At 60.2% G+C, this 113,637-nt stretch carries 108 protein-coding genes and 15 pseudogenes (2 of these 123 running past the window's edge); 74 read left to right on the top strand and 49 right to left on the bottom strand.

Annotated elements, in window-relative coordinates:
* The 4 genes in view from E4Q08_RS02995 to rfbF are tightly spaced (each overlapping or abutting the next) and all read right to left on the bottom strand, a layout consistent with a single transcriptional unit that may run on beyond the window.
* Positions 1-903, bottom strand: partial view of an NAD-dependent epimerase/dehydratase family protein gene (locus E4Q08_RS02995; RefSeq protein WP_308240042.1) — the 5' portion only. Its footprint begins 174 nt before the window's first position; only the first 903 of its 1,077 coding nucleotides appear in the window; the start codon lies at positions 901-903; its stop codon lies off the left edge, out of view.
* Positions 900-2,213 (bottom strand): lipopolysaccharide biosynthesis protein RfbH, encoded by a 1,314-nt coding sequence (gene rfbH, locus E4Q08_RS02990; RefSeq protein WP_034908743.1) that lies wholly within the window; start codon positions 2,211-2,213, stop codon positions 900-902. The genes E4Q08_RS02995 and rfbH overlap by 4 nt, the downstream gene beginning before the upstream one ends.
* Positions 2,210-3,328, bottom strand: a complete 1,119-nt coding sequence (gene rfbG / locus E4Q08_RS02985) for a CDP-glucose 4,6-dehydratase (protein WP_211203283.1) — start codon at positions 3,326-3,328, stop codon at positions 2,210-2,212. The genes rfbH and rfbG overlap by 4 nt, the downstream gene beginning before the upstream one ends.
* The gene (rfbF, locus tag E4Q08_RS02980; RefSeq protein ID WP_169069281.1) at positions 3,313-4,083 is read right to left on the bottom strand and encodes a glucose-1-phosphate cytidylyltransferase; all 771 of its coding nucleotides are present in this window, start codon (positions 4,081-4,083) and stop codon (positions 3,313-3,315) included. Before rfbF ends, rfbG begins: the two co-directional genes overlap by 16 nt.
* 212 nt (positions 4,084-4,295) lie before the next feature.
* On the opposite strand from rfbF, the gene E4Q08_RS02975 reads away from it, so the two are divergent.
* From E4Q08_RS02975 to mobA, 5 genes are read left to right on the top strand one after another with little or no spacing between them, the layout of a single operon-like run.
* Positions 4,296-5,156 (top strand): transporter substrate-binding domain-containing protein, encoded by an 861-nt coding sequence (locus E4Q08_RS02975; RefSeq protein ID WP_169069280.1) that lies wholly within the window; start codon positions 4,296-4,298, stop codon positions 5,154-5,156.
* Complete coding sequence (locus E4Q08_RS02970) at positions 5,153-6,922, top strand: sensor histidine kinase (RefSeq protein ID WP_211203282.1); 1,770 nt, start codon at positions 5,153-5,155, stop codon at positions 6,920-6,922. Before E4Q08_RS02975 ends, E4Q08_RS02970 begins: the two co-directional genes overlap by 4 nt.
* A gap of 55 nt (positions 6,923-6,977) precedes the next feature.
* Positions 6,978-7,409: a response regulator gene (locus tag E4Q08_RS02965; protein ID WP_169069326.1), complete on the top strand. Its 432-nt coding sequence runs from the start codon at positions 6,978-6,980 to the stop codon at positions 7,407-7,409.
* Between the two features lie 5 nt (positions 7,410-7,414).
* The gene (locus tag E4Q08_RS02960; protein ID WP_169069325.1) at positions 7,415-10,807 is read left to right on the top strand and encodes an EAL domain-containing protein; all 3,393 of its coding nucleotides are present in this window, start codon (positions 7,415-7,417) and stop codon (positions 10,805-10,807) included.
* Entirely contained in the window at positions 10,804-11,415 is a 612-nt protein-coding gene (gene mobA, locus E4Q08_RS02955) for a molybdenum cofactor guanylyltransferase MobA (RefSeq protein WP_169069278.1), read from the top strand. Before E4Q08_RS02960 ends, mobA begins: the two co-directional genes overlap by 4 nt.
* Before the next feature lie 142 nt (positions 11,416-11,557).
* Here the strand turns inward: mobA and E4Q08_RS02950 are convergent, their stop codons facing one another.
* The gene (locus tag E4Q08_RS02950) at positions 11,558-12,154 is read right to left on the bottom strand and encodes a hypothetical protein (protein WP_169069277.1); all 597 of its coding nucleotides are present in this window, start codon (positions 12,152-12,154) and stop codon (positions 11,558-11,560) included.
* An 847-nt stretch (positions 12,155-13,001) separates the two neighbouring features.
* Between E4Q08_RS02950 and E4Q08_RS02945 the strand changes: the two genes are divergently transcribed.
* The gene (locus tag E4Q08_RS02945) at positions 13,002-14,201 is read left to right on the top strand and encodes an eCIS core domain-containing M35 family metalloendopeptidase (RefSeq protein WP_169069276.1); all 1,200 of its coding nucleotides are present in this window, start codon (positions 13,002-13,004) and stop codon (positions 14,199-14,201) included.
* 63 nt (positions 14,202-14,264) lie between these two features.
* On the opposite strand, the gene E4Q08_RS02940 is transcribed toward E4Q08_RS02945, so the two are convergent.
* From E4Q08_RS02940 to E4Q08_RS02900, 10 genes and pseudogenes are all read right to left on the bottom strand, one after another.
* Positions 14,265-15,428, bottom strand: a complete 1,164-nt coding sequence (locus E4Q08_RS02940) for a CaiB/BaiF CoA transferase family protein (RefSeq protein WP_169069275.1) — start codon at positions 15,426-15,428, stop codon at positions 14,265-14,267.
* Between the two features lie 616 nt (positions 15,429-16,044).
* Positions 16,045-16,851, bottom strand: coding sequence for an HAF repeat-containing PEP-CTERM protein (locus tag E4Q08_RS02935; protein ID WP_169069274.1), 807 nt, complete (start codon positions 16,849-16,851; stop codon positions 16,045-16,047).
* Between the two features lie 35 nt (positions 16,852-16,886).
* Positions 16,887-17,165, bottom strand: a pseudogene (locus tag E4Q08_RS02930) (transposase); the annotation flags it as partial.
* A gap of 310 nt (positions 17,166-17,475) precedes the next feature.
* Positions 17,476-18,807 (bottom strand): sigma-54-dependent transcriptional regulator, encoded by a 1,332-nt coding sequence (locus tag E4Q08_RS02925; RefSeq protein ID WP_169069272.1) that lies wholly within the window; start codon positions 18,805-18,807, stop codon positions 17,476-17,478.
* A 26-nt stretch (positions 18,808-18,833) separates the two neighbouring features.
* Entirely contained in the window at positions 18,834-20,717 is a 1,884-nt protein-coding gene (locus E4Q08_RS02920) for a sensor histidine kinase (RefSeq protein WP_169069271.1), read from the bottom strand.
* Between the two features lie 307 nt (positions 20,718-21,024).
* On the bottom strand, positions 21,025-22,419 hold the full coding sequence (locus E4Q08_RS02915) for a TIGR04222 domain-containing membrane protein (RefSeq protein WP_169069270.1): 1,395 nt from the start codon (positions 22,417-22,419) through the stop codon (positions 21,025-21,027).
* 92 nt (positions 22,420-22,511) lie between these two features.
* Positions 22,512-23,450 (bottom strand): TAXI family TRAP transporter solute-binding subunit, encoded by a 939-nt coding sequence (locus tag E4Q08_RS02910; RefSeq protein WP_169069269.1) that lies wholly within the window; start codon positions 23,448-23,450, stop codon positions 22,512-22,514.
* A gap of 12 nt (positions 23,451-23,462) precedes the next feature.
* Complete coding sequence (locus E4Q08_RS25405; RefSeq protein WP_256435942.1) at positions 23,463-23,591, bottom strand: hypothetical protein; 129 nt, start codon at positions 23,589-23,591, stop codon at positions 23,463-23,465.
* Complete coding sequence (locus E4Q08_RS02905; protein ID WP_169069268.1) at positions 23,572-24,339, bottom strand: hypothetical protein; 768 nt, start codon at positions 24,337-24,339, stop codon at positions 23,572-23,574. Before E4Q08_RS02905 ends, E4Q08_RS25405 begins: the two co-directional genes overlap by 20 nt.
* A gap of 402 nt (positions 24,340-24,741) precedes the next feature.
* Positions 24,742-25,011 carry a hypothetical protein gene (locus tag E4Q08_RS02900; protein ID WP_169069267.1) on the bottom strand — a complete coding sequence of 90 codons (270 nt, stop codon included), beginning with the start codon at positions 25,009-25,011 and terminating at the stop codon, positions 24,742-24,744.
* Between the two features lie 876 nt (positions 25,012-25,887).
* On the opposite strand from E4Q08_RS02900, the gene E4Q08_RS02895 reads away from it, so the two are divergent.
* The 14 genes from E4Q08_RS02895 (at position 25,888) to tnpC (ending at position 35,442) form a co-directional block, all read left to right on the top strand.
* Positions 25,888-26,553 (top strand): response regulator, encoded by a 666-nt coding sequence (locus tag E4Q08_RS02895; RefSeq protein ID WP_169069266.1) that lies wholly within the window; start codon positions 25,888-25,890, stop codon positions 26,551-26,553.
* 40 nt (positions 26,554-26,593) lie between these two features.
* Positions 26,594-28,027: a sensor histidine kinase gene (locus tag E4Q08_RS02890; protein WP_169069265.1), complete on the top strand. Its 1,434-nt coding sequence runs from the start codon at positions 26,594-26,596 to the stop codon at positions 28,025-28,027.
* Between the two features lie 384 nt (positions 28,028-28,411).
* Positions 28,412-28,609, top strand: a complete 198-nt coding sequence (locus tag E4Q08_RS02885; protein ID WP_169069264.1) for a hypothetical protein — start codon at positions 28,412-28,414, stop codon at positions 28,607-28,609.
* Between the two features lie 114 nt (positions 28,610-28,723).
* Positions 28,724-28,978: a PspA/IM30 family protein gene (locus tag E4Q08_RS02880; protein ID WP_169069263.1), complete on the top strand. Its 255-nt coding sequence runs from the start codon at positions 28,724-28,726 to the stop codon at positions 28,976-28,978.
* A gap of 39 nt (positions 28,979-29,017) precedes the next feature.
* Positions 29,018-29,176, top strand: a complete 159-nt coding sequence (locus tag E4Q08_RS02875) for a hypothetical protein (protein WP_169069262.1) — start codon at positions 29,018-29,020, stop codon at positions 29,174-29,176.
* A 313-nt stretch (positions 29,177-29,489) separates the two neighbouring features.
* A complete protein-coding gene (locus tag E4Q08_RS02870) occupies positions 29,490-30,086 on the top strand; it encodes a serine/threonine-protein kinase (RefSeq protein WP_169069261.1) in 597 nt (198 codons plus the stop codon).
* Complete coding sequence (locus E4Q08_RS02865; protein ID WP_169069260.1) at positions 30,034-30,366, top strand: hypothetical protein; 333 nt, start codon at positions 30,034-30,036, stop codon at positions 30,364-30,366. The genes E4Q08_RS02870 and E4Q08_RS02865 overlap by 53 nt, the downstream gene beginning before the upstream one ends.
* Positions 30,367-30,397: 31 nt before the next feature.
* Positions 30,398-30,880, top strand: a complete 483-nt coding sequence (locus tag E4Q08_RS02860; protein WP_169069259.1) for a hypothetical protein — start codon at positions 30,398-30,400, stop codon at positions 30,878-30,880.
* A gap of 135 nt (positions 30,881-31,015) precedes the next feature.
* Complete coding sequence (locus E4Q08_RS02855) at positions 31,016-31,309, top strand: hypothetical protein (protein ID WP_169069258.1); 294 nt, start codon at positions 31,016-31,018, stop codon at positions 31,307-31,309.
* A gap of 120 nt (positions 31,310-31,429) precedes the next feature.
* Positions 31,430-32,062 (top strand): serine/threonine protein kinase, encoded by a 633-nt coding sequence (locus E4Q08_RS02850; protein ID WP_169069257.1) that lies wholly within the window; start codon positions 31,430-31,432, stop codon positions 32,060-32,062.
* A 43-nt stretch (positions 32,063-32,105) separates the two neighbouring features.
* On the top strand, positions 32,106-32,846 hold the full coding sequence (locus E4Q08_RS02845; protein ID WP_169069256.1) for a hypothetical protein: 741 nt from the start codon (positions 32,106-32,108) through the stop codon (positions 32,844-32,846).
* A gap of 25 nt (positions 32,847-32,871) precedes the next feature.
* A complete protein-coding gene (locus E4Q08_RS02840) occupies positions 32,872-33,159 on the top strand; it encodes a hypothetical protein (protein ID WP_169069255.1) in 288 nt (95 codons plus the stop codon).
* Positions 33,160-33,601: 442 nt separating this feature from the next.
* Positions 33,602-33,799 carry a hypothetical protein gene (locus E4Q08_RS02835; protein WP_169069254.1) on the top strand — a complete coding sequence of 66 codons (198 nt, stop codon included), beginning with the start codon at positions 33,602-33,604 and terminating at the stop codon, positions 33,797-33,799.
* Positions 33,799-35,442 (top strand): IS66 family transposase, encoded by a 1,644-nt coding sequence (tnpC, locus tag E4Q08_RS02830; protein WP_169069253.1) that lies wholly within the window; start codon positions 33,799-33,801, stop codon positions 35,440-35,442. Before E4Q08_RS02835 ends, tnpC begins: the two co-directional genes overlap by 1 nt.
* Positions 35,443-35,483: 41 nt before the next feature.
* Here tnpC and tnpB read toward each other — a convergent pair whose 3' ends face one another.
* The gene (tnpB, locus tag E4Q08_RS02825; RefSeq protein ID WP_169069252.1) at positions 35,484-35,831 is read right to left on the bottom strand and encodes an IS66 family insertion sequence element accessory protein TnpB; all 348 of its coding nucleotides are present in this window, start codon (positions 35,829-35,831) and stop codon (positions 35,484-35,486) included.
* Positions 35,828-36,253 (bottom strand): hypothetical protein, encoded by a 426-nt coding sequence (locus tag E4Q08_RS02820; RefSeq protein ID WP_169069251.1) that lies wholly within the window; start codon positions 36,251-36,253, stop codon positions 35,828-35,830. The genes tnpB and E4Q08_RS02820 overlap by 4 nt, the downstream gene beginning before the upstream one ends.
* 376 nt (positions 36,254-36,629) lie before the next feature.
* Here E4Q08_RS02820 and E4Q08_RS02815 point away from each other — a divergent pair, with 376 nt between their 5' ends.
* From E4Q08_RS02815 to E4Q08_RS02770, 10 genes are all read left to right on the top strand, one after another.
* Positions 36,630-36,899, top strand: a complete 270-nt coding sequence (locus E4Q08_RS02815; protein WP_169069250.1) for a hypothetical protein — start codon at positions 36,630-36,632, stop codon at positions 36,897-36,899.
* Positions 36,900-36,971: 72 nt separating this feature from the next.
* Positions 36,972-37,970: an ABC transporter substrate-binding protein gene (locus E4Q08_RS02810; protein WP_169069249.1), complete on the top strand. Its 999-nt coding sequence runs from the start codon at positions 36,972-36,974 to the stop codon at positions 37,968-37,970.
* A 14-nt stretch (positions 37,971-37,984) separates the two neighbouring features.
* The gene (locus E4Q08_RS02805; protein ID WP_169069248.1) at positions 37,985-39,082 is read left to right on the top strand and encodes an ABC transporter ATP-binding protein; all 1,098 of its coding nucleotides are present in this window, start codon (positions 37,985-37,987) and stop codon (positions 39,080-39,082) included.
* 142 nt (positions 39,083-39,224) lie between these two features.
* Positions 39,225-40,886 (top strand): ABC transporter permease, encoded by a 1,662-nt coding sequence (locus E4Q08_RS02800; protein WP_169069247.1) that lies wholly within the window; start codon positions 39,225-39,227, stop codon positions 40,884-40,886.
* 8 nt (positions 40,887-40,894) lie between these two features.
* Entirely contained in the window at positions 40,895-41,965 is a 1,071-nt protein-coding gene (locus E4Q08_RS02795; RefSeq protein WP_169069246.1) for an ABC transporter ATP-binding protein, read from the top strand.
* An 80-nt stretch (positions 41,966-42,045) separates the two neighbouring features.
* Complete coding sequence (locus E4Q08_RS02790) at positions 42,046-42,834, top strand: glycine-rich domain-containing protein (RefSeq protein ID WP_169069245.1); 789 nt, start codon at positions 42,046-42,048, stop codon at positions 42,832-42,834.
* A gap of 311 nt (positions 42,835-43,145) precedes the next feature.
* Positions 43,146-44,369 (top strand): polymorphic toxin-type HINT domain-containing protein, encoded by a 1,224-nt coding sequence (locus E4Q08_RS02785; RefSeq protein WP_169069244.1) that lies wholly within the window; start codon positions 43,146-43,148, stop codon positions 44,367-44,369.
* Positions 44,370-44,494: 125 nt separating this feature from the next.
* Entirely contained in the window at positions 44,495-44,950 is a 456-nt protein-coding gene (locus tag E4Q08_RS02780; protein WP_169069324.1) for an RDD family protein, read from the top strand.
* A 799-nt stretch (positions 44,951-45,749) separates the two neighbouring features.
* Positions 45,750-46,412 carry a recombinase family protein gene (locus E4Q08_RS02775; RefSeq protein WP_169069323.1) on the top strand — a complete coding sequence of 221 codons (663 nt, stop codon included), beginning with the start codon at positions 45,750-45,752 and terminating at the stop codon, positions 46,410-46,412.
* The gene (locus E4Q08_RS02770; RefSeq protein WP_169069243.1) at positions 46,412-48,076 is read left to right on the top strand and encodes an IS481 family transposase; all 1,665 of its coding nucleotides are present in this window, start codon (positions 46,412-46,414) and stop codon (positions 48,074-48,076) included. The genes E4Q08_RS02775 and E4Q08_RS02770 overlap by 1 nt, the downstream gene beginning before the upstream one ends.
* Positions 48,077-48,164: 88 nt before the next feature.
* Here E4Q08_RS02770 and E4Q08_RS02765 read toward each other — a convergent pair whose 3' ends face one another.
* From E4Q08_RS02765 to E4Q08_RS26465, 3 genes and pseudogenes are all read right to left on the bottom strand, one after another.
* Positions 48,165-50,375: a recombinase family protein gene (locus tag E4Q08_RS02765; RefSeq protein WP_169069242.1), complete on the bottom strand. Its 2,211-nt coding sequence runs from the start codon at positions 50,373-50,375 to the stop codon at positions 48,165-48,167.
* Positions 50,368-50,520, bottom strand: coding sequence for a hypothetical protein (locus E4Q08_RS24365; protein WP_248594648.1), 153 nt, complete (start codon positions 50,518-50,520; stop codon positions 50,368-50,370). Before E4Q08_RS24365 ends, E4Q08_RS02765 begins: the two co-directional genes overlap by 8 nt.
* Before the next feature lie 46 nt (positions 50,521-50,566).
* A pseudogene (locus E4Q08_RS26465) lies at positions 50,567-50,782 on the bottom strand (DUF5372 family protein); the annotation flags it as partial.
* A gap of 50 nt (positions 50,783-50,832) precedes the next feature.
* Here E4Q08_RS26465 and E4Q08_RS02755 point away from each other — a divergent pair.
* The 6 genes and pseudogenes from E4Q08_RS02755 to E4Q08_RS02730 all read left to right on the top strand — a co-directional run.
* Positions 50,833-51,744: pseudogene (locus tag E4Q08_RS02755) on the top strand (ExeA family protein); the annotation flags it as partial.
* A 156-nt stretch (positions 51,745-51,900) separates the two neighbouring features.
* Positions 51,901-52,641: a glycine-rich domain-containing protein gene (locus E4Q08_RS02750; protein WP_169069239.1), complete on the top strand. Its 741-nt coding sequence runs from the start codon at positions 51,901-51,903 to the stop codon at positions 52,639-52,641.
* A gap of 667 nt (positions 52,642-53,308) precedes the next feature.
* Entirely contained in the window at positions 53,309-53,623 is a 315-nt protein-coding gene (locus E4Q08_RS02745) for a hypothetical protein (protein ID WP_211203295.1), read from the top strand.
* Entirely contained in the window at positions 53,505-53,846 is a 342-nt protein-coding gene (locus E4Q08_RS25985) for a PEP-CTERM sorting domain-containing protein (protein WP_169069238.1), read from the top strand. The genes E4Q08_RS02745 and E4Q08_RS25985 overlap by 119 nt, the downstream gene beginning before the upstream one ends.
* 287 nt (positions 53,847-54,133) lie before the next feature.
* A pseudogene (locus tag E4Q08_RS02735) lies at positions 54,134-54,454 on the top strand (ABC transporter permease subunit); the annotation flags it as partial.
* Between the two features lie 8 nt (positions 54,455-54,462).
* Positions 54,463-54,687, top strand: a complete 225-nt coding sequence (locus E4Q08_RS02730; RefSeq protein WP_169069237.1) for an ATP-binding cassette domain-containing protein — start codon at positions 54,463-54,465, stop codon at positions 54,685-54,687.
* 4 nt (positions 54,688-54,691) lie between these two features.
* On the opposite strand, the gene E4Q08_RS24360 is transcribed toward E4Q08_RS02730, so the two are convergent.
* Positions 54,692-55,246: an IS630 family transposase gene (locus E4Q08_RS24360; RefSeq protein ID WP_248594647.1), complete on the bottom strand. Its 555-nt coding sequence runs from the start codon at positions 55,244-55,246 to the stop codon at positions 54,692-54,694.
* On the bottom strand, positions 55,243-55,695 hold the full coding sequence (locus E4Q08_RS24355; protein ID WP_248594646.1) for a helix-turn-helix domain-containing protein: 453 nt from the start codon (positions 55,693-55,695) through the stop codon (positions 55,243-55,245). Before E4Q08_RS24355 ends, E4Q08_RS24360 begins: the two co-directional genes overlap by 4 nt.
* A 69-nt stretch (positions 55,696-55,764) precedes the next feature.
* Between E4Q08_RS24355 and E4Q08_RS02720 the strand changes: the two are divergent.
* The 6 genes and pseudogenes from E4Q08_RS02720 to E4Q08_RS26330 all read left to right on the top strand — a co-directional run.
* Positions 55,765-56,613 (top strand): annotated as a pseudogene (locus E4Q08_RS02720) (ABC transporter ATP-binding protein); the annotation flags it as partial.
* Between the two features lie 191 nt (positions 56,614-56,804).
* Positions 56,805-57,392, top strand: coding sequence for a glycine-rich domain-containing protein (locus E4Q08_RS02715; protein WP_169069235.1), 588 nt, complete (start codon positions 56,805-56,807; stop codon positions 57,390-57,392).
* A 430-nt stretch (positions 57,393-57,822) separates the two neighbouring features.
* Positions 57,823-58,932: an NF038122 family metalloprotease gene (locus E4Q08_RS02710; protein ID WP_169069234.1), complete on the top strand. Its 1,110-nt coding sequence runs from the start codon at positions 57,823-57,825 to the stop codon at positions 58,930-58,932.
* Positions 58,933-59,397: 465 nt separating this feature from the next.
* The gene (locus tag E4Q08_RS02705; protein WP_169069233.1) at positions 59,398-59,952 is read left to right on the top strand and encodes a hypothetical protein; all 555 of its coding nucleotides are present in this window, start codon (positions 59,398-59,400) and stop codon (positions 59,950-59,952) included.
* Positions 59,918-60,433: pseudogene (locus E4Q08_RS02700) on the top strand (polymorphic toxin-type HINT domain-containing protein); the annotation flags it as partial. The gene E4Q08_RS02705 and the pseudogene E4Q08_RS02700, both read left to right, overlap by 35 nt.
* Positions 60,434-60,484: 51 nt before the next feature.
* Positions 60,485-60,700: pseudogene (locus tag E4Q08_RS26330) on the top strand (IS1634 family transposase); the annotation flags it as partial.
* 65 nt (positions 60,701-60,765) lie between these two features.
* On the opposite strand, the gene E4Q08_RS24350 reads toward E4Q08_RS26330, so the two are convergent.
* Positions 60,766-61,035, bottom strand: a complete 270-nt coding sequence (locus E4Q08_RS24350) for a hypothetical protein (protein ID WP_248594645.1) — start codon at positions 61,033-61,035, stop codon at positions 60,766-60,768.
* Between E4Q08_RS24350 and E4Q08_RS25980 the strand changes: the two are divergent.
* A pseudogene (locus E4Q08_RS25980) lies at positions 60,998-61,144 on the top strand (IS4 family transposase); the annotation flags it as partial. The gene E4Q08_RS24350 and the pseudogene E4Q08_RS25980 sit on opposite strands and share 38 nt — an antisense overlap.
* A gap of 130 nt (positions 61,145-61,274) precedes the next feature.
* Complete coding sequence (locus tag E4Q08_RS02685; protein WP_248594644.1) at positions 61,275-61,685, top strand: hypothetical protein; 411 nt, start codon at positions 61,275-61,277, stop codon at positions 61,683-61,685.
* A 260-nt stretch (positions 61,686-61,945) separates the two neighbouring features.
* Here E4Q08_RS02685 and E4Q08_RS24345 read toward each other — a convergent pair.
* Positions 61,946-62,152, bottom strand: a pseudogene (locus E4Q08_RS24345) (CoA transferase); the annotation flags it as partial.
* A gap of 177 nt (positions 62,153-62,329) precedes the next feature.
* Between E4Q08_RS24345 and E4Q08_RS02675 the strand changes: the two are divergent.
* The 18 genes and pseudogenes from E4Q08_RS02675 (at position 62,330) to E4Q08_RS02590 (ending at position 77,964) form a co-directional block, all read left to right on the top strand.
* Positions 62,330-63,121, top strand: coding sequence for an amino acid ABC transporter substrate-binding protein (locus E4Q08_RS02675; RefSeq protein ID WP_169069229.1), 792 nt, complete (start codon positions 62,330-62,332; stop codon positions 63,119-63,121).
* A gap of 99 nt (positions 63,122-63,220) precedes the next feature.
* On the top strand, positions 63,221-63,874 hold the full coding sequence (locus tag E4Q08_RS02670; protein ID WP_034912963.1) for an amino acid ABC transporter permease: 654 nt from the start codon (positions 63,221-63,223) through the stop codon (positions 63,872-63,874).
* Positions 63,855-64,646, top strand: coding sequence for an amino acid ABC transporter ATP-binding protein (locus tag E4Q08_RS02665; protein ID WP_308240039.1), 792 nt, complete (start codon positions 63,855-63,857; stop codon positions 64,644-64,646). Before E4Q08_RS02670 ends, E4Q08_RS02665 begins: the two co-directional genes overlap by 20 nt.
* Positions 64,647-64,785: 139 nt before the next feature.
* Positions 64,786-65,322: an REP-associated tyrosine transposase gene (locus E4Q08_RS02660; protein WP_169069228.1), complete on the top strand. Its 537-nt coding sequence runs from the start codon at positions 64,786-64,788 to the stop codon at positions 65,320-65,322.
* A gap of 96 nt (positions 65,323-65,418) precedes the next feature.
* A complete protein-coding gene (locus tag E4Q08_RS02655; protein ID WP_169069227.1) occupies positions 65,419-65,559 on the top strand; it encodes a hypothetical protein in 141 nt (46 codons plus the stop codon).
* Between the two features lie 76 nt (positions 65,560-65,635).
* A pseudogene (locus tag E4Q08_RS02650) lies at positions 65,636-66,369 on the top strand (S1 family peptidase).
* A gap of 14 nt (positions 66,370-66,383) precedes the next feature.
* Positions 66,384-67,370, top strand: a complete 987-nt coding sequence (locus E4Q08_RS24340; protein WP_169069226.1) for a stage II sporulation protein M — start codon at positions 66,384-66,386, stop codon at positions 67,368-67,370.
* Entirely contained in the window at positions 67,360-68,835 is a 1,476-nt protein-coding gene (locus E4Q08_RS02640) for a hypothetical protein (protein ID WP_169069225.1), read from the top strand. Before E4Q08_RS24340 ends, E4Q08_RS02640 begins: the two co-directional genes overlap by 11 nt.
* Entirely contained in the window at positions 68,832-69,185 is a 354-nt protein-coding gene (locus E4Q08_RS02635; protein ID WP_169069224.1) for a hypothetical protein, read from the top strand. The genes E4Q08_RS02640 and E4Q08_RS02635 overlap by 4 nt, the downstream gene beginning before the upstream one ends.
* On the top strand, positions 69,067-69,981 hold the full coding sequence (locus E4Q08_RS02630; RefSeq protein WP_169069223.1) for a DUF4350 domain-containing protein: 915 nt from the start codon (positions 69,067-69,069) through the stop codon (positions 69,979-69,981). The genes E4Q08_RS02635 and E4Q08_RS02630 overlap by 119 nt, the downstream gene beginning before the upstream one ends.
* A gap of 10 nt (positions 69,982-69,991) precedes the next feature.
* Positions 69,992-70,981: an AAA family ATPase gene (locus tag E4Q08_RS02625; RefSeq protein ID WP_169069222.1), complete on the top strand. Its 990-nt coding sequence runs from the start codon at positions 69,992-69,994 to the stop codon at positions 70,979-70,981.
* A gap of 7 nt (positions 70,982-70,988) precedes the next feature.
* Positions 70,989-72,302, top strand: coding sequence for a DUF58 domain-containing protein (locus tag E4Q08_RS02620; RefSeq protein WP_169069221.1), 1,314 nt, complete (start codon positions 70,989-70,991; stop codon positions 72,300-72,302).
* Positions 72,303-72,397: 95 nt separating this feature from the next.
* On the top strand, positions 72,398-73,183 hold the full coding sequence (locus tag E4Q08_RS02615; RefSeq protein ID WP_169069220.1) for a BPSS1780 family membrane protein: 786 nt from the start codon (positions 72,398-72,400) through the stop codon (positions 73,181-73,183).
* A complete protein-coding gene (locus E4Q08_RS02610) occupies positions 73,183-73,899 on the top strand; it encodes an RDD family protein (protein ID WP_169069219.1) in 717 nt (238 codons plus the stop codon). The genes E4Q08_RS02615 and E4Q08_RS02610 overlap by 1 nt, the downstream gene beginning before the upstream one ends.
* Positions 73,900-73,954: 55 nt before the next feature.
* Positions 73,955-74,350 carry an MAPEG family protein gene (locus E4Q08_RS02605; RefSeq protein WP_169069218.1) on the top strand — a complete coding sequence of 132 codons (396 nt, stop codon included), beginning with the start codon at positions 73,955-73,957 and terminating at the stop codon, positions 74,348-74,350.
* Between the two features lie 95 nt (positions 74,351-74,445).
* The gene (locus E4Q08_RS02600) at positions 74,446-76,170 is read left to right on the top strand and encodes an ABC transporter transmembrane domain-containing protein (RefSeq protein ID WP_308240038.1); all 1,725 of its coding nucleotides are present in this window, start codon (positions 74,446-74,448) and stop codon (positions 76,168-76,170) included.
* Positions 76,171-76,303: 133 nt separating this feature from the next.
* Positions 76,304-77,215: a YncE family protein gene (locus tag E4Q08_RS02595; RefSeq protein WP_169069217.1), complete on the top strand. Its 912-nt coding sequence runs from the start codon at positions 76,304-76,306 to the stop codon at positions 77,213-77,215.
* A gap of 107 nt (positions 77,216-77,322) precedes the next feature.
* Positions 77,323-77,964: a glutathione S-transferase family protein gene (locus tag E4Q08_RS02590; RefSeq protein WP_169069216.1), complete on the top strand. Its 642-nt coding sequence runs from the start codon at positions 77,323-77,325 to the stop codon at positions 77,962-77,964.
* Positions 77,965-78,419: 455 nt separating this feature from the next.
* Here the strand turns inward: E4Q08_RS02590 and E4Q08_RS02585 are convergent, their stop codons facing one another.
* From E4Q08_RS02585 to E4Q08_RS02535, 12 genes and pseudogenes are all read right to left on the bottom strand, one after another.
* Positions 78,420-78,905, bottom strand: coding sequence for a hypothetical protein (locus E4Q08_RS02585; protein WP_169069215.1), 486 nt, complete (start codon positions 78,903-78,905; stop codon positions 78,420-78,422).
* A gap of 427 nt (positions 78,906-79,332) precedes the next feature.
* Complete coding sequence (locus tag E4Q08_RS02580) at positions 79,333-79,719, bottom strand: hypothetical protein (protein WP_169069214.1); 387 nt, start codon at positions 79,717-79,719, stop codon at positions 79,333-79,335.
* Positions 79,688-80,011: a hypothetical protein gene (locus tag E4Q08_RS02575; protein ID WP_169069213.1), complete on the bottom strand. Its 324-nt coding sequence runs from the start codon at positions 80,009-80,011 to the stop codon at positions 79,688-79,690. Before E4Q08_RS02575 ends, E4Q08_RS02580 begins: the two co-directional genes overlap by 32 nt.
* Positions 80,012-80,031: 20 nt before the next feature.
* The gene (locus E4Q08_RS25580; protein WP_169069212.1) at positions 80,032-80,454 is read right to left on the bottom strand and encodes a DUF262 domain-containing protein; all 423 of its coding nucleotides are present in this window, start codon (positions 80,452-80,454) and stop codon (positions 80,032-80,034) included.
* Between the two features lies 1 nt (position 80,455).
* Positions 80,456-80,932 (bottom strand): DUF7834 domain-containing protein, encoded by a 477-nt coding sequence (locus E4Q08_RS24330; RefSeq protein ID WP_443984443.1) that lies wholly within the window; start codon positions 80,930-80,932, stop codon positions 80,456-80,458.
* Positions 80,907-81,119: pseudogene (locus tag E4Q08_RS26325) on the bottom strand (DUF7834 domain-containing protein); the annotation flags it as partial. The gene E4Q08_RS24330 and the pseudogene E4Q08_RS26325, both read right to left, overlap by 26 nt.
* A gap of 150 nt (positions 81,120-81,269) precedes the next feature.
* Positions 81,270-81,683, bottom strand: a complete 414-nt coding sequence (locus E4Q08_RS24325; RefSeq protein ID WP_248594643.1) for a DUF262 domain-containing protein — start codon at positions 81,681-81,683, stop codon at positions 81,270-81,272.
* 261 nt (positions 81,684-81,944) lie between these two features.
* The gene (locus tag E4Q08_RS02555; protein ID WP_169069210.1) at positions 81,945-82,529 is read right to left on the bottom strand and encodes a CHAT domain-containing protein; all 585 of its coding nucleotides are present in this window, start codon (positions 82,527-82,529) and stop codon (positions 81,945-81,947) included.
* A 41-nt stretch (positions 82,530-82,570) separates the two neighbouring features.
* Positions 82,571-83,128, bottom strand: coding sequence for a tetratricopeptide repeat protein (locus tag E4Q08_RS02550; protein WP_308240037.1), 558 nt, complete (start codon positions 83,126-83,128; stop codon positions 82,571-82,573).
* Positions 83,129-83,160: 32 nt separating this feature from the next.
* Positions 83,161-83,460 (bottom strand): hypothetical protein, encoded by a 300-nt coding sequence (locus tag E4Q08_RS02545; protein WP_169069209.1) that lies wholly within the window; start codon positions 83,458-83,460, stop codon positions 83,161-83,163.
* A gap of 87 nt (positions 83,461-83,547) precedes the next feature.
* Entirely contained in the window at positions 83,548-83,892 is a 345-nt protein-coding gene (locus E4Q08_RS02540; protein WP_169069208.1) for a hypothetical protein, read from the bottom strand.
* Between the two features lie 197 nt (positions 83,893-84,089).
* The gene (locus E4Q08_RS02535) at positions 84,090-85,232 is read right to left on the bottom strand and encodes a Fic family protein (protein ID WP_034908277.1); all 1,143 of its coding nucleotides are present in this window, start codon (positions 85,230-85,232) and stop codon (positions 84,090-84,092) included.
* Between the two features lie 1,172 nt (positions 85,233-86,404).
* Between E4Q08_RS02535 and E4Q08_RS02530 the strand changes: the two genes are divergently transcribed.
* Complete coding sequence (locus tag E4Q08_RS02530; protein WP_372703495.1) at positions 86,405-87,202, top strand: reverse transcriptase domain-containing protein; 798 nt, start codon at positions 86,405-86,407, stop codon at positions 87,200-87,202.
* A 21-nt stretch (positions 87,203-87,223) separates the two neighbouring features.
* Positions 87,224-87,484: pseudogene (locus E4Q08_RS25975) on the top strand (group II intron maturase-specific domain-containing protein); the annotation flags it as partial.
* Positions 87,485-87,655: 171 nt separating this feature from the next.
* On the opposite strand, the gene E4Q08_RS02525 reads toward E4Q08_RS25975, so the two are convergent.
* Complete coding sequence (locus E4Q08_RS02525) at positions 87,656-88,432, bottom strand: Mut7-C RNAse domain-containing protein (RefSeq protein WP_288130643.1); 777 nt, start codon at positions 88,430-88,432, stop codon at positions 87,656-87,658.
* A 547-nt stretch (positions 88,433-88,979) separates the two neighbouring features.
* Between E4Q08_RS02525 and E4Q08_RS02520 the strand changes: the two genes are divergently transcribed.
* Positions 88,980-89,375: a cupin domain-containing protein gene (locus tag E4Q08_RS02520; RefSeq protein ID WP_169069319.1), complete on the top strand. Its 396-nt coding sequence runs from the start codon at positions 88,980-88,982 to the stop codon at positions 89,373-89,375.
* 171 nt (positions 89,376-89,546) lie between these two features.
* Here E4Q08_RS02520 and E4Q08_RS02515 read toward each other — a convergent pair.
* The 3 genes and pseudogenes from E4Q08_RS02515 to E4Q08_RS02505 form a co-directional block, all read right to left on the bottom strand.
* Positions 89,547-90,049: pseudogene (locus tag E4Q08_RS02515) on the bottom strand (IS110 family transposase); the annotation flags it as partial.
* 2,451 nt (positions 90,050-92,500) lie between these two features.
* Positions 92,501-92,767 carry a hypothetical protein gene (locus tag E4Q08_RS02510; protein ID WP_169069206.1) on the bottom strand — a complete coding sequence of 89 codons (267 nt, stop codon included), beginning with the start codon at positions 92,765-92,767 and terminating at the stop codon, positions 92,501-92,503.
* Positions 92,768-93,557: 790 nt separating this feature from the next.
* Positions 93,558-94,430 (bottom strand): peptidase associated/transthyretin-like domain-containing protein, encoded by an 873-nt coding sequence (locus tag E4Q08_RS02505; protein WP_169069205.1) that lies wholly within the window; start codon positions 94,428-94,430, stop codon positions 93,558-93,560.
* Here E4Q08_RS02505 and E4Q08_RS02500 point away from each other — a divergent pair.
* Complete coding sequence (locus E4Q08_RS02500) at positions 94,414-94,725, top strand: hypothetical protein (RefSeq protein WP_169069204.1); 312 nt, start codon at positions 94,414-94,416, stop codon at positions 94,723-94,725. The two genes, E4Q08_RS02505 and E4Q08_RS02500, sit on opposite strands and share 17 nt — an antisense overlap.
* 13 nt (positions 94,726-94,738) lie before the next feature.
* Here E4Q08_RS02500 and E4Q08_RS02495 read toward each other — a convergent pair whose 3' ends face one another.
* The 4 genes from E4Q08_RS02495 to E4Q08_RS02480 form a co-directional block, all read right to left on the bottom strand.
* Positions 94,739-95,845 (bottom strand): vanadium-dependent haloperoxidase, encoded by a 1,107-nt coding sequence (locus E4Q08_RS02495; RefSeq protein WP_169069203.1) that lies wholly within the window; start codon positions 95,843-95,845, stop codon positions 94,739-94,741.
* Entirely contained in the window at positions 95,846-99,715 is a 3,870-nt protein-coding gene (locus E4Q08_RS02490; RefSeq protein WP_169069202.1) for an Ig-like domain-containing protein, read from the bottom strand.
* On the bottom strand, positions 99,712-100,017 hold the full coding sequence (locus E4Q08_RS02485) for an LEPR-XLL domain-containing protein (RefSeq protein ID WP_169069201.1): 306 nt from the start codon (positions 100,015-100,017) through the stop codon (positions 99,712-99,714). Before E4Q08_RS02485 ends, E4Q08_RS02490 begins: the two co-directional genes overlap by 4 nt.
* 124 nt (positions 100,018-100,141) lie before the next feature.
* Positions 100,142-100,705: a hypothetical protein gene (locus E4Q08_RS02480; RefSeq protein ID WP_169069200.1), complete on the bottom strand. Its 564-nt coding sequence runs from the start codon at positions 100,703-100,705 to the stop codon at positions 100,142-100,144.
* A 295-nt stretch (positions 100,706-101,000) separates the two neighbouring features.
* On the opposite strand from E4Q08_RS02480, the gene E4Q08_RS02475 reads away from it, so the two are divergent.
* The 3 genes from E4Q08_RS02475 to E4Q08_RS02465 all read left to right on the top strand — a co-directional run bounded on the left by E4Q08_RS02475 (position 101,001) and on the right by E4Q08_RS02465 (position 102,766).
* The gene (locus E4Q08_RS02475; protein ID WP_248594642.1) at positions 101,001-101,678 is read left to right on the top strand and encodes an Rpn family recombination-promoting nuclease/putative transposase; all 678 of its coding nucleotides are present in this window, start codon (positions 101,001-101,003) and stop codon (positions 101,676-101,678) included.
* A gap of 345 nt (positions 101,679-102,023) precedes the next feature.
* On the top strand, positions 102,024-102,251 hold the full coding sequence (locus tag E4Q08_RS02470) for a hypothetical protein (protein ID WP_169069199.1): 228 nt from the start codon (positions 102,024-102,026) through the stop codon (positions 102,249-102,251).
* Positions 102,251-102,766, top strand: coding sequence for a hypothetical protein (locus tag E4Q08_RS02465; RefSeq protein WP_169069198.1), 516 nt, complete (start codon positions 102,251-102,253; stop codon positions 102,764-102,766). Before E4Q08_RS02470 ends, E4Q08_RS02465 begins: the two co-directional genes overlap by 1 nt.
* Positions 102,767-102,845: 79 nt before the next feature.
* Here the strand turns inward: E4Q08_RS02465 and E4Q08_RS02460 are convergent, their stop codons facing one another.
* The 4 genes from E4Q08_RS02460 to E4Q08_RS02445 all read right to left on the bottom strand — a co-directional run bounded on the left by E4Q08_RS02460 (position 102,846) and on the right by E4Q08_RS02445 (position 107,194).
* Positions 102,846-103,379 carry a hypothetical protein gene (locus E4Q08_RS02460; protein ID WP_169069197.1) on the bottom strand — a complete coding sequence of 178 codons (534 nt, stop codon included), beginning with the start codon at positions 103,377-103,379 and terminating at the stop codon, positions 102,846-102,848.
* 159 nt (positions 103,380-103,538) lie between these two features.
* The gene (locus tag E4Q08_RS02455) at positions 103,539-105,029 is read right to left on the bottom strand and encodes a sensor histidine kinase (protein WP_248594641.1); all 1,491 of its coding nucleotides are present in this window, start codon (positions 105,027-105,029) and stop codon (positions 103,539-103,541) included.
* Positions 104,998-105,678 carry a response regulator transcription factor gene (locus E4Q08_RS02450; RefSeq protein ID WP_169069196.1) on the bottom strand — a complete coding sequence of 227 codons (681 nt, stop codon included), beginning with the start codon at positions 105,676-105,678 and terminating at the stop codon, positions 104,998-105,000. Before E4Q08_RS02450 ends, E4Q08_RS02455 begins: the two co-directional genes overlap by 32 nt.
* A 352-nt stretch (positions 105,679-106,030) precedes the next feature.
* A complete protein-coding gene (locus tag E4Q08_RS02445; RefSeq protein WP_169069195.1) occupies positions 106,031-107,194 on the bottom strand; it encodes a M20 aminoacylase family protein in 1,164 nt (387 codons plus the stop codon).
* Positions 107,195-107,843: 649 nt separating this feature from the next.
* Here E4Q08_RS02445 and rapZ point away from each other — a divergent pair.
* Together rapZ and E4Q08_RS02435 are read left to right on the top strand one after the other, a co-directional pair.
* Positions 107,844-108,722, top strand: coding sequence for an RNase adapter RapZ (rapZ, locus tag E4Q08_RS02440; RefSeq protein WP_034914081.1), 879 nt, complete (start codon positions 107,844-107,846; stop codon positions 108,720-108,722).
* Entirely contained in the window at positions 108,722-109,090 is a 369-nt protein-coding gene (locus E4Q08_RS02435; protein WP_169069194.1) for a NusG domain II-containing protein, read from the top strand. The genes rapZ and E4Q08_RS02435 overlap by 1 nt, the downstream gene beginning before the upstream one ends.
* A 226-nt stretch (positions 109,091-109,316) precedes the next feature.
* Here the strand turns inward: E4Q08_RS02435 and E4Q08_RS02430 are convergent, their stop codons facing one another.
* Entirely contained in the window at positions 109,317-110,228 is a 912-nt protein-coding gene (locus E4Q08_RS02430; protein ID WP_169069193.1) for a LysR family transcriptional regulator, read from the bottom strand.
* A gap of 114 nt (positions 110,229-110,342) precedes the next feature.
* Here E4Q08_RS02430 and E4Q08_RS02425 point away from each other — a divergent pair.
* The 3 genes and pseudogenes from E4Q08_RS02425 to tkt form a co-directional block, all read left to right on the top strand.
* Positions 110,343-111,425: pseudogene (locus tag E4Q08_RS02425) on the top strand (class 1 fructose-bisphosphatase).
* 50 nt (positions 111,426-111,475) lie between these two features.
* Positions 111,476-112,351, top strand: coding sequence for a phosphoribulokinase (locus tag E4Q08_RS02420; protein ID WP_169069192.1), 876 nt, complete (start codon positions 111,476-111,478; stop codon positions 112,349-112,351).
* 174 nt (positions 112,352-112,525) lie between these two features.
* A pseudogene (tkt, locus tag E4Q08_RS02415) lies at positions 112,526-113,637 on the top strand (transketolase) (it continues 923 nt past the right edge of the window).

The following is a 113,637-nucleotide window of genomic DNA, read 5'->3' as shown; positions in this document are numbered from 1 at the left end:
CCGTTTGACAGGGACCCCGCCGGCGATGTCGGCAACCCTGGCGGCAAGGGAGCCGATGCTGATCGCTTGATCGGAGCCAACATTGTATGGCCGCGCTGGAGGGGCATCGAGAAGAATCTTAAGTAGCCAGATCACCAGATCTCCGGCATAAAGATAGCTGCGTAGCGCGGTACCGTCGCCGCGTACTACGATTGGGCCAGCAGAGAGTGCATCACCGATGAAATTACCAGCGGCGAAATGCGCGTCGAGCGGCTGGAATGCTCCGACGAAGGCGAATCCGCGAGCAATCTTCACCGGCAGGCTGGAGGCGGCGGCGAGAAACTCCGCAGCGCGCTTGCCCTCGCCGTAGGCCGAATCAGCGCTGTGTGGACAGGGCGCGCCGCCATAGTCCTCGCTGACATGAGTGAGTTCCGAGGGTTGGCGGCCATAAACGGCGCCTGAACTGGTCAGCAGCATTGCGCACGTTCCTGCCTGGTCGGCGAGTTCGAGCACTCGCCGGGTGCCGGCGACAATGGTATCAAACATTTTCAGCGGGCGTGCGCGGTTGAGTTGTTCGCTGGCCGCAGTAGCGGCGTGGATGATCAGCGGGTAGCCGCCAGGGGGCAGGGCGAAGTCACGTACATCGCCGCGCCACCAGTCGAGAGCCGCGTATTGGGACAGTGCCGGTGCTCGGGCGGCAAAGGCTTCAGGGGAACGACTCAGCACGGTAATGCGCAGCCCTAACCGCAAGCGATCGTCAGCGTGAGTCAGTGCTTCCAGCAACCAGCGGCCGAAAAATCCTGTGCCGCCAGTAACGAACAGCCGTTCGCCAGCCATGCGCCGGAATAGGGACTCACCACGATCGAGGATGGCGTCGAGATCTGCAACGAGCAGATGCCCATTGTAACACCCCGGAGTATTCACAACCCGACCCCCATGAATTCGCCAATCCGTTTGGTGACGAATTCAAGCATTTCTTCCGTCAGCCCCGGCCACAGTCCAATCCAGAAGGTATCGTTCATGACCCTGTCAGTCTCGGTCAAGGTTCCTGCGACGCGGAAGCTGCGTCCGGCCATATACGGCTGCCGGGTCACGTTGCCGGCGAAGAGCAAGCGTGTGCCGATGCGGTATTGATCAAGATAGGCGAGCAGGTCTACCCGCGTGCACCTGGCTTTCGGCTTGAGCGTCAGCGGAAAACCGAACCAGGACGGGTCGCTGTCGGGCGTCGCTTCGGGTAGAACCAAGAACTCGGAGCAATCGCCAAGGCGCTGGATCAGGTACGCATAGTTCCTTTTTCTCGCGGCGATGAAGTGCGATAACTGGTCCATCTGCGCGAGTGCGCATGCGGCTTGCATGTCAGTGATCTTGAGGTTGTAGCCGAGCTGCGAGTAGGTGTACTTGTGGTCATAGCCGAAGGGCAGGTCGCCGTGCTGCTGGGCGAAGCGCTTGCCGCAGGTGTTGTCGCAGCCGGTGGCGCAATAGCAGTCACGTCCCCAGTCGCGCAGCGATTCGAGAATTTTCTTCAGTTGCGGGTTGCGCGTAAAAACTGCGCCGCCCTCGCCCATGGTGATATGGTGCGCGGGGTAGAAGCTCAACGTCCCGATGTCGCCAAAAGTTCCCACCAGGTAGCCATCATGGCTTGATCCAAGCGCATCACAGCAGTCTTCGATCAGCCAGAGCCCATGCTTTTTGGCAATCCGGCAGACCTCGCGCAGGTTGAAGGGGTTGCCCAGCGTGTGAGCGAGCATGATCGCTCTTGTCCGGGTGGAGATGGCGCTTTCGATCTGGCCGACATCAATGTTGTAGGTCGGCAGCGTGACGTCGACAAAGACCGGCACACAGCCATTCTGCAGGATCGGATTGATGGTAGTCGGAAAGCCTGCCGCGACCGTGATGACTTCGTCGCCCGGTTTGATGGCGCGGTCACCCAGGCTCGGCGCGGTGAGCGCACTGAAGGCCAGCAGGTTGGCAGAGGAGCCCGAGTTGGTGGTAAGTACGTGTTCAACGTTCAGGAAACGCCCGAGCCGTTGTTCGAATTCGTCGTTGAAGCGCCCGCTGGTCAGCCAGCCATCCAGTGCAGCATCGACCATGTGGCGGATCTCGCTGCCGCCAATCACCTTGCCAGCGGCCGGGATCGCGCTGATGCCGGGGCGAAAGGCCGGCGCCGACTGCGCCTCACAGGCATGGCGCTCGACGAGTTCGAGGATCTGTCGTCGTAATTCGTCAGTGCTCATGTCACGAACGGGTTTCCTGAGTCATGGGAATATTCCCGGCAACATTCCCGGCAATAGCGGTCGATTTGTCGTCTGGAAATGGTGTCGATATCTGCGCCGCTCAAGTGTGCGCGGTACCAGTCGACGGTCATCCGCAGGGTCGTATCGAGCGACCAGCGCGGCTGCCAGCGCAGCGCCGAGATCGCTTTCGAGGCGTCGAGCCGGAGGCAGTGTGCTTCCTGTGGATGAGAGGCCTGATCGCTGACCCAGGCCGCTTCCTCCCCCCAGAGGCCGGCCAGCTTGTCGATGACCTGTTCGACGCGGTGTTGGTCGGGCGGACCGAAGTTCCAGGCTCCGGCGAAAGCCGTTCCCTTTTTGCATAGTTGCTCGGCCAGCAGCAGATATCCGGCCAGTGGCTCAAGGACATGCTGCCATGGGCGGATCGCCTGGGGATGACGCACTGGTAACGGACGCTGGTCCACAAAGGCGCGGATGGCGTCCGGGATCAATCGGTCCGGCGACCAGTCGCCACCGCCGATGGCATTGCCTGCGCGCGCCGTCGCCACGGCGGCACCGTGTCCGGCAGGGTCGGCCGGCTTGAAAAAGGAAGCGCGATACGCGGCGGTGACGAGTTCGACGCAGCCCTTGCTGCTGCTGTACGGATCGCATCCGCCGAGCGGGTCGCTTTCGCGATGGGCCTCGCCTTCACGGTTTTCGTAACACTTGTCGCTGCTGACGACGACGACCGCCTGTACTCCGGGCGTCTGGCGAACGGCTTCGAGCAGATGGACCGTGCCCATGACATTGCTGGAATAGGTTTCGGCCGGGTCAGCATAGGAGGGGAGGACCCAGGCTTGTGCTGCGAGATGGAAGACGACTTGCGGCGGGTGGTCGGTGAAGGCCCGGCGCAGCCGTTCAGAATCCCGGATGTCGGCGAAAATGGACACCATCTGCCTGGCGAAGCCAGCGATTTCGAACAGGTTGGGTTGCGTACCCGGTGGCAGCGCATAACCGACCACTCTGGCACCCATGGATTGCAGCCACATGGCAAGCCAGCTCCCCTTGAAACCGGTATGGCCGGTAAGCAGGACGCGCCGGTCTTTCCAGAAGGCAGGCTGGATCACCAGTTCTTCCATGGAGCAGTCCCCGAGGCCCAGAGTTCTTCGAGATGATTCCTGTCCCGCAGCGTATCCATTCCCTGCCAGAAGCCATCATGTCGCCACACGGCGAGCTGGCCGGTCTGCGACAGACGTTCGACCGGCCCGGCTTCCCACAGGCACGAATCTCCATCGATCAGTTCGAGAACGCTGGGGTGGAGAACGAAGAATCCGCCGTTGATCTCTCCGCCATCCCCCGCCGGTTTTTCCCGGAAGGCAAGAACGCGATCGCCAGCAATCTCGAGTGCGCCAAAACGACCGGGCGGGGTCACTGCAGTGACGGTCGCGCGGACTCCCTGCCGGCGATGGAAGTCGATCGCTCCGCTGATGTTGATGTTGCCCACGCCATCGCCGTAGGTGAAGCAGAAGAGTTCCTCGTTTTCGACATGCGCGCGCACGCGTCGCAGGCGCCCACCCGTCTGCGTGGCATCGCCGGTGTCGATCAGCGTGACCCGCCAGGGCTCGGCGTGTCGCTGGTGGACTTCCATCCGGTTGGTCGCCATGTCGAAGGTGACATCCGACATGTGCAGAAAGTAATTCGCGAAATACTCCTTGATGACATAGCCGCGGTAGCCCAGGCAGATCACGAAGTCGTTGATCCCGTGACTGGCATAGATTTTCATGATGTGCCAGAGGATGGGCTTGCCGCCGATTTCAACCATCGGTTTTGGCCGGACGATGGTTTCTTCCGCCAGCCGGGTGCCCGCACCGCCAGCAAGAATCACTGCCTTCATCCGCGCCTGGACTGCGTCAGCAGAAACCCCGGACCGGTCAGGCCAGTGCGGACAGGATCGTGCGGGTAGGGTGTGTGTGGCATGCAACGAAGAATAACGCGATCTACCGCAGCGTGCCAGCGGGAACTCAACGGATGCTCCCCGTCACTCTGGCAGTAGCCGCACTACAATGTCGACTTCACCGAGAGCCTTGATAGGGAGGAGGCGCAGGCATGCAGCTGACACGTTCCCGCCTGGCCGGCTTGTTCCTGGCCCTGCTTGCCCTGTTTGCCGGCCTCTGGTGGCTATCCTGGCACGACGATACGCTGGCGCGCGCGCGCACCGACGCTGGCCTGCGCATCGGCTATGCGGTGGAACCACCTTACGCCTTTCTAACGGCCGACGGTGAGGTCACCGGCGAAGCACCGGAAATCGTTCGCCATGTCGCCGCACAACTGGGAATCAAGCACATCGAATGGCGGCAAGTGGAGTTCGGCAAGCTGATCGACGCACTCGAGGCCGGTCAGATCGACGTCATCGCGGCGGGCATGTTCATCACCCCAGAGCGCGAGGAACGGGTGCGCTTCTCGGTACCTACCCTGCAGGTTCATCCCGGTTTGCTGGTGGCCCGCGGCAATCCCAAGCGGATTTCGTCCTACCGCGAGGCGGCCGCACGCGACGACGTCTTCATTGCCGTGCTGGCCGGCGCGGTGGAAGAGCGGATTCTTCGGCAACTGGGAGCACCGGACGAACGCCTGGTGGTGGTTCCGGATGCACCAACCGGCCGCCAGGCGATCGAGACCGGACTGGCCGATGCCTTGCTGCTGTCCGAACCCACCGTGCGCTGGATGGCACACCAGGCGGAGCTGGGACAGACCGAAAGCGTCGAGACCAGTTTCCAGGCCGGTGAAGCCGAAGCCTATGGGCGTCCCGCTTTCGCGTTCCGATCGGATGACCAAGGCCTGTGGGAAGTCTGGAATGTTGCCTTGCAGGCCTATTTGCACAGTCCCGAGCACACCGCCCTGCTGGCCCGTCTGGGCCTGGCTCCGGAGCCGAAGCGCGAGCGGGTGCCGCAGGGAGCGACGCCCAAATGAACGACGCCATGTGCCTGCCCATGCAAGATGGCCCTCGCCGCTCGGGTGGCCGGATCGTCGCCGCCATTCTGCTGGGGCTGTGCATCATCGCCTTGTTGAGCTGGCTGCACTATGAGCAACGCCGGGCCCTGCAGCAGGCGACCCGGCACGTTCAGGAACTCCGGCAAGCCCAGGTCGAGCTGGCGAAAGGTTTCCTGCAGATCAGTCTCGCCGGAACGTCCGGTTCTTCCTTCAGCCAGCACACCGGGCTGGCTTTGTTGCAACAGTCCGTGCTCTCGTTCGAACGATCGCTGGATCAGCTTGGCGTCCTGGATGGCGTCGAAGCCGAGGCCTTCCGGCGTAGCGCCGAGGCCTTTCGTGCCCGCCTGGCGGCCTGGCGGCAGGCCCCTGCGACCGATCAGCGTGGCCTGGTGGCGCTGCGCATCGCCTTTGCCGATCTCGAGCGGCGGACAGATCGGGTCGATCATGCCGCACGGCGCTACATCGAAACCCTGAACGCCCACAACGAACAGACCTATACGTTCAGCCTGCTGGGATCGGTCCTGTCTCTGTGTCTGATCGTCGGGATCATCCTCAAGATCACCGGCGATGAACGCCGCTCTCTGAAAGAACGGCAAAAAGCCCTGGAGTTGCTGGCCGCCATCGCCGAATCCACCGAAGACGCCATCTTCGCCAAGGACAACGAGGGCCGTTATCTGCTGTTCAACCGGGCCGCCAGTCGTTTCGTCGGCAAGTCTGCCGAGACGATGCTGGGTCGCGACGACCGTGATCTATTCCCGGCCGAACAGGCGGAAATGCTCATGCAGGTCGGTCGGCAGGTGATGCGGCAGGAAAGGATTCTGACCCAGGAAGAGGCGCTCGACACCGCGGTTGGCGCCAGGGTTTTCCTCGCAACCAAGGGGCCTCTGCGGGATGGCGAAGGGCGGGTGATCGGCATTTTCGGCATCTCCCGCGACATCACCGAACAGAAGCTCGCGGAGCGGGAGATCGAGCGTCAGGTGCTCCGCCTCAAGGCGGCCGAAGAAGCCTTGCGCGAACTCAACGCGACGCTGGAAATGCGCGTCGCTGAACGTACTGCCGAACTCGCTGCGCTCAACCAGTCGCTGGAGAGTTTTGTCTATTCCACGTCGCACGACCTGAAGGCACCGCTGCGCGGTATCGAGGGTTACAGCCGGCTGCTCGCGGAAGATTACGGCGACCGCCTGAACGACGAGGGGCGCCTGTTCATCGCCAATATCTGCAACGGGATTGCGCGCATGCACGAGCTGATCGACGATCTGCTGACCTACTCGCGCATGGAGCGGTGCAAGCTGGAGAGAACGCACGTGGATCTGCCGAGCCTGGTGGCTGGCGTGCTGGCTGAACGCCGCGAGGAGATCACCGCGCGTGCCGTCGCCGTCGTCCAGGCGGTTCCTCCCCTGGCCGTTTGCGCTGACGTTGAGGGGCTGCAACTGGTGTTGCGCAACCTGATCGAGAATGCACTCAAGTTCAGTCTCGAAGGGTCGGCGCCGCGCATCGAGATCGGCGCGCGCCAGGATGAAAAGACGGTGACGCTGTGGATCAGCGACAGCGGTATCGGCTTCGATATGAAGTACCATGAGCGAATATTCGAGATCTTCCAGCGTCTGCACCGACTGGAAGACTATCCCGGTACGGGCATCGGCCTGGCGCTGGTCAAGAAAGCCATGCAACGCATGGGTGGCCGGGTCTGGGCGGAAAGCGTGCCGGGGCAGGGGGCAAGCTTCTACGTGCAATTGCCCAAGTGAAGGAGAATGACATGATCCTTGAGCGGCCACTGCGCAGCTCTGCGAGGCGCAAATGATGAGCTCCTTCGCATGCCACCCACCGATCCTGCTCGTCGAAGACAGTCCGGTCGATGTAGACCTCAGCATGCGTGCCTTTTCCCGCCGCAAACTCGTCAATCCCGTGCTGGTGGCGCGGGACGGCGAGGAGGCACTGGCCTGGATTCCGCGCTGGGAAGCCGGCGAGTTGAAGCCGGCGGTGATCCTGCTCGACCTCAAGCTGCCGCGTGTCGATGGCCTTACGGTATTGCGCGAGCTGAAAATCCATCCTGGCCTGCAGCGCATCCCGGTGGTCATCCTGACCACTTCGAAAGAAGACCGCGACATCAATGGTGCGTATGACCTTGGTGCCAATTCCTACATCGTCAAACCGGTCGATTTCGAGAAGTTCATGCACGTGGCCCAGCAGATCGAGCTGTACTGGTGCGTGACCAACGAACTGCCGAGGTAAGTGCGATGCGGGTGCTCTACATCGAGGACTGCGCCAGCGACGTCGACCTGGTCCGGCGTGCGCTCGCCAGATCGGCGCCGGAATTCGAGATCGAGGTGGCGCCGACGCTCAGCGAGGGGGTTGCCAGGCTGACCAGTGGCGCGCCGTTCGACCTGCTGCTCGCCGATCTTTCGCTGCCCGATGGCTCTGGCCTGGAGGCGCTGTCCTGGGTTCGCGAACGCGAGCTGCCGCTGGCCGTGGTCATCCTCACCGGCTCGGGCGACCCGCAGGCGGCCGTGCGCGCACTCAAGGCCGGGGCCGACGATTATCTGGTCAAGCGCGACGACTACCGGAAGCGTCTGCCGCGCACCCTGGCGACCGCACTGACCCGCTTCCGCGACGGCGTCAGGCGCCGCAGTCACCGGCTGCGCGTGCTCTACGTCGAACACGCCCGCTTCGACGTGGACCTGCTGCGCCGTCATCTCGTCCAGCACGCACCCCATATCCAGCTGAGCGCGCTGGGCAACGCCGAGGAAGCGCTGTCGCAACTGCCGTGCAGCGCCGCCGAGGCGGCCGAGTGGGACGTGCTGCTGATCGACTACCGCTTGCCCGGCATGGACGGTCTCGAACTGACCAATGTGCTGCGCGCAGAACGCGGCCTGTCCATCCCGATTGTCCTGGTCACCGGCCAGGGCAGCGAGGATGTTGCCGCCAGCGCCCTGCATCTTGGGGCGGACGATTGCCTGGCCAAGCACGCGGGCTATCTGCACGAACTCGTCGCCACCATTGAAAGGGTCGAGCGCCAGGCGGCGCTGGCGCGCGAAAGCGCGCGCCTGCACGACACCAGTCAGCGTCTCTCGCACCTGCTCGAGACCAGCCCGACGATCCTCTACAGTCTGCGGGTCGAGGCCGGGACGCAGCGACTGGTATGGGTCAGCGACAACATCACTCGCCTGTTGGGGTACCCGCCGGCAGAGGCCCTGGCTCCGCAGTGGTGGTACTCCCATCTCTATCCCGATGATCGCCTGGCGGCGCTGGCCGGGCACGCGCTGTTGTCTGCCCGAGACCACCATGTCCATGACTACCGGTTCTTCAACGGCGCCGGCGAGGTGATCTGGCTGCGCGACGAACTACGCCTGCTGCGCGACACCCAGGGCCGCCCGCAGGAAGTCGTCGGCGCCTGGCTCGATGTCAGCGAGCAGAAGCTGGCTGAGGCGGTGCAACTGGCACGCAACGCGGTGCTCGACCAGATCCTGGCCAATCGGCCGTTGCCGGACATCCTGCACGACATTGCTCGCCGCCTGGAAGCGATTGCAGCGGCGATGCGCGTCTCGATCCTGTTGCTCGATGCGCGCGACGGCCGCCTGTACAACGCTGCGGCGCCAAGCCTGCCGGCCTTCTTCAATGCGGCGGTGGACGGACTGGAAGCCGCCGAGGGGAATGGCTCCTGCGGCACGGCGGCCTGCCTGGGCGAGCCAGTGATCGTCGCCGACATCGACCGCCACCCGTATTGGGCGGCATATCTGGAGTTGACCCGGCGTGCCGGCGTGCACGCCTGCTGGTCGCTGCCCTTCAAGGATGAAACCGGACGCGTGCTGGGAACCTTCGGCATCTATTATGCCGCACCGCGCGAACCGTCTTCCGCCGAACTCGGGCTGATCGAGGAGTTCGCCCGCATCACCAGCCTGGCAGTGCAAAAGGTGCGTGCCAGCAATTCCTTGCGGCAATCCGCAGCAGTTTTCGAAAACACCCGTGACGGCGTGTTGATCACCGACCTGACCCCACGCATCGTTGCCGTCAATCGTGCCTTCAGTGAGATCACCGGTTACGCCGAGGCCGAGGTGCTGGACCGCAATCCCTCGCTAATGAAGTCCGGCCACCACGAGCGCGCCTTCTATCAATCGCTGTGGGCGAGTCTGCGCCAGACCGGCCACTGGCAGGGCGAACTCTGGAACCGGCGCAAGAATGGCGAAATCTACCCGCAATGGCTGACCATCAGCAGCGTTCGCGATGCCCAGGGAGAAGCCGCCAACTATGTCGGCGTGTTCACCGACATCAGCCAGATCAAGAAATCGCAGGATCGCCTCGAGCATCTGGCCCATTACGATCCGCTCACTGATCTGCCCAACCGCCTGCTCGCGCAATCGCGCCTGCAGCATGCGATCGAACGCGCCGCGCGGCACGGCTACCGTGTCGCCGCCCTGTATATCGATCTCGACCGCTTCAAGACGGTCAACGACAGTCTGGGTCATCCCGTCGGTGACGAATTGCTTGCCGCCCTGGCGCAACGACTGTGTATGCGCCTGCGCGACGAAGACACGCTGGCGCGTCTGGGTGGCGACGAGTTTCTGCTGGTGCTGGAACAGGTGCTCCTCCCGGAACATGCCGCGGGCGTGGCACAATCGGTGATCGAACTGCTCGCCGAGCCTTTCAAACTGTCCGTGGGCCAGGAGGTGTTCGTCGGATCGAGCATCGGGATCAGCCTGTTCCCGGATGACGCCACCTCGGTGACGGAGCTGATCCAGCACGCCGACACGGCCTTGTATCAGGCCAAGGAATCCGGCCGCAGTGCCTACAGCTTCTACACACCGGCGCTGACCCTGGTGGCCAATCAGCGACTCGCCATGGAGGTCCGCCTGCGCCGGGCGCTGAACCAGGGCCAATTCGAGTTGCATTTCCAGCCCCAGATCGATCTTGCCAGCAGCGCCCTGATCGGCTGCGAAGCGCTGGTACGCTGGCGGGACCCCGAACAGGGCCTGGTTTCACCGGCCAGCTTCATTCCGCTGGCGGAGGAGACCGGCCTCATCGTGCCGCTCGGTGAATGGGTGCTGCGGCAGGCCTGCCGCCAGGCCCGCGCCTGGTGCGACGCCGGCCTGCCCGCGCTGGTGATGGCGGTCAACCTGTCGGTTCGCCAGATGAAGCAGACGGAACTGCCAGCGCGTGTGGCGATGATCCTCCAGGAAAGCGGTTTGCCGGCCGCGCAACTGACGCTGGAGCTGACCGAAAGCATGATCATGGAACAGGGGGAGCAGGCGCTGGCGATGATGCATGCCCTGAAGTCGCTGGGACTGGGCCTGTCGATCGATGATTTCGGTACCGGCTACTCGTCGCTGGCCTACCTGAAACGTTTCCCGATCGACGAACTGAAAATCGACAGGAGCTTCGTCCGCGACATTCCCGACGACCCGGACGACATGCAGATTGCCAGCGCCATCATCGGCATGGCGCGCGGCCTCAACCTCCGGGTTCTCGCCGAAGGCGTGGAAACCGCGGCGCAGCGGGATTTTCTGCTGGCGCAGGGTTGCCACGCCTATCAAGGCTTTCTCTGCAGTCGACCGGTGCCGGCAGCGCAGTTCGCCGAGCTGGCAAGCAGGCAGCAAGCGGCTCATCGACAGGCTTTTTCAGCCGCACACCCGTGAGAGAAGACCTGCCTGATGAAGCCGTGCGCATCACCGGCGTCATTCTCGCGGGCGGGCGCGGTCGCCGCATGGGCGGCGTGGACAAGGGACTGCAGGAACTGCGCGGGCGGCCGCTGCTGGCCTGGGTCATCGAGCGCTTTGGTCCGCAGGTCGACGAACTGCTGATCAACACCAATCAGAACGGCGATCGCTACGCCGTTTTCGGCCACCGCGTCCTTTCCGACCAGATCCCCGGTTTCGCTGGTCCGCTGGCCGGTGTGCACGCCGCGCTGATGGCGGCGACGCACTCGCTGTTGGCCACCGCTCCCTGCGACGCACCGTTCCTGCCGGACGATCTGGTTCTTCGCCTGCTGCAGGCCCTGACCGCGAGCGGCGCCAATCTCGCCGTCGCCCGCACCCTCGACCAGCCGCAACCGGTATTCTGCCTGTGCCGGCGTGATGTCCTGCCGTCGTTGAGCGAATACCTGGAAAGCGGTGGGCGCCGCGTCGATCGCTGGCACGCGAAGCTGCAGGTGGTCGAGGTGGCTTTTGATGACCAGGCCGAGGCTTTCGAGAACATCAACAGCCGCGAGGAACTGGATCGCGTCGAGGGGTCTGGTGCCGGATAGTCCGCGTGTCGGCGTGCCGTGAACATCATTCCAGGCACCTGCGCCTCCGGCAATTTACCTGCGCGATGGGTGCCTGCCCCGGACTGGGTCGGGGCAGGGCTGCGGCGCTAGCGGAGTAGTGACAAAGGGTCTGTCGCCGCTCTTACTGCTGAGGACGCCGCCGGACACAGGCCAGCCCGAGCAGCGACGGCGCCAGTAAGGCCAAGGTTCCGGGCAGCGGGATCACATTTTCGAGTCTGAGGTTGTCGAAAGCCGTACCACCGTTAAAGTCGCGTTGTCCGGTCACCACGATTTCGTCAATAATCACGCCGGCCAGATTGACCGCCGGACTGGTGGTATAGCCGCCGCTGGCGACCAGAATATCCGTGGCCTGGAGGATTCCGCCAAGGTATCCCCTCAGCGTCACGGTGGCGGGCGATGGATATTCCAGTTCGACGTCGATCGAGGTGAACTTGAATGTTCCACCGCCGGTCCGCTTGACATCGAGATTGCCTGTAGAGGGATTGCCGGCAAGGCCTTCGAGTTCGTTGGCGCTGCCGCCAGCACCGTTACCGCTAGCATCAAGGAAGAGGCCGTTCACTACCAGGTCGAAGCCGGCCTCGGCCGAACTGCTGAAATTGATTCCAGTCCCGCCAGGAATGCCCTCGAAGGTCAGTACGGCAGACTGGGCCGTCGAGGCCAGTCCCATGCAAGTCACGAAAGCGGTGGCGATGATTGTTCTTGAATTGAGGGTTTTCATGAGTTGTCCTTCAAAAGGATGAATCTTGGATGGGTAGAGGTTGTGAATTGGGCCGCCGTGGCCTGACGTCATTAAAGCAATTGATGTGCCAGCAATAGAATATTTTTATTTAATGGCGTTTTCTTTCCCAGCCATGACCTGGGGAGTGGGGGGTGTAAAGAATTCCGACAAGATCTTTCTTGCCTCGCCCAGCTCGGATGGACCTTCCCAGCACCCTCGATTGAGAAGGCGCTGCTCGTACTCGCCGAATGGCCGATCGCAATGGCCGGATCAGACTGGAAGCGGTCGTTCAGATTTCGTAGGCTACTGGCTGCCACCGACCCACAGCGGTCATCGAGCCTTGGGAGCGTCGGATGACCCGTCCTGCGCCCTCAGCGGACATTCGCTTCGCAAGTGAACAATCGTTCCCGTCTCCAATAGATGGCATCACCATTACCCCGATGCCCGCCCGTGCGCCCTCGCTCTGGGAGATGCAGGGCGCCACCGTGGGCGAGGACGATCCCCAGGCTCAATCGGCGCCTGAGCACGAATTCGATCAGCGCGTCGCCTGGTAGGTGCTGGATGGAAGTAGCCATGCGCAAAGGTCCAGACTGAAGCAAGACGAGTTGACATCGCCCGTCGTGGGAGGACTCGTGCCACAGGCGCTGAGCCGGGCGGGATTCGGATGACTTTTCAGGGGTTCATGGGACCCAATTAGAGATTGACGCCCCTTGACGGAGGCTCATATACTTTTCATGGCGCCGTTGGATTTCCTATCCTTAATAGCCGACTACGGAGATAAGTCATGCTGCGGCAACCAGTCTTACGTTCAGCCGGGCGCGACCCTGCTATGCGGGGGAAATCCCTCGTGCCATCAGACGGGCGGCGCGCGGACTTCGCCGCGCCGTTGCTGCGCCGGACGGCCTGTGCCTGTGGCGGCAGCTGCCCCCGCTGTGCCGGTCGCTTACCGCCAGGCCTGCCGCTGAGCCAGCCTGGGGATGCACTGGAGCGCGAAGCCGACCGAATGGCGGAGCGCGTCCTGCGCCGCGCCGTTCCGGACGCGACGAGTGCGGCGAACGCGGCGAACGCGGCGATACCGGCGCTGCCTGGGCCGGCCGCTGCTGAGGCTGTCGGGGAAGTTCTACGCTCGCCCGGCACGCCGCTGGACGGTGAGCTGCGAGCCTGGATGGAGCCGCGCTTTGGCCACGACCTGGCCGCGGTGCGGGTGCACACGGATGCGGTCGCCGCGCGCTCGGCACGCGCCGTCAACGCGCTGGCGTACACTGCGGGAGAGCACCTGGTGTTCGCCGACGGTCAGTATCGCCCGGCCACTGACTCGGGGCGCGCCTTGCTTGCGCACGAGCTGGCGCACGTGGTTCAGGGCCGCGCGGCGGGTTTGCCGCGCCTGCTGCGCAGCGTCGCCAGTTGGTCGAATTGCCCGGATGGGGTCAACAGCGCTCCGGACGACGCACGCCTGGCGCTGGCCACGGTCGATTCCCGAGCCGCCGAGATCGCCGCCAACGCCGCCGCGCTGCTCGGCGCGCAGCCGCCGGCGGCAGAGACGCTGGCCGCCTTCGAAGCGCGCTTTGGGCTACCGCCCGAAGTGCGCGGCGGTTTCCTGAACCGGCTCACCGGCCGCGTGCGGCCCGACCACGACACCGCGCTCGGCGAAGAGCTACGAATTCTTGCTCGCCGTTATTCGCTGGTCGCGGGACTGCTGGCGCAGCCGATCCAGTACGTCTGCGCCGGTGACCCGGCTTCGATAGCCCGCGCCCGCGTGCCCAACTGCGAGGCGTTCGCCTGGTCGCGTCGTGGCAGCGGCAGTATGGTTCTTTGCCCCGGTTTCTGGGATGAAATCGCCGACGACGACAGTCGCTCGGCCGTCGTCCTGCACGAGTCGGTGCACATCCTTTGGGGCCGCAACAACCCCCCCGAGCGCGGCGAAATCCGCGACCGGACGGCGGCGGGTCCGGGCGGTGCCTACGTGAACGCCCACTGCTACGACGAACTCGCGGCTGCGTTGATGGGCACAGGCACTCCGCGGGTGCGTTGCACGCCGCCGGCTTGATTGGTGTCACCGCACTCGATTTCACCGGACCAAGCTCCGCTCCTGCCTTGAAATGGATGCCTCTCAGATCACCTTCTGCGCGCGCAAGCCGGCGATCTCGTCGGCGCTGAAACCGTTCTCGCGCAGAATCTCCTCGCTGTGCTCGCCGGCACCCGGTGGCGGCAGACGGGCTGCAAAAGGCAGTTCACTGATCTTGAAGGGCGGTGCGAACTGCTTGACGCCGGCGACCTCGACGATCATTCCGCGCGCCTGCAACTGTTCGTTCTGCAGGCTCTCCTCGAAACGCAGCACCGGCGTGACGCAGCAATCGACGCGCTCGAACAGCGCCGTCCATGCGGCGAAGCTGCGCTTTGCGAAAGCGGCTTCGAGTTCGTGGCGGATGCGCTGGCCTTCGGCGCCGGTCGCGAAAGCGAAAGGCTTGAGGTCCGGGCGGTCGATGGCCGTGCACAGCATCTCCCAGAACTTCGGTTCCATCGCACTGACCGCCAAGTAGCGGCCATCGCTGCTTGCATAGACCCCGTAGCTGGGCATGCCGCCGGAGAGCACGTCCTCGCCGCGGGGCAAGGCCTGGCCGAGCCCGAGTACCGCCAGCAAGGGAAAGATCGTGTGCGCGAAAACCGCGTCGGTCATCGCCACGTCGACGTAGCGGCCGCGGCCACTGCCGCGGGCATCGTGGACGGCCGCGAGGACGCCGACCAGCGCACTCAAGGAGCCGCCGAGCAGGTCGCCGATCTGGAAGTTGGGCACCGCCGGGGCGCCGCCAGCGACGCCGATCTGGTCGAGCAGACCGCAATAGCCGAGGTAGTTGAGATCGTGGCCGGCACGGTCACGATACGGCCCGTCCTGCCCATAGCCGGTGATCGCGCAGTACACGATGCGCGGGTTGATCGCGCACACCGCCTGGTAGCCGATCCCGAGCTTGTCTACCACGCCGGGGCGAAAGCCTTCGAGGATGACATCGGCGGTCGCTGCGAGGCGCAGGAATGCCGCGACACCGGCAGCCTGCTTGAGGTCGAGGGTGAGGCTGCGCTTGTTGCGGTTCACGAGCTGAAAGTAGCTGATGTCGCCGTGCACCGCACCGGCGCTGCGCGCGTAGTCACCGGCGCCGGTATCTTCGATCTTGATCACGTCGGCGCCGAGGTCGGCGAGGTGCATGCTGGCCAGAGGCCCCGGCAAGAGTCGTGTCAGGTCGAGTACACGCAGGCCGGCGAGAGGGGGAGAACGCATGGGAATGGGCTTTCGGGAAAGTGTTTTGCGGGGGGAAAAAGGCTTGAGGGGCTCATTTTCCGGGATAATCGCGGCCTGTTCGAGGTTTGTACTTGCCACGCTCCAAAAAAAGTCGGTCGGCTGCCGGGACAACAGGCGACCTCGTGCTTTTTGGAATCATGGCGTTAGGCCGGACTCAGGGCCAGCAAAACAAGCCGCTGCGGTAGTTGTTCGGGATTTTGATTGTGCCGGAAATCGCCTTTAGCCGCTTTGAGCGGCTCTCACATAATGAAAGCCCCCGGCTTTGCCGGGGGATGGTTACTGCTTCAGCCATCTGGGCAAACCGACCTCGCCGCCGCACCTCGTGCCGGCACGCGGACCGCCCCTATGGGAGATGCCGGGCGCCAATCCCGGCGCACTCGATCCCCTATTTCAACCGGCACCAGACTACGAGTTCGATCAGAGGATCGCGCGGTAACCGGGCACCAGCCGACGAGTGCGCACATCCGCCTGGAGAAACTCGTGCAGCAGGCTCCCGGACAGAGATTTCAGAACATGCGCTCGTCGTTTCGACGATTGACCGAGATTCCATGGCCCCGGATACCCTCGGAAAATGGCATTCAAATTCCTATCCGTATCACTGCTGTTTGCGCCGAAGCCCGAAGACACTGCCAAGCGCTGTGGCGAGGAGTAGCAAGCTGCCAGGCTCCGGAACTGGATCAGGAGTAAGGAGGTAAGCATGACCGTTATTCCCATTGGCAACAATCTGGCCGCTATCGTTGATGCCGTGAGCATCAGTTAGCGTAGTACCAATCCCCGGTGACAGTAAGTCGTTCAGGTCGTACATTAGCCCGTCAGAATACAGGAAGGCGTGGTAGTCAGCATCGCCGGAAATATTGGAGGTGCCCACGACCTGCCCGAGGGCGTTGATGCCTTTACCATCACTGTACGTGCCGCCCAAAGTGCCTAGGTCCGTCATGATGCCGCTGAAATACAGGAAGGCGTGCCAGCTAGCCTCGCCGGTCGTGGAGGAAAAGCCCGTGACCTGTCCACTGGCGTTGATGCCCCAGCCGTCACTGTACGTCCCGCCCAAAGTGCCTAGGTCCGTCATGATGCCGCCGGAATACAGGAAGGCGTGCCGGCTAGCATCGCCGGTCGTGGAGGAAGAGCCCGTGATTTGCCCGACGGAGTTGATGCTAGTGGCGCGACTTTCCACCCCGCCCAGAGTGCCCAGGTCCGTCATGCTGCCGCTGGAATACAGAAAGGCGTGAGGGTTACCACCGACCTGTTGGGTTTCGCCCGTGACCTGCCCGCTGGCGTTGATGCCGAGGCCAGTAGTGGCTCCACCCAAGTCGATGGCCGTGTAGGTGGGTACCGCGGCGGCCAGGGCCGGCAGGCAGGATGCGACCACAAGGGCGCTCCGAAGAAAACTGCTTCTGTTCATGAATTCCTCACAATTCTTGGTCATTATTAACAGATATCGTCCCAATCCAACAGCAACCAGGTCGCGTGGCCATAGAGGCCGTCGGCACCGATGAAGCCAAAGCGCACCCCAGCGGCCCGTGCCCGCTTGACCATCTCGGCAGCCATCTGTGGCTTACTCCGAAAGACCGGTGCCGATTCCGCAATCCCGGCTTCCTGGCAATGTTTGGCGTTTTCTACCCAATGCTCTGGCAGGAACAACTCGAAGTCGATGATCGGCCATACTTCGCGTCTTACTGCCAAACATTCTCGGAACGACTGAAAACGGATGCTCAGATTCTCGCAGCAGCTGGCCACCGCTCGCCTGATCCCAAATAAATAAATTTGGAGTTTTCATTGTCATACTTTTGATGTGATAAAAGATTAGATATGTGGCTCAATAGATTGTATTGAAAACATTTTAGCAATGTTACAAAGTAAAACTAATCAGGTCGCCTATTGCCTCATGCCCAACAAGTCCAGACTACCGCTTCAGGACTTCTACCGGCTCTCACCGTCCCCCAAACTTATCCCGAACTGACGTTGAAATAGATCGGCGGTTCCGGACCTGAGCACAGAGCGTTGCCGCAAGCCGCTGGCGTCGCTTTCAGATCAGGCCATACTTCTTCAGCTTGTCGTGCAGCGTCGTGCGCGCTACTTGCAGGGCCTCGGCAGTGCGGCCAATGTTGCCGTCCTGCTTGGCGAATTCAATGCTGATGCGCAGGCACTCGTAGTTGTCCACATCTTCGGCCAGTGACAGCGGAGTACCGTCCTTGCCCGTAGTAAGTGTTTCGTAAGCGATGCCCAGAACGTGGCAATTGGCCGCGTTGCGCAGTTCGCGGATATTGCCCGGCCAGTCCATCGCCATCAGTTGGCGCAGATGTTCCGGAGTCAGCGGCGGCAATGGCCGGTTGTGGCATTTGGCTGCCTGTAACAGAAATTTGTCGTACAGTTCGGGAATGTCCTCACGCCGTTCGCGCAGCGCCGGCAGTTCAATGCGCACGCCGCTCAGGCGGAAATAGAGGTCGAGACGGAATTTCCCTTCTCTGGACAACCCCTTGAGATCCTCCTTCGCCGCCGCGACGACGCGACACGGGACCGAAATCGGATCATTCGATCCGAGCCGTTCGATGACCTTGTTCTCCAAGACGCGCAGCAGCTTGATCTGCATGTGCATCGACATGGTTTCAACCTCGTCGAGGAAGAGGGTGCCGCCGTTGACGTATTCGAACTTGCCGGTGCGCGGCCTTTGCGCGCCGGTGAAGGCGCCCGACACGTGGCCGAAGAGTTCGCTGTCAAGCAGACTGTCAGCCATGCCGCCGCAGTTGAGCGCCACGAATTTTTGCTGGCGGGCGGATGAGAAGTCGTGCAGGCATTGGGCAACGAGTTCCTTGCCGGTGCCGGTTTCGCCCATGATCAGCACGTTGATCGCCTCATCGGCGACGTCGAGGATCAACTTGCGGACCTTGGCCATTTGCGGCGAACGGCCAATCAGTCGGCCTTCCAGGTCGTCACGGTGGTCCAGTCGGCGGCGCAGCGATTCGACTTCGAGCACCAGTGCGCGTTTTTCCAGTGCGCGCCGAACCACATCGACCAGAACGCTGGTCGAGAACGGTTTTTCCATGAAATCGTAAGCGCCGCAGCGCATCGCCTCGACCGCCAGCGTGATTTCGCCGTGGCCGGTGATGATGATCACGGGCAGATCAGGGTCAAGCTGATAGACCCAGCGCAGCAGGTCCATGCCGTCCATGCGCGGCAGGCGCAGGTCGCTGACCACCACGCCGGGGCAGTCGGTCTGTAAGCGCCGCTGGGCGTCTTCCGCGGTCGTCACCGTCTCGACTGGAATACCGGCCAGTTGCATGGCCTGCCGGCAACCGCGGCGGACATAAGTGTCGTCTTCAACGAGCAGGACAGAGAGTCCAGGTTTCTCAGGTTTCATCACAAAGCCTTTGCAAGGGATGTCGTTCAGGAATTTGGGGTGACCGGCAGCACAACGATAAAGCGTGCGCCACCACCGGGGGCCGGCTCGCCCAGCAGGTCGCCACCGAAATCATGCAGGATGTCGCGCGACAGGGTCAGCCCCAGCCCCAGGCCGCTGCCCGCCGGTTTGGTGGTGAAAAAGGGCTCGAACAGATGCGCCCGCGTTTGCGGCGACAACCCGCTGCCGCTGTCGGTGACCGAGAGCGCCAGCCGCCCCTCGCCGGCCGGCGCGATGGCAAAGCTCAGTCGCCGCACCGGTTGCCCGACCATCGCGTCGATGGCATTGCCGATCAGGTTCACCAGCACCAGTTGCAGGCTGTTCCGATCGCACCAGGCGATCCAGGAAGTGGCCGGCAGTTTGACTTCAATGTTCTCCAGGCGCTGCGCGAACAGAAAGAGCGCCGCATCGACGGCCTGCGCCACATCGACCGCACTCGGTGTCGCTGGCGATTTGCGGGCGAAGGTTTTCAGCGGCGTGATGATGTCGCCCATTGTTTCCGACAACTGGCCGACGATGCCAAGATTCTCCGCCGCCGTTGCCTGATCGCCGCGGCGCATGTACTCGATGGCGTTGGTCGACAGCGTGCCGATGGCTCCGAGCAGTTGGCTGAGTTCGTGCACGATGCCGGTCGCCATCTTCCCAAGCACGGCCAGCTTGGCGGAGTGGATGCGTTCGTCCTGGGCAGCGCGCAGCGTCTGCTCGGCACGCAGGCGTTCCGCAACTTCACATTCCAGGCGCCGGACAGCCTCCGAAAGGTCGATGGTTCGCGCCGCAACCTTGCCCTCGAGTTCCTGATTGGCCCTCTCCAGCATGGCCAGCGCCTTGCGCCGACCGCGCGCCATCCGGCGACTCTGATCAAGATAGAGCAGGCCGAGCAGCAGGCAGCCAAAAGCGGCCGCAGCGAGGGTGGCGTGGGTCAAGGCGAGTACGGTCACCGGGCGCAGATCGGAGAAAACGACGATGCGCCAGGCTGTTTCCGGTAGACGGCGACTCAACGCGAGATAGGATCTCGTTCCCTCAAAGGTGTCGAGTGCGTTGCCCGCTTGCCATACCGAAGGAACGGTAACGCCTTCTTCAGCGGCACGGATGTCGATGTCGAGCACGGTTGCCCCGAGCACTTCCCCGGCGAATTGTTCGCGGCTGATACGCGCCAGCGTTTCGCGCGGATACCGCTGCAAGGTGGCATAGCGGTACTCCGGCAGCGAAGCGAGCAGGACGATGCCATTGGCGTCGACGATCAGCGTCGGTACTTCCTGCGCCAGCAAGCGTCGCTCCGCCTCGCGCACCCTCCATTTGACGACGGCCACGCCAATCACCTGCCAGTCATGTTGCTCGTCGAGGATCGGCAGGGCAATAAAAAAACCGGGTTCCTTGCTGACGTGGTCAATCGCATAATGGCGCACAGGCGTGCCGGCCAGCGCGCCCTGAAAAAATGGCATGCCAGAGAGATCGGCACCCAGCAGAGTGTCTGAGATGTTCGTATCACTGGATGCGACCACGAGTCCCGTCGTGCCGAGCACGAAGATGGCGGGTCCGCCGAGGTGGTCGTTCAGCATTTCCAGAAAGTGGTTGGCTGCTGCCTGGACGAGGTGTTTTTCTTTGGCGGGGGCCTGCAGCAAGGCTCGCACATCCGTGCTCAGGGACACTGCGCTCGCTATCGAGGCATGGCGCGTGACCTCGTTGTCGATGGCCGCGGCGAGCAGGTCCAGTTGGTGGCTGGTCGCCTCGTGCAGTTGCTTGAGGCCCTGCGTCTCGGAGATCTTGAAGGCCAACAGACCGACCAGCAGCCATGCCGCCAGCAGGCCAATGACGAGCAGTGCATGCTGCCGCTTCGGCAAACGAAGTGAACGCTGGTCGGGTTCAGGCATGGTGATTCCGGATGGATGCAAGCCAGGGACACTCAAACCAGAGATACAAGAGCAGGCTTCTAGTCAAACCCTTGTGGCGGGGCGGATTGTTTTTTGCGGAGGCGAAAGCTGGGGATGTCGGCGAGCCTGTCCGGCAGGCGGCCTCCCCCCAGACCAACATCATGAACGCCACAGGACCGATCCTACCTGACGCGAACCGGTTACGCAACCAAGGAGCATGATTCGGCACAGGCTCCTGCGCAACTTGAAAGAGGATAGGGATCCCCTGACGGAATTCGTTTGCCATGCGCTTGTCCTCCCTTCAGCCTTATCCACCGCCGCCGCAACCGCCGCAACCGCCGCAACCGCCGCCGCAACCGCCGTCGCAACCTCCCCCGTCATGGGTTTTGGGCGCTTGGACGTCGAGGTAGTCGGCATAGGCGGTGTGGGCCAGGACAGCGGTGCCCCACAGGGCCACTGCGAGCGCCAACTCTTCGCCGCCTGGGGCGCGTTGCAGCCGCGCGAAGCGGCGCCGTGCATCACTCAGGGCACGATCGCCGGCGCGAGTGCGAATCGGGTCATGAAGCAGTCGATACAGACCCACGATGGCAGCCACCATCATCATTGCTACGACCAGGAAGCCGCCATGCCACCACTTAAGCAGAATCAGGCCCAAGACAACGACCGCCAGGACCGGCGTGGCGCCCATCACCCGAATATGCAAGGACTGTGACACGGACAACGCGAGGCCGCGCGACACCAGTCTGGCCCGGATCTGCGCAATCCATGCTGTCGCATTGTCGAGCACCGCCTTGCGCGTCCCGTCCAGGGCGATGCCCGTCCCCAGGTCACCGAGCGGAGCGGGTAGCGGCGAGCCTGGCGTCGTCAGGCATAGCCGCAAGGGATTGCCTTGCACACAGACCTTGTCCTGCGTCAGCAACTGCGTCACGCCGGTGTCGATGGTGCGCGAGGGTCCGCCAGCCAGGTAGGCCAACTGGTAGGTGTCCAGATCGTCCGCCTGCGCAGGACCTGTCTCGCGCAGCCTGGCGGACCAGAGCCAGGAGCCAACGACGATGGTGCTGGAGAGACACAGAAAGCCGAGCCACACGAAGCAAATGTACGCAGCAGTCAGTGTCGTGGATGAGAACGGAGCAGCCGCTGCCGTTGTCAGAGCGCCGAGGACCAGGCCGATCCCTGCCAGTAACCCGCGTCGGCCTGGCAGACGCGGGCGCGGCAGGACCAGATGGCGGCGCAGATCGACCCGCCGGATTGGCGCCGAGTTCGCGATGCACTCTCGACTCGCAGGCCAGAAGTCGAGCGGCGGCGGACCAAACCAACATTCATAAGCGGCCAGGGTGCGCGCGTACTGCTCCCGGTAACGCCGCTGCTCTGTCTGTCCACCCCGGGTCGGCCCATGATGCAGGGGCGTGCCGAGCACTTGTGGGCAGAACTGCTGCCAGTAGTCGTGCGTATGGATGAGGTGCAGGTGCCAGACCTCGTCGACCTTCTGGCTCGGGGTCAAGGGTTCCTCGGCGACACAGCAGAGGAAGCAGAAGCGGCGGTACTCGTCGATCGCGCCGCGCGCTCGCTCGATGGTCCAACCCTGTTCGCGCGCCAGGCGGCGAGTCAAGTCGATACCGTCTTCCGGGTTTTCGAAGGAATGGGCGGACAGCCGCCGCCAAAGGGCTATTGCCTCCACGGGCCAGGCAGTGAATTCAGGCATCGTCGCTCCTTTTGTCGTCGTGTGCGCAGCGGCCGTGTCTTGCGTGGCGTACCGTGGCCGCTGTGGTGGTACGGCTGTGCTCTCTGTCGGCACTATTTCCTGCTGGTAAGCGCTTGGTAGTTGGCCCAGCGCTCAAACGGTCGCCCAGGGTTCACCGCTCGCCATTTGGGATGCGTGCCTGGCATGTCGCGCAAATGGTCGATGTTCTCGATAACGCACTGCTTGAGTTTCACGAGAGCCGTCGCTCTGTCCGGCGTGCGGTAGTCACGCGTCACAAAAAGCGCCTGCACCGACAGGGTCGGAACCTGGCCATTGGCCAGGTTCGGGTAATTGAGCCTGGCCCCGTTGTAGGTTCCCTTCACCTGGTCGAGCACGTCGCTACCCATCGAAACGAGCTTGAATTGCTTGCCGAAGACCTTTTCATCCCGCAGCCACTTCAGCGGCGCACCGCCGACCGCGAACAGGGCTTGCGCCTGTCCATCGAGCAACATCTTCGCCGCCACCGCCGATGGGTTCTTTTCCCTGGTGAGATCAACGAGGTTGAAAGGAATCTTCAGCTTGTACTGGAAATATTCGGCACTCAGGTGCGATCCTCCCCACGCGACGACCGTCTTGCCGGCAAGATCCTTCAGCGATTCGATCTCGAGTGATTTCTGAGCGAATGACAGCCCCAGGAAGCTGTCCTCCTTGGTCGTCTTATTGACGGCGACGAGATGGATTTCTTCTTCGTTGAGAGGAAACAGGACCTTGACACGAGCCATGGCCGGATCCTTGTCGTCGTAGTAGCGCATGACATCAAACTGGACAATGCCGGCGGTGAGCAAGTTGTCGATGATGCCCTGGAGATTGGCTTGCGAACCCTCGGTCTCCTTGACGCTGATCGTCACCGTGGCCCCACAGCGCTTGATCATGTCGTTGGCCATGGCGAAGTACGTTCCGTCGCTCCCGCCGGTGCCCAGCACGATCTGTGCCTCGGCGAACGCCGAGATGAGCAGGGTCGCCACCAGGAACAAAAGCTCTTGTCGTCTCATCAGAATGCTCCTTCAGTCGTTGAATTGGCGCGGCGGCGAGGTAGTCATGCTGCTGTTCGGGTGGTCGACTGGCGATTGAGACAGATACGCGACCAGCGCGATGCAGGTGATGACGATGATGCTAGCGATGACGCGGAACATTCGGTTCCTCCTTGATTCTGACCGGCGAGACAAGCGGTCGTGAATTGCCCATTTGCGCGACCCGTTGCAAGTCGGATTTCGGCCGCATCTGCGCATTCATCTGTTCAATGGTCTTGCCGGCCAGCGCTTGGCGCAAACGCTGCTTGATGCCGGCGCGCGCCGTCTCGATACGCTGAAATTCCGCTGGATTACGTTCGGCGCCCTGCGTTCTTTCCATCGCTGCTGCGGACCGATGGAAGGCGATATAGAGTTTGTTCACCCGCTGCAGCTCGCAGAAGTCCACCTTGCGCTGCCGCAGCATTTCCTCGGCGTTCTCGATGACGTCTTGCAGCGCCCGGATTTGCGACTCGAGCATGGTTTGCTCTTCGTCACTTGCACAACTCATCTGGGAACGAAGTTCCTCCTGCGCTCCTTCGATCTCGGATCGAGAGGTCTTGTAGGACTGTTCGAGATCCTTGATTCGCTCGGCTTCCTGTCTTTCGTCCTCGCGAATCGTCTCTTCCGAGAAAACCTCGGCAAGCCTGGTAAGCGCTTGCTGCTTCTTCAGCGCGAGATAGCGCGCACCCACCGGCACGGCGAAATTCACGGCCGCCAGGGCGACAAGAGCGATTGCCGAAGCCGCAACGACCGACGCGCCGACAGCAATGACCGCGCTTGAAGCCGCTACCGCTACCGCGGCAAGGCCGATGCCTTTGATCAGCTTCTCCAGCCGGATGACCCGCGGGTCCAACTCGTCTGGCAGGTTCATATTTCCTCCCTCTAGGCAAAAGCGTGATGACCAATTACTACGCACATACCGTGCCAGCGGAGCTGGTATTCTGTAAAGTTTCAAGCCGTTGATGTTGTGCAGTTTTTTTCAATCAAGTCAGCGCATGGTTGCAGAAATTCCGACGCCACCTGTTCTTCCTCCCTCGGATTTCCGAAGCCCAGAGGGCGACAAAGAAGCGGCTGCCAGAAGTTGCACAGCTGTTACGTGAATTCAGTGGGAGCGGCGGCAAGGCCGGCTTTTCTCGTAGCCCGCAGGATGTGCTGAGGAACGAAGCGCATCAATCGTGATCGATGCGCTTCGGTCAGCACATCCTGCGGATCTGCTTTCCGAAGGGTGCTCAGGGAACGTACTCGGCATAGCCCTGGCAGAGCGGGGCGTCGTTCAGTTCATTTTTCGCGATTGCTCGCAGAGAGACAGTGCTGTTCGCAGCAGTTCACGGGTTTCCCGGTCGGTTCGTCCGGCCTGGAGTCTCTGGTGGAGATCGCAGGCACGTGCCATCGGGAGCACCTCGAATAATCGACTGAGCAGCGGAGTGGTTTCCAGGAGATCTTCCTGAGTCTGGTTGAGCGTCATGATGGTCAATCCTTCCGGTGTAGTGTGCTGAGCGGTTTCATCCAGTTTGCCGAGGAAGCCATTGATCGGCTTTGGCACCTCTTACTCAGCATGTTCCGTACCAGCGAAAGCGGCTTTTCGTTGATTTATAATGCATTGGTTTTATGGATTTTTTCACATGCCGACAGAGCACAGTCGCCGGACTTTCGACACTGATCTTTTTACAGCCATCGGCTTTCAGACAAGCAGACGGTTGGCGACCGTCTTTCAGTCGCCACAGTACTTGAGATTCCATCGGTTTTTCGTCTTCCAAAGGGTGGGGTTCATGCTAGGCACGGTGGAATTCAGGCAGTGGCTGAAGCAACGGGCCTGGGAGAGCGAACCATTCGCCGTGGATGCGAGCAGTTACTGCGGGGAGATGGCGTCAAATGGCTGGCCTTACTGAAACACTTCAGTGCCGTCGGACCACCCGGCTGGACCGTGATCGTCCTCGCCGATCGAGGCTTGTATGCCCAATAGCTTTTCCAGGCGATTCAGGCGCTGGGCTGGCACCCGCTACTGCGCATCAATCTACAGAGCACGTTTCGACCGCAGGGCATGCGTCAGAGCTGTCGCCAAACTCAGGTCATCGCAATACGCCGCACAAAGCACGATAATCCGAAATCCCGTTACTATGAAAGTTGTGAGCGACTCTCGAATCCAGCCCTGAGCCTTGTCGAAGGGCTCCCCTCCCTCCTCGCGGGGGCGAAGGCGGGGTTTCGCGGAGCATTGCTCCGCGCCGCCGCAACCGGCCCGCGATGCAGCGTGGGCCGTGGGAGGGACCGGGGGCGAGATGGGGAATTCGCAGAGCATGCTCTGCGCCCATCGAACGATTCCGGCGTGCAAGCCGGAATGCGCCCTGCAAGGGAGGGAAACGGTCATGACTGTCATCATCGGGGGTGTCTTGCAAAATCATGACCATTTGAGCGATCTCCCATGCGCCTGCTCCTAGTCGAAGACCATTCCGAACTGGCCAAATGGCTACTCGACTGGCTGACCCACTCGGGCTATGTCGTCGAGCACCTCGATCGTGGTGACCAAGCCGATCTTGCGCTGGCAACCCACCGCTACGACCTGGTCATTCTCGACCTGTCGCTGCCCAAACTGGACGGGATCGATGTGTTGCAGCGTCTGCGCGGACGTGGCGACACGACACCGGTATTGGTCCTGACCGCACGCGGAACCAAGGATGATCGCGTACTCGGCCTCAATCTGGGTGCCGACGACTATTTGCCCAAACCTTTCGAACTGGACGAACTCGAAGCGCGCATCAAGGCACTCTTGCGTCGCGCCAATGGGCAGACGCCGCAGATGAAGATTGGCAAGTTGACGCTGGATACGCTGACCCGCGAGGTCTCGCTGGCCGGCAAGCCCCTGGTTCTTACGCCGCGCGAACTGGCGCTCTTGGAGGTCCTGGCAGCGCGCCTAGGCCGTCCTGTGGCACGCGAAGCGGTATTCAACCGGGTGTTCGAATTCGACTCCGAAGCACGTATCGAGAGCATCGAAATCTATGTCCATCGCCTGCGCAAGAAACTCGAAGGCTCGGGCGCAGCGATCACCACCTTGCGCGGTCTGGGCTATGCCTTGTCGGTCGAGCCATGATATTTCCGCGCGACTCGGGCCAGTCTCCGTCGATCAAGCCATGACGAGCCTCAAGGGCAGCGTGGCGCTCTGGCTGTTGCCGCCGCTCATCTTGCTTCTGGCGGCGAACGCCGTGTTGTCCTATCGTGGCGCACGTGAAGCAGCCGATCTCGCTTACGACCGCTCACTCCATATGGCACTCATGTTCCTTGGCGAGCGGCTTACGACATCTGAAGAGGTGGCGGCGACCGGGGATCTGCCGCGCTCCATCCGCGAGGTGTTGGGGGAAAGTGCCGGAGGGGAAGGCGCCGGGGCGGATGGCGAGCGCGTTTTCTTCGCGGTGATCGCTTCGGATGGGCGTAGCCTCGCTGGCGAAAACGACTTGCCGAAGCCGAAGCCGAATGCCGACGGTACGATCCGATTCGCCGACGCCCGTTATCGCGGGAAGGCGGTGCGCGTCGCGTCGATAGACATTCGATCGAAGCACCTGACGGCGGTGGACGGTGCCGGCTTGCTCCTGGAGGTAGTGTTGGTGGAAGACGCAGGAGCACGGGTGGCGCTCGCACAGCAAGTGTTCTATGCCGACTTGCGTCGGCAACTCGCTTTGGCGGTGTTCAGCGTGGCGCTCGCGTGGCTGGGGCTTGCCGCGACCTTGCGCTCTCTGCGTCGCCTGAGCGAAGATCTCGCCAGGCGCGAAGCCGAGGATCTGGCGCCGCTGGCGACTGACGACATGCCGACGGAAGTCCATCCGCTGATCGAGGCGATCAATCGCCATCTGGCGCGACTTGCCGATCTCCTGGAGACCAGCCGGCGCTTTGCTGCCGATGTCGCCCATCAGTTGCGCACGCCTCTCACCCTGCTCGGCGCCCAGGCGCAGTACGGATTGCGCCAGAAGGACACTGAGGAAATGCGCCGCATCATCGAAGGCATCGTCGCTGCGTCGCGAAGCGCCCAGCGCCTGTGCAACCAGATGCTGTCGCTATCGCGCATCGAGGCGGCGAAGGGATTGATGAATGGCGGCGTCCGTCTCGATCTCGCCGCCTTGTTGCGCGAAACCGCATTGGACCTGGGCGTGCTGGCGCTCGAAAAGCATATTGACCTGACCTACACGGATACCGGCCGAGCGGTGCCGGTCATCGGCAACGAAGTCATGCTGCGCGAACTTTTCTCCAACCTGATCGACAACGCCCTGCGCTACACGCCCTACGGCGGGCGGGTTGGCATTGCCGCCGACATCGAGGGTGAAATGGCACGGGTGACCATCACCGACACCGGTCCCGGCATCGCCCCCGCCGCGCGCGTGACACTGTTCAATCGCTTTCACCGCCGGTTCGACCGGAGCGGAGCGGAAGGATCGGGTCTGGGTCTGGCCATCGTGCGCCAGATTTGCCTGGCGCACGGCGGCATGGTGGAATTGGGCAACGGCACCGAAGGACAGGGGTTGTCGGTGAATGTGCGCCTGCCCGTTTCGTCCGATCCGGCCGCGGGACAATGAAAGGCTATTGAAAGGCGGGCGGTTTTCAATCACGGTCGCGGGACCCCACTGGCCCACAACCGAAGACCTGACCATGAAAAGCCATCGCCTGTTCAACTTTCCTGTTTTGCGCTCACCAGTCTGCTGGGTTTCGCCGCACGGGCAGAAGAGACGCTCTACATGCTGGTCATTCCTGGTCCCGCTCTTCAGTGTTGATCCGTTGGCGTCCGGGCGTCGGAAATACGATGTCTGCAAAACGGGCGGTATCGGAAATCCGGCACTCGTGCTTTGTGTTATTTTAAAAAATTACATTAAATTAATTTATTACATATTCCATGAAGGCCATCTGTGCTGGCACGGCACTTGCGTAGTATCACCTCACGGCATCTTGCATGGCAAGGCGAGATGCTCGCAGCTCGCATCTTCTCGATTGCCTGTCCCCTGGAGAACGGCATCATGAATAGCAGCGATCTACTGGACATCACCCACCAGTTCGCAGGAGATCCCGACTCCGACCTGATGCGCTACGGGTTCCGTTACTCCCTGAACCCCTATATCAACAGCGAATCCACACGACGACAGGTCTTCAATATTAAACTATGAAACATAATCAAGAATGGTTTTTTTAACACGCTCTGATGCCTCTGGCGACGTAGCAGGGAGCCGAAACGATGATCAAGGCCCAATCGCATATATTTTCTGGGAGGTAATTTTATTATGACAAAATTCATCAATCGTGTCTTAAATATCTTACGCGGCAAGAGCAATTTAATGTTGGAAAAACTTGAAAAGCCCGAAGAACAACTCTTTGTGTTTATTGATGATCTCAACACCCAAATGGTTGGTCTTCGTAAAGCGGTTGCTGCCGCCATGGCTGATGAAAAGCGCCTTAAAATGCAGATGGATGATCTTGACGCAAATGCACAACAATGGGAGCGGAAAGCCATAATGGCATTAAAAAGCCGAAGATGAAAATCTTGCCCGTGAGGCCTTGCTTAAAAAAAGAAGAAAATGAAAATCAAATTCCCGTTATTTACAAAACGTGGGAAGTACAAAAAAGAAGCCACCTTAAAGCTTAAGCACTCATTATCTATTGCAAAGGAGAGAGTGGATGAAGCAAAAAGAAAAATATACGTTACTTGTGGCGCGATACAAGGCAGCGGAAACTAATCAAAAAAATCTCGAAAAACGCTTTCGCCTGGCATGGATAATTCTCCGTTTGAAATAATGAACAAATTGAATAATCGTATTCTTATGATCGAATCAGAGGCTGAAGCAAATATGGAGCTAATGAGCGATACGAATAACTCTGACCTCGAAGCACGATTTATTCAGTTAGAAAGAAAAAGATCGTGGTGATCAGGCTATTCAGCAGCTAAAAAGAAAAAACTTGCGCAGAAAGTTATTAAATCAGATGAGAAGTTATCCCAAATTTCTCAATTGGAGCACAAGCCATATGTAAATCAATCCGATTGGGAATAAATTGCCTCACATCGTCGAGCAAAAACCTGTGAATTCTGATCAGACGAGCGCGTTGACATCTCATTTTTCCGAGATTGAACTCATTGGCGAAGGGATGACCTCAAAAGTATTTAAGGCATTGGATAAGAAAACCGGTACAACCGTCGCAATTAAAGTATTAAATCCACATCTTAAAACAGATAAAATTAGCCTTGAACGATTCAAACGGGAGATTCAAATTACCCGTGCCATCCATCATCCGAATGTCATTTCCATCTATGATCTTGCGGTCAGGGGTGATCTGAATTACCTAGTAATGGAGTTCATCGATGGCATGAGTCTCAAGGATTACATCAAGCTCCACTCGCCACTTTCCATTCAAACGGTAGTCTCAGTCATCACGCAACTATTGGATGCGCTTTCCTTGTGTCATTCTAAAAGCGTCATTCACCGCGATCTTAAACCGCAAAATATTATGATTACCGCAGATGGGAACATCAAAATTCTCGATTTCGGTATTGCGCGAATGACAGCCCTTAGCGACCTGACGCAAGTTGGAACCTCGCTTGGCTCACCGGAATATATGGCACCGGAACTTTTTTGCCGCCAGTGCGTATGAACCGCGCAGCGACCTTTACGCGATCGGCATTATTGCCTTCGAGTTATTAAGCGGAGTAATTCCTTTTCAAGGGGATACGCTTGCAGTAATTTTTAACAAGCATTTTAATGATCAGATTCCCGCGCTGTCCAATTATCGCAAGGATATTCCTCAATGGCTCGAACAAATAATTTTCAAGTTGCTGGCAAAGAAATCATATCAACGATATCAAAGCGCCAATGATGTCAGGATCGACCTCAACGCAAAAAAAGGTAATTTCCAGCGAGATTCCCGTATTTAAAACCAGACCATGCTTTGCCTGTGGAGAGCAAATGCCTGCTGATGCTTTTGTATGTTTCTCCTGCGGGGATAACGGCTCCGAGCGTTACAGTGAGGGTGACTATTACATCATCTGTGACTCGCCACAAGACCCTGAAAAATTGCGATGTTTTTTTATGGATTATACTGGGAAAGACATTGTCTGCCCAGGCAAGCGGGGTACCGTCATTGCGGCGAATGTTGATGAGGTATTTGTCAATACCATTAAAAAGGCCATGCAACAATATGGTATTCACGTCGTCAGCCAAGGTAGCGTTACCCGAAATCTTGGCAGGGTGGTCAGCCTTCTTTTCAGGCTGCCAATAGCCTGTATTATTACTATATATTTGGCTTTCATTATTATTTCTTTTTCTTTGGGTATCTCTTCCCCCACTTGGGGTTCATTAATTTTACTAGTGTTTGTTTTATTTTTATTGGGTTGGTGGGTAAAAAACAACTTATATCGCCATTTTCCCAAAGCCAGTACTGGTCAGTAAGGATTTTGAAAGTGGCAAATTATCGGAAATGAGGTGGTTTGGCAGTATTTCTCCGCTTCTCAAAGTAAAGAGAAATGAAGACATGCAAAAAAATCATCTCGCAAACGCTGGAACGTTTGTGGATTTTTGAGAAACATGCAAAAAAGCACCAGCAACAGGGTAAGAGTGCAAATGCGTGAACTCGTAGTAACAATGTTGCCCATTGCCAATCATATTTCCCACGTTAAATTGGCACAGCAGAATGTTAAACTGGCAAAACTTATGCGCGAATATTATTTTAAAATGCGCAACGATCAGGATACTAGTTATCTTGAAAGTGCAATGCAGCGCCTTTTCACCAAAGAAGAGAATTATGCGGCATTGGTGAATCGTTTTTTTCATGGCCATGGCACTATTCAATCGCCTCATTGGAATGGCTTTGGTTTTTGATAGACAAATAGAGGAGGCAGAGCTAGAAGTTATTCGTGAAGGAATCGGCGAACTGCGGCAAGATGTCGATATCTGGAAGCGGATCAAAGCCGATCTGGAGCATCTTCCAAGAAGGGCATTATGATTAGTTACGATGCTCTCCCGCACGGTTTTACTATCGACAATCGCTACTGGGTTGAAGGACTTCTGGGTAAAGGGCGCAGTTCGGCGGTCTATCGCGCTTTTGATGCAGAAACGTCGACTCAGGTCAGTCTTAAAATACTCGATCCGTTCTTGTCACAGGATCCTGTCTATCTCGAAAGATTTCGTCGTGAGGTTAGCATTATCCGTTCACTCAGCCATCCCGGCATCGTCAAGGTCTATGCCTTTCTCAAATTCCAGGAATTTTACGTTATCGTCATGGAGTACTTTGAAAGCAGAAATGGTATTGCGTATCTTGATCGCTACGGTGCCATGCCAGTGGCAGATTTCCTGGATGTTGCAAAGAAAATTGTTTCCGCTATCGAAAGCTGCCACAAGGTTAGCGTTCTTCACCGAGATATAAAACCTCAAAACGTGTTGATTAGTCAAAATAAGGACATAAAAGTAGTTGATTTTGGCATTTCCAGGGTCAACACAATGTCAAACCTTACTAAAACCGGCACTATACTTGGCACGCCGGAGTATATGCCCCCGGAGCTTTTTTATTACGGGCCGATCCGATACCAGATCGGACATTTATTCGCTTGGCTGTGTTTTTTTTTGAGTTCCTGACAAAAACGACCCCCCATATTCTGGTGAGTCACTTTCATCCGTCATGTCGCAGCAAATCAAGCAGGAAATAACTAACTTTTCAGCATTTCGACAGGATGTTCCGCCGTGGCTGGAGAAAGTAATTTTGAAATGTTTGCGTACCGATTCGAACAAGAGATACCAAAGTTGTGGCGAGCTTTTGTTGGATATTGAAAAAGGGGAGAGGGCGCTTGTCGGTAATGAAATGGCTGTCAGCGAATGTTGGGGTTGCAAGATGGAACTTATCCCCGGGCTAATTTTCTGCCATAACTGCGGAAAATTCAGCCACGATATTTTCGAGAAAGGCGTCTGTGCCATTGTCTTGCATAGGTGCGACAATCCGAGTGCCTTAAGTGCCTATTTGTTGAAGGCATTTCCAGACTCCAAAAAAATCAATCTCACCAAACGATTCAAACGACTTCCCACCTTGTTATTCAAAAATATTAGTAAAAATATGGCTCACAGCATTGTCAATGAATTGGCTAATCTGTCGCTTGATCTGAGTATTGTCGAGAGCCTTCCCAAACATTTTCAATTGCCATATTACTATTTTATTGTGGGGTTGCTCCCGCTTATATTAATACTAATCGTCAATTCTCCCATCACTTTTATTCTGATAGGAAAATCTGTTATTTTAGGGGAATTGTTTATTATATTTCTATACCGGCAGCGCGTCCGCTCTATCATTACTCTGGGCGCTTCCGGGCGAAAAAGCGGCCAGCAGTCAAATGACGCAAATCACAAAAATGGCGGCCCGGTTTCGTAACATTTCTCACATTGGACTCAGAAGCATGATGGGCAACATCGTGCAAAAGTATTTGAACATATCATCAAATTCAAAGGGAAGCGCCATGACGGTCGATCCCCACATGCTGACTAAATTAGTTTGGTCTGCTTTTGATCTGGTGGCGCTATTGGAAAAGTATGAGAATTTTCTTGACAGTATGAGTCTTAATTCCATTAAGGCAAATATCGATAAAGTTCAAATAAGACTTGGCAAAACTGGCGAGGCAAGGTTGCTGGCTACGTTACTCGATGAAAAAAAGCAAGCTAGATGCAGACTTTGCGCGCTATTATGAAATTCAGGAAAAACATGCAAAGCTTCACAGGTGTCTTCTTGATTTACGAGTCGCGCTGAACAAGCTTGATGCTAGCCTAGAGCTATCTCCGGAAGAGCTGCTGTTTATGATCCCTGACTTAGCCGATGAGAATGACGTCGGGAAGTTGAAGTAACCATCCCCCGGCAGAGCCGGGGCTATTATTATGTGAGCCGCTCAAAGCGGCCAATCGGGGTCGTTGATGCGGCCCAGAATCTTGCGTCACCTAAGGAAACTGGGGTCTTGGTAGCAATGGAACAGGGAACTCGGATAGGTGTACGTCATACCCTGAGACATCTTCAACCATCGTGTCCCTCCGGCAAAACTGCACAAATGGTGTGGAGGGTGGGTTAGAGGCGGTCGGCGATGAGGTAATTGGAAGTTTTGCTTACGTTCGGGCTGAAGCGGGATTAGTCTTCGGGGCATGCAGACCCCCCTGAGCTACCGCCACCGCGAGATCACCGAAGACGACCTCGTTTTTCTTTGGCAGCCGGCGCTGATGGGGATGACGACCGGAGGTGGCCAGGACTCAACAACTCATGCGGTCAATCGTTCGTTCGACGAAGTGCCGGGCTCTGCGCTGGTCAAGGACTTTCGCCAACGGCTGTTGCAGGTGGCGTGATGAAGCCCCCTGAACACGTCAATGCGACCCAGGAGCAGCTCGACGAACTGCTGACGCTGGCCAAGCCGGTGTTCCCGGCGGCGCAATACGAGTTGCTGCAAGGGGTGCTCGCCACCTTTGTGTTCGTGATGCTGGCCTTGCAGAACGCGAAGACATCCCTCGCTCGCTTTCGCAAAATGCTGTTTGGCGGGAAGACGGAAAGCAAGCGCAATGTGCTGGGTCAAGGCGCGGCAACGGGCGACAAACCCGCCGAGGTTGACGAGGCAAACGCGGAGGCAGGGGCGGCACCGGTCGTCGAGGAGAGCGAGGCAAAGAAAGAGGGGGCAGGGAAGAAAAAGGGTCACGGCCGCAATGGCGCCGCGAAGTACACCGACTCTCCGGTCATTGAAGGGGCGGTGGCCGGTCTGAAATCGGGCGACCTGTGCCCGGAGTGCCAGATCGGCAAGGTCTATGACGCGCCGCCCAAGACCGTCGTCAAGGTGGTCGGCCAGCCACCGCTGATGGCCACGGTCTACAAGCTGGAACAGTTGCGCTGCCGCTTGTGCGACGCGATGTTCAGCGCGTCGCTGCCCGAAGGGACCAGCCCCGCCAAATACGACCCGAGTTGTGCCAGCCTGCTCGCTCTGCTGCGCTACGGCAGTGGTTTGCCGTTCTATCGCATCGAAGGTCTGCAGGAAAGTCTCAACACCCCCCTGCCTGATGCGACTCAGTGGGACATCATCGCCCAGGCCGCGCCGGCGCCGCGCGCCGTCTTCGGAGAACTGACCCACCAGGCCGGACAAGGCGATCTGCTGTACTGCGACGACACCCGGATGAAGGTTCTGTCGCTGATCAATGAACGGAGCAAACTCGAAGCCGACGGTCTAGAGCCAGAGGCCAAGGCCATCAACACCTCTGGCATCGTCGCCGTCCTGGCGGAAGGGCAGCATGTGGCGCTGTATTTCACGGGCCATCAGTACGCCGGGCAGAATCTGTCGGATATCCTGGCGAAGCGGAACCCGGCGCTGGGCCTGCCGATCCAGATGAGCGATGCCCTGGCGAGCAACCACGCGGGCGAGTTTTCCACGATCATCGGCAAATGCCTGGCCCATGGCCGACGCCAGGTGGTCGACGTGCGGGAGCATTTTCCCAAGGAGTGCCACTACCTGATCAATATCCTGGCCAAACCCTACGCGAACGACGCGCACTGTCGCCAGGAGAAGATGTCACCCGAGCAACGCCTGCTCTACCATCAGGCGCACAGCGCCGAACCCCTGCAGGAACTGAAAGACTGGATCAAGGCGCAATTCGCCGAGCATCTCGTCGAACCCAACGGCAGCCTGGGCAAGGCGCTGAACTATCTGCTCAAGCACTGGGACGGACTGACGCTCTTTTTGCGCCAGGCCGGCGCTCCGCTCGATAACAACATTTGCGAGCAAGCGCTGAAACGGGCGATCCTGCACCGCAAGAATTCGATGTTCTACAAGACGCTCAAGGGGGCCGAGGTGGGCGACATCTACATGAGCCTCATTCATACGTGTCAGTTCTGTCGGGTCAATCCGTTTGCGTATCTGCAGGCCTTGCATAGCCATGCCCAGGAGGTGCTGGCCCAGCCCGCCTTGTGGCTGCCCTGGAATTACCGCGAGCAATTGACCGCAGCATAAGCCGATCCGTCGTCAGTCACCCCCCCTTCGCGAACATCACCTCAAAGACGACGCCATGGCGGCACCGCGCGGGTCTTCGTCGGGTCGCCTGCCATCAGCAGCACCTGCAACTCGCAACTCTCGAGTCCTTGTGTCGGCGCTGTCCCGTCTGGCCAAAAAGCGAACCGCCCACTCGATAGACGCTTCTGGCACAGCCAGAAACCCTGACCGTCATAAACCAGAATCTTGATCGCTGTCCGTGCGCGGTTGCGAAAGACGAACAAGGCGCCGCTGAAAGGATCGGCTTCCAGGCGCTGCCTGCAGGCGCCCGCCAACCCATCAATTCCCGCCCGGAAATCGATCGGATCGACCGCTATCAGGATGCGCATATGCGGCGTGATCTGAATCATGCGCCACTCCAGAAGGCGCTGCACAAGCCGACCAAACCAGCAAGACCCGGCCCATTGAGTTCCACGCGCATCTTCGCGCCGCGCATGCTTTGCAACTCGATGACGCACTCGCTCAGGTTTTGAGCAGCCGCTTGAGGGGTTGGCGCAAGCGTCAATTCCACGAACTGCATCTCCATCCCGCTAGCTTGGCGTGCGCCAGAGGACTGCTCCAGGCGCTTCTTCAACCGCTCGTAATCCACTCGCAGTTCCCGAGCGGTGATGTGCAGACCGTGTTTCCGAGCGACATCTACCGCCGCTATCCACAACACGCGCGGGAGATGCTCACCGCGTCCTCGCATCTCACGCCAGTGCCTGAAGCGCTCCCGTACCTGTTCCAGGCTCTCCCCAGCCCTTCCTTGCTCTATCTTCGCCAGATCGTCCATCAACTGCAATCCTCATCACGTTGAACTCGGCGCTCACGTTATCAAGGACGTTCAGCAATTTCATGCACGCTTACCGGAGCGACACAACAGGGAACTCGGATAGGTGTACGTCATACCCTGAGACATCTTCAACCATCCATTCGACGTGCAACAAGAGGACGTGGATATCCTTTTGCAGCGATATTTTTCCGGGTCAGACGCTTGTTAATGCGTTGCTACACACCAGCGAATACTATGTGCAGCGCAATAAAATTGCCAAATTGTTTGGCTACCGCATGTACTCCGACGACGATCTGCCGGCATTGCGGGCCAAGGCAACACTGTTGGCACGCACGGACGTGGGATCGGTGTGGAGGAACTTTTTCTGGCGGAGGAGGTGTCGATTCTGCCCGTGTTCGAAGCCGGCGAGCCTGTGGAAACGGCCCCGACGGTTGAACGCAGCGTCTGGGAGACCGACATCGAAGTCGTCGAGATTCCGATGGAAGTCATCGTCTACGAGTGCCCGAAAGGCAGCAACTGTTGCGAGCGCGTGCCACGCCATCGCCAACGGAAAGGAAAGGCCAGACCATGCGGCGATCAGTTGCTGAGCGGCTTCTTTTTCCGTCCGTTCGGAAGGTCATTGAGCGTGCCATTGAACAAGCAATGAAAGGCTATTGAAAGGCAGGTGGTTTTCAATCACGGTCGTGGTACCCCACTAGCCAACCACCCGAGACCTGCCATGAAAAGCCATCGAATCCATCGCCTGTTGCAACTTTCCTGTTTCGCGCTCGCCGGTCTGGTGGGGTTCGCCGTTCAGGCAGAAGAGAAGCTCTACGTCTATACCTCGATGAAGGAATCGCTGATCGGGGAGTTAAAAAAGGCCTTTGCCACCAAGCATCCCGAAGTCAAGATGGATTACCTGTCCACCGGCGCCGGCAAGTTGATGGCCAAGATCGCCGCTGAGATCGAGTCCGGCAAACTCCTCGCCGATATCTTATGGACCAGCGAAGTGCCGGACTTTTACCAGCTCAAGGCGCAAGGGGTATGGCAGCCCTATGTACCGAAGGAGATCGAGGCGCTGGAGAATCCACTGCCCGATTACGACGGATCCTTCACCGCGGTGCGGCTGGGTACGCTGGGCATCGCCTACAACACGCGTCTCGTCAAGGAAGCGCCGAAAACCTGGGCCGATGTCCAGAAACCGCTCTTCAAAGGGGTCTTCGGCATTGCCAATCCGGCGCTTTCCGGCACCGCCTATATGAGCATTTCGCTGTTGGTCAAGACCTTCGGCTGGCCGTACATCGAGGGCTTGCGCGCCAACGGCGCCAGGATGGGCAAGGGTTCGGGGCAGGTGATTGACGATACCGCCTCCGGCGACCTGCTCGCCTGCCTGGCCGTGGATTACATCACGCTCGACAAAATGGATAAAGGGGCCACCCTGGCCCTGGCCTATCCGCCGGAAATGCTGGTCATTCCCAGCCCAATCGCCATTTTCAAGGGCAGCCAGAATACCGTGGCGGCGAGGAAATTTGTCGACTTCGTGCTGTCCAGGGAAGGCCAGACGATCGTCGCCAACGAGGGCGCGCTGCCGGTGCGCACCGATGTCAAGGTGCCGGATCGTTTCCATCTGCCCCCAGTGAGCGACGCGCTGAAGCGTGCCATCAAGATTGACTACAAGCAGTTGATGGCGGAGAAGGAAGCGACCATCAAGAAGTTCACCGCCATCATGCAGAAGTAGGCAGCGGGGTCATCATGAGCGCTATTCGGATCGAGGGACTCACCAAGTCCTATGGCAGTCGCCGCGTGCTGGTCGGACTTGATCTGACGGTCGCGGCAGGCGAGTGCTTCACGCTGCTGGGGCCTTCCAGTTGCGGCAAGACGGTCTTGATGCGACTTTTGGCCGGCTTTGACACCCCGGACGCGGGTCGCATCGTCATCGACGACACGGTAGTCGCGGACGCCGGCGTCCATGTCCCGCCCGATAGGCGTGGCATTGGCATGGTGTTTCAGGACTACGCGGTCTGGCCGCACATGACGGTGCGCGACAACGTCGCCTATCCCTTGAAAATCGCCAGATTCTCGGCTGCTGAGCGACAGGAGCGTACGCAGGCCGCGATCGCGCAGGTGGGGCTTGCCGGACTTGAGCAACGTCTGCCCGCGCAGCTTTCCGGCGGCCAGCAGCAGCGCGTCGCGTTGGCGCGCGCGCTGGTCTCCAAGCCTGCGCTGCTGCTGCTGGATGAACCGCTCAACAACCTCGACGCCAATCTGCGCGAGGAAATGTGCTTCGAGATTCGCGAACTCCAGCAGCGACTGGGTATTACCGTCATTTATGTGACGCACGACCAGGAGATCGCGCTGGCCATCTCCGACCGTCTGGCCGTGATGGACGAAACAGGATGCCTGCGGCAAATCGGCGCGCCGAGCGAATTGTTCGATCACCCCGTTGATGCCTATCTCTACCGCTTTCTCGGCGTGGCGAACTTCATTCCGCTGCGGAAAGTCGCCCGCGCCTGGCGCTTGCCCGACGGTTCCACCGAATGGGTCGGCCGGCCGCCGGAGCGCGGCGGCGATCACATCACGGCCGGTTTTCGCCCGCACGATGTGCTTCTCTGCCGCGCTGGCGAAGGCCTGCCTGGTATCGTGCGCCGGGCGAGTTTTCTCGGCTCGCAGGTCGATTATCTGATCGAGGTCGGTGGCATGACTTTGCGCGCAGCGACCGACAGCCGCCATGCCCAGGGCGACGGACAGATGTTTCGCGACGGCGAAGCCTGTCGTCTGGGCTTTCACGCCCTGCAATGGTTCGACGAGGTCTGGCCGGAAGGCAATGCAAGAGGAGCAGCACATGCTTAATGTGAAAGTCGCGTCAGCGACGCACGAATCTCCCCTCCCCCCTCGCGGGGGGAGGGGTCGGGGGGGAGAGGGAAACGGTCATGACTTTCATGATCGGGGGTGCCTGGAAAAGTCATGACCGTTAGCAAAGCCGCGTCACGTTTTGGCACGCCGCAGATCCTTTTTTGGCCTGGCGGTCGGCATTCTGGTCATTTTTGTCGCCGTGCCGGTGCTGTTGATCTTTGTCAATGCGCTGTGGGTGGACGGTGGTCTGAATGTCGTCGATCTGGTCAATGTCCTGAGCGAACCGGATACCTACAAGGCACTGCTCAATTCGCTGCTTCTTGCCTCGGGCGTCACCGTCACCGGCACCTTCGTCGGCACCTTTTTCGCATGGTTGGTGACGCGCACCGACCTTCCTTGCAAGGGCAGCATGAAGCTACTGTTTCTGGTGCCCTTCATGCTGCCCTCATTCATTGGCGCGCTCGCCTGGAAGATGCTGCTTTCGCCCCGCGCCGGCTACATCAACCGCTTCTTCATGGATGAGCTGGGTTTCGATTCGCCGATCTTCAACATCTATTCCTACCTCGGCATCATCGCGGTCGAGACCATGTATCTCTTCCCCTTCGTCTTCATCCAGGTCAGCGGCGCGCTGGAGCGCATGGACCCGACCCTGGAAGAGTCGGCACGCATCTCTGGTGCCGACCTCTTCACCATTACCCGCAAGATCACCATTCCGCTCGTGCTGCCGTCGATTCTTTCCGGGTCGCTCCTGATCATGCTGTATTCAATGGCGCATTTCGGCACCGTCGCCGTACTGGGCAGCGAAGCCGGCATCTACAACATTCCCACCTTGATCTACGAACGGATCCATCAAAGCGGTGGCAGTTTCGCCGCCATTCGTACCGGCACGGTGCTGTCCACGGTACTGGTGATCACCGCCGCGTTGATCATCTGGCTGCAGCACCAAGTGCTCGCACGCGGGCGCTACCAGATCATCGCCGGCAAGAGTTTTCGTCCGGCGGAATTGAAGCTGCGCGGGCTACGCATCCCGCTGCTCTGCTTCTGCATCGCTTATATCGGCCTCACCATCGTGCTGCCCACGGTCACCATCTTCATGGTCGGCGGCTTGAACACCTATGGCCTGCCCTTCACGCTCGAGAACATGACGCTGAACAACTATCGCCACATCCTCTTCGAGTGGGACCTCACGCGCGACGCGATCTGGAACAGCATCAGCCTCGGGCTGGCCGCCGCCCTGATCACCATGTTCGCCGGCGTCATCATCTCCTATGTGATCGTCAAGATGAAGGTGCGTGGCAAGGGGCTGCTCGAATTCCTCGGCATGCTGCCCTTTTCGGTGCCCGGCTCGGTGATTGCACTGGGCGTGATCCTCGCCTGGAGCGGTCGCTTCGGCGTGAATATCTACAACACGCTGTGGATCATTCTGGTGGCCTATATCGCCCGTTACATGGCTTTTTCGCTCAAGGCCAACTCGGCGGCGCTGGAGCAGGTGCACGATTCACTCGTGGAAGCCGCGCGTGCCTCTGGCGCCACCCTGTGGCAAGCACTGCGGGATATCGTCATCCCCCTCGTGCGCCCCGGCATGGTGGCCGCGTTCTTCCTCATATTCTTACCCGCCTTGCGCGAACTGACCGTCTCGGTGCTGCTCTACGGCCCGACCAGTCGCACCATCGGTGTCGCGATCTATACCTTGAACGAGGACGGCGAAACGGTGTACTCGGCCGCCATGGCCGGTATCGCGCTGATCATCATCGTCACCGCCGAAGTAGTGGTCAAGCGCTTCTTCAAAGTCAGCCAGTAGGGAGCCCCATGTCATCTCTCCGACTACGCCAGATCGGCAAGCGTTTCGGCCATGTGGTCGCCGTCTCCGGTCTTGACCTCGAAGTCGCGCCTGGCGAGTGTGTCGCCTTGCTGGGGCCGTCAGGGTGCGGCAAGACCACGACCTTGCGCATGGTGGCCGGCTTCGAGGATCTTGACGAGGGCGAAATCGAGGCCGGCGACAGGTTACTTTCGTCAAAGAAACGCAATTACTATCTGCCACCGGAAAAACGCGATCTCGGCATGGTTTTCCAGGCGTTTGCCGTCTGGCCACACCTGTCCGTTCATGAAAACGTCGCCTTCCCCTTGCGCGTCAGGAAGCTGCCCGCCGCCGAAATCGAGCGCCGCGTGCGTGCGGCGCTGACGCATACCCATCTTCTCGATGTCGCCGCCTCCCGCCCCGACGAGCTTTCCGGTGGCGGCAAACAGCGAGTGGCGCTGGCGCGTGCGCTGGTCATAGAGCCGGCGGTAATGCTGCTCGACGAGCCGCTCTCCAGCCTTGATCCGCATTTTCGCGAGGAGATGCGCTTCGAGATCAAGGATATCCAGCGTCGGCTGGGGTTTTCCATGCTCTACGTCACGCACGATCAGTCCGAGGCGATGGCCTTGTCGGATCGCATACTGGTCATGAAAAACGGCGTGCTGCAGCAGGTCGGCAGCCCGATGGAGGTCTATTACCATCCGGCCAATCGCTTCGTGTTCGGCTTCATCGGGCTATCGAGCTTTCTGCGCGTGAGTTTTTCCGGCGGCGGTATCCAGGTTGGCAATGTGCCCATGCCGCTTGCTGTGGCGGGAGACGCTCCGGCAGAACTGGTCGGCGCCGGTGAAGCCGTGCTGGCGGTGCGCCCGGCCGATGTGGATTTCGTTTCCGAAGGTGGCCTGCGCGGCGTCGCGCGCCGCCGCGCCTTCCTCGGCGAGATCGTCGATTATCAAATCACCATCGGCACGCAGGTACTACGCGTGCAGAAGTTACGGCACGAAAGCGGCCCGCAGGTCGGCGAAAACTGCGGCGTGACCTTCGCCGACTCGACCTGGTATCCAATGTCCGACGCGGGTGAATAGAGCAGAGCGGTCTCACCACAGCGGCGGGTCACGCCACGCAAGAGATGGCCGCTGAGCACAGCACGACGAAAGGAGCGACGATGGCTGAATTTACTGACTGGTCCGTTCACGCGATAGCCCTTTGGCGGCGGTTGTCCGCCCATTCCTTCGAGAAACCGGAAGACGGTCTCGACCTGACTCGCCGCCTGGCACGCGAGCAGGGTTGGACTATCGAGCGCGCGCGCGGCGCGATCGACGAGTACCGCCGCTTCTGCTTCCTCTGTGGTATCGCCGACGGACCCTTGACGCCAAGCCAGGAGGTCGACGAGGTCTGGCACCTGCACCTCATCCATACGCGCGACTACTGGCAGCAGTTTTGCCCACAAGTGCTCGGCATCGCCCTGCATCATGGGCCAACCCGCGGTGGGCAGGCGGAGCGGCGGCGTTACCGCGAGCAATACGCCCGCACCCTGGCCACCTACGAGCGCTGGTTCGGTCCACCGCCGCTCGACTTCTGGCCTGCGAGTCGAGAGCGCTTCGCCAACCCGGCGCGCATCAGGCGGGTCGACCTTCGTCGCCATCTGGTCGTGCCACGTCCGCGTCTGCCAGACCGGCGTCGGTTGGTGGTGGTAGGTGGCCTGCTCGCCGGCGCCTTGGCCACAGAGACTGCAGCCGCGTTCCCGTCCATCGCCCTGACCGGGACTCTCCTGTTGCTCGGCGCCGCCGTCTGGCTCCACTCCATCGTCATGGCTGTCATCACCCTGATCACCGTCGTCGCCGTCATCGCCGTGGTCCTCTGGCGGTCTTTCGCGGAAGGTGAGACCGATTCTGAGCAGGCGGACGACTCCGCCGGTGACAGTGACGGCGATGGGGCCTGCGGCTGCGGCTGAAGCCCGTCGGCAAAGGCCAGGTAGACAGTCGAAGTCGGTCAGGGCCGACTTCTGTTCGTTCGCCTCCTTCAACGCGAATCCGATGGCGGTAAGGCAAGTGGTGTCAGAAATCCGGCGCCTGTGCTCTGTCTGCCTGGTGAATCATCCAATGAAGCAAGCACTTGCGTTTCTCGGAAAAGTTATCTCCGTTGGCACGGTACGTGCTGAAGTAAGGGAGCATGGTGATTTCATTGACTGCCCCCGGTGCGGGCGCTGTCGGCGCGGCAGATAAACGCTATTCGTTAGGCTCATAAACACACGGAGGAAATGGAATGAAAGAACAAGACTATGAGTACGCAGGGTTTTGGGTTAGAACAATCGCAGCCATCATTGACGGGATCCCTACGGCGCTTATTACTTACCCGCTACTCATCTCTATGGCGAACAAGGTGCTGGCGAAAACGGCGGCGCGGGCGGCGGAAGCGAGAAGCAGTAATCTAGGTCACGACAATCTCACCGAGATCCTCGCCAAATCCGAGGTCCTCGTGGGCAAGTTGCTCAAGTTCACCACCCCCTCTGCGCGCTCCATGACGCTTGAGGAAGTGGAACGGTGGTTCCTGGGTAAAACGGCCGAGCTGGGCACGATGCTCGATGCCGATCTGTCCTTGAAATTGCAAGTCGAGGAAGCGTATATGCTCAAAGAGCATCTGCTCGCGGGCGCGAAAGCGGCCTTGAAGTACCCGGAAGACATTGCTCTGTTCGAAAGCTGGCATCCGACGATGCCGCTGGATCGTCTCCGGAGCGAGTTGAGTGAAAAGTTCTCCGGCAACAAACTCCTCAAGGAGCAGCTAAAGAAGATCATGGCCCTGGACGATGTTGAACGCGTCTTTATGCGGGAGGACGGCTTCAAGGTGACACGACGGACTGACTTGGAGATGACGTGTTTTGATGGCGAGGTAGAAGTCGTCGTCGAAAACGGCGAATACCAGGAGATCCAATCCATCCGCAAGGGTCAGATGGTGCTCTCCCGTTGCGAAAAGACCGGCGAGATGGCCTACCGCAAAGTGATTCGGAAGCTCTACCGGGAAGTGGTTCCGACCTATGCAATTTGGACAGATGGGATTGACGAAGAGGGCGACTACTACCAGTCTAGGCCGATCATCGCCACGGCGGAGCATCCCTTCTGGGTGAAAGGCAAGGGCTGGGTCCCGTTGAGTGAACTGCAAGCGGGCGATGCCCTGGAGAGTTACCGTAACGTTGAAGTTTTTGTCCAAGAAATCACACACTTCAATGAGGAATCCTGTGTTTACAACCTGGAAGTGGAAGGATTCAACACCTTTTTCCTGGCTGCTGGAGGCGTGTGGGTGCATAACTGCAACACCCGGGCTGCCAGGGTGTGGGAAATACTTCCCCTTGAGGGGAGTACGGCTCGTTTGCTGGAGAACGCCCTCTTCCGAAATAAGCCTGTCACCCCGAACCGTGCGGCGCTGGAGGCTGCGTACGCTGCGGCGACCAAATTTAAGGAGAGAGTTCTAATATCATACCCTTACGCATAACTCATTGAGCATGAATGGATCGCATGAGCTCGACCCCCGGAGCATTGACTGCTCCCGGTGCGGGCGCTGTCGGCGCGGCAGATAAACGCTATTCGTTAGGCTCACAAACACACGGAGGAAATGGAATGAAAGAACAAGACTACGAGTACGCAGGGTTTTGGGTTAGAACAATCGCAGCCATCATTGACGGGATCCTTACGGCGCTTATTACTTACCCGCTACTCATCTCTATTTATGGCTGGACCCACTTCGATAGAAAACAAACTTGGATTATTGCAGGACCAGCAGATTTCTTAATTTCATGGGTTTTGCCAGCAGTCGCTGTAATTCTATTCTGGTTAAGAAAGCAAGCTACGCCTGGGAAAATAGCTGTTTCGGCAAGAGTCGTTGACGCAAGGACTGGACAAACCATGTCAGTCGGTCAGTCTATAGTTCGCTATTTCGCATACTTCATTTCGGCACTTCCACTCGGGCTTGGCATAATTTGGATCGCATTTGACAGCAAAAAACAAGGCTGGCACGACAAATTAGCTGGCACGGTTGTCATAAGGTCAAGAACTTTACCAGTCACGTTAGAATAGGCCTAAGGAATAAGCGCTGCCGAGAAGGCCACAGGGTCTGGTCTTTCTTCTAGAGTGGCCACGGTCTAATAAAGGGAATAAAGAATAAAGGGGTCAGATCCGTTTCCTGCGGCACGATACTCGATCCCGACCCCTTTAATGCTCACGCAGGACGGCGAAAACTGCGGGGTGACGTCGCCGAGTCGAACTGGTATCCGATGTCCGACGCCGGTGAATAGCAAAAACAAGTGTCCCCACCTCTGCAGCTCACGCCACGCAAGACGTTGTCGCTGAGCACATCACGAAGAAAGGAGCGAAGATGCCTGAATCTACCGACTGGCCCGTGGAAGCGATAGCCCTTTGGCGGCGGCTGTCCGCCCATTCCTTCGAAAACCCGGAAGACGGTATCTGTAGTGACGCGCAATGATGTTGGCCCAGACTCACAATCAAGGGGGCTTTCTGACGCAAATTAGTTGAGACGGATAGCGGCTCCAGACTCACATTCGGTGATTCTCAAACCACATTACGTGAGACGGACGCACATTATTGAGACGCTCGATCGCGTTCGCGGTACAGAGGGTTACGGCGGCTGGCTCACGAAATATCGGTTCCGAACGTCCGGATGCATTCCGGCTTCCGCACGCGGTGCGGGGCGCTCTGACCAGTCATTTTGCAGGTGAGCCCGCCAAGAAAACGGTCGGTTTTCTGGTGGGCAGAAGGCGGTAGGTTTTTGCCCCGATGAGCCACCAGAAAACCCGTTGCTAAAATCAACACAAGATTGCATCCTATGCTCCTTGTTTTCTGACGGAGCAAAGAAGTGCTGCTAATCGGTTACGCCAGGGTATCGAAGTCCGATGGCTCCCAAACAGCGGCTCCGCAGCGCGATGCACTGCTTGTTGCCGGCGTCGACCCCGAGCGCATCTATGAAGACCTGGCTTCAGGGCGCAATGACGCGCGTCCTGGTTTGATCGCCTGCCTCAAGGCGCTTCAGCCCGGTAACACGCTCGTCCTCTGGAAATTGGATCGCCTGGGGCGTGATCTTCGACACCTGGTCAACACCGCCGAAGACTTGCGCGTGCGGGGCATCGGCTTGAAGGTACTGACCGGCGCCGGGGCGCAGATCGACACCACCACCGCCAATGGACGACTGGCCTTCGGCATCTTTGCGGCATTCGCCGAATTCGAGCGCGAACTGATCGCCGAGCGCACCCAGGCGGGCCTCGCGGCGGCACGTGCACGTGGGCGCTTGGGTGGGCGTCCGCGTAAGATGGATCGAGCAATGCTGACCATGGCGATGGCAGCCCTGTCTGATCCAAAGGCAGTTGCTGCCGACGTCGCCAAGCGCTTGGGCATCACGACGACCACGCTTTACACCTACGTCAATGGCGATGGTTCGCCGAAAGCCGCCGGTACGGCTTTGCTGCGCACCGCAGCGGGCGACGAATTACCAAACACGGCATCCACTGTCCAGAGGAGCGCATAGTGGTCGCCGGTGTCGCAGTTCCGATCGAGGCGATTGTGGCCTTGCGCCGCAGGTTAGCGGCCTTGCCGATACGACATCCGGAGCGCTTGGTGCTGATGGACTCGATGGCCAACCTGTACGCGGTCTCGCGCGCCACCTTGTATCGCCTTCTGCGTGGCGATCGGCGTCCGAAAGACGCGCACCGGGCAGATCGCGGCAAGCCGCGCACCATGCTGGCTGCGGAAATCGAACATTGGTGCGAGATCGTCGCTGCCCTGAAAGTTCGCACCACCAACAAAAAAGGGCGCTGTCTGTCGAATGCCCGGATTCTCGAACTGCTCGTTGAATACGGTGTTGAGACGCCGGATGGACTTGAAAAGCTTCTGCCAGGCCGGCTGTCGGAATCCACGCTCAATCGACACCTGCGACGGCTGGGCTATGACCGGGATCGCATGACGCGCGAGCCACCGGCAGTGCGGTTCCAGGCCGAATTTGCAAATGCGTTGTGGCACTTCGACATGAGTCCGTCAGACCTGAAAGAGCTGGAAACCCCACCGTGGCTCGATCCGGATCGGCAGGGTGCGCCTATGCTGATGCTGTTCAGTGTCGTAGACGACCGCTCGGGGGTGGCCTACCAGGAATACCGCTGCGTATACGGCGAGGATGTCGAGACGGGGCTGAGGTTTCTGTTCAACGCCATGTCAGCCAAGGAAGAAGCAGGAAATCCGTTGCAGGGTATCCCGAGCGCGATCCAACTGGACAACGGCCCGGTCGGCAAGTCGGCAGTGTTCCGCCGCGTGATGGAGTGTCTTGGCGTCGAGGTCATCCTGCATATGCCGCGCGATAGCGACGGCCGACGCACCACGGCGCGCAGCAAGGGCAAGGTGGAGCGCCCCTTCCGGACGGTGAAGGAAGCGCACGAGACGCTGTATCACTTTCACAAGCCCGCGACCGAGGCGGAGGCCAATCGCTGGCTCGCCAACTACGTGAACAAGTACAACCACCGGGACCACCGCACCGAAGATCATAGCCGCCAGGACGACTGGCTCACGCACCTTCCTGGTGACGGGCTGCGGGCGATGTGTTCGTGGGAACGGTTCTGCACCTTTGCACGCGAGCCGGAGCGGCGCACCGTGGCGATCGACTGCCGCCTGACCGTCGCAGGCGTGACCTACGAGGTGGATGCCGAGCTAGCCGGCGAGGAAGTGATCGTATGGTGGGGTTTGTTCGACCAGGAACTCTTCGCAGAATTGGGCGACGAGCGCTACGGCCCGTTTCAACCGGTCGGCGGGCCGATCCCGATTCATCGCTACCGCAAGCATCGCAAGAGCCGGCGTGAGCATCGTGCCGACCAGGTGGCGCAGTTGGCCGAAAAAATCAGCATCCCGCGTGCTGCGGTGAGCGGAGAGAGCGACATCGTGGTGTGCGGCCCACCGGGCGCAGCACCGCCCATGCCGACGGCGAGGCCGTTCAATGGTCCAGACCCTTTCCACGAGTTGACCTTTCCTAATGCGGTAGCAGCTCGGCAAGCCATCGCCGAAGAGTTGCGCTTGCCGCTTGCGAAGCTCAGCGATGAGGACCGCGCCTTCATCACGCAACTACTCGCGGAAACCCTGTCACGGCCCATCATCATTGCAGCCATTCGCACCCGCTTCCCGGCGGGTCGCAAAGGAGGAATCGCCTGATGCTCACCGAAGTCATGCGGCACTACCACCTCAGGCGTCCGCCCGTGGATGTTGGATTCTTGGATGCGGCTTCATAATGCCCCCTGGTTCATGAGGTATGGGAAAAGAGGTCGGGTTTGTCATCTATTACCCGGATTCGTAAACCTTTTCTGCGTCCCTGGCAGACATGGACGGCTTCGAGTTCGCCCCGCTTGACACGTTGCAAGACGGTCTGCCGTGACACCCCGAGCCGCTTGGTGGCCTCTTGCATCACGACATAGCCTTCGGGGGCGTCCTCGACAAATTGACGGGCAAGGTCATCCGACATACGAATTTGCCAGGGCGCACCGGGCGTGACCTGCTCTCCGGCGACGAAGCCGTCGTTGACCCAGCGATGGAGTGTCGAGGGTGCGACCTTGAGGGCAGCGGCCGCCTGTTTGATATTGAGAAGCTCACCCACAGGCTGCTCTACGGGGGGCTCGTAGCGAGGAATGTTCCAATGCCGGCGGGTATTGCCCACCAGGTTGGCGGTAAAGGGTAGTCCGTGTGCCGTCGTTCGCCCTTGCCGATTGAGAATGCCGGCGATGACGTCGTCCGGGTGGTGAACCGCCAAACGGCGCAGAAGTGCCAGAGTCTCTTCATCGGTGCGGACAGTGGCGGGGCGAGAGCGCGGCAAGTGGACGTCAAGTTCGGTCAGTCGACCGCCTCGCCAGCGCAGGGTCAGATGAGCCCGGTAGTCGTCGCGGAAAACGGCGATGATCACTTCTTCGAGCAGCGCGCGCAGGAGTTCCTTCTGATCGCGGGGCGTGGTCGTGGGGGCGACCCAGACGCGCTTGAGATCCTGACCGAGTGCCCGCAGCGCGTGGCGTTCGTCAGCGGTCAAAGGGGTCGGGCGCTGCTGCTGCCGGCGGGTCAGTTCGACCTGTGCCTGATCGAGTTCCCGTAAGCGCTGCTCCCACTCACTTTCGAGACCGCGCGCGACCAGACGGTTTTCGGGTTCGACCGCGCGATAGCGGCGTTCTGCCTTTTCGGCCTCGTAGCGGGCGCGCTCGACGGCCAGTTGCCACTGCGCCAGCGCAGCCTCATGATCCGCTTCGCGCTGCTGCGCAGCGAGCAAGGCGGCTTGCACCCCGGCGGGCTCCAGGGCTTCTAGAAAAGCCTCGCTGACCGCTTCATCGATCTGCACGCCACCGACGCTGAGACAGTACACGCCGCGTCCGTCGACGATGTCCTTGCCCGCACAGTGGTAGCCTGGCGTGACGTTGCGGCCGCGATAGTGGGTGCGCAGACGACGGCCGCAGTGTCCGCAGATCGCGAGGCCTTGCAGCAAGGCCGTCCCTTCCCGCAGAGCGCCACCCGCCTGGTGAGGCTGGGGTCGGGTATTGCCGTCAAGGCGGGCCTGATTGGCCTCGTAAGTGGCCCAATCGAGATAGCCCGGGTGGTGCTCGGGGATCAGAACCGCCCAATCCGCTTGCGGCAACTGGCGGATGCGCTTCCTGATCTGCCCCTGCTCATCCACATACCGCTCATTCCGGGTTTTTCCATAGCAGTAGGCGCCCGCGTACACCGGATTCGTGAGGATGTGATGGATGGCCGTATAAGTCGGCGGCGTCCAGCGTATCTCGTCGGTCTGGTTAAAGCGCAGCGGGAAATTCAGGCCCTCGGTGTGAAACCAGAGCCAGACCCGGCGTGCCGAACCCAGTTCAGCAAAACGCTCGAACACCGAGCGTATCGCGGCGACCACCGCCGCATCGGGATCAAAGCGTATCTCTCCTTCCTCTTCGCCCCAGACGAAGCCGATCGGTACGCCACGGCGCAGTTCGCCGCGGGCGGCCTTGTTGCGGATGCCACCGTCGAGCCGTGCGCGCAGGATATGAAGTTCGGCTTCGCTCATGGTGCCTTTGAGCCCCAGTACGAGACGATCGTTGAAGAGTCCAGGATGATAAAGCCCATCGGCATCGCCGATCAAGGTATCGGTCATGCCACACAGGTCGAGCAAGCGATACCAGTCGGCATTATTGCGTGCCAGACGGGAGACTTCCAGACCCAGAACCATCCCCACATGACCCAGGGCGACTTCGGTGGTCAATTGGACAAAGCCGGAACGTTGTACCGCACTGGCGCCGGAAAGGCCGAGATCCTGGTCGATGACGATGACCTGATCGCGTGCCCAACCGAGCGCCACGGCGCGGTCGGCGAGTGCGTACTGACGGGCGGTGGATTCGCGGTTGTGCTCAACCTGAGCGGCAGATGATTGACGAATATAGACGACGGCGGCCCGCTGCAAATGGGTCTTACCGATTTTGCTGTGGTCACTCATGGCTGGCTTCCTCCTTTCCCGTTTCGGTCTTGGCGATCAGTTGCGCCAGCTTGTCGACAATGACGGCGCGCTGCCCCTCGTCGAGGTCCTCCCAGACCTCCGGGTGGCGCGGCGGGTTCTCCAGAAACGGCAGGCTCAGTTGCATGATGATTCTCCTCAGAAGACGATGGACGGCGGAGGAGAGCGTCAACCAAAGTGCGGGTTCGGAGCAAGTCTGATAAGGAGGCCAAGCGAGTTTCGTCACTGCCGGGAGCCTGGTCGGTGCCCCCCCAATCGGTCCACTCAGCGGGAAGGAGTGACCGGCTCTGGTCCGGCAGGATCAGCAGGAGATAGGGGCCGCTGCTTCGGCGTGTACAACGCAAGACCTGCAGGGCGCGGCCCGCAAAAGGGTGGCCCGGGCGGACGATGGTGACCTGTTCGGGAGAGTCTTCGGAATGGGTAGTGTGTCGCGGTTTCCTTTGAAACTGACCATCACCAGCAGATGATTCGCGACCTGATAGCCGCGATCCAGGGAGGGCGTCTGATCGCGCTGACCGCCGTGATCGGCTCCGGCAAGACCGCGTTGGCGCGGCGCCTGCGCGACAGCCTCGATAAGGAGGGGCGCGTGATCGTGTCGCGCTCCTTGACCCTGGACAAGGCCAAAATTACCGTCCCCTTGCTGATCGCCGCACTGTTCTACGATCTGTCGACGGAGAAGGCGGTCACGATATCGAGCCAGTCGGAGCGGCGCGAGCGGGATCTGCAGGAGCTATTCCGCAAGGTCAAGAAGCCGGTCGCGCTGTTCGTAGATGACGCGCACGACCTGCATCCGAAAACCCTGACCGCCTTGAAGCGCTTGCTTGAACTGGTTGTGGATGGCGGCGGACAGTTGGCGATTGTTCTGATCGGGCATCCCAAGCTCAAGAACGACCTGCGTCGCCCCAAGATGGAGGAGGTGGGAGATCGGACCACCATCTTCGAGTTTGGCGGTCTGCGCGACCGGCAGCGCGACTACATCGACTGGGCGATGAAAGCCTCGCTCGAAGAGTGCGTCGAGCCCGGCACAGTGCTAACCGACGATGCGGCCACCCTCTTGGCTGCAAGGCTCAAGACCCCGCTGCAGATCGGGCGGCACTTGGTGCGCGCCTTCGAAGCCGGCTTTGAAGCCGGTGTGAAACCAATCGACGCTGCCATCGTGGAGACGGTCCTGTCGAGGCGCATTGATGATCTGGAATCCCAACTGACGCGACACGGATACGACGTGCGCGCTTTGTGCGAACAGTTTGAAGCGAAGCCGGTGGAGATCCGCGAACTGCTGCGCGGCACGCTGAATCCGCAGCGATCGACGGAACTGGTCGAGGAGATGCGAGCGGCGGGACTGCCGCTGTGATGGTCGGCACACCGAACGTGATCGAGCGTCTCAATAATGTGCGTCCGTCTCACGTAATGTGGTTTGAGAATCACCGAATGTGAGTCTGGAGCCGCTATCCGTCTCAACTAATTTGCGTCAGAAAGCCCCCTTGATTGTGAGTCTGGGCCGACATCATTGTGCGTCACTACAGGTATCGACCTGACTCGCCGCCTGGCGCGCGAGCAGGGTTGGACCATCGAGCGAGCGCGCGGCGCGATCGACGAGTACCGCCGCTTCTGCTTCCTCTGTGGTATCGCCGACGGGCCCTTCACGCCGAGCCAGGAGGTCGACGAGGTCTGGCACCTGCACCTCATCCATACGCGCGACTACTGGCAGCAGTTTTGCCCACAAGTGCTCGGCATCACCCTGCATCATGGGCCAACCCGCGGTGGGCAGGCCGAGAAGCGGCGTTACCGCGAGCAATACGCCCGCACCCTGGCCACCTACGAGCGCTGGTTCGGTCCACCTCCGCTCGACTTCTGGCCTGCGAGTCGAGAGCGCTTCGCCAACCCGGCGCGCATCAGGCGGGTCGACCCGTGTCGCCACCTGGTCGTGCCACGTCCGCGTCTGCCAAACCGGCGTCGGTTGGTGGTGGTAGGTGGCCTGCTCGTCGGCGCCTTGGCAACAGGAACAGCAGCCGCGTTCCCGTCCATCGCCCTGACCGGGAGTGTGTGGTTCCACTCCATGGTCCTCGCCGTCATCGCCGTTATCTGCTGGCTCAGTTCCTCCTTGGGAGGCGACTCCGACGGTAGCGACGGTAGCGACGGTAGCGACGGTAGCGACGGTAGCGACGGTAGCGACGGTAGCGACGGTAGCGACGATGGGAGCGATGGGAGTGATGGGGGCTGTGGCGGCTGCGGCTGTGGCTGCGGCTAAAGCCCGTCGGCGGAGGCCGCGGATACAGTCGAGGTCGGTCCGGGTCGACTTCGGTTCGCTCCCCTCCGTCATAGGGGATCCGATGGCTGTAAGACGAGCGGTGTCGGAAATCCGGCGCCTGTGCTCTGTCTGCCTGGTAAATAATCCAATGAATCAAGCACTTGCGTTGCTCGGAAACGGCATCTCCGCTGGCACGGTACGTGCTGAGTAAGGGAGCATGGTGGTGTCTTTGACCGCCCCCGGTACGGGCGCTGCGGCTTGAGGCACTGGGGTGCGAAGTGCTAGCGCTTTCGGTCGGCGCGCTAGCGGCGTGGCGTTTCGGGTCGGGCCAGTCCGTGGCCGCATCGGCTCGCCACACGAGCGGGAGGCTTTTGCTGGTTCCACGTCCAACTTCTCATTCCACCAGACGCCGCTGCAGCGGCTTTGGCTCTTCGGCAGCGCCTCGTCCCGACGCCGGTGAATTCAAGCGTTAGGCGTTGCGGCTGCGCACTCAGCCGCCTTTTTCTTAAAGGAGAAATAGCAATGGTGACTTTGATCACTGGAAACTCAGTTTTGGGAAGAGTAATTAGTAGAGTGGGTATTTTCCTATTTTTAGCTACACTACTTGGCCCAGTCCGAGCACTCCCGACGTCAAGCGAGTTGGTTAATATTCCGTTTTCGGCTGCCGGTGTCGCAAGTTTTTTTTGATACTGGCGCGGGTAATACAGGCCTTAAGCTCTTTGTGGAGATAGGGGAGCAGCCATTCCAGGGTGGTATCAAGTTATTCGAAGATTTAACCTTTGGGGCGGGTCATTCAAGTGGATCCTTTAGCGCAGACGCTGCAAGTGATCCGGACTTCTTAAACTTTACTGCAAAGCTCACTGATGGAGTCAACGACTACTTTAGTTTCATGCACCGCTTCGTCCCTGGTCCTTGCTGCGGTGGTGGTGAGGCTCAACGTGAATTTCAATTGTTCGGTGTCGGTGGTTCAAAGTTTTTTTGACTATGAGATTACGCGGGTCGTTTTCCAAGTGAATTCGCTTGATGTCGTCTTGCACAACCCTAAACTATCGTCTTCGCCAGTGGGTTACAGCTTGGACGGTAGGTTAATTTTTGAGGGCACTCCCAGTTCAATCCCTGAACCCGCTACGATATACCTTATGCTAATCGGCTTCGCGTCAGTAGCGGGAACTGCTAGGCACCGTCGTCCGCCACTAGTCGCCTAACAAATCTTTAGCACGGCACGAAGGTGACATCATAACCATATCTTCAGGGGAGGCATTGTTTAATCTGGAGCGCTTGACAATTGTTGACAGAGCCTTTGCAAGTTTAAAGTTTTAACCATCCAGTGGCAGATTATTATCGGTCGGAAGTATTGCTGGCTGAGTGTGATCACCCGATTTGATGTTCTGATGTTCACGTACGGCGATGGTTTGCGAGGGTGCTCGTCTGCCTTGGGGTCAGACCCGTTTCTCTGCGGCACGCTATTCGAGCCTGACCCCTTTGATGCCCTCTGGAGCAGGTGCACGATTCGCTCGTGGAAGCCGCGCGCGCCTCTGGCGCCACCCTGTGGCAGGCACTGCGGGATATCGTCATTCCCCTCGTGCGCCCCGGCATGGTGGCGGCGTTTTTCCTCATATTCTTGCCCGCCTTGCGCGAACTGACGGTCTCGGTGCTGCTCTACGGCCCGACCAGTCGCACCATCGGTGTCGCGATCTATACCTTGAACGAGGACGGCGAAACGGTGTACTCGGCAGCCATGGCCGGAATCGCGCTGATCATCATCGTCACTGCCGAAGTGGTGATCAAGCGCTTCTTCAAAGTCAGCCCGTAGGGAACGCCATGTCATCTCTCAAGCTACGCCAGATCGGCAAGCGTTTCGGCCATGTGGTCGCCGTCTCCGGCCTTGACCTCGAAGTCGCGCCTGGTGAGTATGTCGCCTTGCTGGGGCCGTCGGGCTGCGGCAAGACCACGACCTTGCGCATGGTGGCCGGCTTCGAGGATATTGACGAGGGCGAAATCGAGGCCGGCGACAGATTACTCTCGTCAAAGAAACGCAACTACTAAGCGCTCAGCAAAAAGTCATCCGATATTTAGATCCGAAGCCGTCCAGAATTTCTGTGACGTCGGCCTCCAGGAGAGCGGCGCTCCTGGCTTTGAACGCCATCCACTCGTACTTCATCTTGTGCCAGAGCTTCTCGATGCGGTTCAACTCCGGGCTGTAAGGCGGCAGGAAGTAAAGCGTCAGGCCCTTGCCCTTCAGTAAAGCCAGCAGAGGCTGGATTTCCTTTGCCTTGTGGATCGACGCATTGTCCAGGATGACCGTCAGAGGCTTTCCGCTGCATTCCAGAAGGAGACCGAGGAAGCCACCAAAAGCAGCCGCGGTCGTGGTCTCCCAGAACTTGGCGGTGAACAACGTCCCGTTCGAGATCAACGCACCGAGCACATTCAAGCGCTTTCCGCGCTCGGCCGTAATGAGGTGAACCTCTCCCTTTTCGGTCCACGCCGTCCGGTTGGGTTGCGCCTGTGCAAAGCCGGCCTCGTCCACATATGCCAAATTGGTTTCGCCAGTCCTTGATTTTTCAACCAATTGCTCTATTTCTGCCTGGGCTTCCCGGAATTTCATTTCGTCCCGTTTTTTTTTAGACTATGACGGGTCCTTTTCCAGACGTAGCCTTTCTCTGTCAACGCGCTTTGCACCAGCCACACCGACACCTGTACGCCATGCTCCTCTAACAGCCGGTTCCTCAACTGAGGTGCCGTACAGGCCTCAGCCGTCGCCCAAGCGCAGAGCACCTGCTTATGCGTTTCCGATAGCTTGCGAGGTGCGCCGCTGCGCGGCAGGTCGCGCAGCCCGGTGACCCCTCGTGCCAGCCAAGCATCCCGGTGGCAGGCCACGGTCTCTTTATGAATTTTCTGCGCGGTCACTACGGCGCTGATCGACAGCCCCTTGTCGAGGAGGAGTACGGTCCGCGCTCGCCGGCGTTCGCGCCAGTCGCTGCCGCGCTCGTCGATCTGCGTCAACTGGCGGCGTTCTTCCTCAGTGAGGGCTAGGGTCTTGGCTGTGCGGGACATCGCGAGGCTTCCGGAAGGTGGGGGTGGCAAGTATACAGGCATAAAGCGGGGGACTTATCTGGAACCGCTTATCTGCCACCGGAAAAACGCGATTTCGGCATGGTCTTCCAGGCGTTTGCCGTCTGGCCGCACCTGTCCGTTCATGAAAACGTCACCTTCCCCTTGCGCGTCAGGAAGCTGCCCGCCGCCGAAATCGAGCGCCGCGTGCGTGCGGCGCTGACGCATACCCATCTTCTCGATGTCGCTACCTCCCGCCCCGACGAGCTTTCCGGTGGCGGCAAACAGCGCGTGGCGCTGGCGCGTGCGCTGGTCATCGAGCCGGCGGTAATGCTGCTCGACGAGCCGCTCTCCAGCCTTGATCCGCATTTTCGCGAGGAGATGCGCTTCGAGATCAAGGATATCCAGCGTCGGCTGGGGTTTTCCATGCTCTACGTCACGCACGATCAGTCCGAGGCGATGGCCTTGTCGGATCGCATACTGGTCATGAAAAACGGCGTGCTGCAGCAGGTCGGCAGCCCGATGGAGGTCTATTACCATCCGGCCAATCGCTTCGTATTCGGCTTCATCGGGCTATCTAGCTTTCTGCGCGTGGGTTTTTCCGGCGGCGGCATCTGGGTTGGCGATGTGCCGATGCCGCTGGCTGTGGCGGGAGACGCCCCGGCGGAACTGGTCGGCGCCGGTGAAGCCGTGCTGGCGGTGCGCCCAACGGATGTGGATTTCGTTTCCGAAGATGGTCTGCGTGGCGTCGCACGCCGCCGTGCCTTCCTCGGCGAGATCGCCGATTATCAAATTGCCATTGGCGCTCAGGTACTACGCGTGCAGAAGTTGCGGCACGAAACCGGCCCGCAGGTCGGCGAAAACTGCGGCGTGACCTTCGCCGAGTCGAACTGGTATCCGATGTCCGACGCCAGTGAATAGCAAAACAAGGGTTCCCTCCGCGGCAGCTCACGCCACGCAAGAAATGGCCGCTGCACATATCTCCACGAAAGGAGCGACGATGACTGAATCTACTGACTGGTCCGTGGAGGCGATAGCCCTTTGGCAGCGGCTGTCCGCCCATTCCCTCGAAAACCCGGAAGACGGTATCGACCTGACTCGCCGCCTACCCCTTGACGCCGAGCCAAGAGGTCGACAAAGTCTGGCACCAGCACCTCATCCATACGCGCGACTACTGGCAGCAGTTTTGCACACAAGTTCTCGGCATCGTCCTGCATCATGGGCCGACCCGCGGCGGACAGGCCGAGAAGCGGCGTTACCGCGAGCAGTACGCGCGCACCCTGGCCGCTTACGAACGCTGGTTCGGTCCGTCGCCGCTCGACTTCTGGCCTGCGAGTCGCGAGCGCTTCGCGAACCCGGGGCGGATCAGGCGGGTCGACCTGAGCCGGCATCTGGTGCTGCCACGTCCGCTTCTGCCAGGTCGACGTGGGTTGCTGCTGGTAAGTGGCCTGCTCGTCGGCGCCTTGGCCACAGGAACAGCCGCCGCGCTCCCATCCATCGCCCTGACCGGGACTATCCTGGTGCTCGGCGCCGCCATGTTCCACTTCATCGGCAGCGCTGCCATCAACTTCATCGGCATCGCTATTACCGTCATCACCATCATCGCCGTTATGGCCTGGCTCATTTCCTCCTTGGGAGGCGACTCCGACGGTAGCGACGATGGGGGCGATGGGGGCTGCGGCGGCTGTGACTGTGGCTGAAGTCCGTCGGCGGAGGCCGCGTATACAGTCGAGGTCGGTCCGGCCCGCCTTCTGTTCGCTCCCCTCCGTCATCGAAGATCCGCTGGTTGTAAGACGAGCGGTGTCGGAAATCCGGCGCCTGTGCTCTATCTGCCTGGTGAATCATCCAATGAAGCAAGCACTTGCGTTTCTCGGAAAAGTCATCTTCTCTGGCACGGTACGTGCTGAGTAAGGGAGCGTCGATCATTGGCTGTACACGTGCTTTCGGGGAGTACCGCTATCCATCTCCCGACCAGCGGTCGGACGACGAGATAGGGGAGCAGGAGAATTGGCAAGTACCTGTCCGCTGAAGCTGGACTCGTAAGAGGTGCGGACTGGCTATGCGTTAAGCGGGAGGCACAGGAGTGTCTCCCAATTCTGATTTTTCAATTTCCTTTTTGGGAGAAAACCGATGCGAAAAACCGTGATTTATCAATTGATTTCTGGGGTTGCTTTTTCGGTTGCCACAGCGCCGGCGGTTGCGGGACCCCTCTTCAATTTTACCTACACAGCGGGCACATCGCTCCAGGTTCAACAGGGATTCCAGGCCGCCGCCACCCGCTGGTCGTCGATATTCAGCGACAACGTCATCCTGGATATGACGGTAGGAACAGCCAGTTTGGGCGCCGGAATCCTCGGCTCGACCAGTTCGGCGAGATCGAATTTCAGCTTTGACGGAGTGAATTCGTTCAAGGCCGCCCTGACCGCCGACGCAACATCCACCGACGATGCCACGGCGGTTGCGAATCTCCCGGCCGGCAGCAGCTTCGGCATGCTCCTCAATCGGACGTCGAACAATCCGAATGGCTCGGGCAGCGCGATACCCTATGTCGACAACGACGGTGACGCCAACAATAGGACGATTCGCATCACCAACGCCGAAGCCAAGGCACTTGGCCTCACGCCGACCGGTGCAGTCGTTGGCGCCTGCGCAACCATCTGTGACGCCAGTATTCGCTTCAACACCGGGGCCTTCACTTTTGATTTTGACCCGACCGACGGAATCAGCGCCGGCGCATTCGATTTCGTTGGTGTTGCAACGCATGAAATCGGGCACGCGCTCGGCTTCATCAGCGGTGTCGACGTTCTCGACATTAACTCCCCACCGGTCAACGGGCCGTTTTCCGACCATCAATTCACCTACGTGTCGGGCCTGGACCTGTTCCGCTATTCGGCCTTGAGCGACCTGAGCAACGTCATCGACTGGACGGCAGACAACCGAGCCAAGTATTTTTCGCTCGACGGCGGAACGACGGTTGGGCCCCTGTTCTCGACCGGCGTGAATTTCGGCGACGGGAGTCAGGCAAGCCACTGGAAGGACAACCTGGGCCTTGGCATGATGGACCCGACGGCGGGAAGAGGTGAGCTTCTGGCAATATCGGCCAACGACATCCGCGCTCTTGACGCGATTGGCTGGAACCTGCGACAAGTCGTCCCGGAACCTGGGACACTCTTCCTTTTCGGAATTGCCCTGGTGGGACTCGGTGCCGACAGAAGACGCCTCTGTCTGCCTGGTAAATAATCTAACGGTCATGACTTTTCCAGGCCCCTCCGATCATGAAAGTCATGACCGTTTCCCTCCCCTGCAGGGCGCATTCCGGCTGGTACGCCGGAATCGTTCGATGGGCGCAGAGCATACCATGCTCCGCGAATTCCCCCATCTCGCCCCCCGACCCCTCCCACGGCCCGCGCTGCATCGCGGGGCCGGCTGCCGCGGCGCGGAGCAGTGCTCCGCGAAACCCCGTCTTCGCCCCCGCGAGGGGGGAGGAGCCCTTCGACAAGGCTCAGGGCAAGATTCGTGAGTCGCATACGCGACTTTCACATATGAAGCAAGCACTTGCGTTTCTCGGAAAAGTTATCTCCGTTGGCACGGTACGTGCTGAAGTAAGGGAGCATCGTGCTTTCATTGAGTGCCCCCGGTGCGGGCGCTGTCGGCGCGGCAGATAAACGCTATTCGTTAGGCTCATAAACACACGGAGGAAATGGAATGAAAGAACAAGACGACGAGTACGCAGGGTTTTGGGTTAGAACAATCGCAGCCATCAGTGACCGTACTCAGATCCTTACAGCGCTGATTACTTACCCGCTACTCATCTCTATGGCGAACAAGGTGCTGGCGAAGACGGCGGCGCGGGCGGCGGAAGCGAGAAGCAGTAATCTAGGTCACGACAATCTCACCGAGATCCTCGCCAAATCCGAGGTCCTCGTGGGCAAGTTGCTCAAGTTCACCACACCCTCTGCGCGCTCCATGACGCTTGAGGAAGTGGAACGGTGGTTCCAGGGCAAAATGGCCGAGCTGGGCACGATGCTCGATGCCAAGCTGTCCCTGAAATTGCAAGTCGAGGAAGCGTATATGCTCAAAGAGCATCTGCTCGAGGGCGCGAAAGTGGCCTTGAAGCACGAGAAAGACATTGCTCTGTTCGCAAGCTGGCATCCGACAACACCGCTGGAGCGTCTCCGGAGCGAGTTGAGTGAACAGTTCTCCGGCAAAAAAACTCAACCAGGAAATGCTAAAGAAGATCACAGCCCTGGACGATGTTGAACGCGTCTTTATGCGGGAGGACGGCTTCAAGGTGACACGACGGACTGACTTGGAGATGACGGGTTTTTATGGCGAGACAGAAATCATCGTCGAAAATGGCGAATACCAGGAGATCCAATACATTGGCGAGGGTCAGATGGTGCTCTCCCGTTGCGAAAAGACCGGCGAGATGGCCTACCGCAAAGTGATTCGGAACATCTATCGGGAAGATGTTCCGAACTATATAGTTTGGACAGATGGGATTAACGAAGAGGGCAACTACTACGAGTCTGAGCCGATCATCGCCACGGCGGAGCATCCCTTCTGGGTGAAAGGCAAGGGCTGGGTCCCGGTGAGTGAACTGCAAGCGGGCGATGCCCTGGAGAGTTACCGTAACATTGAAGTTTTTGTCCACAATGTCACACCCTTCAATGAGAAATCCTGTGTTTACAACCTGGAAGTGGAAGGATTCAACACCTTTTTCCTGGTTCCTAGGGGCGTGTGGGTGCATAACTGCAACACCAAGGGCGCCAAGGTATGGGAATTGCTGCCCCAGGAGGGCGTGCTGCAGACGGATCTCTTCGATGCGCCTCTGTGCGAGGTGGAGCACGACGACAAGCGCCTGATCGTGCGCCGGAACGAAACCGTGTGGGTGCGCGAGGAGCGGCGGTGAGAGGACAAGCTGGCGCAGTGGCAAGCGCAGGTCGCCGAACGTAACGCCTTCCTCCAGAACTCCAGGCGCGCCAGCGCGGCGGCAGGCCTGGCCGCCTGTTTAACAAAAACCGATAGTTAAAGCGTAGTCTCGTCTTCTGGCTGGAGGAAGATCCGCCGCTGTCACTCGCCGCGCTGTACGCACAGGTGAATCACACCGCGCCGCCGGTGCTGCGCGCCCTGGTGCAAGGCAGCGCCACTCGTCTGCGGCCGGTGATCGCGGCGGTGGGCCAGAGCGAGAGCCTGCCGGGCTGGTCGCTGCGGATTGTGGACGGCAAGCCCCGTTCCGGCCAGCGAGAAGCGTCTGGCGCCACTGCGCGCCGAGCGGGGAGCGGCCCTGCTGGGCCACACGCGGGTGGTTTTCGATCCCGACACCGGACTGGTGACGGACATCGTCGCCTGCGAGGACGCGCACGAGAGCGAGCGCACGGCCGCGGCCACTTGGGTGGCGGGCGCTCGCCCAGGTGAGTGGTGGATTGCAGATCGCCATTTCTGTACCCAGACCCTGCTGCAAGGCTGGGAGGAAGTGAAGGCATGCTTCATCGTGCGCGAACACAGCCGTCATCCCAGGCTTGAGCAACAGAGAGGATGGGCTGAAGGACTATTGGGCCGGATCGAATCGGTACTCAACCGTGAAATCCGCAGCCTGGGCCATCCCCGCGCAGCGTCTCGGCTTTGCCACAGCGGGGCTGGCCTACAACGCGCTATCGCTCCTCAAGCGCTGCGTCGAACAGGCGCATCAAGAGAAACCGCTCGAGCTCGACGTGTCCACCGACCCCCTGGCCGTCCAGGTCGCCCGTGATTACCCAGGCATGCTGATCGCCTTGCCCGCGCCTGAGTGGCACCTCTGGTCCGAGGCCACGCCAGAGCGCGTCGCCCAGTATCTCCTGCCTCTGGCCAGCCAAGTCTCCCCGCGCCGTGTGGCCACCTGCAAGCGCGGCCCCAAGAAGGATCAGTCCAAGCCTGATGTCGATGCCGCTGTGGTTCGCAAACACCTCTCCACCGCCCGCGTCCTCCGCGACGCCAAAGTCAAAACACCTTGAAAGGGATGCCTCTCAGATCACCTTCTGCGCGCGCAAGCCGGCGATCTCGTCGGCGCTGAAACCGCTCTCGCGCAGAATCTCCTCGCGGTGCTCGCCGGCACCCGGTGGCGGCAGACGGGCTTCAAAAGGCAGTTCGCTGATCTGGTACGGCGGTGCGAACTGCTTGACGCCTGCAACTGTTCGTTCTGCAGGCTCTCCTCGAAACGCAGCACCGGCGTGACGCAGCAATCGACGCGCTCGAATAGCGCCGTCCATGCGGCCAAGCTGCGCTTGTTGCGGTTCACAAGCTGAAAGTAGCTGATGTTGCCGTGCACCGCACCGGCGCTGCGCGCGTAGTCACCGGCGCCGGTATCTTCGATCTTGATCACGTCGGCGCCGAGGTCGGCGAGGTGCATGCTGGCCAGAGGCCCCGGCAAGAGTCGTGTCAGGTCGAGTACACGCAGGCCGGCGAGAGGGGGAGAACGCATGGGAATGGGCTTTCGGGGGGAAGTGTTTTGCTGGGGAAAAAGGCTTGAGGGGCTCATTTTCCGGGATAATCGCGGCCTGTTCGATATTTGTTCTCGCCACGCTCAAAAAAGTCGGTCGGCTGCCGGACAACAGGCGTTCTCGTGCTTCTTCATGTTCATTCAATCAGGGTAAATCGTATGAAAATTTCATTGCTGCTCGGCGCGCTGGCTACCAGCGTCCTGCTCATTGGCTGTGGCAAGCAGGAGGCGCCGAAGTCGCAGGCGGCCGCCCAGCCGGTTGCGGTCACCAGAATCGTCGTCGGCCTCGACGACAACTTCCCGCCGATGGGTTTCCGCGACAAGGAGAACAAGCTGGTCGGTTTCGACATCGACCTCGCGCGTGAAGCAGCCAGGCGCCTCGGTGCCGAGGTCGAGTTCAAGCCGATCGACTGGAACGCCAAGGAGGCCGAACTCAACGGCAAGCGCGTCGACGCCCTGTGGAACGGCCTGACGATCACCGAGCAGCGCAAGGAAAAGATCGCCTTTACCACGCCTTACCTGGAAAACCGGCAGATCGTCGTGGTCACCACCAAGTCGCCGGTCAAGAACAAGGCTGACCTGGCCGGCAAGGTCGTCGGACTGCAGGAAGGCAGCAGCGCGGTCGAAGCGGTCGAGAAGGATGGCGTCGCCAAATCGATCAAGGAAGTCAGGAAGTACGGTGACAACGTCACTGCGCTGATGGACCTCTCGACCGGACGCCTCGACGCACTGGTTGTGGACGAAGTCGTCGGTCGCTACTACCTGGCCAAGAAACCCGGCGAATACCTCGTTCTCGAAGACCATTTCGGCACCGAGGAGTATGGCGTCGGTGTCCGCAAGGACGACACCGAGTTGCTCGGCAAACTGCAAAAGACCATCGACGAAATGAAGAAGGACGGTGCCGCTGCCCGCATTTCCAGCGAGTGGTTCGGCAAGAACATCGTCAAGTGAATTCCGTTTCTTGCCGATCGGAAGGGCGTGCCCGGCAAGAAACCGTGAAACGCAGCTTGCCGGCAAGCGCTGTGCCTTCCGGCTGACCAGGCTGACCCCATGGACTACGTAATCCAGATTCTCGGCCCGCTGCTCGCGGGGACGGCTGTGACGCTGCAGGTCTTCCTGCTGACGTTGCTGCTCTCGGTGCCGCTCGGGCTCGTCCTGGCGCTGCTGCGCGTCTCGCGCTTTCGCGTTGCGAGCGGCATCGTCAATGGCTATATCTGGCTGATGCGTGGCACGCCGCTGATGCTGCAGATGCTGTTCATCTACTTTGCCTTGCCCTTCGTGCCGGTGATCGGCGTGCGCTTGCCGGATTTTCCGGCGGCGATCGTCGCTTTCGTCCTCAATTACGCCGCTTATTTTGCCGAAATCTTTCGCGCCGGCATCCAGTCGATCGAGCGCGGGCAATACGAGGCGGCCAGGGTGCTCGGCCTCACCTACGGCCAGACCATGCGCCGCATCGTCCTGCCGCAGGTGGTGAAGCGCATCCTGCCGCCGATGAGCAACGAAACCATCACCCTGGTCAAGGACACCTCGTTGATCTATGTGCTGGCGATGAACGACCTCTTGCGTGCCGCGCGGGGGATCGTCCAGCGCGATTTCACGACCATGCCCTTCGTCGTCGCCGCCGCCTTCTACCTGTTGATGACGCTGCTCCTGACCTGGGGATTCAACTACCTGGAAAAGCGACATGCCGTCTACGACGAATGACTTGCCCGGCGTAGCGCCGATGATCCTGGCGCGCAGCATCCGCAAGTGCTTTGGCGTCGTCGAAGTCCTCAAGGGCGTCTCGCTGGAAATCGACCGGGGCGACGTCGTCGCGGTCATCGGCCCGTCAGGGTCTGGCAAGAGCACCTTTCTACGCTGCCTCAACCATCTCGAAACCATCGATTCCGGCGCCGTCGCGATCGCGGGCGAAACGCTGGTGAGTACCGACGCCGCCGGCGTCTGCCGCTACGCGCCGGATACCGAGCTGCGCCGCATCTGCCGCAAGATGGGGATGGTTTTCCAGCAGTTCAACCTGTTTCCGCACCTCACCGTGCTGCAGAACATCATCGAAGCGCCGATCACCGTCAAGGGTCTGGCGCGCGCGGCGATCATCCCCCAGGCCGAGGAATTGCTGCGCAAGGTCGGTCTGCTCGACAAACGCGACAGCTATCCGTCACGCCTTTCCGGCGGCCAGAAACAGCGCGTTGCCATCGCCCGCGCGCTGGCCATGCAACCCGACATCATGCTTTTCGACGAACCGACCTCGGCGCTCGACCCCGAACTCACCGGCGAAGTCCTGCGCAGCATGCGCCAGCTCGCCGAAGAGCGCATGACGATGCTCGTGGTCACCCACGAAATGGCTTTCGCCCGCGAGGTGTCGACCAGCGTCGTCTTCATGGACGAAGGCGAGATCGTCGAGGCGCGTCCGGCGGGCGAAATGTTCGCGAGTCCGGAGCATCCGCGTACGCGCGCTTTTCTCGAGCATATGCTGTAAAGTTGAGGTGTCGGGTTACGCTGCGCTAACCCGACCTACGCGACTGATCTGCAAATGGAGTTGAAGAATGGCTAACGCCTCCGTGGTTACCGTTGCCTCTGTAGGTCGGGTTAGCGCAGCGTAACCCGACACTCCAGGCATGCAATATCGCCGCGCCTTTACCCCCGGTGGCACATTCTTCTTCACTGTGGTGACCGAAGGGCGTCGCCCAATTCTCGCGTCGCCCGAAGCGGTGGAGGTCTTGCGTGACGCCTTCCGGGCGGTGCGCAGGACTCGCCCATTCGAGATCGATGCGATGGTGGTCTTGCCCGACCACCTGCACTGCATGTGGACGCTGCCACCTAGCGACGCCGATTTCGCGACGCGCTGGCGGCTGATCAAGACCTGGTTCACCAAACATTGCGCCCCTGATTTGCGCACCGCTCCCGGCCCATCTCGCGCGGCGAGAAACGAGCAGGCTTTGTGGCAGCACCGTTATTGGGAACACCGCTTGCGCGACGAGAATGATTGCGCGCGCCACATCGATTACATCCATTACAACCCGGTCAAGCATGGATGGGTCGCAGCGGCAATCGACTGGCCGTATTCGAGTTTCCGGCGATTTGTCGAAGCCGGAATCTATGCGGCCGATTGGGGGCGGAATGCGGTGGACCTTGTGGGAATCGGCGAGGAGTAGCTCCGTTGGGATGTCGGGTTACGCTGCGCTAACCCGACCTACCCGACTTAAAGCGTTGTATGCTAGGGGCGGTTCCCACCCTCAAGGAGAGTTGCCATGACTTTGTGCCCAATCGCCATTGTCGCCGGTTGCAAGAAATGCCCGGCGTTTTCGATCTGCCCGCTGAAAACGGTGCTCGGCGATGCTCCGAAGCAGGATGCCGCGCCGGTCAGTCCGCAAGGCGAGAACAAGAAGTAGGCTTCGCCGAAGGTGCATAGGCGTGCCGCTCGGGTTAATGTGAAAGTCGCGTATGCGACTCACGATTTCATGTGCCATGCTTGACAGCATTCTTCTCTCTGCCGCGCGCATCTGCACTTTCGAACAGCAGCGGCCACTGACCAACGCGAGTGGTTTTTTCTTCGCGCGCGGCCAGCGGCTGTTTCTGGTGACCAGCAGGCATGTGCTGCTCGACAAGCCGAGCCGGCATTTTCCCAACCGCATCGAGATCGAGTTGCACATCGACCCGGACAACCTGGCCGAGTCGACGAGGTTTTCGATTCCGCTGTACAACGGGGGGGAAAAAGCCTCTGGCGGCAGGGGTTGGACACGGCTGGGGACATCGACGTGGCGGTGATCGAAATCGACCGCAGCGCCCTGCCGGCAGCGACGCTCTATCGTGCTTTCACCCCTGCGCATCTACCCGGCGGTGTCGACGCCGTCGAGGTCGGCAGCTCGCTGCTGGTGGTCGGTTTTCCGCTCGGCTTCCACGACACCCTGCACCACATGCCGGTGGTGCGGCAAGCGGTGCTGTCGTCGTCATTCGGCCTGCGCTTCAAGGGCGAAGGGTACTTCCTGACCGATGCGCGCACCCACCGCGGCAGCAGTGGCGCACCGGTGGTCATGCGTACCTACGGCCAGGATCCGATGCGTGGCGATCTGCCGTGGCTGCTGCTCGGCATCCATTCGGCACGGCTCGACGTCGGCGGCCGCGACCGCAAGCTCGATGAAGCGCTGGGCCTCAATTGCGCCTGGTACGCCGACATCCTGATGACTCTGACTGCACACTGATTGCGCGCTGCCTCGTGAAGGAACGCCAATACATCGCTCGCCGGCAGGCGGAATGGCAAGCCTGGGACCGCTGGCTGGCGTCGGCGCAGAGGCCTGTCGCTGCCGCGCCGGAGGTGCTGGCGATCGACGCTGTCGGCTTGCCGCAGCGCTTCCGCCGCCTGTGCCATGACCTGGCGCTGGTGCGCGACCGGAATTACTCGGCGGCGCTGACCGAGGATCTGCAGCGGCGTGTGCTGGCTGTCCACCAGCGCATCTATGGCGCCGCCAGGCCCGAGGGTGGCGCGCTGCGGCGCTTCGTCGCCGCTGACTTGCCGGCGCTGGTGCGCGGCGAGTGGCGAGTCGTTGTCGCCGCCATGCTGCTCCTGCTGGGGCCGCTACTGGCGATGCTGATGGCCATTCAGGTCTGGCCTGACGCCGCTTTCCTGCTGCTCTCACCGGATACCGTCAGCGAGATCGAGGAGATGTACTCGCCAGCGGCAGCACATCTGGGCCGGCCGCGTGCGGCGTCGAGCGAGTGGGCGATGTGGGCTTTCTACATTGCCAACAATGTGCGCATCGATTTCCAGGCCTTCGCCGGCGGCATCGCATTTGGTCTCGGCTCGGTGTTCTACCTGCTCTACAACGGTCTCTACATCGGGGCGATTGCCGGTCACCTGACGCAGGTCGGCCTGGGGGAGACTTTCTGGGGCTTTGTCGCCGGCCACAGCGCTTTCGAATTGATCGGCGCGGTGCTCGCCGGTGCTGCCGGACTGAAGCTCGGGATGGCGCTGCTGGCACCAGGCCAGCGGTCACGCCTGGCGGCTTTGCAGGAGAACGGCCGCGTCGCGGTGAAGCTGCTTTATGGGGCCGCGGCGCTGACCTTCTTCGCCGCCTTCATCGAGGCTTTCTGGTCGCCTCTGCGTGGCGTTCCGCTGGAGATCAAGATCGCGGTCGGCAGCACTTTCTGGCTGCTCACCAGCGCCTATCTGTTGCTGGCCGGACGTCGATCCCGTGCAGCTTGAGCAGATCACCGTCAGGCTGCGCCGGCGCAGCCCCTGGGAGGCGCTGGATCTCGGGCCGGCGCTGCTGCGCAACTGGGCCGCGCCGGTCTACCGTGCCTGGTTTGCGACCTACTGGCCGGCCGGCATCGTCATTCTGTTGGTCATGTGGCCGTGGCCAGAATACGCGATACTCGTCCTGTGGTGGCTGAAGCCGCTGTTCGACCGGGTGCTGCTGTTCGTCTTCAGCCGTTCGGTCTTTGGCGACGAGTGCCGCGTGCGCGACCTGCTGCGCGAGTTGCCGCGTGTGTTGCGCGGGCCGGGCGTGCTCTCCGGCCTGACGCTGCGCCGCTGCAGCCTGGCACGCTCGCTGCTGCTGCCGGTGTGGCAGCTCGAGGGGCAGACCGGCGCCGACGCGCGGGCGCGTTTCCGGCTGTTGTCGCGGCGCTGCCGGGGCCACGCCGTCTGGCTGACCTTCTTTTGCGCCAATATGTCGACGATTCTCCTGGTCTCGATCGTGATCACCCTGCTGGCGCTGGTGCCGGGGGATGGCCAGGACCTGTCGCTCTGGCAGTGGTTTGGCGGCGATCGCTCGACTGCCGGGTATTTCGCCGGTAATCTGGTGTTCATGCTTGCCGAAACGGTGGTCGAGCCGCTTTACGTGGCTTCGGGGTTTTCCCTCTACCTGAACCGGCGCAGCGAACTCGAAGCCTGGGATATCGAACTGGCTTTTCGCCGCCTCGCCGCGCGGCAGTCTGCGACTCCTCTGGCGTCGTCCTTGCTGGTTCTCCTGGTGCTGGCCGTGTGGCTGCCGCTGCTCAAGCCCGTACAAGCCGAAGAAGCACCGCAACCGCCGAGCGTGGCCAGGCAGGCGATCGATGCGGTGCTCACCGACCCGGTGTTCGGGCAGGACCGGGAAGACTGGAGTTGGCGCTGGCGGCAGTCGGACTCGCCCGTCGACGAGCCTGGGGGCGACTGGATCAAGGTCTTGTTCAAAGCAATCGAATGGTTCTCCGAGATGCTCAGGGGCCTGCTCTGGGTCTTCGCCGGTCTCGGTCTGGCGGCGGCCATTTTCCTGGTGCTGCGCTACCGGCAGGCCGGATCGCGCGCACGCGTGGCGCCAGCGGCACCGGAGTTCCTGTTCGGTCTCGACCTGCGTCCGGCGTCCCTGCCGGCAGATGTGGCGGCGGCAGCGCATGCGGCGCTGGACCGGGGTGACAGCGTCGAGGCCTTGAGCCTGCTCTATCGCGGTGCATTGGTCGCTCTGATGCATCAGCGCCAGATCGACTTTGCCGCCGGTGACACCGAAAACGACTGCCTGAGCCGCATCGCCGGGCGAGTCCCCGAGGCGCTCGATCGCCGTTTCAACGTGCTCGTCGAGACCTGGCGGCTGGCGGCCTATGGTCGCCTGTCGATCCCGGTCGAGCGCGTCGAGGAACTGCTGGCAGGCTGGGATCTCCTGTTCGGCAAGCCGCAGGCACGGCCATGACGCGCCGCCACAACAAGGCCTCGCTCCTCGTACTCTTCGCCCTCGTCGGGCTGACGCTGCTGGCTGGCTGGCTGGTCACCCATCTCGAATATGTCCCGCAACATCGCCGCGAAGCGCCGCAGGCCGAGGCCCGGCGCAATCCCTACCTGGCACTCGAACGTTTCACCGCGCGCATGGGCGGCAAGCTGACGCGGCAATCGGACGCGCGCATCCTCGACCGGCTGCCGGCCGGTGGCACGCTGTTTCTCGACCGCCAGCGCGCGCATCACTTGCCCCCCCGAGCGACTGCGTCGCCTGCTCGCCTGGGTCGAGGACGGCGGATACCTGATCGCCGTCGCCGAATATCGTGACGTCGCCGATCCGCTGCTCGACCACCTCGGGGTGCGGTACTTCGAGCCGTCACCGCAGGCGCCACGCGAGTGGCCGGAGGTGCTGGAAGTGACGCTGCCTGGCATGCTCCGGCCGCTGCGGATCGACGCCAGAGGGCCGCGACTCGAGGCCGGCGGGCGACAGCCGGACTGGTCGGCTGGCGAGGGTGCAAATGGTGGCGGTGAACAGATCCTGCATTTCCACATCGGCCATGGGCATCTGACGATCGCCAGCGGGCTCGACCAGATGTTGAGCAATCGGCGCATCGGCGTGATGGACCATGCCGAATTCTACTGGACGCTGCTCAGCGAGCATGACCGCTCGTCACCACCGCAGGTTCTGTTGCTGTCGCGCCTGCAGATGCCGAGCCTGCTGGACTGGCTGCTGGAGAACGCCGGGGCCGCGTGCATCGCTGCGGCAATGTTGCTCGTCCTCTGGCTATGGCGCATCATTCCGCGCTTCGGGGGGGTACAGCCGGAGGCACCGCCGGCGCGCCGTGAACTGCGTGAACACCTGGCGGCCATTGCTCGCTACCTGTGGCGGTCGGGTGCGCTGGCGGCGCTGCTGGCACCTGCGCGCGAGCATTTTCGCAGCCGCCTCGCGCTGCGCCAGCCAGGCATCGCTGCACGCCCGCCTGCGGCGCAGGCGATCGCTCTGGCAGCACGTTCCGGTTTGCCGGCGGCGCGCATCGCCGCTGCCCTCGATGGCCGGGCCGATACCCCGCACGCTTTTACCGACGCGTTGCGCACCCTGCGCGACCTGGAACGTGAACTCTGAGATCCTCGCCATGAATACCCCCGCGCCGGTCCTGCCGGCAGAAAAACTGCAACAGGCAAGGCAACTGCTAAGCGCGCTGCGCGCTGAAATGGCCAAGGCGGTGATCGGCCAGCAGGCAGTGATCGACGAAGTGCTGATCGGTCTGCTGGCCGATGCACACGTGCTCATCGAGGGCGTTCCCGGTCTCGGCAAGACGCTGCTGGTAAAAGTCCTGGCCAGAACCTTCGGCGGCCAGACCCGGCGCATCCAGTTCACCCCTGACCTGATGCCTTCCGATGTCGTCGGTCACACGCTGTTCGACGCAGCCACGGCCAATTTCGTCACTCGCCAGGGGCCGGTGTTTACGCATCTCTTGCTCGCCGACGAGATCAACCGGGCGCCCGCCAAGACGCAGTCGGCGCTGCTCGAAGCGATGCAGGAAAAACAGGTGACGCTGGAAGGGAACAGCTCTCCCTTGCCGCGCCCGTTCATGGTCCTGGCGACCCAGAACCCGATCGAACAGGAAGGCACTTACCCGCTGCCGGAAGCGCAGCTCGACCGTTTTCTGTTCAAGATTCGCATCGATTACCCGAGCGAAGAAGAGGAAGTGGCATTGACCCGGCAGGTGACGAGAGCGAAGACCGGCGGTGACCTCGATGTCGAGGCGGTGGCCACGCTGATCCAGCCGGCAACGGTGGTCGGGCTGCAGCAATGGACGGCGCATGTCGTCGTCGACGAACGCGTCGTCGCTTATGCCGTAGCCATTGTTCGCGCCAGTCGTGAAACGCCGGGGCTGGCCAGCGGCGCTGGTCCGCGTGGCCCGATCGCGCTGGTGCGGGCAGCGCGGGCGCGGGCGCTGATGGCCGGGCGGGGTTTCGCCACGCCCGACGACATCAAGGCGGTGGCGCTGCCGGCGCTGCGCCACCGCGTGGCGCCGGCCGCCGAGGCCGAGATCGAAGGGCTCAGCGCCGACGATCTGCTGCGCGCGCTGCTCGAACGCGTGCCGGCGCCGCGGGCCTGACGGTCAAATGCTGCTTCCCGACCACAGACTGCTGCTCGCTGCCGGGCTGTGGCTGTTGCTGGGTCTGGCGGTCGCCGTCGTGCCGAGCCTGCTGGCACTCTGGCAGGCGACTGCGGCAACGCTGTTCGGCCTGGCCGCTGCCGACGCGCTGAGCGCCTGGCGCCGTCGCGGCCGCATCACCGTGCAGCGCGATCTGTCGCATGCCATGCCGGTAGGAACCTGGCAGAACATCGGCCTCTACCTTCGCTGCGATTCAGGGCAGCAGGCTAGCGGCTGGCTGATCGACAGGCACCCGGCAGCTTTCCTCAGCGAGGGCTTGCCACTGCGCTTCACGATCGCCGCCGACCGCTACCTGCGCGTCGCCTACCGGGTTTCGGTAAGCGAGCGCGGTCGGCAGGTGTTCGACGGCGTCAACCTGCGCTGCTCGTCGCCGCTGCGCCTGTGGTTGCTGCACGAGAGCATCGCGCTGCAGGATGTGGTGCGCGTCTTTCCGAATTTCGCACGCATCGCGCACTACACGCTGCTGGCGACCGATCACCGCCTGTCGCAGATCGGTATCCTGCAGCGCCGGCGGCGTGGCGAGGGCATGGAATTCCAGCAGTTGCGCGACTACCGTCAGGACGACTCGCCGCGGCAGATCGACTGGAAAGCCAGCTCCCGCGTCGGTCGCCTGATCTCGCGGGCATACGCCGATGAACGCGACCAGCAGATTGTCTTCCTGCTCGATTGCGGTGGCCGGATGCGTGCTCGCGATGGCGAGCTTTCGCATTTCGACCACACCCTCAACGCCCTGCTGCTGCTCGCCTGGGTCGCCCTGCACCAGGGCGACGCCGTCGGACTGGCGACCTTTGGCCACGCCGCGCCGCGCGTGCTGCCACCACGCAAGTCTCTGGCGACCCTGCAGGCGATGATGAATGCGGTCTACGACCTGCAACCGTCGCTGCAGGTGCCCGATTACCTGTGCGCCTGCGAATCCCTCAGCCAGCGCCTGCGCAAACGGGCACTGGTAATTCTGGTCACCAACCTGCGCGACGAGGACGACGATACCTTGCTGCCGGCAGTGGAACAGTTGCGGCGCCGCCACGCGGTGAGCATCGCCAGCCTGCGCGAGGCAGTTCTCGACGAGTTGCTCGAAGCGCCGGTCAGTGATTTCGACGCGGCGCTGACGCGCGCTGCCGGCCTCGAATACCTGCAGGCGCGGCGGCGGCAGGTGGCGCTGTTGCGCCACGGCGGCGTCGAGATTCTCGATGTCGCTGCGCGCGAACTGCCGGTGGCGCTGATCAATCACTACTGGGCCAGAAAGCGCGCCGGCGCGTTATAGTATGCGCCGCGTGCTCGTTGCCGCAGGGGGCAACGAAACGTCTGGTCACTGGGGCGACGAGACGTGTTTCCATCATTTTGACGGCAGGGGCTGCAATGCAGATCGACGAAAACCCATACAAGGCACCTTCGGCGCGGCTGTATGACTACAGCGATAGCTCTTTCGGAACGTTTCTTCCCGAGGGCCGGCTGGTGCCGGCCGGGTGCGGCTATCGGTGGCTGTTGCGCGGCTGGGAGATGTTCCGCACGGCGCCGGGCACCTGGATCGGCATCGCTGTCGCCTTCATGGCGGTGATGCTGATCGTCGGCATGATCCCTTTCCTGAATGTCGCCGCCAACCTGTTGATTCCGGTGTTCATCGGAGGCATCAGCATCGGTTGCCGGGCCATCGAGGAAGGTGAGGGGATCCGCTTCGAGCACCTGTTTGCCGGTTTTTCTCGCCAACCGGGAGGTCTGCTGATGGTGGGGCTGCTCTACCTGCTGACGCTGCTGGTGGTGGCGGTGGTACTCGGCATCGTGGCCACCGTCACCGGTGTCGCCGCACTGGCGACGATTGCTCACGACAGCGCCGGGAACACCGCCGTGTGGGCCATCGTGGTTTCCTTTCTGGTCATGATCCTGGTCTTTGCGCCACTGGCCATGGCGGTCTGGCTGGCGCCGCCGCTGTTGCTCTTTCATGAACTGTCGGCGTATCAGGCGATCAGGACCGGGATTCTCGTCGCGCTACGGAATTTGCTGCCCTTCCTGGTCTATGGCCTGCTGGTGCTGGTTGCCGCGGTGCTGGCCAGCCTGCCGCTGCTGCTCGGCTGGCTGGTGCTGCTGCCGGTGCTCTACGCTTCGCTGTACGCGGCTTACCGGGATCTGTTCTTCGCCGATCGTTGATGACCGTTGCGCTTGCCGCCCCGCTGGACAGCCTCCGCCGCATCGCCACACCCGAAGGCTGCGAGATCGAGTTGCGGGTGGCCGGGCCGGTCGCGCGGGCACGTGCCTGGTTTCTCGATTTCCTGCTCCGCCTGGGGCTCTGGCTGCTGCTGGTGTTTGCCGCCGCGAAAATCGGCGATTTCGGCGCCGGCCTGCTGTTGCTCGGTGCATTTCTGCTCGAGTGGGGGTATCCGATCGTATTCGAGGTGTATCGCCACGGCCAGACTCCAGGCAAGAAAGCCTGCGGCCTGGCGGTCGTCCATGACGACGGTCGCCCCGTCGGCTGGAGTGCCGCGTTCATCCGCAACACGCTGCGCAGCGTCGATTTCCTGCCGCTGCTCTACGCTGCCGGTTTCGTCACCAGCCTGCTCAATGCCGAGGGTAAACGCCTGGGCGACCTGGCTGCCGGTACGCTGGTGGTGCATGTCGATGGCGCTGCGCGCCGGCCAGCCAGTGCGGGCAGCGGGCTCGGCAGCGAAGCACCACCCTTTGTCCTGACGCGCGAAGAACAACTGGCGATCATCGAGTACAGCCAGCGTGCCGCGCTGCTGACACCCGAGCGGGCAGCCGAACTGGCCGTCGCCGCCGGGCCGCTGAGCGCTGGTCTCGACGGTGAGGCCGCGCGGCGGCGCCTGCTGCGCATCGGCAACTTCCTGCTCGGGAGTCAGGTATCCTGAATCTTCCCGGCTTCCCGCTGTCTTTGCCTGCTCTGCCCTGATACGGATCGACCTCATGAATGCTTACCCAGGACCAGCTCTGGTCACCCTCGCCACGGCACTGCTGTTGTTCGCCTGTGCGGCCTATGTCGGCCGCTGCCGCATCAAGTTCGGCATCCAGGCGCCGGCAACCAGTGGTCACCCGCAATTCGAGATCGCTTATCGGATCCAGATGAACACCCTCGAGAACACGGTCGCTTTCCTGCCGGTGTTGTGGGTGTGCGCATTCTACCTGTCGAGCCTCTGGGCGACGGTGCTCGGAGGCGCCTGGCTGCTGGGCCGGGTCTGGTACGCCTTGGCCTATGCTCGCGATCCGAAGACACGCGGCAAGGGCTTCCTGGTCTCGATGCTCGCTTTCGGCGCCCTTGCCCTCGGCGGCGCCTGGGGCGTGCTGCGCGGACTGCTCGCCTGAATCGCGAAACTTCCCGGACAACGCTAGGCGACGGCAGCGCGCAGAGAGCGCTGCCGGCACGCAAGCTGCGGCCGCTGCGTGCGCTGCTGCCTTACGTGGCCCGCTATCGAGGGCAGATCGCTCTGGCCCTGCTGTTCCTGCTGCTCGCCGCCGGCGCGACGCTGGCGCTGCCCTATGCCGTGAAACTGCTGGTCGACGGCGGTCTCGCGGCGCCAGCCGACAAGCTGCTCGACGATCGACTGCCGGCGATCCGCGACCATTTCATTCTGTTGTTCCTCGTCGCGGTGCTACTCGGGCTGGCGACCGCCGCGCGTTTCTACATGGTGAGCTGGATCGGCGAGCGAGTGACCACCGATTTGCGGCAGGCGGTCTACGCGCATGTGCTGCAACAGAGTCCGCAGTTCTTCGAGACCCTGAAGACTGGCGAAGTGCTGTCGCGGCTGACCACCGACACGACGGTGATTCACAACGCCGTCGGTTCGAGCATCAGCATGGGCCTGCGCAACCTGGTGCTGCTGGCCGGCGGGCTGACCATGCTGCTCACCACGACGCCGCGGTTGATGCTGACGGTGGCGGGAATCATCGTGCTGGTGGTGCTGCCGGCAGCACTCATCGCACGCCGCGTACGCAAACTCTCGCGCGCCAGCCAGGACCGCATTGCCGATACCAGTGGCATCGCCGGCGAGATCCTCAATGCCATTCCGGTGGTTCAGAGTTATACCCAGGAGAGTGCCGAAACGGCACGCTTCGCCACCGCCAACGAGCAGGCTTTTTCCACTTCGATCCGCCGCAGCGGCACACGCTCGGCGCTCACCGCCTTCGTCATCATCGGCGTCTTTGCTTCGCTGCTCTACGGCCTGTACGGCGGCGTTCAGGCGGTGCTCGCCGGCGAGATCAGCGCCGGCCAGTTGAGCCAGACGGCGCTCTATGTGATGCTTGTCGCCGGCAGCGTGGCCGTACTTGCCGAGGTCTGGGGCGACCTGCTGCGCGCTTCGGGGGCTACCGAAAGGTTGATGGAACTGCTCGGCGAGCGTTCGCCGATCACCGAGCCGGCACTGCCCGTTGCCCTGCCGGCAGCGGCGGCCGGCTTGCAGGTGCGCTTCAGCGAGGTGCACTTCGCCTATCCGTCGCGCCCGCTGCAGGCGGTGCTGCAGGGGCTCGATTTCACCATCGATGCCGGGCAGACGGTGGCGCTGGTCGGGCCGTCGGGGGCCGGCAAAACCACCGTCTTCCAGTTACTGCAGCGCTTTTACGACGTCAGCGAGGGGGGCATCCGGATCGATGGCATCGACCTGCGGTGCGCGCGCCTGACCGAGTTGCGCGCGCGCATTGCGGTGGTGCCACAGGAGGCGGTGATCTTCTCGGGCAGCATCGCCGACAACATCCGTTACGGCAAACCCGAGGCCTCCGACGAGGAAACCCGTGCTGCCGCACTCGCGGCCTTCGTCGATGAATTCGTGCAGCGCCTGCCCGACGGTTACGCCACTTTCGTCGGCGAACGCGGTGTCCGCCTGTCTGGCGGCCAGCGCCAGCGCATCGCCATTGCGCGAGCGATATTGAAGAACGCACCGCTGTTGCTGCTCGACGAAGCGACCAGCAGCCTCGACGCCGAAAGCGAGCGCGTCGTGCAGGCGGCGCTCGAAGCCGCGATGGCCGGGCGGACGACGATCGTCATTGCGCACCGCCTGGCCACCGTGCAGCGCGCCGACCGGATCATCGTTCTCGACCACGGACGGGTCATCGACGTTGGTACGCACACGGAGCTGGTCGAGCGTGGCGGCTTGTACGCCCGCCTGGCAGCGCTGCAGTTTGGTGCCTGAAGAGACCCGCTGCGGCGCACGCCCGCGTTGCCGGGAAGCCGGTGAACACCCTGTCTTTGCTGTGCTCAAGGTGCAAAGATGGCAAGAACTCGCTCCGATCCATCTCGGGGCTCATGCTCAGAGAGGAAAATGCATGCAAGCAGACGTCGACGATCGCCGCAGGATCAACAATGACGCCCCTAGCGCGCTGTGGTCACGCAGGGCGCAGGGACTGTGGCTGGCAGCGCTGGGGGTCGTGCTGCTCGGTGGCTTCCTTGCCTGGCAGCATTTTTACCCGGTGACGGCAGCGGATGGCTGGACATACCGGGTCTACCTCGATGGCATTCCGCAGGTCAGCGCCCTGGCGAAAGACCGTGATGGCGCCTTGTACATCAGCAAGGAACTCGGCAACGAGCGTGGCCTCCTGTTCAGGCGTGCGGCGAGTGGCAGCCTGTCCCAGGCCGTGGTCGGGCTCTCCAAGCCCGATGGACTGGTGGCGTTTCACGACGGCATCGCGATTGCTCAGGAAGGGGGCGACCTGCCGGTGCTTTGGCTGCATGACGGTCAAACGGAAGCCCTATTCCAGGGGCGAAGTGTCGAAGGTCTCGCCAGCGATGGCCGGTATCTGTACGCCATCGAAGATCGACCGGGCGATGGGCGTCTGCTGCGCTTCGACCCGCTCACCAGGGTGTTGACCGTCTTGCGCAGCGGCCTCAGCGAGGGTGAGGGCGTCGCGGTTTGTCCCGATGGGCGCTTGTTCTATACCGAAAAGGGAAAACGCTGGGTCAAGCGCTGGCAGGCCGACGGTGCCGATGTGCTGGTCCTCGAACAGCTCAACGCGCCGGGTTTTCTGATGTGCAACGAGGAAGGGCTGTGGATCACCGAAGACGCCACGCATCGGGCACGCCTGCTGCTGCTCGACCGAACAGGATCGTTGCAGACCATACTGCGCGGTCTGCGCTCCGGGCAAACCGTTCTGCCGCTGGCCCCGGGCCGGCTGCTGCTTGCCGAGCAAGGCCGCGGCCGTATTCTCGAAGTCGAGCGTTTGCCTGCAGCCTCCAGATGAACCCCCGATCCTTCCGGGAACGGCGTATCCGGACCAGGGTGCTGCTGCCGTGCGTCGCCACCGTTCCAACCGGCTTTGCTTGACCTCAACCTTTAGGAGAAAAAGACATGACGGACATGACAAGCAGCATGAAGCACCAGCTTCTCGGACTCTATGATTCACCTTTCGTGCGCCGCGTTGCGGTGACCATGCAGTGCTATGCGATCCCCTATGAGCATGTTTCGCTGTCAGTGTTCAGGCAGATGGACGCCATGCGTCCACTCAATCCGCTGTTCAAAGTGCCGATGTTGACACTGCCCGACGGTGAGAAAATCTACGAAAGTGCCTATCTGCTCGACTACCTCGACGAACTCGCTGCCGAACGTGGCATGACACCGTTGACGCCGCGCAGCGGGAGCGAACATCGGCAGGTGCAGCAACTGATGGCCCTGGCCATGGTGGCTACGGAAAAGGCCGTGGCCATCGAATACGAGCGCAAGCGCCCGGCCGAGCTGCAATGGCCTGACTGGACGAACCGCCTGCGCGGCCAGATGCGTCAGGCCCTGGCGATGCTCGAAGAGCGGCTGGACGGCGATTTTCTGTTCGGTGGCCGCCTGACGCAGGCCGACATCAGCAGCGTTGCCGGAATCGGCTTCATCCGTTACGTCCTGCCCCACGAATGGCCGAGCGGTGAGTGCCCGGCGCTCGAACGCCTGGCAGAGCGGCTCGAAGCGAGCGAAGCGTTCCAGGCGGTGCCGATCGAGGAGTGATTTGTCTGGAGTAATGGCTATGATCCAACACTACAGAAGTCACCCACTACCCAGGGCCTTGCCACTCGGACAGCATATGGCCAAAATTTATCAACCATATGATTCTTATAGGCTTATGTTTCATTCGGTTGAGCTTCTGTAGGTCGCCATCCTTTTCGGACCATTCGGTCATGCTTGGGCAGACGAGGTGTGAGCCACCCAGAAATCTGCCAAGTGCATGACAATATAGTATATACGGTGCTTTGGAGTATACGTTCCGAGTGGCGAGGCCCTGGGTAGTGGGTCAGGGCGCGAGCGCCAGGCTGACGCCAGGAGGAGAGTAGCTCACGAATGTATCGCCGCTGCATCGCGAGAGATTCTTTTAACCTATTGACCATTGAACATTGAAACCGATCTAGCGGTTCGCTTTTATTTAAGCAATACGTCTAGCATTTTTTTCTTGATGAGCTTTTATGTCAAAAAAAATTCCATTCCTGCCCCGCTCCCCGAGAAGCGCTTTGATTGTCTTTGCATTTTTGCATCATAATCATGAACTTGATTGATGCCACACTGACCTGCCTAATTTTTCCTGAAGCATCTAGGTAATGATCAAGTTTGGTTTTCGGGCTCCAATTAGAACCGGAACTATTCGCTTCGCTACCAATCATGGCGTAGTTACCAAAGCAGTTTATTTGCTCTTCATTAGGCGTACCATTCTTTCCAGTTGCATTGGCAGTTGGGAAGTAATGCTCCAGACTCCTGCGCGTTCTTGAAAAATAAAACTGTTCGAATACTTTCAGGCCAAAATCACCACATCCAAGTGCTGCAAAATAGTCAGTTCGTTCTTTACTGCCTTCTTTTGTTTTTTTCGCCGCGAAGCGTATTGGCATATTCTTCCCACAGTTTATAGTCAAGATAGTTGAAAACGAACAAAGGAATCCCCTTTGATTTTGCAGTGCCATCTCCATAGATTGCAGTAAAATTAAATATGTCATTGCGTGGCGTTATATCAAATTGATTGTTTTGAAAGATTGTGTTATCGAAACTGCCGGGTTTAGGAGTATTAATTTCGTTAAGGTTGTCGTTCACCAAATACACATCTTTGAAAAAATTTGTCCGCCAACCCCGCTACGAAATTACAATACGGGCTGATATCTGTACCTTGGCGGAATAGATGCAACAAGCAATAGAAAAGATAATTCTTGCGTTGCCTTGCTGTAAATGAGACCTCGAACATCGAAAGTGACTGCACTAGTTTATGCTGAATATTGATATCGTCAACACGATTTTTCAAATACTCGTTTTTTTCCGTCTTTTTGCCAGTACTGAAGCTTCCAGGGGTTATTCTCAATAGTGTCATCTTCATTTGAATGATGCACGAGATAGTTGTCAAGAAGATATTTTGCCATCAGCAGGTTGAAGCCGAACATCTTTACAAACTTTTTCATTAACCTGCACCTTGTCAAACTCATGAATCAAATCTTTATCGTCCAGATTAAAGCTTGTAGGATCAAAGTCGCTTTCTTCCATACGGGTAAGTTTCAACACAATAAGCAAGAAGTTTGCAAAATCCATTATCGGCTGGAACGTATCGAGTTTGTCCTCTTCTTGCTGCAGTTTGTCTATACCTTTGTAATTGATAAGATCACCGAAAGTCAGTGTATTGGTGTTATCGTCAGCTTGAGGTATATCGTTAAAGTTTAATACCTTGAAATCACTGAGATTATTTCCAAATATTGCGGTATCACGATACTTTTGCTGTATGTAGACCTTCATTTCGCTGCAATTTTCCCAAAGGCGATTGAACTTTGCTTTGTCGGCGTTGTTTAGGTTTTTCGATAAGACGTGCTTTAATAATTTCGTGCTTTTCCAGTTGCTCACCTCTGGAATTCATAACCTCAAAGTAGTGGTTTAGATCTATATCTTTGGGCACATGATAGTGAATCAGGTGAACGCTGTGCTGAATATATTCTTTGTACTTGGATAAATCGTTGGCCGGAACTATTTCATTAATGGCGTTCTTCGCATATTTAAAGCCATTTACAATTCCAGCGTCTTTTTTCGTCAACCTTGAATTCAGGGATGCTTTTAATGGTGTCGTTCGATTTTTTTGCGTGCCCTATACGTAAGTTTGTTTTGGATGAGAATTCCCAATGCACCCAGGACGAGGTTAATTGTGGTTAGCCTCTGTTGGCCATCAATCACTTCATATACCTGATCTCCTTTATGGAAGGACACCAATGTCCCGATAAAATAGGTCGGTTTTCTTGAAGTGAACGAATCATAAACATCCTGAATCAATGCGGAAATCTCATCTTTTTCCCATGCATAGTTTCTCTGGTATATTGGCACTTCATAGGTTGCTTTGTCACCATTATAAATTTCAGCTATAGAAAGTTCTTTGAGGGGGGAGCGTTTTTGGTTTTCATTTTCTGTCCTCCATGAATTTGTTTGATTTGAAATAGTGAAGATAGTTTTTGATAAATGTCGTTTTTCGTCTCGATCATCCACATTATCTTTTTTTTGCTGCTATCTTGTTAATTGGCAACAGGTTCACCTTGTCGGAAAGTGAACTTAAAAGCGAAACCGGTGAATCTGAGTCGGTGATGATTTTGTATATATTAAAGGAGTTTATAAGATCGTTACCCATAATGTAATTCTGGGCAGACAGCCAGCCGAGATTGTAGTATTGTGCCCTTAGCGAATAGGCCCAGACAAAAGCAAACACCACAAATTGATCTAACATTTCCAAGTCAATTTTTGCAGGTCGTTCTGGGCAGAACCTATCAACATAGAGCAAAATAGCGGTGTCTAACAACAGGCGTGTAATTCGGTTGCCAACACCGTTTTTGTATGTACTCAGGTCAAGTGTTTTTATGATATCGTTATCATTGATGAAATAGCCCTCGTATTTGTCGTTGTTCTGAATATCTTTAAGAATTTCAAAGTAGTGTTTTGCATAGTCAAAAAAAAGGTTTACCCGCCACAATTGGCGTATCCAACTGAAACGGTTTAAGATTGCGTATGCCTGAGACAAAAGGAGTTGAGGAATGATTAACCGTATCGGCATAGGCAAATGCCCCTTTGTAGAATTGAGCATAAGGGAAGTTATCCTGCCTGGTAATGCCCTTGAATTTATGAATATTATGTTCTGTGAGTTCCCATGCTTTGTTGCCTTTTGTCCATTCTTTTACGCGATAGAGATAATCACTAAATAGTCCGGAGAGTTCTTTTTTGGTCTAAATCCTCCCAACTTTTTTACAACCTTCTCGGTCTCCGCTACATCCAAATCGTTCATTTCACGAAGATGATAGGCCTTCAGCAAATCATGGGGGGTAAAGCTTTTTTACCACGAGCATTTTGCGAATCAAAAAAACTGGAAGGCTTCGGATATGTTCTCTGTAACGACAACAATGAGTTCGCAGTTGTTTTTCGATGTAATCCAGTAGTTCTCCTCTTTCTCGTACATCAATATTAACTGTACGTCTTTCCAGTGTGCGAAAGTTATTGGGTATGTTGCGAGTATTATGTGGATTATTGGCGAGGGGTTGCTCTAAAAAGCGTATTGAGGTAACACCAAGAGCCTTCAGTAACAACGAAAAGGTGATAGTTCTCTGTTGCCCGTCAACGATGTTATATGTTGATCTTCCTTCTTGGTGTAGAATGAGTGTCCCTACACGGTAGGTTTCTTTATTCTCTTTTTTTTGCACCAATAATATCGTCCAGCAGTTGAATTGCATTTTTTGGCTGTCCATTTATAGGGGCGCTGATAAGGTGGAATCACTAAGTTAATATCAGGAATGGGGTTGCCGTCGACATCCTTTGTGATTTTATTGTGCGACAATAAGTCACCGATTTTTGTTATTGCGAGTTTTAAGCATGTGCTCATATATTATAGTCCTTTTAATATTGTTCTTTCTGCCGCCTTGACGGCTACATATTTTTATTCTAGCATGCATCTCTGTCTTTTCTATATTTCATCGACTACACTTATCGATTCATCACATTGTGCTGGCGATATGCACCACCGGGAAGCGTTCGCGCAGGCTGTCCTTGAAGCTTTGCGCGGTAAAGCTCTGGTCGAGCTTGACGATGCCGGGCAGCACGCCGGCGCTGCCGGGTTGCTTGACGATGGCGGCCATTTCGCTGGGCCCGCGCGCAGGGCGTCTTGTGTACCCCAGGCCTGCGTGACGCCGTGGCCGGCCACCTTCCAGCCAGCGCGCGGCTTGTCTTTCAGCCGTCCGCGCGGCGTCGGTATAGAGCGCCACGGCGTAGGGCTGCGCGAGGTAACGTTCGCCGTCGTACAGTGCGGCGAACGGCACGTAGCGCAGCGTGCCGTCGAGCGCGACCATCAGCTTGCGCGCGCCGATCGCTTCGAGGTTGTCTCGGCGACCGGCGCAATCAGGTGGTCGTAGAGGAGCAGCTTGGCTGCCTCCGCACCGAGTTGGGTCAGCGGGTGGCCGGCGGTCTGCAGTTTCGCGTCGGCAGCGATTGATTTCGCGGCCGGTGAAGCTCGCGCGCGTGGCGCGCGGATCGTCGCCGGCGTCGCGGCGGATGAAGTCGTGGTACTCGTCTTCCTTGAGCATCGCCAGCACCTGCTGTGCCTCGGCCAGTCGCCCGGCGTCGATCAGCAGGCCGATGAGATGATGGTAGGTCGTCTAGACGGTGCCACGAAGGCTTTCTGCGTCGTGACGTCGGTGGTTTTGAGGTGGTTGCGCACGCTTTGCAGCGTGTTGACTGCTTGCTTGCCGTAGAAGATGGCAAGATCCGGCAAGCTCTTTGCGTAAAACGTGCAGAGGTTGCCCTGGATGGTCCAGGCGAGCCGGGGCTCTCCGGCGTTGAGGAGGATACGGTAAGCGCGGCGGTAGAGCGGCTCGGCCTCCGCATACCGGCCTTGCGCCCGGTACAGCAACGCCAGGTTGTTGAGGCTCGTCGCCAAGTCCAGGTGCTCGGCGCCGAGCGCTTTTTCCCGGATCACCAGTGATCGGCGGAATAGCGGCTCCGCCTCCGCGTACCGGCCCTGCGTCTGGTGTAGCTCCGCCAAGTTGTTGAGGCTCGCGGCCACGTTCGGGTGCTCGGGGCCGAGCGCTTTCTCGCGGATCGCCAGCGCACGGCGGTGGAGCGGCTCGGCGTCGGCGGTACGGCCCATTTGCTGGAGGATAAGGGCGACATCGTTAAAGCTCACCGCTACCGCAGGTGTATCGGTACCGCTGGCCGCTAGCTGCGCCGCCAGGATTTTGCTGGTAGAGGGTCAATGCTTCGGCGTGGTTGCCCTGGGCAAACCTTTTTTTCGGCGGACGTGTTTTTCGCGAGCCACTCCTGTCCGTTCTCGGTGAACCAGTCCTGCGCCTCGCGCGCCAGTTCGGGCTGCCAGGCCCGCTGGATGAACCGCGCAAAGTCGGCCAGCGGGCCGTCCTGCAGCGCTGACTCGTCCTCGATCAGCGGCACGGTCTTTTCGTACCATAGCCAGGCACTGCGCCGGTCGCCCTGCAGCAGATAGGTGTGGCCGAGGTTCACCGTCACCGCCATGCTACCAGGGTCGATCGCCCGCGCTTTTTCGCACGCGGTGCGGGCATCCGCAACGGCGTTGGTCAGAATGCGGTGTCAGCACAGATTGCCCCACGCGAGCGCGGAATTCGAGTCGAGTGCCACAGCCCGTTGGGAGTCGGCCAGAGTGCTTTCGTCCTGGCCAAGTTCGCCAAGCGTTTGTCCGCGAATGAGGAGAGACGGCAGGCCATCGAGCTGCTGCGCCAGCAGGCGACTCGCGTACTCGACGACTGCCTTCCAATTCTTGGCGCTGGCCACCTGTCCCGCCAGATCTCGCAACTGCTCGACCGACACCGTGGCGGACGATCCGGCGGCCGGCGGCTGCGGCTCTTCGGCCCATAGAGCGGCCGGTTGCAGCAGAAAAGCGGCAAGCAGCAGGGCCGGAAATCGATGCTTCGGCATGGTTCGTCTCCTGGTTGGCCAATCGGCGGGACAATCGTTTGGGGCACCGTCCACTCAGACGAGCGACGAGCGTTGTTGTCAGGCTGTTGTTGCAGAGCGCGTCCGATAGCGTGTCAAAGGCCGCAGGAAGCGGTGATGAACGCAGCGCATCTTTCGTCTTGCCTGCCAGCGACGGTGCGTTGCGCTCAACACGGCACTCAATACGGCACCTCGCGGCCAGACGCCGGCGGCGCCAACGCGTAACTCGTGCTGCGTCCACCGGCATCCGATCTGACCAGGACGCCTCGTTCCAGCAACACGTGGATATCCCGCAGCGCCGTATCTGACGAGCACTTGGCGATCGCCGCCCACTTGCTGCTGGTCAGCTTGCCTTCAAAGCCATCCAGCAGCCGGTTGAGCAGTTTGATTTGCCGCTCATTCATCGGCGTAACCGCCCAACGCTGCCAGAAGCTCGCCTTGGTGAGCACAGCGGCCAGCGTCTCTTCGGCAGCGTCGATGGCCCGCAGCAGGCAGCCGACGAACCACTCCAGCCAGTCGGTAACCTCGAGCGTCCCCTTCTGAGTGCGCTCAAGCCGGTCGTAGTAGTCCCGACGCTCGCGTTGCATCTGGGCCGACACGCTGTAGAAGCGCTGCGTCGACCGCTCGGCCCGTGCCAGTGCCATGTCACCGACGGCTCTGGCGATGCGCCCGTTGCCATCGTCGAAAGGATGGAGGGTCACCAACCACAGGTGAGCCAGTCCCGCCTTGATCACCGGATCGGCGGGCTGATCGCTGTTGAACCACAGCAAGAAGTCCGACATTTCGACAGCCAGCGAATGGGCCGGCGGTGCTTCATAGTGCACCCTCTGTCGGCCCAGTGGTCCTGAGACGACTTGCATCGGTCCCAGCGCGTCGTCACGCCAGGCGCCGACACGAATCCTCACCAGTCCGCTGTAGCCGGTAGGGAACAGTGCGGCATGCCAGCCGAACAGTCGCTGCGGTGTCAGTTCGCAGTCGTGCTGCCGAGTGGCATCGAGGATCATGTCGACCACACCTTCGACGTTCCGGTCAGCCGGAGCGAGGCCGCCGATGTCCACGCCCAGCCGGCGGGCGAGTGACGAGCGAACCGAATCGGGGTTGAGTTTTTCGCCCTCGATCTCGCTGGTCTTGAGCACGTCTTCGGTTAGTACCTGGAGTGTCGCTTGCTCGCGCAGCCCGACGCCGAGATCATGCAGGCGCCCGAGCAAGCGTCCCTGCGACTGGTGCACCTCAGCGAGCGGTTGCGCCAGCCTCTGGCGGTCGAAACGCCAGTGTGGCCAATCGTCCTGCTGCCAGATGAAGCGCTTGTTTCCGTCATTCATGCGGTAATTGTGTGGGCCAGTCTCGTCAAAGTCAAGACAATCGCCGCATTTAATGCGGCGATTAGTCGCCGCATTCGCCGCTTTCCGTTGACCAACGGACGAGGTTGGTGCCGGCCGCGGGGTTGGGCAGGACGTCGTGGTTGACGCCGCGGTCAGCGGACTTCGATCCGACCCTGGCCCTTTATCACTACAAATCTCCTGTAAATTTTCGAGAGAGGAAGACTCCACCCATGCTACCCACAATGCTTAAAGCGGCATTGTAGGTGATAAGAATTATAAAAAGTCGCCAGCACTCCGCCAATCTGATCCACGTAAGCGGTTGTGAAGAAGTCTTCCGACATTTCAACAGCTAATCCATGAGGAAATGCCGTCTCGGAATGTCGGAGAACTTACCCAAGACCGCTTACCCGCCGAAGTGCTGATAAACACGAGCCATCAGTTCGCCAAGCATCGCCCCGTATAGCCATGGACATTCCAACAGCCATTTTCCTGCGTGGCGCCAAATAGGCGGCTACAAATGCAGCAAACCCAGGAGCACCAAGTAGCACCAGCCGTAATAGTTCGTGATAGCTGAATATGACATACAACACCTGCCCAACTACAAACACGCCGATTCCGGCTAACGAGGCCTTTGGTACAGTCCAGCGAGTCATGGTTTATTGCTAGCCGGGGTTTAACGTGCGCCGTGGCAAGGCGCTGTCTTTCCGCGGGTGCGAATCCCGCCCGGTAACTTTCGTTCCAACCGGTAGCAACTGGAGCAGACGTGGAGGTAACGAAGCGGCTGAAGCCTCTGGTGTAGAGGGTTCTGTAAGGAACTTGGCGAGCATGCAGGCCGTAACGTGAGTGAACGCTGAGCAGGCCTCGAAAACGGTGATGCGGAAGCCGACCCGGCGTTAATACGGGGAAGGCCGCTGTCACAGGTGAAGTGAACGAAAAGCAACCTGTGGTTCCGCCGGGGTATTGGCGATGGCATGCATGAAAGAGGAAGGCAGACGCAACACGGGAAGCCCCATCCCGTGGTCAAGCGCAAGACCAACCGGACGCCCGCGAGGGACAGGCTGGGCGAGATGGGGTGGCGGAGAGGCCCGTAGTACCGATGAAGTCGGGTAATGCCGATGGAGGAAAGGGGCCTCAGTTCAAGACCAACGCAAGAAGCGGGAAGGGACACGAGATTGGACAACCTGCAAACTCCGATCAGCGTTCAGAAACTGCGGACCGCGTTACATGCCAAAGCGAAGGAAGAACCCGAGTACCGGTTCTACCTCCTGTACGACAAGATTCATCGACGGGACGTGCTCGACCACGCCTACCGAAGCTGCAAAGCCAACCAGGGAGCAGCCGGGGTGGATGGCGTACGTTTTGAAGACATCGAAGCGTATGGAGAAGAACGCTGGCTTGGGGAACTGGCGGAACGGCTGAAGAAGAAAGACTACCGACCGGAAGCGGTCAAGCGGGTCTGGATTCCCAAGCCGAACGGCAAGCTGCGCCCCTTGGGCATACCGACGATCACCGACCGAGTGGTACAAACGGCGGCCATGCTCGTGCTGGAACCCATCTTTGAAGCCGATCTGCAACCGGAGCAATACGCGTACCGGGCAGAGCGGGGAGCGCAGGATGCGGTACAAGCGGTTCATCGTCTATTGAACACCGGACACCAGCAAGTGATCGATGCGGATTTATCAGGCTATTTCGATAGCATTCCGCACCCTGAGCTTATGAAGAGCGTCGCCCGTCGGATCGTTGATCGGCACGTTCTATACCTCATCAAGCAATGGCTGGATGCCCCGGTGGAAGAGGACGACGGACACGGTCACCGGAAGCGGACGACGTCCAACCGGGACACCGGACGCGGTACCCCGCAAGGGGCTCCGATTTCACCGCTGCTGTCGAATCTGTACATGCGGCGATTCATCCTCGGATGGAAGACATTGGGGTATGCCCGCCGCTGGTCGGCGCAAATTGTCAATTAGGAAACTGACCGTCGCCGAACCCTCCTGGATGCCGAGTTTGTCGTGGGACGGCTGAACCGGAAACTGACCGGCTGGGCGAATTACTTCTCCCTCGGTCCAGTCAGTCCGGCTTATCGAGCGATCAACACCCATGTCACGCAACGGCTCCGCCAGTGGTTGTGCAAGAAACACAAGGTTCGCGGCAATGGGGGGACGCGCTACCTCGATCGGTATCTCCACGAGGCGTTGGGGCTGATCCATTTGCCTACGCGGACCCATGACCTTCCGTGGGCGAAAGCGTGATGTCTTGTCCGAGAGCCGGATGCGCGAAAAGCGCCTGTCCGGTTCGATGAGCGGGATGTGGAAACGGGGCTACGGCCAGGCTACTTGGGCACCGCCAGACGAAAGGGGCGGATACAGACAAGCCGGACCTACGGTTACCGCGCCACATCTCGACTCTACATGCGTCGACGCCTATTGGTCGCCAGCCGCCTTGCCGGCCTTCGCCAGCCGGTCGAGCATGTGGCGCCAGTGGCTGCCTTCCCAGAAGACACGCCGGCATACTGCGCAGGTGCTGAAGTCCTGCTGGTGTTCTCGCACACGGGGTGGCAGGGCGTCGAGGATTAGCGCCTTTTCCACCGCCAGGAGCGGGGCGTTGCATTTGAGGCAGCGGGAGAGCGGCTGCATGCTGCCAAAAAGGTCAAGCCGGGCGAGTATTTCTGACAACTGCGAATCGGGCTTCAGCGCATACACGTAGCAACCGCGCGTGATACCCCGCCGCTTGAGCAGGTCGCGGTCGCGGGTCAGTACGATGCGGCCGTCCCGTCCGGCGATGCGCTCAATCTCGGCATCGTCGAGAGAATTGTCGTACAAGGTATCGAACCCGGCCATTCGTAACAGGCGGGCCAGGCCACCCAGATGGACGTCGGCGACAAAGCGTGTGATACGTAAGGGGTCGGGGCGCACGCGCAGCAGGGGGCTGATGTCGAAAGCCTCGAACTTCGGATAGACAGAGATGCGGTCGCCTTGTCGTAGGCGCTGGGCGAAGTCAACCGAGACCCCATTGACGAGAATCAGCTCGACCTCTGTGTGCGGCACACCGAGGGCTTCAATCACATGCTTGATGGTCGCGTCCGTGGCGCACGCAAAGTCGAATTCCCGCCGGCGCCGCTCAGGGGCGATGAAGTCGTTCAATTCCTCGTAGAAGCGGAACGCCACCACCACCTTGGCGGTCGGGCGCTCCTGGTGCACGCCAGTATCCTCCAGTGATGGCGCAACAGGTGAAACTCGGCTTGTCATGGAGACCCTTTCCCCGCTACAAGAGGCGAGGCACGACACGGGTAGCCGGCGCGCCTCTGATGAGTGTACTGGAATGCCCCTGGTGCACATTCTGATTTTCGGCGGACTCTGCGCTTGGTAAGATCAGCATCGCGGATTTCCGTTCGCCATCCAGGAGAGCAAGCCCATGACCGCCCTTGATCCAATTGCCCGAGAACGCTCAATGCAACGGAAACGCGATCTGAACATGGTCGCTGCCTGGGAAGCTGGGCAGTCCCATGCCGACATTGCACTGGCGTTTCAACTCTCCAGGGAAAATGTCAAGGACCGGATAGAGCGGCATTTCCGAGCCAAACAGCGGGAGGCCAGCAGTGATCCGTTCGACAAGATCAGCCCTCGCTTGCGAACGCTGCTCCTCAAAGAAGGCCTGACGACGGTCAACGCAGTGGTTGGATGGTACAGAAGCAAAGCGCTGTTCCAGATGCGAAACGTCGGCCGCAAGAGCATCCAGGAAATTGAAATGTGGTTCCCCGTCGAGCGACTGTACCAGAACTACGCTGCGGTCTCTCCCTATATCACCAAGGATGGCTCTGAAATCCGCGAGCTGATGCACCCAGCGGTTCAGGGTAACCGCAACCAGAGCCTGGCCGAAGCCACGCTTCCCGCCGGAACCAGAACGATGCTGCACAGGCATCTCGTGACGGAAGAAATCTACCACATCACAGCCGGCGAAGGACAGATGACTCTGGGAGCGGCGCCGTTCAAGGTCGGGGTTGGCGACACCATCGGTATCGCGCCGGGAACGGCACACTGCATTGAAGCATCGACGAGCGGTGCGCTGGTGTTGCTCTGCTGTTGCTCGCCAGCCTACTCGCATACGGATACGGAAATTCTCGAAAATGGCCAGGAGGATTGAGGATGGAGCGATCATCGGCTCGACGATCCGCTTCGATCTCTGACAGGGCGGCGAGAATCTGCTGGCGCTGCTGCCCCTGGTCGACGAAGTCTTCTCCGCGGGTCAGCATGAAGTACACCATGCGTGCGAGCTTGTGCGCCGTGGCGGTGTTGGCACTGGATTTGTCCATGCGGCTGCACAGGCAGCGCGCAGCAGGGCTTGCAGCTTCGCGTCGCACTCGGTCAGGTGGCGGGCGATATCGTCGTACATCGCCAGCGACTGGCGCAGTACGAACAGGGGCTCGTCGCGCCAGTTGCCGGTCAGCGCCTGGGTGATCTCCTCGGCACTGGCCTGGACGCGGCGGTCGCGGTGCTTTGCCAGTACCTTGGGATCGCGTTCGCCCGCCACGATGGCACGGATGATCGCCTGGCCAGTCGCGCCCAGGACGTCGGTGAGCACCTCGGTGAGCTGGATGTTCATCTGTACCAGCGATTTCTGCATGCGCTGAACCAACTGGCCTGTTCGGTGAGCAGAACCTCACGCTGACGGGCTACCGTGCGCACGACGCACCCATCGCCTTTCGGGCGCCAGGCCGCGCGCAGGAACCCCAGGCTCATCCGCTTTTGCAGGTGAGAGGCATGCCTCGAACGGCAGTCCTGCACGTCGCTCTTGCGCCCAGGAACGTACTTCATCTCTGCGCATGGTCATGATCGTGCTCCACGATGGTTGAGAATGGCAGCGCCATGGGAAACGTCGAAATTCGAATCGATCTCCTAAACGGGATGCGCATCGCTGCGCTCACCACTGTCGCCGACGATTCCCGGACCATGCTCGCAATCGGGCTCGTGTGAGCTCACACCAATGGAAGGTCGGTCATATCGGCACTGCCACTAACCATGTGAAACAAGTAGCACGTAGGCGCAAGGGCCGGCGGGCCTACTCCGTGTTTCTTTGAGAGCGCCTGACCCGCGCGCGGGGTTGGGAGGCTCGCAAGGTACGCCTTTGCTTGCGCCATGCTTCGAGGTCCGCCGGGGCGAGTTGCTCCGCAGTGAATGGGGCCAGGACGGTGAGCACGTCTCTCATGATCCGCCTCCGACTTGCTTTGTCTATCTATCAACAGCTTAGACGAGCCAGCGGCTGGTTTTGCCACCCTGGTATTTTTTGAGTTCTGCCGAACGAACACGAAAGTGAACGAACGAAGGCCAGCAGTTCCCGGCATAATAAATCACTTCGGATAACTCCTAAAATAAAATGCAAATTTGCATTTGCAGATTACGTTTTTGCAGAAGTAATGCTTCCGACTTTTTTTCACGGAAATAAAATTTATATTAACAATCACACTAAGTAATAAACCGGGTACAAAAAAAACACCATACGAACGAGCAAAGATCTACGACGTGTCTATCTCTAGCGTACCGGCCGAGTAACCCTTTGCAATTGCCTTCCACAACACCTCCCAAGAAGGGATGAGATAACTTGTAAACAGCTCGATCATCCGATGCCACAAAGAGATTAGAGTACGCCGTGACTGGCGTGCACTTTTAAATAGCTCACATCCCCACGCTTGGAGCTGATCAATTAAAAAAGCCATGAACGTCAAACAACCAAAAACTGAACTCAAATTTTTTTTCGCCATGTCCGTAATTGTGCTCTAAATTGTAACCTTGATTCTTCAGTGTGTTAAACGTTTCGTTTTCTATTTTCCAGCGCGCTCGACCTCCTTGCATGACTTTGAAAACCGTCTCTTTCGTTAGTTCGATATCAGTGATCCACGAAAAAAATAACCTCCTTGCCTTTTTTTAATTTGCCAATATTCCAAAAAGTTAACCAGCAAATCCGGATGGCTTTTATTCAGGCGAACTCCGTTAATAAACCGAAATCCGTGAATAATTCCTGCGTCGTCAATCTTTTCAAATTCAATGGCTTCCCCTTGACACATTTTTTTTCTGGATCAAATCAAACAAATGGGAATGATCTCCTTCTTTGACGCCAATAATGTAGCTCATTCCTAATGATTTCAACAACTTAAGGTGTGGTCCGTTCGCCGACAAACTGTCCTCTATGATAATCGGCTTCAGGTGCTTGTATTGCTCGCTCAGGTGCTTCAGCAACCTTTTCGATGCATTACGCTCACAGTCATTTTTTGTTATCGCCGTCCTCTTTCATGATTGGCTCCGGCATCAGGGGAATAACCACTGGGTAGTCCGGGTGAACCACCGTTGCACACAACAGCTGATGATAATATTCTTCTCTCCCATCCCGGTGCTTCTTCACACAACACTGCGGACAACTTGTAGCACCGGAACTAAAAATGCCCGGTACCATCAATGGATACTAATACGTGACCATTCATAAAATGGTATTGCTCCATCACTCCGGCCTGCACTGCACTTTGATGGAGCGCACAAAAGCTCGAACTCAGCTGTCGAAAGTCAATTTCGTCCAAGATGCTTCGCATCTGCGTATCCGATGGGGTCGTCTGAATACCATACATCGTCATCAGATTGTGCCGTATGACCTCGTTTTTTTCTTTTTTTCATCGAACTGAAGTAGCGACGGGCACTTCATTGAAAACATAGCAAGCCCAGACATCAAAGCATCTGATAAAGGAATTGATTTGCGATTCGTGCGCTGATCGACTATTCCATCAAATGACGAACGAGCCTGCTTGAGTAAATTCGAAGCCGATAGATCTTCCGAATTTGATGTGATTTTCCAAGAAATGGTTTTTTTTCATCTTGCAGCTAAACTTAATCAGATAGATGTCAAAGTATACTACTAAAATGCAAAGTTAGCCCCTTCACCGAGGCTGAAAACGCCTCGTAACTTGTTGTTTTTAGTGGGGGAAATTTATGCCGGGAACTGCTGAGAAGTCGTCTTCTTGGGGGTGCGAGGATAAACTGTCACCGAACTGCACGACCTGATTCTGATGAGTTAGCTGCCGTTCGCACCACTCGTTTTTCTGGGCTGCTACGGCTGGTAGTGGCCGGAGGCGGCCTGCCAACCAGCCAGAGATCCAGCACTTGCCTCTCTCGAACAACACTACTGTTTTCATTCCTCGAACAAATCGGCATGGATATCGGCTACCGTCACAGCTTTTTCCGGATTTTCGGTCGTGGCTGAAACTGTGCGGCGAAGGTTCTCGATCAGGCTGCCAAGGTGCGCATCCCGGCCAGATCGGAAACATTGACGTAATAGCCATTCATCACAGCCTTCTCCTTGCCGCGCAGACGGACCTTTACAGCCTGGCCCGCTTTTGATGGAGCCTCCTCCAAGCATATTGCCCATCCGATCTTCTCTCGCCAGAGCAAATCGCCGACCTTGTTTGTGATGCCGCGCTCGGCCTGCTGGCGCAGTTCAACCTCCCAGACTTGCCTCAACTCGGAATCGATTTCCTCCAGCAGCCGCGTCACCGTTGGGGCAGCAGTTCCCGGCATAATAAATCAATTCGGATAACTCCTAAAATAAAATGCAATTTGCATTCGCAGATTACGTTTTTTGCAGAAGTAATGCTTCCGACTTTTTTTCACGGAAATAAAATTTATATTAACAATCACACTGAGCAATAAACTGGGTACAAAAAAAACACCATACGAACGAGCAAAGATCTACGACGAGTCTATCTCTAGCGTACCGGCCGAGTAACCGTTTGCAATTGCCTTCCACAACACCTCCCAAGAAGGGATGAGATAACTTGTAAACAGCTCGATCATCCGATGCCACAAAGAGATTAGAGTACGCCGTGACTGGCGTGCACTTTTTAAATAACTCACATCCCCACGCTTCAGGGCCTAGACACTCGGAATGCATAAGCATTGACATGGCAGTTCCTTATTCTTCATGAACTTAGTGTTTTTTTCCGGCGATCTACAACTCAGCTTTCCATACTGTTTGCCAGTATTTCGGAATAGAAAAGGATGTCCAAGAAGGGTGCGCCATTTGGAAACTTGTTTGCAAATCAGTAACTTATATAAAATTCCCCACATGATATCCGAGTGTCTTCGCCCTGATATTGCTCCCGCCGTCCCCGGGTTAACGCCGAACGAATGAGTGCCTAAAGTTGTCGCCCAACTGGCGATAGCGGACGCAACCGAAAGAGCACGCGAACTGACTCCTGCACTTGCGACGCTCAATCCATCCGCAGCAACACTGAAGACCGCACCAAATGCCAGCGGAACAGCGTGAAGCAAGTTCTTAAGGCGGTCAGTTGGGTCCACGCACGGCTGCCCATACTCCAGCGTGTAAACAAAGCCGGCAGGCGTCACCCCATGCCACCCCGGCTTGGTAATTCCCATCCCCCGGATCTGTCGTCACCGACAACCCATCGGCCGACACTGTCGCCGTCCCCTCGATCACCAACTTCCCTGTCGTGTGATCAAAGCTCAGGAAGTTCAACTTCGTCCCCGGCGCCGCGTCGAAGACATTCGGGAACGTAATCTCCAGCGGCGTCGCGAACGCCGCCACTCCCGGCGCCTGGATCGTGATATCCAAGGTATGCTGCAACACTCCCGGCGGCGGCATGTCTCTCACCAGCTCCGGCGGCACCGTGCTGATGCCGACCTGGCCGCTGGTCATCACGTTGCCGTCGGCATCGATAAGCGTCCCCGGCTGCACTTCGAGCTTCAACTGCACGCGCTGCTCGTCGGTCAGGTTCGGCGCCGACACCGCATCGACGCCGACCTCGGTATTCTCGGTGTTACTCACGCTCTGCAGGATCGCCGTCTGCAAGCGTGGCAGATAGACTTCCTGCCGGTCCTCGTTGGCCGCCATCGCATCATGCGTGCCCATGCTGCCCATGACGGTGTTGTCGTAACCGACCTCGATCGTCAGATCCATCACCATCTCGGGGTAGAAACTCCCCGCCGGCGTGTTGGTCGCCGTGCGCCCGTCGACCGCCAGCTTGACATCGCCGGCCGGCAACTGGTCGAGGTGGAAATAGCCATTGGCGTCGGTGTAGACGACGTGGCCCTCCAACCCCAGGATGTAGACCTTCGCGCCGGCGATCGGATGCAGGAAGACATCATCAGCGGTGTGCAGCGCCCCGTCGGCGCCGGCGCGGATGTCGTCGAAGGTCATCGGCTTCAGGTCGTCGCCGGGATCGAGCAGTCGGCCGGTGATCGTCGTCCCGGCGATCGGCGTGACGCTGACCGTCGTGAAGCGGGTGGTGAGCGTGCCGCCGGCGGTACCGTCGCCGTCGCCGTCGGCGTCGAGCGCCTGGCCGTCGCCGGCCAGAATGCCGTCGCCGACGACGTGGATCGTGATCGTCGACGCCCCCGGCAGCGGGTCTTTCAGGAACAGCCAGGCGAAGCGGCCATCGGCGGCCGCAACGATCGTCGCCGCGAGCTTCGCGCCGGTGGTGTCGGTGGCGTAGAAGGTGCTGTCGGTCAGCGTCGTGACATCGACCGGCCGCGAGAAGAAGACCTGCGGCTTGAACGTCGCGCCGACCTCATCGGCGTCGTGCGGGTGATCGTCAACGGGATCGACTCGGGCAGCGTCAGGTTCAGCGTGCTGACCGCGCGGTGGCCGGCGGCGTCGAGCGCCGCGAGGGTCAGCGTGTGTGCGCCGACGCCGAGCGACGAGAGATCGAGGGCGCTGTCGAACTGCCCGCTCGCGGGATCGAACGAGACCGGGTTCGTCCGGCCGCCGTCGAAAGCGTAGGCGAGACTGACCAGCGTCGACCCGGTCGGGTCGGCGGTTCCCGTGAGCCGCGAGGCGGTGCTCAGCGTGTCGCCGTCGGCGAGACTGGTCAGCGCGATCGTCGGCGCACGGGTATCGAGGATGAAACTGAAGGTGAGCGGCGCGCTGGCGTTGCCGCGCGCGTCGCTGGCGCTGAGCGTCAGCGTATGCACGCCATCGGCCGAGCCGTCGAGCGCGAAGGTCGTCGTCACGCCGAAGCGGCCGTCGGCGTCGAAGGCGATCGCCGCCGGCATCGCGTCGTCGAACGCACCCTGCAGCGCGGCGACACCGGAGAGCGCGTCGAGCACCCGGCCGCCGACGGTGACGTTGCTGCCGGTGACGAGCCCGTCGGAGGGATCGAGCAGCAGCTTCGGCGCCTGCGTGTCGGTGCGGCTGGCAAAGGTGTCGAGGACCTTCTGCCCGAGCGCGCGACCGGCAGCCAGCCCGGCCTGGTTGGCATACTCGAAGTGAATGCCGCCGTAGATGCGGCTCCTGCCGGCTTCCTCGGCGGCGTCATGGACGCTGACAAAGCTGCGCTCGACACCGGGAAGTCCCTGCGAGCTGATGGTGAAGGCGGTGCTCGCGCCGAAAGCGCTGGCGAGCACCGTCTCGGCGGCGCCGCTGTAGGTCGAGTGGCCGGAGACGTATTCGGGGAAGGGCGGCGTGATCAGGAGCGAGGTCCACGCGGCGTCGGCGGCGGTGGCGTCGTTGCCGTCGCTGTCGGCTTCGCGGATGGCGGTGATCGGCCGCCAAGCGGTGTAATGGTACTTGGCGTCCCAGGCCGCGATCGAGGCGTCGGCCAGCGCGACATTCAACTACGCGAAGAGGCGCGCGTTGGCGGCCAGGCTGTTGCCCTGCGCCGTCGCCAGCGTCGCGGCGATGCGGTTCCAGTGACCGGGCGGCGTGTCGGTGCCGGCGCCGTCGGCCCAGAAGCGCGCGATCTCGGTCTGCTCGCCGCTGCGCGTGCTGCCGCTGGCGCTGCCGAGCGCCTTGACCTCGGCGAAGTCAGTCGTGTAGGTCGCCGAATCGAGCGCCGGAGGCGGCGCCGGGCGGAATTCACTCGGGCTGCTCATCGCAAAAGGCTGCAGGTCGGCCCACTGCGGCAGCAGCGCGACGGCGTAGGTCGGCGCGGTCTCCTGCCACTGGCCGGGGGCGGTCGAGCCGGTGAAGTCGACGAAGTCGTCGAAGCCGTCGCCGCGGCGCAGCGCGATGATGTCGTCGGCGATCGCGCGGCCGAGCGCGATGCCGTCGTTCTTTGTGGCGCCGTCGGCGATGCCGGCCAGCGCGCTGGCGAGCGCGGTGTCGAAACTCGCCTGCTGCCCCAGGTAGAGGTAGGCGAGCACGCGCTGCGCGGCGGCGGCGATGGCCGCGTCGATCGACGCGCCGGCCGGCGCACGGCGGCTGACATAAAAGCCGGGCGTGCCCTCGAAGGCGTTGACCGTGTCGAGCACGGCGATGCTGAGCATCGCCAGAGCGCGCGTCGCGACCGGCGGCGCGCTGGCGTCGAGGCGGATCGCCGACAGTGCGATGGCGTCCCACTGCAGCACGGCGTCGCTGCTCGCCTGGCTGGCGCTGCGGTGGAGCACGAGTCTGGTCTCGGCCGCGTTGCCGGCGGCGTCGATCGCGCGCAGCGTGAAGGCGTTGTCGCCGAGCGTCAGCGCGACATCGGGCAGGAAGAAACTGCCCTGGTTATTGACGACGACACTGCTGCTACCGCTGGTGCCACTGTCGACGAGCAGCAGGTCGCTATTGGCTTCGCCGGTGCCGACGAGTGTGACGCGCGCGGCTTCGGTGTCGCCATCACCGAGGGTGCCGGTGTCGGAAGCCGGCGAGAGGCCGAAGGTCGGCGCTGCCGGGGCCTGTGTGTCGAGCGTGAACGCGACGCTGGTCGTCGTGGCGTTGCCGGCGGCATCCTCGGCCACGAGGTGCAGCGTGTAGTCGCCGTCGGGCAGCGCGCCGCCGTGGATTTCGGTCAGGCGCGCGGCGGAAAGCGTGAAGTGGCCGTCGGCCTGGAGCGTATCGAGGATGCTGACGAGGTCGGCCGGGTCGCTGCCGAAACCGGCATGCAGGACGGTGAGCGCGTGGTCGTCGGTCGCGGTGCCGGTGATCGTCGCGTCACGGGTGAGGCCGTCGTCGGCACGGCGGCCGGTATCGGCGAGCAGCGTGGCGGCCAGCGTCGGCGGGGTGTGGTCTTCGACCGGCGGCTTGACGCGCGTGACGGTCAGATCGCCGGCCGTGGTATTGCCGGCGAGGTCGCTGAGGACGAGGGCAAAGGCGTTGTCGCCAAGCGCCAGCGGCAGGTCGGCGAAGCGGAAGGCGCCGGTCGCGTCGGCGGTCGTCGACAGGCCGCTGCCGCTGAGAGCGACGGCGGTGCCGGGCTCGCTCTGGCCGAGCAGCGTCGCGATGTCGGCGCTGGTCTCGCGGTCGCCGGGCGTGCCGGTGTCGGAGGCGGGGTCGAGCGTGAAGCTCGCCAGTGCAGGCGGTGTGGTATCGAGCGTGAAGGCGAGGTCGACCTCGCGGCTGTTGCCGGCCGCGTCGCCGGCGACGAGACGCAGCGTGTAGCTGCCGTCGGGCAGCGCCCCGCCGTGGATTTCGGTCAGGCGCGCGGCGGAAAGCGTGAAGTGGCCATCGGCCTGGACGGTGTCGAGGATGCTGACGAAGCCGGCCGGGTCGCTGCCGAAGCCGGCGCGCAGGCGCGTGACGCCGCGGTCGTCGCTGACCGTGCCGGTGATCGTCGCGTCGCGGGTGATGCCGTCGTCGGCACGGCGGCCGGTATCGGCGAGCAGCGCAGCGGCCAGCGTCGGTGCGGTGGTGTCGTCGACCGGCGGCTTGACGCGCGTGACGGTCAGATCGCCGGCGGTGGTATTGCCGGCGAGGTCGCTGAGGACGATGGCAAAAGCGTTGTCGCCAAGGGCCAGCGGCAGGTCGGCGAAGCGGAAGGCGCCGGTCGCGTCGGCGGTCGTCGACAGGCCGCTGCCGGTGAGAGCGACGGCGGTGCCGGGCTCGCTCTGGCCGAGCAGCGTTGCGATGTCGGCGCTGGTCTCGCGGTCGCCGGGCGTGCCGGTGTCGGACGCGGGGTCGAGCGTGAAGCTCGCCAGTGTGGGCGGTGCGGTGTCGAGCGTGAAGGCGAGGTCGACGGGGGCCGAGGCGTTGCCGGCGGCGTCGGCGGCGACCAGGCGGACGCGGTGCGCGCCGTCGGCCAGCGTGCCGCCGGCGAGCGCGTCGAGCAGCGCTGGCGTCAGCACGAAGCGGCCGTCGGGCTGCAGGGCGCTGCTCAGGTCGCTGAGGTCGCCGAGCGGTGGCGTGCCGGCGAGGTCGAGCGCCGCCAGCAGGCGCGTCACGCCAGCGGCGTCGCTGGCCTGGCCACCGAGGCTCGCGTCGCGCGTGATGCGGTCGCTCGTCGAGGTGCCGCTGTCGTTCACAAGCGCGGCGGTGAGCGTCGGCGCGCTGCGGTCGGGCGGCGTGCTCGCCAGCTCGCTGAGGCTTGCCGGGCTGCGCAGGACACCGTTGATGCGCACGCTGGCCGGGAAGGCCGGGGCGCTGATCTGGGTGTCGCCGGTGAGCCGGCCGCCGACCAGCAGTTCCTGCACGCGGTTCGTGCTCGTCCCGAGTTGCTGGTCGTCGCCGTCACGGTAGCGGCCATTGTGCGGGTCGACGCCGATGACGATCAGGCTGTCGTCGATGTCGCCGCTGACGCGCAGGCGGGCGAGGGTGCCGGCGCCGAAGTGATCGGCGGCGTCGCCGCTGCCGCCGATCACGGCGTCGCTGCCGAGGTTGGCGCCGATGCGCACGCTCATCGCCTTGAGGCTGCCGCCGACCTGCAGGAGCTGCAGCGCGCTGGCGGCGAACTGGCCGGAAGCGTCGCCGCGAATGACGAGCTGGGTCAGCGGACTGCTGATGTTGGCGCGCCAGTCGGCACGCGTGCTCTCGCCGCTGATGCTGTTGGCGCGGCCGTTGACCGACCACAGGCCGCCGATTGTGCCGCCGATCTGTGCCGAGCCGAGGACGAAACCACTCACCCCGCTGCCCGTCAGGCGCAGATCGCCGAGGGCGTCACGGCTGACGTTGAGGCTGGCGAGACTGTTGCCCTCGAGACGGGCGCCGGCGGCGATGTCGCCGAGGTTCAGGGTGTTCACGGTGGCAAAGCGCGCGACGCCGGTCAGGCTGGCGATCGGCGCGGCGAGACTGCCGAGCGGGCTGTCGGCGTTGAGGCCGGTCAGCGTGATGCGGCCGTCGCCGCCGCTGCCGGTGAGATCGATGCGCGTGCCGGCGTCGGTGCCGCTGAGACTCAGCTCGTAGCCGCTGCCGTTCGGCGTCAGGCGGGCGATGCCGGGGCCGGCGATCGTCAGGCGCAAGTCGGTGCCGTCGGCGTCGGTGAGGTCGAGTGCCGGCACCGGTGCGCGGCCGGGCAGTTGGCCGACGGCGAAGTCGAGGGTCAGCGGCGAACTGGCGATCGACTGGTTGTTGGTTTCGTCGCTCTCGGCGATGGCGTTGTCGGGATCGATGACGCCGATCAGGGTGTAGCGTCCGGGTTGGGCGATGGCGCGCGCGTCGAGGCGGACGGTGATGGGGTTGCTGCCCGGGTTCAGGCTGTCGGGGGCAAGGTCGGTCTGGCCGACCAGGGTGTCGTCGGCGTCGAGGACGCTGTCGGGGGAGGCGTAAAACTGGATGCGCACCGGGTTCACGAGCGGCTCGCTGTCGGGGCGATGGACGGTGAAGTGGGCGCTGATGGCGTCGCTGGGGACGGCCGAGGCGAAGGCGTCGTGGCTGAGGCTGCGCCGACGAGGTCGGCCGAGAGGAGGAGGCGCGGTTCGAGGAGTTCGAAGTGCAGGCCGGCACCCGGTGCCGGCGGCGCCGGCTTTCTTGCCCAGAGCGCGCGCTGGTGCTGCAGCCAGCCGGTGAGCCAGCGATCGAGGCGGCGGAGAAGCGAAAAGAGCAGCACGCTGATGCGCCGCCGGCCGTGGACTGTCTTGCGAAGCGGACTCATGCGGTGACTCCTCTGGGTGGCGGCCGGCAGCGAGCGCGTGATGGCGATCTCGCGGAGGGCTCCGCGCGTGGACGATGACGAGAGAAGACTTGCGGCCGGTGCGGGAGCGGCCGCGGCCGCGGTTTCAGGTGCGGCGCTGGCGCCGGGCGAGCAGGGCCAGCGCGCCGGCGACGAGCAGCAGGCCGCCGGGTTCGGGCAGGCCGGGCGCGGCGAGCGGCGAGCTGCTTCCGCGGTCGATGACGTTGAAGCCGTCGTCGAGGATCTCGAAGTCCTGGGCGCCGGGACTACCTGTCCCCAGCCAGGTGAATTCGAGCGTGAAGGGCAGCTTAAGCGGGCTGGTCGCAACGAGGGCGGTGAGGCCGAGCAGGCCGTCGGCGGGGAAGCGGGGGTCGGGGGCGGTGATCAGGCTGGACCAGATGGCAGGATCCCAGACGGCCGGATCCGGAGGTGCGCTGAAAGCGAGGTCGGCATAGCCGTCGGCGGGGTAGAGCAGATTGACGCTAGCGAAGGCACCGAAGCGGCCGCTCAACTGGTACTGGTACGACCAGCGGTCCTGCCCGGCAACGAGGTCGGGAAGGTTGCTGGCGGCGTACTCCAGGATGACGGCCTGCACCGGTCCGCCCAGCGGCAGACCCGTCCAGGCCAGCAGGCGCCACAGGAAACCTTGCCTGAACATCCGCTTGAACATCTTGTTTCTCCCCCGGTTTGTTCGCTTTGGACCTTGCCTCCGGGGGTGACCATAGCATCTGAAGGTGGTTTGTTGAATCACCCGAAAGAGTGATTTTTGCTTGGGCGAAGGCGACTGTTGGTAGGATTTCAGCCAGCCGAGACGCCCCTCTCCAGGAGGGGCGAGGTAGGCGCAGATCTCGGCGCCGGCAACGGTTGTTCGAGGCTTGGCGGGGTCCGGGGACATGATTCTGCGCTGGAGGCGGGCCGATGCAGGCGGCCGGATGTCCTGACCGTCCTGGTCCTGCTACCATTACATGGCCCTGCGCATGATGGTCTATCGGGGACTGCTCTATCAGGATCTGGTCAAGCGCGGTGAGGTCCTGGCCGACGGGCGCCTGCCGCCAGTCCTGCCCATCGTCCTCTACAACGGTAGCCAGCGCTGGTCGGCGGTGACCGATGTGTTCGACCTGATCCCGCCGGTACCGGGGCTGGTCGAGCAGTTCAAGCCGCGGCTGAAATACCTGTTGATCGACGAGAACGCCTGGACCGACAGCGAGTTGGCCTCGCTCAAGAACCTCGTCGCGGCCGTCTTCCGGATCGAACACCCGGCGTCGCCGGCTGCCATAGGTGGATTGCTGAGCCTGCTCGACGAGTGGCTGACCGAGCGGCCCGACCTGCGCCGGATGTTCGCTCTCTGGATCCGCGCGACATTGATGCGCAAGGCCGAATACCGTATCGTGTTGCCTCAGATTGATGATCTACAGGAGCTGAATGTCATGTTGGCGGAACGACTCGAAGAATGGGCGCATGCCTACAAGGCCGAGGGTGAAGCGCTGGCGCTGCAAAAGCTGCTCAAGAAGCGCTTTGGTGCCGTCCCGTCGGATGTCCTGGCGAAGATCTCCGCGGCTTCCCTCGAGCAGATTGACGCGTGGCTCGATCAGGTGCTTGATGCCGAGAGTCTGGACGACATCATTGGAACCACCGCAGGCTGAAGCCGCGCGTCTCTCCCCAGGAGCGTTTCGATCCATTCGTTCAGCATCCACAAGCCCGGCGATCCGCCATGTGGCACGGCCAATCACTCCGGACCGGCCCATAGGTACCGCTCACATCGCTACGCGTCTGCAGTACGCGGTCGGTCACCCGGCAGGCGGACTCGTGGCGAAGGCGGCAAGGGTCTGCGCAACGGGGGATAGGGGAAGGTTAATGTGAAAGTCGCGTATGCGACTCACGAATCTCCCCTCCCCACTTGCGGGGGGAGGGGTCGGGGGGAGAGGGAAACGGTCAGGGCTTTCATCATCCGGGGTGTCTCACCAAGCCATGACCGTTAGGAGAGAAACATGCGCACCATCGGCCACCGCAAAGAACGTCCGATCAGCTTCTCGGCTTCCGCCGCCTTCTTGGCTGAGGGGGCTCGTTTCAACGATGAAATCCACTGTCTCCCGACGGGCAAGTCGACTTTTATCCCGAAGGGTGTGTTCCGCTTCAAGACCCATGAGGACGCCAATCGCCACCAAGTGGATTGTCTGGTCCGAGGCATGGCCGCCGCCGCCCTGGCGCGTCGCTGATGGAAGAGTACAGCCGACCGGCTACCCTGGCCGACCTCAAGGCCCTGATCGGTTCGCTGAATCGGCAAGGCGCCGAGTACCTCCTGATTGGCGGCTACGCGCTGTTTGCCCATGGCTACCATCGCGCAACCACAGACATTGACGTGCTGGTCCCCGCGACCCGGCAAGCCGGAGAACGCATCAAGGAGGCCCTGATGGTATTGCCGGACCAGTCGGCGACGGACATCGATCCCGCCTGGTTCGAGGAAGGGGAGAACATCCGTGTGGCTGATGCCTTCGTCGTGGATGTCATGCTCAATGCCTGCGGTGAGACCTACGAGACGCTGGAGCCGTTTGCCGAGACGATTGATCTGGACGGCCTGCCAATCCGTACGATCAATCTCGAGGGACTGCTGCGGACAAAACAGACGACGCGGGACAAGGACGTGGCCGACCGCATCATCCTGGAGCGGGCGCTGGCGGCGCTCCGAAAGCGTTTCCCAGACAGGGCGGCCGGTCACGGGCATGAACCGTGATGCCTTCCACGGTAGCCAGCGCTGGTCGGCGGTGACCTGCCGTTGCGGCTGTCCCGCCGCCAAGCGCGCGTTGACCGTCTCAAGCTGCTCCGCCCGCTCCAGGCGCGAGCGGCGCCTCACGACCCACCAACCATCGACGACCGTACAGTGCGCGGTGGCACCGGCCTCGTGTCTGGGCTATAGTCAATCCTGGCAGGACCTTCGAGCATTTTCCTTCTCCCTCGGTGAGTTTGCCCTTCCAAGGGTACGAGATTTCGAGGATCCTGCCACTCTCCCGCAAGACTTTCACCAAGCGCAGCAGCCGGCCTTGGCCGGAATGATGATCAAGGCCCAGATGTTTTTCCTCCCACCACTTGTTCCCGCAAAAGGCTGCTTGTACCCCCAGGCAGATGACACCGCTGCGTCGCTCAGGAAGCCCCAGTTCGACAGAATGGCGACTCCAGCCAAATAGCAACTCCGCCTGGCGGGCATTGCCCTGACAATATTTCAGTGCCATCGCCGCTTCGAACGACCGACGCTCCGCTCCCAGCATCTTCGACGCCGCCTGCTTCAGGTCATCAATGGGAGACACATTCAGGAGCGGCTTGTCTGTGGAAGTGAAGGTCGTGTTCATGCGGAAAAGTCTCATCGTCACGATAGGCTACATTCTGCCATCAAGGGGGCAAGGGGGAGGCTTTCTCGGAAATCGCCTTATGGGACTACTTGTTTTTTGCCACGCTGGCGGCCGCGAGCACTGCCTTCATTGTCATCCAGCTGACGCACTTGTTGCCCATCAGGCAAAACCGGTCTGTACGGGCTCCTGGATCAAGCCCTGCGACGTTGCGCGATAGACCGGGAAGACAATTCTGGCGACACAACCGGCGGGTTCGTCGGCCTCCATGTCCCTGTTGATTGGACGCAGACTCGCTGCGGCTTGATGGACTTCGGCAATCTCGCGAACGATAGCCAATCCCAGGCCACTGCCCTCACCATCGGTGCCATCCACACGGTAAAAGCGGTCGAAAACCTTCTGGGATTCGGCATCGGAAATCCCCGGCCCGCTGTCCTCGATTTCGAGCAGGGCAAAATCGCCTTGCCCAACCACCCGCGCGGTCACCCGCCCTCCAGGGGGTGTATAGCGCAGGGCATTATCGAGCAGGTTGTTGATCATCTCGCGCAACAGAAAGGCATTGCCCAGGATGAGTACGCTACCCGCAGGCTCGTAACCCAGATCAATGCGTTTTTCAAGAGCCTGCACAACCCAGGTTTCCACGACCTCCCGTAACAAGTGATTCAGATCGAGGACCACCAGGGTCTGCTGCGAGTGCTCGCTAGCCTCCGCACGGGCCAGGGCCAGTAGCTGATCGACCAGATGCGAAGCACGGTCAGCACCGTTCAGGATCTGCCTGAGGGCGTGCCGAAGCTCTGCCGGGTCGGTCTCGCGCATCGCCAGTTGCGCCTGCGTTTTCAAACCCGTCAGCGGGGTACGCATCTGATGCGCGGCATCGGCGATGAAACGGCGTTGAGCGGTCACATTCTGTTGCATTCTTGCCAACATGGAATTGAAAGCCTCGGTCAGCGGTCGCAATTCTTCCGGGACGCGGCGCAGGGCAATCGGTGAAAGATCTGCTTCGCGGCGGGCTTCAATCCGGTCACGCAAACGTGTCAGCGGACGCAAACCTTGCGACAGACCGAACCAGACCAGGACCACGGCGAGCGGAATGATCACGAACTGCGGCAGGATGACGCTGGCGATGATCTTGTTCGCCAGTTGGGAGCGCTTTTCAGTCGTTTCCCCGACCTCAATCAGCACGCCACGCTCGGGGGGCGCCCCGGCTTCCAACAGATACAGGTAGGCAACGCGCAGGGACTGTCCGCGGTACTCGTCATCGCGGAAAAGCACTTCACTGTGCTCATTCACCAGGAGGGTGTCGAGCCGTTTCGGTACGGGCAGTTCCGGATCACCGACGATCAACTGGCCATCGGGGTCAAGCATGTGAAAATAGACGTTATCGATCTCGTCCGAGCGCAGGAAGATCTGTGCCAGATTGGGTAATGCCAACTGCGGATGCCCATCGACAAAGCTGACCTGGCGCGAGATTGCCGCAACGTGTTCGCGCAAGGACTGATCGTAGGGGAAGCTGGCCACACTGTTGGCAAAGTAGTGCGTAAACGCGATGCTGATCGGCCACACGAACAGGAGTGGGGCCAGCATCCAGTCGAGAATCTCGCCAAACAGCGAGCGCTGGATGTCAGGGTTTTCTCTCTTCCGCAGGTTTCTCAAGACAGTAGCCGAGCCCGCGCACGGTAATGATGTTGACCCCGGTGGATTCGAGCTTCTTGCGCAAGCGGTGGATATAGACCTCGATCGCGTTATGGCTGACCTCCTCACCCCAACCGCAGAGGTGATCCACCAATTGATCCTTGCTGACCAGGCGCTTTGCCCGCGACAGGAGAATTTCGAGCAGGCCCAGTTCGCGTGCCGAAAGTTCGAGCATCTCGCCATTTACCAGTGCGCAGCGGTCGGTCTGATCGAAAGTCAGTGACCCACACTGGATCATCCGCGAAGTACCCGAGGAGCGGCGGCTCAGAGCCCGCACACGAGCCTCGAGTTCAGCCAGTTCAAAGGGCTTGGCCATATAGTCGTCAGCTCCGAGATCGAGCCCTTTGACCCGATCGTCAATACCGTCAAGCGCAGTCAGAATCAATACTGGCGTCGTCGAGTTACGCGCCCGCAGACGACGCAGCACGTCCCAGCCCGGCAGCCTCGGCAGACCAAGATCGAGAATCAGCAGATCATAGGTATTGGTCAACAAGGCTGTATCAGCATCCGTACCATTGTAGGCGCAGTCGATCGCATAGCCTCCCTGGCGCAGTGATCGGCACAGGCCATCGGCAATGATTCGGTCGTCTTCAGCGAGGAGAATGCGCACGGCGTGCCGCTTTTGGTTTGACAGGCGTAAGTTGTTTGTAAGTCCCTGGCTTTAGACTATGCACGCTGTTCTCCTTTTATGGTCATGGGAGTTCTGGTTTCGGCCCGAACTCGGGGAGTGCCTGAATACTGCACCGGGTACTCCCCACCATTTTTTTCGCAGCCGGGTCTCGGCAGACTTGCCGATCCTGGGGGACGCTACCCATGGTTCACTCGTCGAGTGTAACAAAAAACACGCCTTTTCGATTCGTTCGGCAAGAGATGCGCGCCTATCCGACTGTGGCCTCCGAGGCCCGTTCAGACGCAGCGGGCGTCGAATCAGCAGCCGGGTACGCCGCAGTCAGAGCGTACGCTCACAGCACCGCCTCTACCAGCCGAACCCAGTAACTCACCCCCAACGGCAGGATCTCGTCGTTGAAATCGTAATGTGGATTGTGCAGAGTGCAACCCCCGGTGCCCGGGCCATTGCCCAGCCATACGTAGCAACCCGGCTTTTTGCGAAGCATGTAGGCAAAATCCTCGGCACCCATCGAGGGAAGTTCCTTCTCGCGCACCTGATCAGCGCCCAACAATTCGCTTGCCACACGCCGACAGACTTCCGTTTCCGCAGCACTGTTTACCGTTGGCGGATAGCGATGATCAAATTGCACCGCAATCTGCGCTCCAAAAGCACTGGCAATGCCATGACACAGCCGCTCAATCGCGCGTTCGACCAGATTCTGGGTTTCGACGTTGAAGCTGCGGATCGTACCGCGCAGAACAGCGTCATCGGGGATGACATTCCAGGCTTCGCCGGCGTGCATCTGGGTGATACTGAGCACCGCGGACTCGCAGGGATGCACGTTGCGGGCAACGACGGTTTGCAGCGCCAACATCAGATGACTGCTTGCAACCAGCGTGTCGACACCCTGATGCGGCATCGCAGCATGGCAACCCTGCCCCCGCACCGAGATTTCGAAGGTACAGGTGCCGGCCATTACCGGCCCCGGCATCACCGCCATTTCGCCGACCGGGATACCCGGCCAGTTGTGCAGACCAAATACCGCGTCCATCGGAAATTTCTCGAACAGCCCTTCGGCGATCATCACCTCGGCACCTCCCTCGGACTCCTCGGCAGGCTGAAAAATGAAGTAAACGGTACCGTCGAAATCGAGATCATCCCGGTGCTCGGCCATGTAGCGTGCGGCACCAAGCAGAATCGTCGTATGCCCGTCATGACCACAGGCATGCATGCGTCCTTCGTTTCTCGAACGGTGCGGAAAGTCGTTCTTCTCGTGCAAAGGGAGCGCATCCATGTCGGCCCTCAAACCGATGGCACGGGGACTGTTGCCCTTGCGCAGGATACCGATGACACCGGTGCTCGCCAGACCACAATCGACCTCCAGCCCGTAGCGGGTCAACTCGCGAGCCACCAGTTCAGAAGTTCGCAGCTCATTGAAGGCCAGTTCCGGGTGAGCGTGGAGGTCACGCCGAATCACCGCGAGTTCAAAGAGAAAAGGAATGTTCAGAGTTGTCATACGTTCGACCGGATCACGGGGAATGTCGAGTGTATTCCAGATCTCGTGCCAGCGCTGAAGAGCTAGGATGGCCCTGGGAAAAGTTGGTGGAAAAGCCTCGGAGTATTCGTGAACAAAGCCGGCAGGAAGCGCCTGTGGATAAGTTGTTCGATTCTGTCCACATCTTCATACCGCCTTTCTTCCATCGCAAAAATCAATCCAAGCTATTGACTTGTTGAATAATAAAAAAGATATCCACAGACTTGTTGTGACTATAGTCTTTATAGTATTTGTATACAAATCTCTTTAATACAGAGCATTTGGTTCCCTGCGTTGCAGACCGCTCCCGGAATGCAAGAAGAGGGCGGAAATTCGCACCGATTCGACACCTTGCCGTGTCGCTCAGCGCATCCACGCTAACGGCCATGACTTTTCCAGGCACCCCCGATCATGAAAGTCACGGCCGTTTCCCTCTCCCCCGACCCCTCACCCGCGAGGGAGGAAGGGAGATTCGTACGTCGCATACGCGACTTTCACATTACAGAGTCTCGTCGTAGCTTGCTACACAGACCTTCCGGAGGAATATAAATTACTTTATATTCAATTACTTAAAAAAACCTCTTGGAGAGTGGCTTGCTTGTTGGGTCAGGCATCCGTTATGCTTCTGGACATGCATCTCGTTCTCATCAGCGGCCTGTCCGGTTCGGGTAAATCGATCGCCCTCAAAGTACTTGAGGATGCCAACTACTACTGCGTCGACAACCTGCCTTCGCAATTGCTACAGCCGCTGGTTGGTCAACTTGAGCTGCAAGGCTACGACCAGGTCGGAGTCGTGATCGACATTCGCGGTGGCGACAGCGTGGCCATGCTTCCCTTGCAGCTGGATGCTCTGCGCGCCAACGATCTCGACCTGCAGTTCCTGTTTCTCGACGCGCAGGATGCGACGCTGATCAAGCGCTACTCTGAAACCCGGCGTCGACACCCGCTGGCCAGCGACCAGCTGACGCTGACCGAAGCCATTGCCGAAGAACGCGTTCGCCTTGCCGAGTTGACTGCACTCGGTCACCATGTCGATACCAGCGGGGTCAAGGCCAGCGCCTTACGCGAGTGGGTCCGTCAGTTCGTTACCCGGGGTCTTTCCTCAGACCCCTGCCAGGGACTGACGCTGCTGTTCGAATCATTCGGGTTCAAGCACGGCATGCCGCTTGACGCCGACCTCGTTTTTGACGTTCGTTGCCTGCCCAATCCGCATTACGATCCGATCTTGCGTCCGCTCACCGGCCGTGACGCGCCGGTCATCGATTTCCTCGAAGCGGAACCCGAAGTGCTGCGCATGCGTGACGATATCACCGGCTTCATTCGCGCCTGGTTGCCTTCCTATGTGCAGGACAGCCGCAATTATCTGACGGTGGGCATCGGTTGCACGGGTGGCCAGCATCGCTCGGTTTACTTCGCCGAATGGTTGGGGCGCGAGTTTCGCCGTTGTGCACGCGTCTTGATTCGCCACCGTGAGTTGCGTTCTCCGATGGCTGGCAGCGAAAACCCCTGATGCTCTGGGTCGGGCTGTTCAAGTCTGGCGATTGGCTGCTGGTCATCTTGGGTCTGTGTGTCTGCGCCGCATCCCTGCCTTTGGCATGGCGCGCCGGTGTCGCCGAAAAAGCCATCATCAAGCGTGCTGGCGAAGTGTTCTCTGAACTCGATCTGGCGCGCAATCGCCGCATTGAAGTTCCTGGGCCACTCGGAATGACGACGATTGTCGTCGAGCAGCGGCGGGTGCGCGTCGCTGCCGACCCGGGTCCCCGGCAATACTGCGTGCGCCAGGGTTGGCTGACACGCCCCGGCGAGATCGCCATCTGTGCACCCAATCAGGTCAGTGTCGAGATCCAGGGGGGCAGCTACGATTCGCTCTCGTACTGAAGAGGCATGCCCGCAAGACGATTTGACCGAATCATCATCCTGCCGCCAAATGGCACCACGCCTTTCTGTACAACTATAGGGTGAGTGCTGCCGCAGCTTCTTGACGAGGAAGATGAGCATCGTGACTTTCGACACCTTCAAGTTTGTCTTGATCGCGTCCACCATCTCGTCAGCACGCAAGGAAAGATGCAAATCTACTTGGCGAGTTGCAGCTTGTGCAGTCGAGTCAGACCAGCTTTCGCAGGTGGGCGGGGGCAAATTCGACTACGAAGTCCCAGAAGGCAGCCAGTGCTGGGGTCAGGTGTTTGCTCTTGTGGCGAACGATGTGCCAGCGACGCATCACGGGTGTTCCTTCGACCTTGAGAATGCTCAGGCGTCCCGCTTTCAGTTCGAGGCCGAGGGTGTGCTGGGAAATGAAGCTGATGCCAAGGCCGGCCACAACCGCCTGCTTGATCGCTTCGTTGCTGCCCATTTCCATGCCGATGCGCGGCTTGACCGAATGTTCATGAAAGAACTCCTCCATCGCCGAACGGGTGCCCGATCCCGATTCGCGGACGATCAGCATTTCGTCGGCAAGCTCCTCGACCGCCACGCTGGGCAGCCGGCTCAAGGGATGTGCAGTACTGGCGACGATTACCAGCGGATGTGGTGCAAAGGCCACCGCCACGGCGTCGAGTTCGGCTGGCGGACGGCCCATGATGGCCAGGTCGACCTCGTTGCCGGTGAGCAGGCGACTGACGGTATCGCGGTTGTCGATCAGCATCCGGATACGCACGTCGGCCTGCGTCTTGCGAAACTCGGCCAGCAATCCCGGCGCGAAATATTCGGCAGTACTGGCCACGGCGACGGCAATGCGTCCGCCCTTCAGTCCCTTCAGGGCGAGCAGCGCCTCATCCGCTTCCTTCAGCGACTGCAGAATCTGACGCGTATGGCTGAGCAGAATTTCGCCAGCCTCGGTCAGGAAGACGCGCTTGCCGATCCGTTCGAACAGCAGGGTGCCGCTGACTTCCTCGAGCTGCTTGATCTGCAGTGAGATGGCGGCGTGCGTCAGGTGCAGCTTTTCCGCCGCGCGCGCAAACGACAGATGGCTGGCGGCCACCGAGAAGATTTGAAGCTGACGGATGGTGGCATTTCTCATAGATAATGTTTTACTAAACAAAATGAACAATACGTTTAACTAGCGTTTTTGTATCAGCCCGCTAGAATCTGGACAATTCCCAGACCGACAGAATTCCTCTCCTGGAGTATCGCCATGTTATGCGGACGTACCAACGTTAACAAATTCCTGATCGAGGAACAGCGCCGTAATCCAGCGCTGGTCGGCGATTTTTCGATGCTCATCAGCGACGTCGTGCGCTCGTGCAAGGCCATTGCACAGGGCGTCTCGCGGGGGGGCGCTGGCCGGCGTGCTGGGCGATGAGGGCAGTGAAAACGTCCAGGGCGAAGCCAGAAGAAACTCGACGTGCTGGCCAACCAGGCTTTCACTCACCATTGTGAATGGGGTGGCCATCTGGCCGCGATGGCGTCGGAGGAAATGGAGGACATCTACCCGATTCCCGCTGAACATCCTCGCGGCAAGTATCTGCTGGTCTTCGACCCGCTCGATGGTTCGTCGAACATCGACGTCAACCTGTCGGTCGGCAGTATTTTTTCAGTGCTGCGTTGCCCCGAGAATTGTAGTTCCGGCGCGCCGACTGCAGAGGATTTCTTGCAGCCTGGCAGTCGCCAGGTTGCCGCTGGCTACGCACTGTACGGTCCATCGACGATGTTGGTGCTCACCGTTGGCAGCGGCGTGTATGGGTTCACACTCGATCGTAACATCGGCGAGTTCCTGCTGACGCATCCGCATCTCGTGATTTCACCGGAAACCCGCGAGTTTGCGATCAATGCTTCCAACGAGCGTTTCTGGGAGCCGCCGGTGCAACGCTACGTCAGCGAGTGTCTGGCAGGCAAGACGGGCATTCGTGGCAAGGACTTCAACATGCGCTGGGTGGCTTCGATGGTCGCTGAGGTCCATCGGATTCTGATGCGCGGCGGCGTTTTCATGTACCCGCGCGATAGCAAGGACATGTCCAAATCGGGGCGATTGCGACTGATGTACGAAGCCAATCCGATGGCGATGATCGTTGGCCAGGCCGGCGGCCTGGCATCGACCGGCAAGGAACGCATTCTCGATGTGCAGCCGACCAGCCTGCACCAGCGGGTGCCGGTCATTCTCGGTTCGCGCGACGAGGTAGAGCGCATCGAACGCTACCACCGTGAGCACGAAACCGGAGAAGATCAGCCGTACCGGTCGCCACTCTTTTCGACGCGAACCCTGTTCAGGGACGATTGAGCAGCGCCGCGAACCGGAATAACACCCTTTACGCAACGGAGCCACACCCCATGTCGATCAAAAATCCAGTCATCGCAATCACCGGTTCTTCGGGCGCCGGCACGACCTCGGTCACGCGCGCGTTCCAACACATCTTTCGGCGCGAAAAGCTCAACGCAGCGATCATCGAGGGTGACAGTTTTCATCGTTACGACCGAGAGGAGATGCGCGCAACGATGGCCGAGAAAAGCCTCACCGGCGACAACCATTTCAGCCATTTCGGACCCGAGGCCAATCTCCTGGCAGAACTTGAAGAACTGTTCCGCGAATATGGCGAGAGTGGTCGCGGCAAGAGTCGCCACTACGTGCACGACGATGTCGAGGCAAAGCTTTATGGCTCGCCACCGGGAACTTTCACAGAATGGACCGACCTGCCGCAGAGCACCGATCTGCTCTTCTATGAAGGCCTGCACGGTGCTGCCCAGACCAATGCCATCGATGTCAGTCGCCACGTGGACCTCTGTGTTGGTGTCGTGCCGATCATCAATCTCGAATGGATCCAGAAACTGCATCGCGACAAGGCGCAGCGTGGTTACTCGACCGAAGCGGTGATGGACACCATCCTGCGGCGGATGCCTGACTACATCCATTACATCTGCCCACAATTCTCCAGGACGCACGTCAATTTCCAGCGCGTGCCGACGGTCGATACCTCGAACCCCTTCATCGCGCAGGATATTCCGTCGCAGGACGAAAGCATGCTGGTGATCCGTTTCGCCAATCCCAAGGGAATCGACTTTGCCTATCTGCTGAGCATGCTGCACGATTCTTTCATGTCGCGGCCGAACATCATTGTCTGTCCCGGCGGCAAGATGGGTCTGGCCATGCAGATCATCTTCACCCCGATGATCATGCAGTTGATGGACAAGAAACGCCGTTCGCGCTGAAAGCGGCGGCATGTCGTATTGACCAAACGGTCATGACTTTGCAAGACACCCCCGATGATGAAAGTCATGACCGTTTCCCCTCTCCCCCCGACCCCTCCCCCGCGAGGGGGAGGGAGATTTGAGAGTCGCTCGCGACTTTCATAGTAAACCTGGTTCTGATTAAAGGAGATTGTCTTGCCCACCGAATCCCGAAAATTCCGCCGCCGCTGCGCCAATGCGCTGCGCTTCCTCGCCATTGACGCTGTTCAGGCTGCGAATTCCGGTCACCCCGGGATGCCGATGGGAATGGCAGACATCGCCGAGGTCCTCTGGCGCCATCACCTCAAACACAACCCGGCCAATCCCCGATGGTGTGACCGTGACCGCTTCGTGCTCTCGAACGGACATGGGTCGATGCTGATCTACGCCTTGCTGCACCTCAGCGGTTACGATCTGCCGATCGACGAATTGAAGCGCTTCCGGCAACTGCACTCAAAAACCCCTGGGCACCCCGAATTCGGCATCACCCCCGGCATTGAAACGACCACTGGACCACTCGGCCAGGGCCTTGCCAACGCAGTGGGCATGGCCCTGGCCGAAAGGCTGCTGGCCGAGACCTTCAACCGCGAAGGGCACACGATCGTCGACCACTACACCTACGCCTTTATCGGGGATGGCTGCCTGATGGAAGGCGTTTCGCATGAGGCCTGCTCGCTGGCCGGGCGCTTGTCCTTGTCCAAGCTGATCGTTTTTTTACGACGACAACGATATTTCGATCGATGGTCACGTACAGCCCTGGTTTGCCGACGACACGCCAAAACGCTTCGAAGCTTACGGCTGGCGCGTGGTACCCCATTGCGACGGTCATGACGCCGATTCGATCGAGGCCGCAATCCGTATCGCCAGGACCCCAACCGGTCGGCCGACGCTGATCTGCTGCAAGACGATGATCGGTTTCGGTTCCCCGAACAAGGGGGGCACACACGATGTGCACGGCGCCCCCCTGGGTTCCGAAGAGATCGCCAATACCCGCCGCCAGCTCGAATGGCCTTTCGCCGCTTTCGAAGTGCCAGCCGACGTGCGCGCCGGCTGGAATGCAAGGGTCAGGGGAGAAGCCGCGGAATATGCCTGGGAAGCGAACTTCGCCGCCTATCGTGCCGCCTATCCCGAACTGGCCGCCGAATTCGAACGCCGGATGCGAGGGGAACTACCCGCCGACTGGCCGGAACATGTGACCGCGCTGCTCGCCCAATGGACGACCCGGACCACTGCCGTCGCCACGCGCAAGGCTTCGCAGAACGCCATCG

Origin of the sequence: Candidatus Accumulibacter contiguus (genome assembly GCF_012940005.1) — a bacterium.
Taxonomy (GTDB): Bacteria; Pseudomonadota; Gammaproteobacteria; order Burkholderiales; family Rhodocyclaceae; genus Accumulibacter; species Accumulibacter contiguus.
Note: the sequence above shows the minus strand (reverse complement) of the source record. Positions and strands in the feature narration are given on the sequence as shown.

What these genes read in the sequence shown, in the direction of transcription:
- E4Q08_RS02710 (WP_169069234.1), top strand. Translation starts at nt 57,823, where the DNA reads ATGCGAAAAACCGTGATTTATCAATTGATTTCTGGGGTTGCTTTTTCG.
- E4Q08_RS02765 (WP_169069242.1), bottom strand. Translation starts at nt 50,375, where the DNA reads ATGAGTGACCACAGCAAAATCGGTAAGACCCATTTGCAGCGGGCCGCC.
- E4Q08_RS02965 (WP_169069326.1), top strand. Translation starts at nt 6,978, where the DNA reads ATGAGCTCCTTCGCATGCCACCCACCGATCCTGCTCGTCGAAGACAGT.
- E4Q08_RS02785 (WP_169069244.1), top strand. Translation starts at nt 43,146, where the DNA reads ATGAAAGAACAAGACTATGAGTACGCAGGGTTTTGGGTTAGAACAATC.
- E4Q08_RS02620 (WP_169069221.1), top strand. Translation starts at nt 70,989, where the DNA reads ATGCTGCTTCCCGACCACAGACTGCTGCTCGCTGCCGGGCTGTGGCTG.
- E4Q08_RS02790 (WP_169069245.1), top strand. Translation starts at nt 42,046, where the DNA reads ATGGCTGAATTTACTGACTGGTCCGTTCACGCGATAGCCCTTTGGCGG.
- E4Q08_RS02850 (WP_169069257.1), top strand. Translation starts at nt 31,430, where the DNA reads ATGATTAGTTACGATGCTCTCCCGCACGGTTTTACTATCGACAATCGC.
- E4Q08_RS02605 (WP_169069218.1), top strand. Translation starts at nt 73,955, where the DNA reads ATGAATGCTTACCCAGGACCAGCTCTGGTCACCCTCGCCACGGCACTG.
- E4Q08_RS02730 (WP_169069237.1), top strand. Translation starts at nt 54,463, where the DNA reads ATGTCATCTCTCAAGCTACGCCAGATCGGCAAGCGTTTCGGCCATGTG.
- tnpB (WP_169069252.1), bottom strand. Translation starts at nt 35,831, where the DNA reads ATGATTCAGATCACGCCGCATATGCGCATCCTGATAGCGGTCGATCCG.
- E4Q08_RS02585 (WP_169069215.1), bottom strand. Translation starts at nt 78,905, where the DNA reads ATGGCACTGCAAAATCAAAGGGGATTCCTTTGTTCGTTTTCAACTATC.
- E4Q08_RS02810 (WP_169069249.1), top strand. Translation starts at nt 36,972, where the DNA reads ATGAAAAGCCATCGAATCCATCGCCTGTTGCAACTTTCCTGTTTCGCG.
- E4Q08_RS24360 (WP_248594647.1), bottom strand. Translation starts at nt 55,246, where the DNA reads ATGAAATTCCGGGAAGCCCAGGCAGAAATAGAGCAATTGGTTGAAAAA.
- E4Q08_RS02500 (WP_169069204.1), top strand. Translation starts at nt 94,414, where the DNA reads ATGTCGTCGAAGGTCATCGGCTTCAGGTCGTCGCCGGGATCGAGCAGT.
- E4Q08_RS02615 (WP_169069220.1), top strand. Translation starts at nt 72,398, where the DNA reads ATGCAGATCGACGAAAACCCATACAAGGCACCTTCGGCGCGGCTGTAT.
- E4Q08_RS02905 (WP_169069268.1), bottom strand. Translation starts at nt 24,339, where the DNA reads ATGAACCTGCCAGACGAGTTGGACCCGCGGGTCATCCGGCTGGAGAAG.
- E4Q08_RS02655 (WP_169069227.1), top strand. Translation starts at nt 65,419, where the DNA reads ATGACTTTGTGCCCAATCGCCATTGTCGCCGGTTGCAAGAAATGCCCG.
- E4Q08_RS02950 (WP_169069277.1), bottom strand. Translation starts at nt 12,154, where the DNA reads ATGAAAACCCTCAATTCAAGAACAATCATCGCCACCGCTTTCGTGACT.
- E4Q08_RS02555 (WP_169069210.1), bottom strand. Translation starts at nt 82,529, where the DNA reads ATGCTCAAGGAAGACGAGTACCACGACTTCATCCGCCGCGACGCCGGC.
- E4Q08_RS02960 (WP_169069325.1), top strand. Translation starts at nt 7,415, where the DNA reads ATGCGGGTGCTCTACATCGAGGACTGCGCCAGCGACGTCGACCTGGTC.
- E4Q08_RS02465 (WP_169069198.1), top strand. Translation starts at nt 102,251, where the DNA reads ATGGAAGAGTACAGCCGACCGGCTACCCTGGCCGACCTCAAGGCCCTG.
- E4Q08_RS25985 (WP_169069238.1), top strand. Translation starts at nt 53,505, where the DNA reads ATGGAGTCAACGACTACTTTAGTTTCATGCACCGCTTCGTCCCTGGTC.
- E4Q08_RS02595 (WP_169069217.1), top strand. Translation starts at nt 76,304, where the DNA reads ATGCAAGCAGACGTCGACGATCGCCGCAGGATCAACAATGACGCCCCT.
- E4Q08_RS02445 (WP_169069195.1), bottom strand. Translation starts at nt 107,194, where the DNA reads ATGACAACTCTGAACATTCCTTTTCTCTTTGAACTCGCGGTGATTCGG.
- E4Q08_RS02535 (WP_034908277.1), bottom strand. Translation starts at nt 85,232, where the DNA reads ATGAATGACGGAAACAAGCGCTTCATCTGGCAGCAGGACGATTGGCCA.
- rfbG (WP_211203283.1), bottom strand. Translation starts at nt 3,328, where the DNA reads ATGGAAGAACTGGTGATCCAGCCTGCCTTCTGGAAAGACCGGCGCGTC.
- E4Q08_RS24365 (WP_248594648.1), bottom strand. Translation starts at nt 50,520, where the DNA reads ATGCAACTGAGCCTGCCGTTTCTGGAGAACCCGCCGCGCCACCCGGAG.
- E4Q08_RS02835 (WP_169069254.1), top strand. Translation starts at nt 33,602, where the DNA reads ATGCAGACCCCCCTGAGCTACCGCCACCGCGAGATCACCGAAGACGAC.
- E4Q08_RS02590 (WP_169069216.1), top strand. Translation starts at nt 77,323, where the DNA reads ATGACGGACATGACAAGCAGCATGAAGCACCAGCTTCTCGGACTCTAT.
- rfbF (WP_169069281.1), bottom strand. Translation starts at nt 4,083, where the DNA reads ATGAAGGCAGTGATTCTTGCTGGCGGTGCGGGCACCCGGCTGGCGGAA.
- E4Q08_RS02485 (WP_169069201.1), bottom strand. Translation starts at nt 100,017, where the DNA reads ATGAGTCCGCTTCGCAAGACAGTCCACGGCCGGCGGCGCATCAGCGTG.
- E4Q08_RS02845 (WP_169069256.1), top strand. Translation starts at nt 32,106, where the DNA reads ATGTCGCAGCAAATCAAGCAGGAAATAACTAACTTTTCAGCATTTCGA.
- E4Q08_RS02635 (WP_169069224.1), top strand. Translation starts at nt 68,832, where the DNA reads ATGACGCGCCGCCACAACAAGGCCTCGCTCCTCGTACTCTTCGCCCTC.
- E4Q08_RS02665 (WP_308240039.1), top strand. Translation starts at nt 63,855, where the DNA reads ATGCCGTCTACGACGAATGACTTGCCCGGCGTAGCGCCGATGATCCTG.
- E4Q08_RS02460 (WP_169069197.1), bottom strand. Translation starts at nt 103,379, where the DNA reads ATGAACACGACCTTCACTTCCACAGACAAGCCGCTCCTGAATGTGTCT.
- E4Q08_RS02860 (WP_169069259.1), top strand. Translation starts at nt 30,398, where the DNA reads ATGCCTGCTGATGCTTTTGTATGTTTCTCCTGCGGGGATAACGGCTCC.
- E4Q08_RS02470 (WP_169069199.1), top strand. Translation starts at nt 102,024, where the DNA reads ATGCGCACCATCGGCCACCGCAAAGAACGTCCGATCAGCTTCTCGGCT.
- E4Q08_RS02880 (WP_169069263.1), top strand. Translation starts at nt 28,724, where the DNA reads ATGACAAAATTCATCAATCGTGTCTTAAATATCTTACGCGGCAAGAGC.
- E4Q08_RS02910 (WP_169069269.1), bottom strand. Translation starts at nt 23,450, where the DNA reads ATGAGACGACAAGAGCTTTTGTTCCTGGTGGCGACCCTGCTCATCTCG.
- E4Q08_RS02795 (WP_169069246.1), top strand. Translation starts at nt 40,895, where the DNA reads ATGTCATCTCTCCGACTACGCCAGATCGGCAAGCGTTTCGGCCATGTG.
- E4Q08_RS02430 (WP_169069193.1), bottom strand. Translation starts at nt 110,228, where the DNA reads ATGAGAAATGCCACCATCCGTCAGCTTCAAATCTTCTCGGTGGCCGCC.
- E4Q08_RS25405 (WP_256435942.1), bottom strand. Translation starts at nt 23,591, where the DNA reads ATGTTCCGCGTCATCGCTAGCATCATCGTCATCACCTGCATCGCGCTG.
- E4Q08_RS02925 (WP_169069272.1), bottom strand. Translation starts at nt 18,807, where the DNA reads ATGAAACCTGAGAAACCTGGACTCTCTGTCCTGCTCGTTGAAGACGAC.
- E4Q08_RS02805 (WP_169069248.1), top strand. Translation starts at nt 37,985, where the DNA reads ATGAGCGCTATTCGGATCGAGGGACTCACCAAGTCCTATGGCAGTCGC.
- rfbH (WP_034908743.1), bottom strand. Translation starts at nt 2,213, where the DNA reads ATGAGCACTGACGAATTACGACGACAGATCCTCGAACTCGTCGAGCGC.
- rapZ (WP_034914081.1), top strand. Translation starts at nt 107,844, where the DNA reads ATGCATCTCGTTCTCATCAGCGGCCTGTCCGGTTCGGGTAAATCGATC.
- E4Q08_RS02480 (WP_169069200.1), bottom strand. Translation starts at nt 100,705, where the DNA reads ATGTTCAAGCGGATGTTCAGGCAAGGTTTCCTGTGGCGCCTGCTGGCC.
- E4Q08_RS02935 (WP_169069274.1), bottom strand. Translation starts at nt 16,851, where the DNA reads ATGAACAGAAGCAGTTTTCTTCGGAGCGCCCTTGTGGTCGCATCCTGC.
- E4Q08_RS02895 (WP_169069266.1), top strand. Translation starts at nt 25,888, where the DNA reads ATGCGCCTGCTCCTAGTCGAAGACCATTCCGAACTGGCCAAATGGCTA.
- E4Q08_RS02920 (WP_169069271.1), bottom strand. Translation starts at nt 20,717, where the DNA reads ATGCCTGAACCCGACCAGCGTTCACTTCGTTTGCCGAAGCGGCAGCAT.
- E4Q08_RS02705 (WP_169069233.1), top strand. Translation starts at nt 59,398, where the DNA reads ATGAAAGAACAAGACGACGAGTACGCAGGGTTTTGGGTTAGAACAATC.
- E4Q08_RS02435 (WP_169069194.1), top strand. Translation starts at nt 108,722, where the DNA reads ATGCTCTGGGTCGGGCTGTTCAAGTCTGGCGATTGGCTGCTGGTCATC.
- E4Q08_RS02625 (WP_169069222.1), top strand. Translation starts at nt 69,992, where the DNA reads ATGAATACCCCCGCGCCGGTCCTGCCGGCAGAAAAACTGCAACAGGCA.
- E4Q08_RS02820 (WP_169069251.1), bottom strand. Translation starts at nt 36,253, where the DNA reads ATGGACGATCTGGCGAAGATAGAGCAAGGAAGGGCTGGGGAGAGCCTG.
- E4Q08_RS02505 (WP_169069205.1), bottom strand. Translation starts at nt 94,430, where the DNA reads ATGACCTTCGACGACATCCGCGCCGGCGCCGACGGGGCGCTGCACACC.
- E4Q08_RS02675 (WP_169069229.1), top strand. Translation starts at nt 62,330, where the DNA reads ATGAAAATTTCATTGCTGCTCGGCGCGCTGGCTACCAGCGTCCTGCTC.
- E4Q08_RS02520 (WP_169069319.1), top strand. Translation starts at nt 88,980, where the DNA reads ATGTGGTTCCCCGTCGAGCGACTGTACCAGAACTACGCTGCGGTCTCT.
- E4Q08_RS02875 (WP_169069262.1), top strand. Translation starts at nt 29,018, where the DNA reads ATGAAAATCAAATTCCCGTTATTTACAAAACGTGGGAAGTACAAAAAA.
- E4Q08_RS02660 (WP_169069228.1), top strand. Translation starts at nt 64,786, where the DNA reads ATGCAATATCGCCGCGCCTTTACCCCCGGTGGCACATTCTTCTTCACT.
- E4Q08_RS02580 (WP_169069214.1), bottom strand. Translation starts at nt 79,719, where the DNA reads ATGAAGGTCTACATACAGCAAAAGTATCGTGATACCGCAATATTTGGA.
- E4Q08_RS02420 (WP_169069192.1), top strand. Translation starts at nt 111,476, where the DNA reads ATGTCGATCAAAAATCCAGTCATCGCAATCACCGGTTCTTCGGGCGCC.
- E4Q08_RS02885 (WP_169069264.1), top strand. Translation starts at nt 28,412, where the DNA reads ATGCTCGCAGCTCGCATCTTCTCGATTGCCTGTCCCCTGGAGAACGGC.
- E4Q08_RS02780 (WP_169069324.1), top strand. Translation starts at nt 44,495, where the DNA reads ATGAAAGAACAAGACTACGAGTACGCAGGGTTTTGGGTTAGAACAATC.
- tnpC (WP_169069253.1), top strand. Translation starts at nt 33,799, where the DNA reads ATGAAGCCCCCTGAACACGTCAATGCGACCCAGGAGCAGCTCGACGAA.
- E4Q08_RS24355 (WP_248594646.1), bottom strand. Translation starts at nt 55,695, where the DNA reads ATGTCCCGCACAGCCAAGACCCTAGCCCTCACTGAGGAAGAACGCCGC.
- E4Q08_RS02540 (WP_169069208.1), bottom strand. Translation starts at nt 83,892, where the DNA reads ATGCCGAAGCATCGATTTCCGGCCCTGCTGCTTGCCGCTTTTCTGCTG.
- E4Q08_RS02670 (WP_034912963.1), top strand. Translation starts at nt 63,221, where the DNA reads ATGGACTACGTAATCCAGATTCTCGGCCCGCTGCTCGCGGGGACGGCT.
- E4Q08_RS02475 (WP_248594642.1), top strand. Translation starts at nt 101,001, where the DNA reads ATGGCCCTGCGCATGATGGTCTATCGGGGACTGCTCTATCAGGATCTG.
- E4Q08_RS02940 (WP_169069275.1), bottom strand. Translation starts at nt 15,428, where the DNA reads ATGCGTTCTCCCCCTCTCGCCGGCCTGCGTGTACTCGACCTGACACGA.
- E4Q08_RS02975 (WP_169069280.1), top strand. Translation starts at nt 4,296, where the DNA reads ATGCAGCTGACACGTTCCCGCCTGGCCGGCTTGTTCCTGGCCCTGCTT.
- E4Q08_RS02840 (WP_169069255.1), top strand. Translation starts at nt 32,872, where the DNA reads ATGATGGGCAACATCGTGCAAAAGTATTTGAACATATCATCAAATTCA.
- E4Q08_RS02855 (WP_169069258.1), top strand. Translation starts at nt 31,016, where the DNA reads ATGCAAAAAAGCACCAGCAACAGGGTAAGAGTGCAAATGCGTGAACTC.
- E4Q08_RS02915 (WP_169069270.1), bottom strand. Translation starts at nt 22,419, where the DNA reads ATGCCTGAATTCACTGCCTGGCCCGTGGAGGCAATAGCCCTTTGGCGG.
- E4Q08_RS02890 (WP_169069265.1), top strand. Translation starts at nt 26,594, where the DNA reads ATGACGAGCCTCAAGGGCAGCGTGGCGCTCTGGCTGTTGCCGCCGCTC.
- E4Q08_RS24350 (WP_248594645.1), bottom strand. Translation starts at nt 61,035, where the DNA reads ATGTCCGTCACCAGTCCGGTGTCGGGATCGAAAACCACCCGCGTGTGG.
- E4Q08_RS02610 (WP_169069219.1), top strand. Translation starts at nt 73,183, where the DNA reads ATGACCGTTGCGCTTGCCGCCCCGCTGGACAGCCTCCGCCGCATCGCC.
- E4Q08_RS02970 (WP_211203282.1), top strand. Translation starts at nt 5,153, where the DNA reads ATGAACGACGCCATGTGCCTGCCCATGCAAGATGGCCCTCGCCGCTCG.
- E4Q08_RS24325 (WP_248594643.1), bottom strand. Translation starts at nt 81,683, where the DNA reads ATGCAATTCAACTGCTGGACGATATTATTGGTGCAAAAAAAAGAGAAT.